This window comes from Hydrogenophaga sp. (genome assembly GCF_050250835.1).
Classification (GTDB): Bacteria; Pseudomonadota; Gammaproteobacteria; order Burkholderiales; family Burkholderiaceae_C; genus Hydrogenophaga.
Genome location: NZ_JBFWNX010000007.1, coordinates 108,793 through 208,574, shown reverse-complemented (window position 1 = coordinate 208,574; position 99,782 = coordinate 108,793). Strand labels below are relative to the sequence as shown.

The 99,782-nt window shown below is 67.2% G+C and carries 73 protein-coding genes, 1 tRNA gene and 2 pseudogenes (1 of these 76 running past the window's edge); 47 read left to right on the top strand and 29 right to left on the bottom strand.

What is annotated here, in order from left to right:
* The coding region (locus AB7F11_RS11605) for a cadherin domain-containing protein (RefSeq protein WP_428300410.1) at positions 1-4,643 on the top strand (4,643 nt) is incomplete at its 5' end.
* Between the two features lie 88 nt (positions 4,644-4,731).
* Here AB7F11_RS11605 and AB7F11_RS11600 read toward each other — a convergent pair.
* Positions 4,732-5,009 (bottom strand): annotated as a pseudogene (locus tag AB7F11_RS11600) (transposase); the annotation flags it as partial.
* A gap of 247 nt (positions 5,010-5,256) precedes the next feature.
* Here AB7F11_RS11600 and AB7F11_RS11595 point away from each other — a divergent pair.
* From AB7F11_RS11595 to AB7F11_RS11550, 10 genes and pseudogenes are all read left to right on the top strand, one after another.
* Positions 5,257-6,102: pseudogene (locus tag AB7F11_RS11595) on the top strand (IS5 family transposase).
* Positions 6,103-6,460: 358 nt separating this feature from the next.
* Positions 6,461-6,721, top strand: a complete 261-nt coding sequence (locus AB7F11_RS11590; protein ID WP_428291782.1) for a hypothetical protein — start codon at positions 6,461-6,463, stop codon at positions 6,719-6,721.
* Between the two features lie 43 nt (positions 6,722-6,764).
* On the top strand, positions 6,765-14,417 hold the full coding sequence (locus AB7F11_RS11585; protein ID WP_428300745.1) for a hypothetical protein: 7,653 nt from the start codon (positions 6,765-6,767) through the stop codon (positions 14,415-14,417).
* Positions 14,418-14,473: 56 nt separating this feature from the next.
* Entirely contained in the window at positions 14,474-16,678 is a 2,205-nt protein-coding gene (locus AB7F11_RS11580; RefSeq protein WP_428291659.1) for a tetratricopeptide repeat protein, read from the top strand.
* Positions 16,679-16,908: 230 nt separating this feature from the next.
* Entirely contained in the window at positions 16,909-17,418 is a 510-nt protein-coding gene (locus AB7F11_RS11575; RefSeq protein WP_428291660.1) for a hypothetical protein, read from the top strand.
* An 84-nt stretch (positions 17,419-17,502) separates the two neighbouring features.
* Positions 17,503-18,282, top strand: coding sequence for a fimbrial biogenesis chaperone (locus tag AB7F11_RS11570; RefSeq protein ID WP_428291661.1), 780 nt, complete (start codon positions 17,503-17,505; stop codon positions 18,280-18,282).
* A gap of 14 nt (positions 18,283-18,296) precedes the next feature.
* On the top strand, positions 18,297-20,738 hold the full coding sequence (locus AB7F11_RS11565) for a fimbria/pilus outer membrane usher protein (protein WP_428291662.1): 2,442 nt from the start codon (positions 18,297-18,299) through the stop codon (positions 20,736-20,738).
* Positions 20,735-21,661 carry a spore coat protein U domain-containing protein gene (locus tag AB7F11_RS11560; RefSeq protein ID WP_428299991.1) on the top strand — a complete coding sequence of 309 codons (927 nt, stop codon included), beginning with the start codon at positions 20,735-20,737 and terminating at the stop codon, positions 21,659-21,661. The genes AB7F11_RS11565 and AB7F11_RS11560 overlap by 4 nt, the downstream gene beginning before the upstream one ends.
* Positions 21,662-21,872: 211 nt before the next feature.
* The gene (locus AB7F11_RS11555; protein WP_428299992.1) at positions 21,873-27,440 is read left to right on the top strand and encodes a beta strand repeat-containing protein; all 5,568 of its coding nucleotides are present in this window, start codon (positions 21,873-21,875) and stop codon (positions 27,438-27,440) included.
* Positions 27,441-27,506: 66 nt separating this feature from the next.
* A complete protein-coding gene (locus tag AB7F11_RS11550) occupies positions 27,507-33,077 on the top strand; it encodes a beta strand repeat-containing protein (RefSeq protein ID WP_428300744.1) in 5,571 nt (1,856 codons plus the stop codon).
* A 21-nt stretch (positions 33,078-33,098) separates the two neighbouring features.
* On the opposite strand, the gene AB7F11_RS11545 is transcribed toward AB7F11_RS11550, so the two are convergent.
* Positions 33,099-33,380, bottom strand: coding sequence for a hypothetical protein (locus tag AB7F11_RS11545; RefSeq protein ID WP_428291577.1), 282 nt, complete (start codon positions 33,378-33,380; stop codon positions 33,099-33,101).
* On the opposite strand from AB7F11_RS11545, the gene earP reads away from it, so the two are divergent.
* Positions 33,379-34,587, top strand: coding sequence for an elongation factor P maturation arginine rhamnosyltransferase EarP (gene earP, locus AB7F11_RS11540; RefSeq protein ID WP_428291578.1), 1,209 nt, complete (start codon positions 33,379-33,381; stop codon positions 34,585-34,587). The two genes, AB7F11_RS11545 and earP, sit on opposite strands and share 2 nt — an antisense overlap.
* A 55-nt stretch (positions 34,588-34,642) precedes the next feature.
* Entirely contained in the window at positions 34,643-35,296 is a 654-nt protein-coding gene (locus tag AB7F11_RS11535; protein WP_428291579.1) for a hypothetical protein, read from the top strand.
* Positions 35,297-35,306: 10 nt separating this feature from the next.
* On the opposite strand, the gene AB7F11_RS11530 is transcribed toward AB7F11_RS11535, so the two are convergent.
* Positions 35,307-36,707, bottom strand: coding sequence for a hypothetical protein (locus tag AB7F11_RS11530; protein ID WP_428291580.1), 1,401 nt, complete (start codon positions 36,705-36,707; stop codon positions 35,307-35,309).
* 899 nt (positions 36,708-37,606) lie between these two features.
* Here AB7F11_RS11530 and AB7F11_RS11525 point away from each other — a divergent pair.
* Complete coding sequence (locus tag AB7F11_RS11525) at positions 37,607-38,743, top strand: porin (protein WP_428299994.1); 1,137 nt, start codon at positions 37,607-37,609, stop codon at positions 38,741-38,743.
* 275 nt (positions 38,744-39,018) lie between these two features.
* Here AB7F11_RS11525 and AB7F11_RS11520 read toward each other — a convergent pair whose 3' ends face one another.
* The 20 genes from AB7F11_RS11520 to AB7F11_RS11425 all read right to left on the bottom strand — a co-directional run bounded on the left by AB7F11_RS11520 (position 39,019) and on the right by AB7F11_RS11425 (position 60,902).
* Entirely contained in the window at positions 39,019-39,702 is a 684-nt protein-coding gene (locus tag AB7F11_RS11520; protein WP_428291582.1) for a type II secretion system protein, read from the bottom strand.
* Positions 39,699-41,267 carry a type II secretion system protein gene (locus tag AB7F11_RS11515; protein ID WP_428291583.1) on the bottom strand — a complete coding sequence of 523 codons (1,569 nt, stop codon included), beginning with the start codon at positions 41,265-41,267 and terminating at the stop codon, positions 39,699-39,701. The genes AB7F11_RS11520 and AB7F11_RS11515 overlap by 4 nt, the downstream gene beginning before the upstream one ends.
* Positions 41,264-42,385, bottom strand: a complete 1,122-nt coding sequence (locus AB7F11_RS11510; protein WP_428291584.1) for a hypothetical protein — start codon at positions 42,383-42,385, stop codon at positions 41,264-41,266. Before AB7F11_RS11510 ends, AB7F11_RS11515 begins: the two co-directional genes overlap by 4 nt.
* Entirely contained in the window at positions 42,382-43,779 is a 1,398-nt protein-coding gene (locus AB7F11_RS11505) for a hypothetical protein (protein WP_428299995.1), read from the bottom strand. The genes AB7F11_RS11510 and AB7F11_RS11505 overlap by 4 nt, the downstream gene beginning before the upstream one ends.
* A gap of 69 nt (positions 43,780-43,848) precedes the next feature.
* Positions 43,849-45,105 (bottom strand): type II secretion system F family protein, encoded by a 1,257-nt coding sequence (locus tag AB7F11_RS11500; RefSeq protein ID WP_428290927.1) that lies wholly within the window; start codon positions 45,103-45,105, stop codon positions 43,849-43,851.
* Positions 45,102-46,784 (bottom strand): GspE/PulE family protein, encoded by a 1,683-nt coding sequence (locus tag AB7F11_RS11495; protein WP_428290926.1) that lies wholly within the window; start codon positions 46,782-46,784, stop codon positions 45,102-45,104. Before AB7F11_RS11495 ends, AB7F11_RS11500 begins: the two co-directional genes overlap by 4 nt.
* Positions 46,785-46,804: 20 nt before the next feature.
* Positions 46,805-48,493: a pilus (MSHA type) biogenesis protein MshL gene (gene mshL, locus AB7F11_RS11490; protein WP_428290925.1), complete on the bottom strand. Its 1,689-nt coding sequence runs from the start codon at positions 48,491-48,493 to the stop codon at positions 46,805-46,807.
* 77 nt (positions 48,494-48,570) lie between these two features.
* Positions 48,571-49,257: a type II secretion system protein gene (locus AB7F11_RS11485; protein ID WP_428290924.1), complete on the bottom strand. Its 687-nt coding sequence runs from the start codon at positions 49,255-49,257 to the stop codon at positions 48,571-48,573.
* Complete coding sequence (locus AB7F11_RS11480) at positions 49,257-49,898, bottom strand: hypothetical protein (RefSeq protein ID WP_428290923.1); 642 nt, start codon at positions 49,896-49,898, stop codon at positions 49,257-49,259. The genes AB7F11_RS11485 and AB7F11_RS11480 overlap by 1 nt, the downstream gene beginning before the upstream one ends.
* Before the next feature lie 14 nt (positions 49,899-49,912).
* Positions 49,913-50,446 (bottom strand): hypothetical protein, encoded by a 534-nt coding sequence (locus AB7F11_RS11475; RefSeq protein ID WP_428290922.1) that lies wholly within the window; start codon positions 50,444-50,446, stop codon positions 49,913-49,915.
* 2 nt (positions 50,447-50,448) lie between these two features.
* Positions 50,449-51,849, bottom strand: a complete 1,401-nt coding sequence (locus AB7F11_RS11470; RefSeq protein WP_428290921.1) for a hypothetical protein — start codon at positions 51,847-51,849, stop codon at positions 50,449-50,451.
* Entirely contained in the window at positions 51,846-52,370 is a 525-nt protein-coding gene (locus AB7F11_RS11465; protein ID WP_428290920.1) for a hypothetical protein, read from the bottom strand. Before AB7F11_RS11465 ends, AB7F11_RS11470 begins: the two co-directional genes overlap by 4 nt.
* Before the next feature lie 10 nt (positions 52,371-52,380).
* Entirely contained in the window at positions 52,381-53,136 is a 756-nt protein-coding gene (locus tag AB7F11_RS11460; protein ID WP_428290919.1) for a type II secretion system protein, read from the bottom strand.
* A 255-nt stretch (positions 53,137-53,391) separates the two neighbouring features.
* Positions 53,392-53,467 (bottom strand) — tRNA-Arg (locus tag AB7F11_RS11455).
* A 63-nt stretch (positions 53,468-53,530) separates the two neighbouring features.
* A complete protein-coding gene (locus AB7F11_RS11450) occupies positions 53,531-54,700 on the bottom strand; it encodes an acetyl-CoA acetyltransferase (protein ID WP_428290918.1) in 1,170 nt (389 codons plus the stop codon).
* Positions 54,697-55,929 carry an MFS transporter gene (locus AB7F11_RS11445; protein ID WP_428290917.1) on the bottom strand — a complete coding sequence of 411 codons (1,233 nt, stop codon included), beginning with the start codon at positions 55,927-55,929 and terminating at the stop codon, positions 54,697-54,699. The genes AB7F11_RS11450 and AB7F11_RS11445 overlap by 4 nt, the downstream gene beginning before the upstream one ends.
* A 14-nt stretch (positions 55,930-55,943) precedes the next feature.
* The gene (locus tag AB7F11_RS11440) at positions 55,944-57,461 is read right to left on the bottom strand and encodes an AMP-binding protein (RefSeq protein WP_428290916.1); all 1,518 of its coding nucleotides are present in this window, start codon (positions 57,459-57,461) and stop codon (positions 55,944-55,946) included.
* A 7-nt stretch (positions 57,462-57,468) separates the two neighbouring features.
* Positions 57,469-58,650, bottom strand: coding sequence for an alpha/beta hydrolase (locus AB7F11_RS11435; protein WP_428290915.1), 1,182 nt, complete (start codon positions 58,648-58,650; stop codon positions 57,469-57,471).
* Positions 58,651-58,686: 36 nt separating this feature from the next.
* Entirely contained in the window at positions 58,687-59,700 is a 1,014-nt protein-coding gene (locus AB7F11_RS11430) for a quinone oxidoreductase family protein (RefSeq protein ID WP_428290914.1), read from the bottom strand.
* Positions 59,697-60,902: a cytochrome P450 gene (locus AB7F11_RS11425; protein ID WP_428290913.1), complete on the bottom strand. Its 1,206-nt coding sequence runs from the start codon at positions 60,900-60,902 to the stop codon at positions 59,697-59,699. Before AB7F11_RS11425 ends, AB7F11_RS11430 begins: the two co-directional genes overlap by 4 nt.
* A 132-nt stretch (positions 60,903-61,034) precedes the next feature.
* Here AB7F11_RS11425 and AB7F11_RS11420 point away from each other — a divergent pair, with 132 nt between their 5' ends.
* From AB7F11_RS11420 to AB7F11_RS11410, 3 genes are read left to right on the top strand one after another with little or no spacing between them, the layout of a single operon-like run.
* The gene (locus tag AB7F11_RS11420) at positions 61,035-61,358 is read left to right on the top strand and encodes a 2Fe-2S iron-sulfur cluster-binding protein (protein WP_428290912.1); all 324 of its coding nucleotides are present in this window, start codon (positions 61,035-61,037) and stop codon (positions 61,356-61,358) included.
* A 12-nt stretch (positions 61,359-61,370) separates the two neighbouring features.
* Positions 61,371-62,210: an SDR family NAD(P)-dependent oxidoreductase gene (locus AB7F11_RS11415; RefSeq protein WP_428290911.1), complete on the top strand. Its 840-nt coding sequence runs from the start codon at positions 61,371-61,373 to the stop codon at positions 62,208-62,210.
* Positions 62,207-63,421: an MFS transporter gene (locus AB7F11_RS11410; RefSeq protein ID WP_428290910.1), complete on the top strand. Its 1,215-nt coding sequence runs from the start codon at positions 62,207-62,209 to the stop codon at positions 63,419-63,421. Before AB7F11_RS11415 ends, AB7F11_RS11410 begins: the two co-directional genes overlap by 4 nt.
* Before the next feature lie 4 nt (positions 63,422-63,425).
* Here AB7F11_RS11410 and AB7F11_RS11405 read toward each other — a convergent pair whose 3' ends face one another.
* Both AB7F11_RS11405 and AB7F11_RS11400 read right to left on the bottom strand, forming a co-directional pair.
* Positions 63,426-64,022, bottom strand: coding sequence for an NAD(P)-dependent oxidoreductase (locus AB7F11_RS11405; RefSeq protein ID WP_428300743.1), 597 nt, complete (start codon positions 64,020-64,022; stop codon positions 63,426-63,428).
* 16 nt (positions 64,023-64,038) lie between these two features.
* Positions 64,039-64,746, bottom strand: a complete 708-nt coding sequence (locus AB7F11_RS11400) for an NIPSNAP family protein (RefSeq protein ID WP_428290908.1) — start codon at positions 64,744-64,746, stop codon at positions 64,039-64,041.
* Positions 64,747-64,832: 86 nt separating this feature from the next.
* Here AB7F11_RS11400 and AB7F11_RS11395 point away from each other — a divergent pair, with 86 nt between their 5' ends.
* From AB7F11_RS11395 to AB7F11_RS11260, 28 genes are all read left to right on the top strand, one after another.
* Positions 64,833-65,783 carry a quinone oxidoreductase family protein gene (locus AB7F11_RS11395; RefSeq protein WP_428290907.1) on the top strand — a complete coding sequence of 317 codons (951 nt, stop codon included), beginning with the start codon at positions 64,833-64,835 and terminating at the stop codon, positions 65,781-65,783.
* Between the two features lie 10 nt (positions 65,784-65,793).
* On the top strand, positions 65,794-66,396 hold the full coding sequence (gene wrbA / locus AB7F11_RS11390) for an NAD(P)H:quinone oxidoreductase (protein WP_428290906.1): 603 nt from the start codon (positions 65,794-65,796) through the stop codon (positions 66,394-66,396).
* A gap of 59 nt (positions 66,397-66,455) precedes the next feature.
* Positions 66,456-67,289 carry an IclR family transcriptional regulator gene (locus tag AB7F11_RS11385; protein WP_428290905.1) on the top strand — a complete coding sequence of 278 codons (834 nt, stop codon included), beginning with the start codon at positions 66,456-66,458 and terminating at the stop codon, positions 67,287-67,289.
* Positions 67,290-67,446: 157 nt separating this feature from the next.
* A complete protein-coding gene (locus AB7F11_RS11380) occupies positions 67,447-68,316 on the top strand; it encodes a response regulator transcription factor (RefSeq protein ID WP_428290904.1) in 870 nt (289 codons plus the stop codon).
* A gap of 89 nt (positions 68,317-68,405) precedes the next feature.
* Entirely contained in the window at positions 68,406-68,966 is a 561-nt protein-coding gene (locus tag AB7F11_RS11375; RefSeq protein WP_428290903.1) for a hemerythrin domain-containing protein, read from the top strand.
* A gap of 98 nt (positions 68,967-69,064) precedes the next feature.
* On the top strand, positions 69,065-69,982 hold the full coding sequence (locus AB7F11_RS11370) for an SDR family NAD(P)-dependent oxidoreductase (RefSeq protein ID WP_428290902.1): 918 nt from the start codon (positions 69,065-69,067) through the stop codon (positions 69,980-69,982).
* 13 nt (positions 69,983-69,995) lie between these two features.
* Complete coding sequence (locus AB7F11_RS11365) at positions 69,996-71,186, top strand: acyl-CoA dehydrogenase family protein (RefSeq protein ID WP_428290928.1); 1,191 nt, start codon at positions 69,996-69,998, stop codon at positions 71,184-71,186.
* Between the two features lie 20 nt (positions 71,187-71,206).
* Complete coding sequence (locus AB7F11_RS11360) at positions 71,207-72,355, top strand: acyl-CoA dehydrogenase family protein (protein WP_428290901.1); 1,149 nt, start codon at positions 71,207-71,209, stop codon at positions 72,353-72,355.
* Positions 72,356-72,373: 18 nt separating this feature from the next.
* Positions 72,374-72,829 (top strand): MaoC family dehydratase, encoded by a 456-nt coding sequence (locus AB7F11_RS11355; RefSeq protein ID WP_428290900.1) that lies wholly within the window; start codon positions 72,374-72,376, stop codon positions 72,827-72,829.
* Positions 72,830-72,834: 5 nt separating this feature from the next.
* On the top strand, positions 72,835-73,995 hold the full coding sequence (locus tag AB7F11_RS11350; RefSeq protein WP_428299997.1) for a thiolase domain-containing protein: 1,161 nt from the start codon (positions 72,835-72,837) through the stop codon (positions 73,993-73,995).
* 4 nt (positions 73,996-73,999) lie between these two features.
* A complete protein-coding gene (locus AB7F11_RS11345) occupies positions 74,000-74,374 on the top strand; it encodes a Zn-ribbon domain-containing OB-fold protein (RefSeq protein ID WP_428288457.1) in 375 nt (124 codons plus the stop codon).
* Positions 74,374-75,156, top strand: a complete 783-nt coding sequence (locus tag AB7F11_RS11340; protein WP_428288456.1) for an enoyl-CoA hydratase/isomerase family protein — start codon at positions 74,374-74,376, stop codon at positions 75,154-75,156. The genes AB7F11_RS11345 and AB7F11_RS11340 overlap by 1 nt, the downstream gene beginning before the upstream one ends.
* A 220-nt stretch (positions 75,157-75,376) precedes the next feature.
* Complete coding sequence (locus AB7F11_RS11335) at positions 75,377-76,252, top strand: branched-chain amino acid ABC transporter permease (protein ID WP_428288455.1); 876 nt, start codon at positions 75,377-75,379, stop codon at positions 76,250-76,252.
* A gap of 4 nt (positions 76,253-76,256) precedes the next feature.
* Positions 76,257-77,333, top strand: coding sequence for a branched-chain amino acid ABC transporter permease (locus AB7F11_RS11330; protein WP_428288454.1), 1,077 nt, complete (start codon positions 76,257-76,259; stop codon positions 77,331-77,333).
* Between the two features lie 116 nt (positions 77,334-77,449).
* Positions 77,450-78,274 (top strand): ABC transporter ATP-binding protein, encoded by an 825-nt coding sequence (locus tag AB7F11_RS11325; protein ID WP_428288453.1) that lies wholly within the window; start codon positions 77,450-77,452, stop codon positions 78,272-78,274.
* Positions 78,271-79,047, top strand: coding sequence for an ABC transporter ATP-binding protein (locus AB7F11_RS11320; protein ID WP_428288452.1), 777 nt, complete (start codon positions 78,271-78,273; stop codon positions 79,045-79,047). Before AB7F11_RS11325 ends, AB7F11_RS11320 begins: the two co-directional genes overlap by 4 nt.
* A 7-nt stretch (positions 79,048-79,054) precedes the next feature.
* A complete protein-coding gene (locus tag AB7F11_RS11315; RefSeq protein WP_428288451.1) occupies positions 79,055-80,920 on the top strand; it encodes an AMP-dependent synthetase/ligase in 1,866 nt (621 codons plus the stop codon).
* 117 nt (positions 80,921-81,037) lie between these two features.
* The gene (locus AB7F11_RS11310; RefSeq protein ID WP_428288450.1) at positions 81,038-82,210 is read left to right on the top strand and encodes an ABC transporter substrate-binding protein; all 1,173 of its coding nucleotides are present in this window, start codon (positions 81,038-81,040) and stop codon (positions 82,208-82,210) included.
* Between the two features lie 65 nt (positions 82,211-82,275).
* A complete protein-coding gene (locus AB7F11_RS11305; RefSeq protein ID WP_428288449.1) occupies positions 82,276-83,433 on the top strand; it encodes an ABC transporter substrate-binding protein in 1,158 nt (385 codons plus the stop codon).
* Positions 83,434-83,467: 34 nt separating this feature from the next.
* On the top strand, positions 83,468-84,652 hold the full coding sequence (locus tag AB7F11_RS11300; protein WP_428288448.1) for a lipid-transfer protein: 1,185 nt from the start codon (positions 83,468-83,470) through the stop codon (positions 84,650-84,652).
* A gap of 32 nt (positions 84,653-84,684) precedes the next feature.
* Positions 84,685-87,420, top strand: coding sequence for a LuxR C-terminal-related transcriptional regulator (locus AB7F11_RS11295; RefSeq protein ID WP_428288447.1), 2,736 nt, complete (start codon positions 84,685-84,687; stop codon positions 87,418-87,420).
* Positions 87,421-87,497: 77 nt separating this feature from the next.
* On the top strand, positions 87,498-88,631 hold the full coding sequence (locus AB7F11_RS11290) for an acyl-CoA dehydrogenase family protein (RefSeq protein WP_428288446.1): 1,134 nt from the start codon (positions 87,498-87,500) through the stop codon (positions 88,629-88,631).
* Between the two features lie 71 nt (positions 88,632-88,702).
* Positions 88,703-89,911 carry an acetyl-CoA C-acetyltransferase gene (locus tag AB7F11_RS11285; protein WP_428288445.1) on the top strand — a complete coding sequence of 403 codons (1,209 nt, stop codon included), beginning with the start codon at positions 88,703-88,705 and terminating at the stop codon, positions 89,909-89,911.
* Between the two features lie 14 nt (positions 89,912-89,925).
* Complete coding sequence (locus AB7F11_RS11280; protein WP_428288444.1) at positions 89,926-92,052, top strand: 3-hydroxyacyl-CoA dehydrogenase NAD-binding domain-containing protein; 2,127 nt, start codon at positions 89,926-89,928, stop codon at positions 92,050-92,052.
* Entirely contained in the window at positions 92,042-92,206 is a 165-nt protein-coding gene (locus tag AB7F11_RS11275; RefSeq protein ID WP_428288443.1) for a hypothetical protein, read from the top strand. The genes AB7F11_RS11280 and AB7F11_RS11275 overlap by 11 nt, the downstream gene beginning before the upstream one ends.
* Complete coding sequence (locus AB7F11_RS11270; RefSeq protein ID WP_428288442.1) at positions 92,203-92,331, top strand: hypothetical protein; 129 nt, start codon at positions 92,203-92,205, stop codon at positions 92,329-92,331. The genes AB7F11_RS11275 and AB7F11_RS11270 overlap by 4 nt, the downstream gene beginning before the upstream one ends.
* 238 nt (positions 92,332-92,569) lie before the next feature.
* Positions 92,570-94,156 (top strand): fatty acid--CoA ligase, encoded by a 1,587-nt coding sequence (locus tag AB7F11_RS11265; RefSeq protein ID WP_428288441.1) that lies wholly within the window; start codon positions 92,570-92,572, stop codon positions 94,154-94,156.
* Positions 94,157-94,337: 181 nt separating this feature from the next.
* Positions 94,338-94,793, top strand: a complete 456-nt coding sequence (locus AB7F11_RS11260; RefSeq protein WP_428288440.1) for a nuclear transport factor 2 family protein — start codon at positions 94,338-94,340, stop codon at positions 94,791-94,793.
* A 21-nt stretch (positions 94,794-94,814) separates the two neighbouring features.
* On the opposite strand, the gene AB7F11_RS11255 is transcribed toward AB7F11_RS11260, so the two are convergent.
* The 4 genes from AB7F11_RS11255 to AB7F11_RS11240 are packed head-to-tail and all read right to left on the bottom strand — an operon-like array spanning position 94,815 to position 98,078.
* The gene (locus tag AB7F11_RS11255) at positions 94,815-95,531 is read right to left on the bottom strand and encodes an ABC transporter ATP-binding protein (RefSeq protein ID WP_428288439.1); all 717 of its coding nucleotides are present in this window, start codon (positions 95,529-95,531) and stop codon (positions 94,815-94,817) included.
* A gap of 14 nt (positions 95,532-95,545) precedes the next feature.
* The gene (locus AB7F11_RS11250) at positions 95,546-96,304 is read right to left on the bottom strand and encodes an ABC transporter ATP-binding protein (protein WP_428288438.1); all 759 of its coding nucleotides are present in this window, start codon (positions 96,302-96,304) and stop codon (positions 95,546-95,548) included.
* Positions 96,301-97,188, bottom strand: coding sequence for a branched-chain amino acid ABC transporter permease (locus tag AB7F11_RS11245; RefSeq protein ID WP_428288437.1), 888 nt, complete (start codon positions 97,186-97,188; stop codon positions 96,301-96,303). The genes AB7F11_RS11250 and AB7F11_RS11245 overlap by 4 nt, the downstream gene beginning before the upstream one ends.
* Entirely contained in the window at positions 97,185-98,078 is an 894-nt protein-coding gene (locus tag AB7F11_RS11240; protein ID WP_428288436.1) for a branched-chain amino acid ABC transporter permease, read from the bottom strand. Before AB7F11_RS11240 ends, AB7F11_RS11245 begins: the two co-directional genes overlap by 4 nt.
* A gap of 144 nt (positions 98,079-98,222) precedes the next feature.
* On the opposite strand from AB7F11_RS11240, the gene AB7F11_RS11235 reads away from it, so the two are divergent.
* Together AB7F11_RS11235 and AB7F11_RS11230 are read left to right on the top strand one after the other, a co-directional pair.
* Positions 98,223-99,494 carry a cytochrome P450 gene (locus AB7F11_RS11235; RefSeq protein ID WP_428288435.1) on the top strand — a complete coding sequence of 424 codons (1,272 nt, stop codon included), beginning with the start codon at positions 98,223-98,225 and terminating at the stop codon, positions 99,492-99,494.
* Positions 99,495-99,528: 34 nt separating this feature from the next.
* A protein-coding gene (locus tag AB7F11_RS11230) for a nuclear transport factor 2 family protein (protein WP_428288434.1) crosses the window boundary here: on the top strand, positions 99,529-99,782 show its 5' portion. 199 nt of this gene lie beyond the right edge of the window; 254 of the gene's 453 nt are visible here — the first part of the coding sequence; it begins with the start codon at positions 99,529-99,531; its stop codon lies off the right edge, out of view.

Genomic DNA, 99,782 nt, shown 5'->3' with positions numbered 1-99,782 from the left:
TCACCATCTACAGCCAGGGATCCAACGACGAGCTGTGGTTTGCCAACGGCCACATCCTCTTCAACGCCGAGCTGGACGCCCGCCTGTACGACGAGAACAGCGCACAACCGTACCAGCAAATCCAGGCCGGCTGGCTCACCGGCGCCGGCACGCCCATCGTCACCGAACGGCTGGAGTACTCCAGCGACAACGGCCAGACCTGGCAGGACGTGAGCTCCGCCGTCAACGGCACCTCGGTCGAACTGCAAGACGACACCCTCACCGAAAGCACCACCATCCGGTTCCGCGTGGTCAACGTCGCGGGCAACGGTGCAGAAGTGGCGCAGGCAATCACCATCAACCCCAGCGGCGACGACAGCCTCGATCTGGGCACCATGGGCAAGCTCCTGGCGCCCGTGGTGGTGGAAGGCAAGACGTACTACTACTGGGATCGCTCGGGCGACGGAACCGCCGGCGGCGTTGCCGACGAAATTCCCCACACCGAGCTCAGCGACATCTTCAAATACGACGCCAGCGGCGTGGAGGAGATTGCGACCAACAGGGTGGGGGACGTAGGCAAGACAGACGACACCTACCGCTACGCCACCTTCACCATCAACGGCATGGACGTGCAAGTGGCGCTGCCCACCTACGGCGCAGCGCTGAGTGGTATTTATGCCGACTATACGAACCAATACCCACCCAGCACGGCGGTGAACAGCGGTGCGCAAGACAACCCCGACTACAACGACCTGCTGGCCATCTGGGACGCGCACAACGGAGGCGAAACAGGAACAACGAACATCGCTGGCGTTCCACCCGGCTGGTACGCGGGCCCATACTGGTCCGCCACACCCACGCCGTCTGCAGACTCCTACGCGCTTGTTGGTCTTGGCGGTGGCTCCATGCTAGACGGTTTTGTCTCCAGCCTTTGGGGGGGCAACTCCAGTTCCGTAGCGCTGGAAGTCAGATCCATGATCACCAGCGGCTCCGGCGGAAGTGTGCAGGAAAACGTGGGCACCAGCGCCGTGGTGTACGACGCCAACGGCTACACCGTGCTGGGCAACGGCACCCTCAGCTGGAGCCTGGTGGGGGCAGACGCTGACCGCTTCACCATCAACGCCACCACCGGCGAGGTGCGGTTCGCGGCCAATCCGAACTACGAAGCCCCTGCGGATGCTGGCACCGACAATGTTTACAACTTCGCCGTGCGCGCCACCGACACCAACGGCGGCTATGCGGACAAGGCCGTCGCCATCACGGTGACCAACATCCCCAACGACGCGCCCAGCATCACCAGCGGCTTCAGCGCCAGTGTGGCGGAAAACGTGGCCACCTGGGCCCCGGTTTACACCGCCCAAGGCAGCGCCGCGCCGGGCAACGGCACGCTCAGCTGGAGCCTGTTGGGTGCAGACGCCCACCTCTTCACCATCGATGCCGACGACGGCGAGGTGCGGTTCAACGCCGTGCCAGACTTCGAATTGCCCACAGACTCGAACGGCAACAACATCTACGTCATCACCGTGCGCGCCACCGACAGCACCGGCGACTTGAGAGACCACAACGTCGAGATCGAGGTGACCGACCTCGCCATCAACGGCCTCGATCTGGGCGTCATGGGCAACCTCATTGCACCCGTGGTGGTGGAAGGCAGGACGTACTACTACTGGGACCGTGCGGGCGGCGGAACCAGCAGCGCCCCGATCAATGTAGCGGGCGATGGACTGGGCGGTGGACTCGACTACATGCTCCACACCGAGCTCGACACCATCTTCAAATACGACGCCAACGGCGTGGAGGAGATCGAGGCCAACAAGGTGGGGGAAGTGGGCAAGACCGACAACACCTACCGCTACGCCACCTTCACCATCAACGGCTTGGACGTGCAAGTGGCGCTGCCCACCTACGGCGCAGGGTTGAGCGGCATCTATGCCGGTTCCCTCGGCCATCCGCCCGGCACGGCGGTGAGCAGCGGTTCACAAGACAACCCCACCTACAACGATCTGCTGGCCATCTGGGATGCACACAATGGAAGCGGAACAGAAACGAACGTCGCTGGCGTTCCGCCCGGCTGGTACGCGGGCTCATACTGGTCCTCCACGCCCACGTCGACCACCTCCTACGCGCTTGTTGGTCTTGGCGGTGGCTCCATGCTAGACGGTTTTGTCTCCAGCCTTTGGGGGGGCAACTCCAGTTCCGTAGCGCTGGAAGTCAGGTCCATGATCACCAGCGGCTCCGGCGGCAATGTGCAGGAAAACGTGGGAACCAGCGCCGTGGTGTACGACGCCAACGGCTACACCGTGCTCGGCAACGGCACCCTCAGCTGGAGCCTGGTGGGCGCAGACGCTGCGCGCTTCACCATCGACGCCGACGACGGCGAAGTGCGGTTCGCGGCCAATCCGAATTTCGAAGCCCCTGCGGATGCTGGCACCGACAATGTTTACAACTTCGCCGTGCGCGCCACCGACACCAACGGCGGCTATGCGGACAAGGCCGTGGCCATCACGGTGACCAACGTGAACGAAGCGCCGGTGTTCACCAGCGGCACGGCAGTGAGCGTTGCCGAGAACGTCGCAACCACGACGGCGGTCTACACCGCTGTGGCCACCGATGCTGACGCGGGTGCTTCACTCACGTACAGCCTGAGCGGCGGCCTCGATGCGACTCTGTTCAACATCCACCCCACTACCGGCGCCGTCACCTTCAAGACAGCGCCGAACTTTGAGGCACCCACCGACAGCGACGCCAACAACATCTACAACATCACCGTGCGGGCCAATGACGGCGCGAACAACACCGACAGGGCGGTGGCCATCACCGTCACGAACGTCAACGACAACGCACCGGTGTTCACCAGCCCCACCACGGCCAGCTTTGCCGAGAACGACACCGGCGTGGTCTACACCGCTGTGACCACCGACGCCGACAACCTGGCCGCACGCACCTACAGCCTGCTGGGCACGGACGCAGCCCTGTTCAACATCCACCCCACTACCGGCGCCGTCACCTTCAAGGTGGCGCCAAACTTTGAGGCACCCACCGACAGCGACGCCAACAACATCTACAACATCACCGTGCGGGCCAATGACGGCGCGAACAACACCGACAGGGCCGTGGCCATCACGGTGACCAACGTCAACGACAACGCACCGGTGTTCACCAGCCCCACCACGGCCAGCTTTGCCGAGAACGGCACCGGCGTGGTCTACACCGCTGTGACCACCGACGCCGACAACCTGGCCGCACGCACCTACAGCCTGCAGGGCACGGACGCGGCCCTGTTCAACATCCACCCCACTACCGGCACCGTCACCTTCAAGGTGGCGCCAAACTTTGAGGCACCCACCGACAACGGCGCCAACAACGTCTACAGCATCAACGTGCTTGCCTCCGATGGGCTCAACGCCGCCATCCACTACATCGCCATCACGGTGACCAACGTCAACGACAACGCACCGGTGTTCACCAGCCCCACCACGGCCAGCTTTGCCGAGAACGGCACCGGCGTGGTCTACACCGCTGTGACGACCGACGCCGACAACCTGGCCCCACGCACCTACAGCCTGCTGGGCACGGACGCAGCCCTGTTCAACATCCACCCCACTACCGGCGCCGTCACCTTCAAGGTGGCGCCAAACTTTGAGGCACCCACCGACAGCGGCGCCAACAACATCTACAACATCACCGTGCGGGCCAATGACGGCGCGAACAACACCGACAGGGCCGTGGCCATCACGGTGACCAACGTCAACGAGTTCGCACCCGTTGTGACGAGCGCATCCAGCGTCGACTTTGTCGAGAACGGAACCGGCGTGGCCTACACGGTCACGGCCAGTGATGGTGATGCGAATACAACCTTTACCTACGCCATTGCCAGCGGCGCCAACGGGACCCTCTTCAACATCAACCCCACCACCGGCGCCCTGACCTTCAAGAATGCGCCGAACTACGAGGACGGCATCAATTACGGCGGTGCTGTTAGCACCACGCGCTACGTCAACGTTACCGCCAACGATGGGGTGAACACGGCCGCAGTCAAAACCGTGGCCATCAATGTGACAAATGCTCTCGATAACCTCAGCCTGGGCACTTACGGCCAGCTCATCCATGGCGTGAATGTGGACGGCAAGGTTTACTACGTGTGGGACCGCAACAGCGACGGTGTTCACGACCTCAACGACCAGGCGCGCTTCACCGATCTTGACGCCCTTTTCAATAGATCGAACGGGGGGACTGGGCTCCCTGAAGGCGCGGGAACCGCGGTCGGTGTCGTTGGCGATCTGGACCACGTATTCCGCGGCCATACCTTTCAACTCGGCGGAACGACTCCCTGGAACTTCCAGTTGCCCACATATGGTGGCCCCTTGGCGGCGAACGGATATGACGCCGCATCGCCGGGCTCCTACCAGCTGTTCCCGGGCACCTCGGTGAGTGGCTCGGCGAACAACCCGACCTACAACGATATGCTGGCCATCTGGGATGCCTTTAATGGCACCGGAACCCTTGGCGACGTGGATGGAACACCGCCTGGCTGGGCCGTTAACGGCAACTATGCGACCGCAACGCCTTGGGGCACCGGTCGCGCCGAGTTTGGCTTTAATGGCTCCATCACCCAGGCTTCTGAAAGCGATTGGAATTACGTGGTGTTTGAACAGCTCCTCTGATCGCCTGAGGATGGGCATCGTCCCCAGGACACCTTTCAGGTTCGTTGTGAGGCGAGCCTGAAAGGGTGTGGTGGCCAAGAGAATGATGTCCCAGAAAAACCGCTCCCATCGGCGTGACTGAGAGCGCCTCTTCCATGGCCGGGTTCGACAGGTTGAACCACTGCTGAAAGAAGTGGACGCGCAACAAGGTTTCAACGGCAAAGAGAGGGCGCTCACCCTTTGCGCCGGGTGTTGGTGCGTGCGGCGCAAGCAGCGATACCAGCTCGGCCATGGCACCACCAGGTTCATTTCGTCGAGGAACTCGCGCCTTCACGTCCTCTTGATCTTGCGTTCGTATTCGCTCTCGCCCAGCCTTATTTGCTTCATGGCGGCAATTTCTCATACCAGGCGGGTGACACCGAGGCTTTGCATACCTTCCCAAAGACCGGCGCGCGCTCGAAAACGCCGAGGCCACACCTGCGGAGTTGAACGCTCGGGCGAAGGTTTTTGATGACCACCATGTGCCTGTGCTGAAGGCCCTAGCAGGCTGTTGAAATTCTCCTCGTAGACACGCTTCTTTGAGAGCGGTGGGCCTGCTACCTTACGTGCATCGAATCACGGCAAGGAGCGTGCGATGCGCGGAGAAGACGGACTGCAAGAGGCGTTGTTCACGGTATCCAAACTCGATGACTTCGTGCCGGTCAATCACCCATTGAGAGCCATTCGGCTGATGGTCAACGAAGCGCTGGGCCGACTGAACGGACTGTTCAACACGATCTACGCCGACAGCGGCCGCGCCTCCATCCCTCCGGAGAAGCTGCTGCGCGCCATGCTCGTGCAGGTGTTCTTTTCAGTGCGCAGCGAGCGCCAGTTGATGGAACAGGCGCGCTACAACCTGCTGTACCGCTGGTTCATCGGCCTGGCCATCGATGACGAGGTCTGGGACCACTCAGTCTTCTCCAAGAACCGCGACCGTCTGCTGGAGCATGCGGTTGTCGAACACTTCTTCACCGAGGTCATGAGGCTGGCCGACAAACATGGATTGCTGAGCAAAGAGCATTTCTCGATCAATGGGACGATGATCCAGGGCTGGGCCAGCCACAAGAGCTTTGTGCCAAAGGACGGCGGCAGCAATGACACCCACACCAGCACGACAGACCCCGATGCACGCTTGTTCAGGAAGAGTCAGAACACGGCCGCCATGCTGGCGTTTCAAGGGCATGTGCTGATGGAGAACCGCTGGGGCGGCAGTGCAATCGACGCGCGCACGACTCGCCATGCGGGCTACGCACTGAGCCAGACCAACCGCAAACGCATCGAAGAACACTTCGGCTGGGGCAAGACGGTGGGACGCATCCGATAGACCTTGTACCGTGGCCTCAAGCGTGTCGATCAGAACTTCAAGCTGACCATGACGGCCAGCAATCTCGTTCGAATGGCCCGAATGCCGCGCTTGGCGCTGCAGGAAGGGGCGCGATGAGGGTCGCAAAGGCCACTCAAGCGCAGCGCCACGCTCTACCAAGCCGCATGGCATCAAGTTCTCAGCGCGGCAGTCATCAAATCCAGACCCCCGGCCGCCTCATCTGCACATCGCAGGCGGCCTCCAGCGGTGGGTTTTCAACAGCCTGCTAAACGCCCGACCGCTTTCTGTGTCCGCCGCATCCGGTATTCCGCAGAGCACATTTGGGGATTCTTTTGTGTCGCCTCGTTTCTCGGAGCGGGCGTTTCGAGCACTCTTGCCCAAGCCTCCTTGAAGTGTGCAAAGGTGACGTTGGGCCCCTGTTTGGGGAACGCTGTGCGCGATCGCCCCAGCGCATTTTTTATCTTGAAGGACTTATATGACACCCCTTTTTGCTGACACGATCATTCAATTTTCCGTCACCGGCTCGCTGGTGCGCCTGGAGCTGGGCACGGCCACCCAGGTGAACAAAGACGGCAAGCAGGAAACCCAGTGGGTGCCAACGCAACAGCTGGTCATGCCACTGGAAGGCTTCGTGCGTGGGTTCGGTCTGCAACAGCAGGCCATGAACAAGCTCATCGCCGACGGCGTGCTCAAGCCACAAGCGGCCCAAGGCGAAGCCACGCAGCCCAAGGGCTGAAGGCCTTGTTCCCCCGCCCTTGATCCCATCCCTGGAGCCCCTCTTGGCCAACCCTGTCGACCCCCGCACCGTCACCTATGCGATCCGTCGCCCCGATGGCGACATCGTCCACCTCGCGCACGCCTTCCCCGGGTTTGACTTCGGCGGAGCGCAAGGCATCGTGCGCGGGGGCATCGGCGACGATGAGGTCTGGGTGGGCGCGGGCCTCAGCGTGGATGCGACCCAGCTCAACGCCGGCACCAACCGCATCTACTTCACCGGAGAGCTGGGCGAGTACACCCAGACCATCGCGGCCAACGGTCTCTACACCTTCACCCACAACGAACGCAGCACCGAAGTCGTCACCATCTACAGCCAGGGATCCAACGACGAGCTGTGGTTTGCCAACGGCCACATCCTCTTCAACGCCGAGCTGGACGCCCGCCTGTACGACGAGAACAGCGCACAACCGTACCAGCAAATCCAGGCCGGCTGGCTCAGCGAAGGCGGCACGCCCAACGCCACGCCCGATGCCACGCTCACCATCGACAGCATCAGCGAGGACACCGGCCCCAGCGGCCAGGACTTCGTCACCAGCGACGCAGACGGCCTGACCATCCACGCCACCCTCTCGCGAGGGCTCAATGCCGTGGCCTCCCAGGGCAGCATGGCGCCAGGCGACGTTCTGAGGGTCGCCATCCAGAGCAACGAAGGCGTCGACATTCCGCACCTGCGCCTGAGCGGGCAGGCCATGGTCGTGCGCGGCGGGGTGGGAGACGACTCCGTCTATGTCGGCCAGGGCGTGAGGGTGGATGCGACCCAGCTCAACGCCGGCACCAACCGCATCTACTTCACCGGAGAGCTGGGCGAGTACACCCAGACCATCGCGGCCAACGGTCTCTACACCTTCACCCACAACGAACGCAGCACCGAAGTCGTCACCATCTACAGCCAGGGATCCAACGACGAGCTGTGGTTTGCCAACGGCCACATCCTCTTCAACGCCGAGCTGGACGCCCGCCTGTACGACGAGAACAGCGCACAACCGTACCAGCAAATCCAGGCTGGCTGGCTCACCGGCGCCGGCACGCCCATCGTCACCGAACGGCTGGAGTACTCCAGCGACAACGGCCAGACCTGGCAGGACGTGAGCCACGCCGTCAACGGCACCTCGGTCGAACTCGACGACCCCACCCTCACTGAAAGCACCACCATCCGGTTCCGCGTGGTCAACGTCGCGGCCAACGGTGCAGAAGCTGAGCAGGAGATCACCATCGACACCGCCGCGCTGGGGTTTGTGATCAATGGGCAGTCGGCAGGGGACGAAAGCGGCCGGTCCGTCTCGTCCGCCGGCGACGTGAACGGCGATGGCCTGGCCGACCTGATCGTCGGGGCGCCGGGGGCAAACGGGGATACCGGGCGCAGCTACGTGATGTTTGGCAAGGCAGACGGCACGGCGGTGGAGCTCTCGGACGTTGCCGCTGGCATGAACGGCTTCGTGATCAACGGGCAATCAGCGGATGACTGGAGCGGCCAGTCCGTCTCCTCCGCAGGCGATGTGAACGGCGACGGCCTGGCCGACCTGATCGTGGCGGCTTCCCAGAGCGATCACGCGGGCATGACGGAGGCCGGTCGCAGCTACGTGGTGTTCGGCAAGACGGGCGGCACGCCGGTGGAGCTGTCCGACATTGCCGAGAACGAGACGGGTGGCTTCGTGATCAACGGTCAGTCAGACCATGACAACAGCGGCTGGTCCGTCTCCGCCGCCGGCGATGTGAACGGCGACAGCCTGGCCGACGTGATCGTGGGCGCACCGGGCAACGCGGCTGGCAGAAGCTACGTGGTGTTTGGCAAGGCCGACGACACGTCGGTGGAGCTGTCGAACATTTCCAATGGTGACCCGGGCGGCTTTGTCATCAACGGTCAGTCAGCAGCTGACAACAGCGGTCTTTCCGTCTCCTCCGCAGGCGACGTGAACGGAGACGGCCTGGCCGACCTGATCGTGGGGGCTCCCCAGAGCGATCCAGCGGGCAAGTCGGGTGCCGGGCGCAGCTACGTGGTGTTCAGCCAGACGGGCAACACGGCGGTGGAGCTGTCGGGCATTGCCGCCAGCGGCACGGGTGGCTTCGTGATCAACGGGCAGTCAGCGGGGGACCAAAGCGGCGTTTCCGTCTCCTCTGCAGGTGACGTCAACGGCGATGGGTTGGCTGACCTGATCGTGGGGGCGCATAACAGCAACCCAGCAACGGGCGGCAGCAATGCCGGCCGCAGCTACGTGGTGTTCGGCAAAACGGGCGGACCAGCGGTGGAACTCTCGATCATTGCCGCTGGCGGCACGGAGGAAGGCTTCGTGATCAACGGGCGGTCAGCGGGGGACTACAGCGGTTATTCCGTCTCCGCCGCCGGCGATGTGAACGGCGACGGCCTGGCCGACCTGATCGTGGGGACGTTCCCCGGTCTTGGAGCAGCCGGTTTCGTGGGCCGAAGCTTCGTGGTGTTCGGCAAGGCCGGCGACACGCCGGTGGAGCTCTCGGACATCGAAGCCGGCACGGGTGGCGGCTTCGTGATCAATGGACAGTCCGAGTGGGACCACAGCGGCTCTTCCGTCGCCGCCGCCGGCGACGTGAACGGGGACGGCCTGGCCGACCTGATCGTGGGGGCGCCTTTTAGCGACCCAGCGGGCCAGCCGTCCGCCGGCCGCAGCTACGTCATCTTCGGCAAGACCGGCTTCGACGCCGTGAACCTGGGCGACGTGGCCCTGGGTGGCGATGCCGCCCTGGGCATTGACTTTGCCGGCACCAGCGCCGCAGACGAATGGAGCGGCACCACCGCCAGCGAAACCGCCCTGGGCGGCGCAGGCAACGACACCCTCACCGGCAACGGCGGTGCCGACGTGCTCTACGGCGGAGCCGGCAACGACACCCTGGTGCTCAACGCCGACAACATCGCCCACCTCTCCCAAGGCCTCACCGATGGCCGCCTGGCCCGCGTGGACGGCGGCGGCGGCATCGACACCCTGGCCGTGGCCGGTACAGGCGTCACCCTCGACCTCACCCAGATCGCCAACCAGGCCGCCGGCGACCCCGAGACCGGCAGCCGCATCGCCAGCATCGAGAAGATCAACCTCAGCGGCACTGGCAACAACACCCTGACCCTCTCGGTGGGCGACGTGCTCGACATGGCGGGCATGAACCAGTTCAACGACGACAATGGCTGGACGGGGCTGGGCACGAGCGTGCAGCGCCACCAGCTGGTGATCGACGGCGATGCGGGCGATGTCGTTAGCAGCTTCGAAGCCCCAGGCACCTGGAGCCTGGTGGGCACCGCCAGCGATGGCACCAACACCTACAACGTCTTCAACGCCACCAACTCGGCCACCTCGGCGCAGTTGCTGGTGAATGTGAGCGTGACGATGCGCCTGTTGGCGCAGGGGTTTGTGATCAATGGTGAGGCTGCGTGGGACAACAGCGGCTGGTCCGTTGCCTCCGCAGGCGACGTGAACGGCGACGGGTTGGCTGACCTGATCGTGGGGGCCCCGGATGCAGACGGGTATACCGGTCGCAGCTACGTGGTGTTCGGCAAGGCCGACGGCACGGCGGTGGAGCTGTCGAACATTGCCGCCAGCGGCACAGACGGCTTTGCGATCAACGGGCAGGCAGAGGGGGGCTGGAGTGGCGGTTCCGTCTCCGCCGCCGGCGACGTGAACGGCGACGGCCTGGCCGACCTGATCGTGGGGGCGAGGTCGGCAGAAGGACAGGCCGGCCGCAGCTACGTGGTGTTCGGCAAGACGGGCGGCACGACGGTGGAGCTGTCGGACATGGCCGCTGGCGGCACGGACGGCTTCATGATCAACGGTCAGTCAGGATTGGACTACAGCGGCGAGTCCGTCTCCTCCGCCGGCGACGTGAACGGCGACGGCCTGGCCGACCTGATCGTGGGGGCTTCCCAAAGTGACCCTGCAATGGATAGAGGCCAAGCCGGGCGCAGCTACGTGGTGTTCGGCAAGGTCGACGGCTCAGTGGTTGAGCTCTCGGACATTGCCGCTGGCGGCACGGGCGGCTTTGTGATCAACGGGCAGTCAGCGTGGGACGAAAGCGGCGGTTCCGTCTCCGCCGCAGGTGACGTCAACGGCGACGGCCTGGCCGACCTGATCGTGGGGGCGAGGTCGGCAGAAGGACAGGCCGGCCGCAGCTACGTCATCTTCGGCAAGACGGGCGGCACGGCGGTGGAGCTCTCGGCCATCGAAGCCGGCACGGGCGACGGCTTTGTGATCAACGGGCAGTCGGACAATGACAAAAGCGGCCATTCCGTCTCCTCCGCCGGCGACGTGAACGGCGACGGCCTGGCCGACCTGATCGTGGGGGCGCCGTACAGCGCCCCCACAACGGGTGACCCCCATGCTGGGCGCAGCTACGTGGTGTTCGGCAAGGTCGACGGCTCGGTGGTTGAGCTCTCCGACATGGCCGCTGGCGGCACGGGCGGCTTCGTGATCAATGGTCAGTCATGGGGAGATCAGAGCGGCATCTCCGTCTCCTCCGCCGGCGACGTGAACGGCGACGGCCTGGCCGATTTGATTGTGGGGGCGCACTATGCCAACCCGGAGGCAGGCACCGATGCCGGTCGCAGCTACGTCGTCTTCGGCAAGACGGGCGGCACGCCAGTGGAGCTCTCGGCCATCGAAGCCGGCACGGGCGGCGGCTTCGTGATCAACGGGCAGTCAGACAATGACAACAGCGGTTATTCCGTCGCCTCCGCCGGCGACGTGAACGGCGACGGCCTGGCCGACCTGATCGTGGGGGCGACGTGGGCACTCCCGGCTACGGAGGAAGAAGAAAGTGCCGCCGGCCGCAGCTACGTCATCTTCGGCAAGACCGACACCAACGCCGTGAACCTGGGCGACGTGGCCCTGGGTGGCGATGCCGCCCTGCCCATCGACTTTGCCGGCACCAGCGGTGCAGACACCTGGAGCGGCACCACCGAGAGCGAAACCGCCCTGGGCGGCGCAGGCAACGACACCCTCACCGGCAACGGCGGTGCCGACGTGCTCTACGGTGGGGCCGGCAACGACACCCTGGTGCTCAACGCCGAAAACATCGACCACCTCTCCCAAGGCCTCACCGATGGCCGCCTGGCCCGCGTGGACGGCGGCGGCGGCATCGACACCCTGGCCGTGGCCGGTGCAGGCGTCACGCTCGACCTCACCCAGATCGCCAACCAGGCCGCCGGCGACCCCGAGACCGGCAGCCGCATCGCCAGCATCGAGAAAATCAACCTCAGCGGCACTGGCAACAACACCCTGACCCTCTCGGTGGGTGACGTGCTCGACATGGCCGGCATGAACCAGTTCAACAGCGGCAATGACTGGACGGGGCTGGGCGCGAGCGTGCTGCGCCACCAGCTGGTGATCGACGGTGATGCGGGCGATGTCGTTAGCAGCTTCGAAGCCCCAGGCACCTGGAGCTTTGTGGGCACCGCCAGCGATGGCACCAACACCTACAACGTCTTCAACGCCACCAACTCGGCCACCTCGGCGCAGTTGCTGGTGAATGTGAGCGTGACGATGCGCCTGTTGGCGCAGGGGTTTGTGATCAATGGGCAGTCAGCGGGGGACTTGAGCGGCTGGTCCGTTGCCTCCGCCGGCGACGTGAACGGCGATGGCCTGGCCGACCTGATCGTCGGGGCGCCGGGGGCAAACGGGTATGCCGGGCGCAGCTACGTGATGTTTGGCAAGGCCGACGGCACGGCGGCGGAATTGTCGGACATTGCCGACAACGAGACGGGCGGCTTCGTGATCATCGGTCAGGCAGCGGAGGACTGGAGCGGCTATTCCGTTGCCTCCGCCGGCGATGTGAACGGCGACGGCCTGGCCGACCTGATCGTGGCGGCTTCCCAGAGCGATCACGCGGGCATGACGGAGGCCGGTCGCAGCTACGTGGTGTTTGGCAAGACGGGCGGCACGGCGGTGGAGCTCTCGACCATCGAAGCCGGCACGGGCGGCGGCTTCGTGATCAACGGAAAGTCAGGCTATGACAACAGCGGCTGGTCCGTCTCCGCCGCCGGCGATGTGAACGGCGACAGCCTGGCCGACGTGATCGTGGGCGCACCGGGCAACGCGGCTGGCAGAAGCTACGTGGTGTTTGGCAAGGCCGACGACACGTCGGTGGAGCTGTCGAACATTTCCAATGGTGACCCGGGCGGCTTTGTCATCAACGGTCAGTCAGCAGCTGACAACAGCGGTCTTTCCGTCTCCTCCGCAGGCGACGTGAACGGAGACGGCCTGGCCGACCTGATCGTGGGGGCTCCCCAGAGCGATCCAGCGGGCAAGTCGGGTGCCGGGCGCAGCTACGTGGTGTTCAGCCAGACGGGCAACACGGCGGTGGAGCTGTCGGGCATTGCCGCCAGCGGCACGGGTGGCTTCGTGATCAACGGGCAGTCAGCGGGGGACCAAAGCGGCGTTTCCGTCTCCTCTGCAGGTGACGTCAACGGCGATGGGTTGGCTGACCTGATCGTGGGGGCGCACCGCGGCGACCCGGCAACGGGAGGCGCCGATGCCGGGCTCAGCTACGTGGTGTTCGGCAAGACGGGCGGCACAGCCGTGGAGCTCTCGGCCATTGCCGAGAACGAGACCGGCGGCTTCGTGATCAACGGGCATTCAGACTATGACAACTGCGGCTTTTCCGTCTCCGCCGCCGGCGACGTGAACGGCGACGGCCTGGCCGATTTGATTGTGGGGGCGCACTATGCCAACCCGGAGGCAGGCACCGATGCCGGACGCAGCTACGTGGTGTTCGGCAAGACGGGCGGCACGGCGGTGGAGCTCTCGGCCATCGAAGCCGGCACGGGCGGTGGCTTCGTGATCAACGGCCAGTCAGAGTGGGATGTCAGCGGCGAGTCGGTCTCCGCCGCCGGCGACGTGAACGGCGACGGCCTGGCCGACCTGATCGTGGGGGCGCCAGGGGGCGACCCCGCAACGGATCGCGAAGATGCCGGGCGCAGCTACGTCATCTTCGGCAAGACCGGCTTCGACGCCGTGAACCTGGGCGACGTGGCCCTGGGCGGCGATGCCGCCCTGGGCATTGACTTTGCCGGCACCAGCGCCGCAGACGAATGGAGCGGCACCACCGCCAGCGAAACCGCCCTGGGCGGCGCAGGCAACGACACCCTCACCGGCAACGGCGGTGCCGACGTGCTCTACGGCGGGGCCGGCAACGACACCCTGGTGCTCAACGCCGACAACATCGACCACCTCTCCCAAGGCCTCACCGATGGCCGCCTGGCCCGCGTGGACGGCGGCGGCGGCATCGACACTCTGGTCGTGGCCGGTACAGGCGTCACCCTGGACCTCACCCAGATCGCGAACCAGGCCGCCGGCGACCCCGAAACCGGCAGCCGCATCGCCAGCATCGAGAAGATCAACCTCAGCGGCAGCGGCAACAACACCCTGACCCTCTTGGTGGGCGACGTGCTCGACATGGCGGGCATGAACCAGTTCAACGACGGCAATGGCTGGACGGGGCTGGGCACGAGCGTGCAGCGCCACCAGCTGGTGATCGACGGCGATGCGGGCGATAGCGTCAGCTCCAGCGGCTGGACCGACACCGGTGGCACCGTGAGCTATGGCGGGCAAACCTATGCGGTCTACCACAGCACGGCGGCCAGCACGCTGGCGCAGCTGCTGGTGGATGAGGACATCACCCGCACGGGGGTGGTGATGTGAGCAGGCGGAAGGCGGCACCGAGGACGGCGCAGAAGGCCACTCAGAAAGCTGCAAGTGTGAGCGGGATCGAAGCGGCCATCAACGCGGCCTGGAAAAAAGGCGAATGGGCGCAAGCCCTGGCGGCCTGTGACCAGGCCATGGCCGTGTCACCCCAGCGGGCCGAGGTGCACCTGGCGCGTGCGCGCTGCCTGGTGAAGCTGGGGCAGTGGATGCCGGCGCGCGAGGCTTTTGCCGCCTGCCTGCGTCTGCAACCCGAAAACCATGGCGCCTGGCTGGAGGCCGGGAAACTGTGCAGCCAGATGGGCGAGCTGAAGCAGGCGGTGGGCGCCTACCAGCGCGCCATTCAAGCCGCGCCGAAGCACCACGACGCTCCGCTGGCCCTGGCGTGTGCGCTGCTGGCGCTGGGCCAGGGGGCGCAGGCTTCGCAGGCATTTGCGCTGGCCATGTCCAATGCCCAAAGTCAGGCACAGGCCGGTGGTGCGGCAGATATGCCGGCCCGGGTGGCGCACCGCATGGGGGCTTTCGCGCTGGAGCGCGGCGATGCCGCGACCGCTGTGAAGGCATTGCGGCTGGCGTTGCAGACCCTGCAGGACCTGGGCAGCAAGGCCGACGACGTGAACCGCTGGGCCGAGGTGCGCATGGACCTGGGCGAAGCCTTGCTGCGCCTGGGCCAGCAGGCGGCGGGCTGCCAGGAGCTCACTGCAGCCTCCGTGGCCACGGACGAGGCCACCCTCAACCGGCTGGGGGCGCTGGCGTTCCGGTACAACCTGTGGCAGGAAGCGCTGGCCGTGCTGCGCAAGAACGCAGAATTGCATCCACAAAGTGCCACGGCGCGCTGGAATCTGGCCCACCTGCTGGCCGAGTGCTGGCAGATGGACGAAGCCCTGCAAGTGCTGGAGCAAGCCGAAGCCTTGGGGCCCATGCCGGGTGCCAAAAGCATGCGCGCCTCGATCGCCGGGCGCCAGGGCGACGCCAGCACCGCCTTGCACCTGTACCGCGAACTGGCCGCCGAGTCCGATGCGCCCGGCAGCCTGGCCTGCAGCGCCGCCATGTCTTCGCTTTACTGCGACCACCTGAGCGCCGCCGAGGTAGCCGACCTGCACCGCACCCTGTTTGCGCCGCTGGGCGAGGGCGCGCGCCACCCGGCCAGCTTCGTGCGGGCACCGCTGGCGGGGCGGCGCATCCGGCTCGGCCTGGTGTCGCCCGATTTTCATCATCAGCACCCGGTCAACATCTTCATGCAGCCGGTGCTGCGAGAAATCGACCGCAGCCGCTTCGAGGTGTTTCTGTATTTCACCGGCAAGAGCCACGACGACCAGACCCGCCTGGCCCGGGAGCGGGTGGAACACTGGGTGCAGGCCACCGCCCTCAGCGATGCGCAGCTGGCCCGGCGCATCGACGCCGACCAGATCGACCTGCTGCTCGACCTCTCTGGCCACACCGGCCAGCAGCGCATGAGCCTGTTTGCCCGGCGCGCCGCGCCCGTGCAGGCCACCTACCTGGGCTACCCCGGCTCCACCGGCGTGCCCCACATCGACTGGGTGCTCGGCGATGCGGTGGTGACCCCCGAAACCGACGACGCGCTGTGCTCCGAACGCGTGGCGCGACTGCCGGGCGTGGTGTTCTGCTTCGCGCCCGAGGTGGACTACCCGTACCCCGCCTTCCCCGACGCACTGGCGCAGCGCCCGCTGACCTTTGGCTCCTTCAACAACGTGCCCAAACTCACGCCCCGCACCCTGGCGCTGTGGGCTCGGGTGCTGCAGGCCGTGCCGGGTTCGCGCTTGCTGCTGAAGGCGCCGAGTTTTTCCGACCCCGGGGCGGTGCGCCTGTTTGGCGAGCGCCTGCTCACGCTGGGCGTTGACCTGGCGCGGGTGGAGTTCCGCGGCCCCACGGGTCTCACCGACATGATGGCCGAGTACGCCGAGGTGGACATCGGCCTGGACCCGGTGCCCTACAACGGCGGCACCACCACCTTGCAGGCGCTGTGGATGGGCGTGCCCGTGGTGGTGCTGCGGGGTTCGCACTTCGTCTCGCGCATGGGCGCGAGCTTCATGAGCGCGGCCGGCCTGCCCGAATGGGTGGCCGGGAATGAAGACGACTACGTGCGCGTGGCCCAGGCCATGGCGGCTGATCGGCAGGCGCTGCTCACGCTCAAGCGCGGCCTGCGCGCCCGCTTGCAGGCACGCCCCGGCTGGGACCCGGTGGCGCACACACGCGCCATGGAACAGGCCTTCGAACACATGCTGCTCAGCGGCGCTTAAACGGCAGGGGCTGGCGTTCGCAGCTGGTGGCCAATGGCCTGCAACTGGGTTCATTTTTCTGGCGTTGCGTCACTTGTTGAACACACGCCGAACTTCCAGGCGGAATATGAATTCCGGGACGCACCTTTTTGGTCAGGGAAGACAGTTCAACAGCCAAACAGGAAGCCCGAGGTTCAGCAACAACAGGTCAACGCCCAAATCCGGGCGCCCTTCTTCAAAAGGAAATTGCCATGAAAGTCCCTTCCCGCGCTCTCCTTATTTGCACCCTCGGCCTCCTGGGGCACCACGCTCAGGCCGGCACCGCCAGCGCCGACTTCGATGTGGTGGTCAATCTGGAATCCATGTGTCAGCTCAAGAATGGGCCTGGCCTGACCCTCGATTTCGGGAACTACACCGCGTTTCAGACAAACGCAAATACCGCCACCCTGGACATCATCTTTGAATGCACGCGTGAGTTCGGCGCTGCGCCCGACGTGTCGTTTGATCACAATCCCGGGTTGAACTTGACCAACGACAATCCGCCGTCCGAAAACGCCAGCGGCGAAGGCGTGGTGGCGGGCCTCAGATACGGGATCACTGCAACCAACACCGATACGGTCCAGGGGGCTGCAGCCACCGCCACGAGTGACGGTGAGGCAGACGATTACACGTATACGGTTTCGGGGACTCTCCCGGCTGGCCAGCCTGGCTCTGTAGCGGAGGCAACCATCCAGGCTCGCCAGTTGATCGTGACGTTCTGATCTTCTGTGCAACATCAACGCGGTCTGCAAGGCCCGCCGCCACGCGGCGGGCCTTGTTTCTTTGAACCGGACGTGGACGCTCCTATGAACTCGCCTGCCCCCTTGCGCGCTCTCGCCTTCGCGGTGCGCACCCTTTGGATTCGATCCCGCTGGCTGGGCCTGGCGCTGCTGGCCTGCCAGCCGGCGTGGGTACCGGTGGCACAAGCCGGCTCCTTTGCCGTGGCGCCGGTTTACATCTACATGACGCCGCGCGAGCGGGTGGTGGCGGTCAAACTGGCCAACAGTGGCGAGACCGAAGTGGCCCTGCAGGCCGACCTCTACACCTGGAGCCAGTCGGCAGACGGTGTGGATTCTCTCGTGCCCACGGAAGACCTGATCCTCGCCCCCTCCATCATCCGGCTGGCCCCCAAGAGCCAGCAGGTCGTGCGCCTGGCGCTGCTCAGGCCGGCCGATCTGCAGCGCCAGCTCACGTACCGCCTCATCGTGCGGGAAGTGCCCGAGGTTTTTCAGCAAAAAGACAACACCATTCAACTGCCCGTGGCACTGGCTTTGTCCATGCCCGTGTATGTGACCCCGCCCGGCGCCAAGCGCTTGCTGGAATGCGAGGTGCAGCGGCCAACCGCGCAGACGCTGGGCGTGCAATGCGCCAACAAGGGCACCGCCCATGCGCAGGTGCGCGCCGTGATCCTGCGGCACAACGAAACCGAGCTGGCGCGTTTCGCCGGCGGCGCCTACATCTTGCCCGGCGCATCTCGCTTTGTGCCCATGGAAGCCGCAGCCGGCGCAACGCCGGGCACGGCGGCGCAGCTGGATGTTCGCTTTGGCGACGGAACCAGGCAATCCCGGGACGTCACCCTGCCTTGAGTGGGGCGTGCTCGATGGACCAGAGCACCCCGGCGCAGCGCATGCTGTGCGGTGTCTTGCTCATGCTGGGCACCTGGCCGGTGCTGGGCCAGGTGGTGCCCGCGGAACCCGCAGCGCATGGCCAGGCCGCCATGGGGCTGCAGCCCACGCCACCTGCCAGCCGCGCTGCCGGGATTCCCGATCCACCGAGCCCCCGGCTGGTACCGTTCGAAGCGGTGCTCAACGGCGCCAATGTGGGCAACTGGTTGCTGCTGCACGCGCCCGGTGGCTTCTACGCGGCCAGGGAGGCGCTGGACGCCTGGCGGATCAAGCCACCCGCCGAGGGCAGCAGGCGGCTGGTCTTCCAGCATGAGAACTGGTATGCCCTATCGTCGATCGAGGGTTTTTCGGTCACGTTGAACCCGGCCTCGCAAGCGATCGAACTGAACTTTGCCGCCTCGGCGTTCATGCCCACCGAGATCCGGGAAGACGGGCCGGAGATCCCGCCGGTGAGCCCCTCCGAGCCCGCCGCCTTCTTCAACTACGACCTGACCTGGAGCCAGACGCGCCTGGGCGGCTCCGCGACGAACCAGGAGCTCGGTGCGCTGACCGAACTGGGTTACACGGGCAGGCTGGGCGCGCTGACTTCCAGCTTTCTGGGGCGCCAGGTCGGTGGCGGCGGGGGGGGTGGCGGGGTGCAATGGAGGCGCCTGGAAACCACCTTCTCGCGCGACTTCCCGCAGCGCAAGCTCTCGATGCGGGTGGGGGACAGCACGACACGCCCGGGCATGAGCGGGCGGCCCATCTATTTTGGTGGCGTCCAGATTGGCAGCAACTTCGGGCTGGCCCCGGGGTTTGCCACCCAGCCCCTGCCGGTGTTTGCGGGCAGTGCCAGCGCGCCCAGCACCGTGGAGCTCTACATCAACGACGCCTTGCGCCAGACCCGCCAGGTGCCGGCCGGCGCCTTCACGATCGAGAATCCCCTGTCGATCTCTGGCGACGGGCGTGCGCGCATGGTGGTGCGCGATGCGCTGGGGCGCGAGACGGTGATCACCCAGTCCTTTTTCAGCCACGCCGATCTGCTGGAAGAACACCTGTCGGACTGGAGCCTGGAACTGGGTGCCGTGCGCGAGCGCATTGGCCAGGCCAACGCAGACTATGGCGAGCGGTTTGCGTCGGGCCTGTGGCGCCACGGCGTGAACAAGCGCCTGACGGTGGAGGCCCGCGGTGAATGGAGCCGGCGCACCCGTGGCATCGGGGTGGGCATCAGCCAGGCAATGCCCTGGCGCTCGCTCGGGCAGGCGGCGCTGGCCTGGAGCGAGCAGGGCCAGGTGGGGCGCGGCCTGCAGTGGTCCCTGGGCAGCGAATACCGCCGTGCGCGGCAGACGTACACGATGCAGGCGCAGGGCGCCACGGCGGGCTACCGCACAGTGGGCATGAAAGATGCCACGGAGCCCGTGAAGTGGCAGTTGGGCCTGGGCTTCAGCCATGCCCACGAGCGCCTGGGCACCTTTGGCGTGGGCGTGGCGCAGCTGGAGTCGCGGCAACAAGGACGCCTGGGCACCTACAGCCTGAGCTATGGGACCCGAATCGGGGGCCAGGCCTCCCTCAGCGTCGTCTTCACCCGGGTGCTCGGTGTCAGTTCGACCAACCTGTTTTCGGTCTCGCTGCTGTGGCCGCTGGAGCGGCACATCAACACCGCCTTTCAGTTGACGCAGCGCAACGGCCAGACCGATGTTTACGCCAGTGCCTACCAGGGCATCCGCGGCGAAACGGGCACTGGCTGGCGGGTGCTGGGTGGCACGCGCAATGGGCAGGCCATGGCCGAGGCGGGCGTTCACAGGCAGGGGCAGCACAGCCTGGTCAGCGCCGACGTGAGCGCCTCGGCGAACCAGCAGGGCATTCGCCTGGGTGCGCGCGGCGGGCTCGTCTTCATGGACCGCCGCCTGTTTGCCACGCGGTACCTGCAAGACAGCTTTGCCCTGGTCGACGTGCCCGGCTACGCGGACGTGGGCGTGAACTTCATGGGCCGCGAGAAGGCCCGAACCGATGGCAGAGGCCAGGCGCTGGTGGCCGGGCTCCAGGCCTACACCGTCAACAGCATTCGCCTGAACGCGGCCGACCTGCCCCTGAGCGCAGAAATCGACAGCCTGGAACGCATCACCGTGCCCTTCGCGCGCAGCGCGGTCAAGCTCAGCTTTCCCGTGCGCGGAGGGCAGTCTGCGCTGGTGACCGTGCAGCTGGCCAAGGGCGAACCCGCACCTGCGGGCGCCGAAATCGAGCGGCTGGGCGAAGATGCCCGCCGCTTCCCGGTGGGGCGCAAGGGCCAGGCCTTCATCACCGGCCTGCAAGCCCAGCAGCCCTTGCGCCTGCACTGGAAAGGCGCAAGCTGCCTCATGCAGTTGACGCTGCCGCCGGGTACCCCCGACGACATTGCACGCCCGCCACCCCTCATATGTGAAGGAGTCGAACCATGAAGCGACCCATGAAACGACCCATGGGGCGAACCCCGGCCCTGGCCATTTTTCGCGTGTTCGCGGCAGCGGTGCTGCTCGGCCTGGGCCCGTGCGCGCACGCCGCCTACAGCTGCACCGTCAGCGCCACCAGCACCGGCCTCATTTACGAAGCCCCCTCCCCTCGAGACGTGACCGGCTCGGCCACCCTCACCTGCACCCGCTCGCCCGGCGACGCCAGCACCCTCAGCTACCGGCTCAAAGCCACCGACGGGCTCCATGCCTCGGGCACCAACCCGATTCGCCGCGTGCGCCTGGGCAGCAGCGGCAATCTGCTTTTTTATTCCCTGCGGCGTGGTGCATCGTGCAACAACAACACCAACTGGCGGGCCCCCGCAACAGGCACCACCGATGTGCAGACCGGCACGCTGAATTTCGGCGCTGGCCTGGTCGCTTCCACCACGCTGGCCTACTGCATCCGCGTTCGGGTGGGCGCTGGCGGCAACCCGGCCGCGCCCGCCGCCGGCGTCTACACCGACACCTTCAGCATCTTTGCGCAATACCCCAACAACAATGCCGGCGCCCTCAGCCCCGATGCGCCGGTGTCGCTGACCGTGGGCGTGAGCAACCAGTGTGTGTTCAACAGCTACCCGGGCAGCCTCGTCTTCAACTACACCGCGTTCAGCAGCACCGCCCAGACAGCCTCGACCGCCTTTCTGCTTCGGTGCAGCACCGACCTGCCCTGGACCATCACCGTGGACCCGGCCGCCACCACGCTGCTCGGGCTGCGCTACGAAATTGCACCCTCACCCTCGTCGGGCATTGGCAACGGCAACACGGGCCAGTCGGTCACGCTCACCGGCACCATGCAGGCCGGCCAGGCTGGCGCCTGCGCCACGTCCTTCTGCACAGGCTCCCAGCAGCACACCGTGTTCATCCATTACTAGGGACCAGGACTAGGGACTAGGGCCAGGCGCAAGCGCTTCACGCCTCCTCCGGGTGATTCGCGCCATTTTTCTGGCGCTTGGTGCCTTTTCTCCCCTGGGTTGATCCGCTTTCCTAATCTCGGAACGAGCAAGGTCAGGGCCACTGCGCGTGTCGAAGAAATGCGCCTTCCCGAAACCGCTCCTCTCAGATCCCCAGGAAGAAGGAAACCCCATGAACCGCCCCGCCACCCAGGCCGGCCTCCCGCAGCAGCAGCAGCACACCACCGAAGCCGGCAGGCACGACACGCCGGCCGTGCTGTCCGCTCAAGAGGCCAGGAAACTGCTCAGCCTGCCCGGCGTCACCTCGTTCCGGCAGGGTGCGGTACTGATCGTGGTGGATGCCCAGGGCAAGCAATACATCGTGCAAGACCTCAACACCCAGGCCTCGCCGCCGCAGGCGAGCCCGGACGACGCAGACGGAACCGACGGCACCGACAGCACGGACGACACAGCGCAACGGGCCGGGCAGGAGACGCCAGAAGAGGCCCCGGCCGACTTGCAGGTGCCCGCCGCCAGCGCAGAGGTGGCTTCAGCCACACTGGCTGAAGTTCACATGGCACAGGCACCCGCAGACAGCACGCAGCCGGAGGCCAAGTCCGATGATGAGACCTGCAAGGACGACGACGACAAGAAAGATGCCAACGGCGACGACAAGGACGACGACAACGCCTGCCCCGTGGTGCGGGATTCAGGCTCCGGCTGGGGCCTGGGGCTGGCAGGCGTGGGCCTGGCGGCCGCCATGGGGGGTGGAGGCGGCTCAGGCGGTGGTTCCGGTGGCGGCACACCGGGCGACACCACCCCACCCACCCCACCGAGCGCGCCCGACCTGGCCGCCGAAGACGACAGCGGGACGAGCGACACCGACGACATCACGGTCTACACCACCGGCCTGACCTTCAGCGGCACGGCCGAAGCGGGCGCCACGGTGCAACTGTTTGTCGACCTGGACGAAGACGGCGTGATGGATGAAGGCGAGGAGCTGGGCACGGGCGTGGCCACGGGCGGGACCTACAGCATCGACACCAGCCTGGCACTGGGCAGCCACAAGGTGCGCGCCATTGCCACCGACCTGGCGGGGAATGTCAGCGAGGCCTCGGGCACCACGGTGGTGACGGTGATTCCACCGGCGCTGGGGTTTGTGATCAATGGGCAGTCGGCGGGGGAGAGGATCGGCTATGCCGTCTCCTCCGCCGGCGACGTGAACGGCGACGGCCTGGCCGACCTGATTGTCGGGGCGCATCTCAGCGCCCCCTCTGCAGGCACCAATGCCGGGCGCAGCTACGTGGTGTTTGGCAAGGCCGATGGCACGGCCATCGATTTGTCGCTGATCGCCAGCGGCACGGGCGGCTTTGTGATCAATGGGCAAGCGGCAGGGGACTACAGCGGCACTTCCGTCTCCTCCGCCGGCGACGTCAACGGCGACGGCTTGGCTGACCTGATTGTCGGGGCGGATTCCAGCGACCCCGCTGCAGGCAGCAGTGCCGGTCGCAGCTACGTGGTGTTTGGCAAGGCCGATGGCACGGCGGTGGAACTGTCGGCCATTGCCGAGAACGAGACCGGCGGCTTCGTGATCAACGGGCAATCGCAAGACGACTTCAGCGGCTGGTCCGTCTCTTCCGCCGGTGACGTCAACGGCGACGGCCTGGCCGACCTGATTGTCGGGGCGTATAAAAGCGACCCCGCTGCAGGCAACGAAGCCGGGCGCAGCTACGTGGTGTTTGGCAAGGCCGATGGCACGGCCATCGATTTGTCGCAGATCGCCAGCGGCACGGGCGGCTTCGTGATCAACGGGCAAGCGCAAGACGACTTCAGCGGCTGGTCCGTCTCCTCCGCCGGCGACGTCAACGGCGACGGCCTGGCCGACCTGATTGTGGGGGCGCCTTACAGCGCCCCCGCTGCAGGCTACGAAGACGGCCGCAGCTACGTGGTGTTCGGCAAGGCCGATGGCACGGCGATCAATTTGTCGCAGATCGCCAGCGGCACGGGCGGCTTCGTGATCAACGGGCAGTCGGCAGGGGACTACAGCGGCTGGTCCGTCTCCTCCGCCGGCGACGTCAACGGCGACGGGTTGGCCGACCTGATGGTCGGGGCGTTTTACAGCGACCCCGCTGCAGGCACCGATGCCGGGCGCAGCTACGTGGTGTTCGGCCAGACGGGCGGCACGGCGGTGGAACTGTCGGCCATTGCCGAGAACGAGACCGGCGGCTTCGTGATCAACGGGCAGTCCGCGGGGGACTGGAGCGGCTCTTCCGTCTCCTCCGCCGGCGACGTCAACGGCGACGGCTTGGCCGACCTGATCGTCGGGGCGTATACCAGCGACCCCGCTGCAGGCAGCAATGCCGGGCGCAGCTACGTGGTGTTTGGCAAGACCGATGGCACGGCGATCAATTTGTCGCAGATCGCCAGCGGCACGGGCGGCTTTGTGATTAACGGGCAGTCAGCGGGGGACATCAGCGGCATTTCCGCCTCCTCCGCCGGCGACGTCAACGGCGACGGTTTGGCTGACCTGATCGTGGGGGCGTCGTTGGGCGACCCCTCTGCAGGCACCAATGCCGGCCGCAGCTACGTCATCTTCGGCAAGACCGGCTTCGACGCCGTGAACCTGGGCGACGTGGCTCTGGGTGGTGATGCCGCCCTGCCCTTTGACTTTGCCGGCACCAGCGGTGCAGACACCTGGAGCGGCACCACCGCCAGCGAAACCGCCCTGGGCGGCGCAGGCAACGACACCCTCACCGGCAACGGCGGCGCCGACGTGCTCTACGGCGGAGCCGGCAACGACACCCTGGTGCTCAACGCCGACAACATCGCCCACCTCGTCTCCCCGGGCCCCACCAGTGGCCGCCTGGCCCGCGTGGACGGCGGCGGCGGCATCGACACCCTGGCCGTGGCCGGTACAGGCGTCACCCTGGACCTCACCCAGATCGCCAACCAGGCCGCCGGCGACCCCGAGACCGGCAGCCGCATCGCCAGCATCGAGAAGATCAACCTCAGCGGCAGCGGCAACAACACCCTGAACCTCTCGGTGGGTGACGTGCTCGACATGGCCGGCATGAACCAGTTCAACACCGAAAACGGCTGGAGCAATGTGACCGGCACCGCCCTGGGCACCCAGGTGCAGCGCCACCAGCTGGTGATCGACGGTGATGCGGACGATCAACTCACCAGCCCGGACGCCGCAGGCACCTGGAACTTTGTGGGCACCGTCAGCGATGGAGAAGGCAACACCTACAACGTCTTCAACGCCACCAACTCGGCCACCTCGGCGCAGTTGCTGGTGAACACGAACATCACCCAGACGCTGGACACACTGGTCCTCCCTCCCAACCCACCGAGCGCACCCGACCTGGCCGCAGAAGACGACAGCGGGGCGAGCAACACCGACAACATCACGGTCTATACCACCGGCCTGAGCTTCAGCGGCACGGCCGAAGCGGGCGCCACGGTGAGCCTGTTTGTCGACGTCAACAACAACGGCGTGATGAACATGGGCGAGCTGCTGGGCACGGGCGTGGCCACGGGCGGGACCTACAGCATCGACACCAGCCTGGCGCTGGGCAGCCACAAGGTGCGCGCCATCGCCACCGACCTGGCGGGCAACCTCAGTGAGGCCTCGGACACCACGGTGGTGACAGTGGTCTCGACTCCACCGAAGCTGGGCTTTGTGATCAATGGCGAAGCAGCAGGGGACAACAGCGGCCATTCCGTCTTCTCCGCCGGCGACGTGAATGGCGACGGCCTGGCCGATCTGATCGTGGGGGCGCCGTATGCAGAAGGATCTGCCGGTCGCAGCTACGTGGTGTTCGGCAAGGCCGATGGCACGGCGGTAGAGCTCTCGGACATTGCCGTTGGCGGCACGGCCGGCTTCGTGATCAACGGGCAGTCAGCGAATGATTACAGCGGCATTTCCGTTGCCTCCGCCGGCGACGTGAACGGCGACGGCCTGGCTGACCTGATCGTGGGGGCGCCGTATGCAGCAGGTTATGCCGGGCGCAGCTACGTCATCTTCGGTCAGACGGGCGGCACGCCGGTGGAGCTCTCGGCCATTGCCGCTGGCGGCACGGAAGGTTTCGTGATCAATGGTCAGTCAGCGATGGACCTCAGCGGCATTTCCGTCGCCTCCGCCGGCGACGTGAACGGCGACGGCCTGGCCGATCTGATCGTGGGAGCGTCGTGGGCAGGCGGGTTTGCAGGCCGCAGCTACGTGGTGTTCGGCAAGGCCGATGGCGCGGCGGTAGAACTCTCGACTATTGCTGCAGGCAGCACGGGCGGCTTCGTGATCAACGGTCAGTCGGCGGGGGACTTCAGCGGCAATTCCGTCTCCGCTGCAGGCGACGTGAACGGAGACGGCCTGGCCGATCTGATCGTGGGAGCGTTGGGGGTAGCAGCTGCGGCCGGGCGCAGCTACGTGGTGTTCGGCAAGACGGGCGGCACGGCGGTGGATCTCTCGGCCATCGAAGCCAGCACGAGCGGCTTCGTGATCAACGGTCAGTCGGTGGGGGACGAAAGCGGCACTTCCGTCTCCTCCGCCGGCGACGTGAATGGAGACGGCCTGGCCGACCTGATCGTGGGGGCCTACGCAAGCGACCCAGTAACGGGTGGCACCAGTGCCGGGCGCAGCTACGTGGTGTTCGGCAAGACAGGCGGCACGACGGTGGAGCTCTCGGCCATTGCCGCTGGCGGCACAGCCGGCTTTGTGATCAACGGTCAGTCAGCGGATGACAACAGCGGTTATTCCGTCTCCTCCGCCGGCGACGTGAACGGCGACGGCCTGGCCGATCTGATCGTGGGGGCGCCGTTGGCGGGTGGGTACGCCGGTCGCAGCTACGTGGTGTTCGGCAAGACGGGCGGCACGGCGGTGGAGCTCTCGGCCATCGAAGCCGGCACCGGCGGCGGCTTTGTGATCAACGGGCAGTCAGCGAATGACTACAGCGGCGAGTCCGTCTCCGCCGCCGGCGACGTGAACGGCGACGGCCTGGCCGACCTGATCGTGGGGGCCTACGCAAGCGACCCCGCAACGGATCGCCAAGATGCCGGCCGCAGCTACGTCATCTTCGGCAAGACCGGCTTCGACGCCGTGAACCTGGGCGACGTGGCCGCCGGCGGCGATGCCGCCCTGGTCGTCAACGACACCTGGAACGGCACCACCGCCAGCGAAACCGCCCTGGGCGGCGCAGGCGACGACACCCTCACCGGCAACGGCGGCGCCGACGTGCTCTACGGTGGGGCCGGCAACGACACCCTGGTGCTCAACGCCGACAACATCGCCCACCTCTCCCAAGGCCTCACCGATGGCCGCCTGGCCCGCGTGGACGGCGGCGGCGGCATCGACACCCTGACCGTGGCCGGTACAGGCGTCACCCTGGACCTCACCCAGATCGCCAACCAGGCCGCCGGCGACCCCCAGACCGGCAGCCGCATCGCCAGCATCGAGAAGATCAACCTCAGCGGCAGCGGCAACAACACCCTGACCCTCTTGGTGGGCGACGTGCTCGACATGGCGGGCATGAACCAGTTCAACGACGGCAATGGCTGGACGGGGCTGGGCGCGAGCGTGCAGCGCCACCAGCTGGTGATCGACGGTGATGCGGGCGATAGCGTCACCTCCAGCGGCTGGACCGACACCGGTGGCACCGTGACCAACGGCGGGCAAACCTATGCGGTCTACAACAGCACGGCGGCCAGCACGCTGGCGCAGCTGCTGGTGGATGTGGACATCACCCGCACGGCGGTGGTGATGTAAGGCGCAGGAGCGCCCCCAACCGCCCCAAAACCGCCCCAGCCAGATCCCCAGCAAGAAGGAAACACCATGAACAGCCCCTCCACCCAGGCCAGCCTCCCGCAGCAGCAGCACACCACCGAAGCCGGCAGGCACGACACGCCGGCCGTGCTGTCCGCTCAAGAGGCCAGGAAACTGCTCAGCCTGCCCGGCGTCACCTCGTTCCGGCAGGGTGCGGTACTGATCATGGTGGATGCCCAGGGCAAGCATTACATCGTCAAAGACCTTGAAGCGCAGGCCTCGCCGCCGCAGGCGAGCCCGGACGACGCAGACGGAACCAACGGCACCGACAGCACCGACGACACAGCGCAACGGGCCGGGCAGGAGACGCCCGAAGAGGCCCCGGCCGACTTGCAGGTGGCCGCCGCCAGCGCAGAGGTGCCTTCAGCCACACTGGCTGAAGTTCACATGGCGCAAGCGCCCGCAGGCAGCACGCAGCCGGAGGCCAAGTCCGGTGATCAGACCTGCAAGGACGACGACGACAAGAAAGATGCCAACGACAAGGACGACGACAACGCCTGCCCCGTGGTGCGGGATTCAGGCTCCGGCTGGGGCCTGGGGCTGGCAGGCGTGGGCCTGGCGGCCGCCATGGGGGGTGGAGGCGGCTCAGGCGGTGGTTCCGGTGGCGGCACACCGGGCGACACCACCCCACCCACCCCACCGAGCGCACCCGATCTGGCGGCAGAAGACGACAGCGGGGCGAGCAACACCGACGACATCACGGTCTACACCACCGGCCTGAGCTTCAGCGGCACGGCCGAAGCGGGCGCCACGGTGAGCCTGTTTGCCGACGTGGACGACGACGGCGAGATCGACCCCGGCGAGCTGCTGGGCACGGGCGTGGCCACGGGCGGGACCTACAGCATCGACACCAATCTGGCGGTGGGCAACTACAACGTGCGCGTCATTGCCACCGACCTGGCGGGGAATGTCAGCGAGGCCTCGGGCACCACGGTGGTGAAGGTGATTCCACCGGCGCTGGGGTTTGTGATCAATGGGCAGTCGGCAGGGGACTGGAGTGGCTATTCCGTCTCCTCCGCCGGCGACGTGAACGGCGACGGGTTGGCCGACCTGATCGTGGGGGCGCCGTTTGCAGCAGGTTATGCCGGGCGCAGCTACGTGGTGTTCGGCAAGGCCGACGGCACGGTGGTGGAGCTCTCGACCATCGCCGATGGCGGCACGGGCGGCTTCGTGATCAACGGGCAGTCAGCGTTGGACTTCAGCGGCTCTTCCGTCTCGTCCGCCGGCGACGTGAATGGCGACGGCCTGGCCGACCTGATCGTGGGGGCTCCGTATGCCGAAGGAGATGCCGGAAGCAGCTACGTGGTGTTCGGCAAAACCGACGGCACGGCGGTGGAGCTCTCGGCCATTGCCGCTGGCGGCACGGGCGGTTTCATGATCAACGGGCAGTCAGCGTGGGACCAAAGCGGCCATTCCGTCTCCGCCGCCGGCGACGTGAACGGCGACGGCCTGGCCGACCTGATCGTGGGGGCTCCCCAAAGCGACCCCGCAACCGGAGGCAGCTCTGCCGGGCGCAGCTACGTGGTGTTCGGCAAAACGGGCGGCATGCCGGTGGAGCTCTCGGACATTGCCGACAACCAGACCGGCGGCTTCGTGATCAACGGACAGTCGGACTATGACAACAGCGGCTGGTCCGTCTCCTCCGCAGGCGATGTGAACGGCGACGGCCTGGCCGACCTGATCGTGGGGGCTTACCGAAGCGATCCCGCGGGCATGACGGAGGCCGGTCGCAGCTACGTGGTGTTTGGCCAGACGGGCGGCACGGCGGTGGAGCTCTCGGCCATCGAAGCCGGCACGGGCGGCGGCTTCGTGATCAACGGGCAGTCCTCAGCGGACTACAGCGGCTATTCCGTCTCCGCCGCAGGCGACGTGAACGGCGATGGCCTGGCCGACCTGATCGTGGGGGCGTACCACGGCGACCCGGCAACGGGAGGCGCCGATGCCGGGCTGAGCTACGTGGTGTTCGGCCAGACCGACGGCACGCCGGTGGAGCTCTCGGACATTGCCGAGAACGAGACCGGTGGCTTCGTGATCAACGGGGCGCGCGACTTCGTGATCAACGCGCAGTCATTTGGAGATCAGAGCGGCTATTCCGTCTCCTCCGCCGGCGACGTGAACGGCGACGGCCTGGCCGATTTGATTGTGGGGGCGCACTATGCCAACCCGGAGGCAGGCACCGATGCCGGTCGCAGCTACGTCGTCTTCGGCAAGACGGGCGGCACGCCAGTGGAGCTCTCGGCCATCGAAGCCGGCACGGGCGGTGGCTTCGTGATCAACGGCCAGTCAGAGGGGGATGTCAGCGGCGAGTCGGTCTCCGCCGCCGGCGACGTGAACGGCGACGGCCTGGCCGACCTGATCGTGGGGGCGCCAGGGGGCGACCCCGCAACGGATCGCCAAGACGCCGGCCGCAGCTACGTCATCTTCGGCAAGACCGGCTTCGACGCCGTGAACCTGGGCGACGTGGCTCTGGGTGGTGATGCCGCCCTGCCCTTTGACTTTGCCGGCACCAGCGGTGCAGACACCTGGAGCGGCACCACCGAGAGCGAAACCGCCCTGGGCGGCGCAGGCGACGACACCCTCACCGGCAACGGCGGTGCCGACGTGCTCTACGGCGGGGCCGGCAACGACACCCTGGTGCTCAACGCCGACAACATCGCCCACCTCTCCCAAGGCCTCACCGATGGCCGCCTGGCCCGCGTGGACGGCGGCGGCGGCATCGACACCCTGGCCGTGGCCGGTGCAGGCGTCACCCTGGACCTCACCCAGATCGCGAACCAGGCCGCCGGCGACCCCGAGACCGGCAGCCGCATCGCCAGCATCGAGAAGATCAACCTCAGCGGCACTGGCAACAACACCCTGACCCTCTCGGTGGGCGACGTGCTCGACATGGCGGGCATGAACCAGTTCAACGACGACAATGGCTGGACGGGGCTGGGCACGAGCGTGCAGCGCCACCAGCTGGTGATCGACGGTGATGCGGGCGATGTCGTTAACAGCTTCGAAGCCCCAGGCACCTGGAGCCTGGTGGGCACCGCCAGCGATGGCACCAACACCTACAAGGTTTTCAACGCCACCGACTCGGCCACCTCGGCGCAGTTGCTGGTGAACACGAACATCACCCAGGCGCTGGACACCACAGCGCCCATCCCGCCAAGCGCGCCCGACCTGGCCGCCGAAGATGACAGCGGGACGAGCGACACCGACGACATCACGGTTTACACCACCGGCCTGAACTTCAGCGGCACGGCCGAAGCGGGCGCCACGGTGCAACTGTTTGTCGACGCCAACAGCAACGGTGTGATCGACAGCGGCGAGCTGACACTGGGCACAGACGTGGCCACGGGCGGGAACTACAGCATCGACACCAATCTGGCGGTGGGCAACTACAAGGTGCGCGCCATCGCCACCGACCTGGCGGGGAATGTCAGCGAGGCTTCCGGCACCACGCTGGTGGAGGTGATTCCACCGGCGCTGGGGTTTGTGATCAATGGGCAGTCGGCGGTGGACTGGAGTGGCTATTCCGTCTCCTCCGCCGGCGACGTGAATGGCGACGGGTTGGCCGACCTGATCGTGGGGGCGCAGTTTGCAGAAGGAGCAGCCGGCCGCAGCTACGTGGTGTTCGGCAAGGCCGACGGCGCGGCGGTGGAGCTCTCGGACATTGCCGCTGGCGGCACGGACGGCTTCGTGATCAACGGGCAATCAGCGTTGGACAACAGTGGCAAATCCGTATCGTCCGCCGGCGACGTGAACGGCGATGGACTGGCCGACCTGATCGTGGGTGCGCATGCAGCAGAAGGAGAGGCCGGGCGCAGCTACGTGGTGTTCGGCAAGACCGACGGCACGGCGGTAGAACTCTCGACCATTGCCGCTGGCGGCACGGGCGGCTTCGTGATCAACGGTCAGTCAGCGCTGGACCACAGCGGCACTTCCGTCTCCTCCGCCGGCGACGTGAATGGCGACGGCCTGGCCGACCTGATCGTGGGGGCGCCCGAAAGTGACCCTGAATCGGGCCTCGGCGGTGCCGGGCGCAGCTACGTGGTGTTCGGCAAGGCCGATGGCACGCCGGTGGAGCTCTCGGACATTGCCGAGAACGAGACCGGTGGCTTCGTGATCAACGGTCAGTCAGAGAGTGACCACAGCGGCTGGTCCGTCTCCTCTGCCGGCGACGTGAACGGCGACGGCCTGGCCGACCTGATTGTGGGGGCTTACTTCAGCGCCCCAGGGGGCAAGTTGAGTGCCGGTCGCAGCTACGTGGTGCTCGGCAAGGCCGATGGCACGGCGATCAATTTGTCGCAGATGGCCAGCGGCACGGGCGGCGGCTTCGTGATCAACGGGCAGTCCTCAGCGGACTACAGCGGCTGGTCCGCCTCTTCCGCCGGCGACGTGAACGGCGACGGCCTGGCCGACCTGATCGTGGGGGCGCCGTGGGCAGTAGGAGAAGCCGGGCGAAGCTACGTGGTGTTCGGCAAGACGGGCGGCACAGCCGTGGAGCTCTCGGCCATTGCCGAGAACGAGACCGGCGGCTTCGTGATCAACGGGCAGTCAGACTATGACAACAGCGGCTTTTCCGTCTCCTCCGCCGGCGACGTGAACGGCGACGGCCTGGCCGACCTGATCGTGGGGGCGTTGTCGGCGAACGGGTACGCCGGTCGCAGCTACGTGGTGTTCGGCAAGACGAGCGGCACGGCGGTGGAGCTCTCGACCATCGAAGCTGGCACTGGCGGTGGCTTCGTGATCAACGGGCAGTCAGCGGGGGACCAAAGCGGCCGGTCCGTCTCCGCCGCAGGCGACGTGAACGGAGACGGCCTGGCCGACCTGATCGTGGGGGCATATGTGGCTGGCGCCGAAGCCGGCCGCAGCTACGTCATCTTCGGCAAGACCGGCTTCGCCGCCGTGAACCTGGGCGACGTGGCCCTGGGTGGTGATGCCGCCCTGCCCTTTGACTTTGCCGGCACCAGCGGTGCAGACACCTGGAGCGGCACCACCGAGAGCGAAACCGCCCTGGGCGGCGCAGGCGACGACACCCTCACCGGCAACGGCGGTGCCGACGTGCTCTACGGCGGGGCCGGCAACGACACCCTGGTGCTCAACGCCAGCAACATCGCCCACCTCTCCCAAGGCCTCACCGATGGCCGCCTGGCCCGCGTGGACGGCGGCGGTGGCATCGACACCCTGGCCGTGGCCGGTGCAGGCGTCACCCTGGACCTCACCCAGATCGCGAACCAGGCCGCCGGCGACCCCGAAACCGGCAGCCGCATCGCCAGCATCGAGAAGATCAACCTCAGCGGCAGCGGCAACAACACCCTGACCCTCTCGGTGGGCGACGTGCTCGACATGGCGGGCATGAACCTGTTCAAAGACGGCAATGGCTGGACGGGGCTGGGCACGAGCGTGCAGCGCCACCAGCTGGTGATCGACGGCGATGCGGGCGATAGCGTCACCTCCAGCGGCTGGACCGACACCGGTGGCACCGTGACCAACGGCGGGCAAACCTATGCGGTCTACCACAGCACGGCGGCCAGCACGCTGGCGCAACTGCTTGTGGATGTGGACATCACCTACACGGCGGTGGTGATGTGAGCCGCAGCCCTATACCAGAGGTCAGCGAAGCGCTTGTCGCACCAGGCGTTCAGGTTCCTGGATTCCCACCAGGGTGGCCGGTGCTGACGAAAACCACGGAGGTCGGCGATGCTCGATCCTGAAAAATTGCAGTTCGACGCAGCCAATTTGCATCTCATCACCTTCCGAGTGCAAATGGAAATTCAACAACGATGATGTGTCGGTTCCGATGGTCCAGACGGGCAGCAGGAAGCCCCCACCAGGAGGCCTTTGTTGCGGCCAGGCGTGGCCCATCAAAAGGCTTTCAAACCCGGAGGTTTCCATGAGCCGACATACCGCATCGCCGAACATCACCTGGGATCTCTTTGCGCCAACCCAGCCGAACGATGGCCTGAGAAGCATCACCTTGCTGGCGGCCCAGCTTGCGGGCGTGAAAACGCAGCGGGTGCGGCTCTTTGTGGACGACCCCGGCCGCATGACCGCGTTGAGCGCGAAAATTGACCCGGCCCTCTGGGTGCAACCATGGCAGAACTGCGAATTGATGCGCCTGCGCCTGGCCGATGCCGTCGCCCCGGCCGACCATGTGGTGTGCCTCGGCGATACGGAGATTCCCCGGCGTTATCGTGAGCGCATGGCCTATGGCGCCGAGAGCCATTGCAAACTCTTGCGCATCTGGCCGCTCGGACACCCGATGGGGGCGCTGGATGACACCGCGGGTGCTGCGCCATGCAACACCCTGCGTTTCGATGTCGTTCAGGACGAAAAGGCCGAAAATATGGGCCTTATCAAAGATGCGCGAAGCACCGCCGACATGCGCGCACGTTGGAAATCTCATGTGAATGTGAACCTGCCCCAGACCACGCTGGAGAGCCTGGGGCTGCCGGGCGATCTGGCGAAGGACACGCTCATCGTGTGCTGCTGGAACGCGGCCATTGCCAACATGGGCGTCTTTCTCGACACGCTGGCACAGGCATGCAGCCAGCCTGTGCTCGTGTTGTTCGGCTCCACGGCGGGAACTGGAACGCCGGCGCCCACCGTGTCACATGGGACATTGCGCTGCCTGAACCTGCCCCCCATGAGCTGGAGCCGCCTCGACGAAATCATCTGGGGCAGTGACCTGATCTTCTGCGGTGAGCGCGATGTGGCGCTTCGCGCCATGGAAAGCGGCGCGCCTGTGATGTGGCTGCCAGCCACCAAGCCTGCCGCGCCGGACGACGACGCCTTGCTGAACTGGTATTTCGCAGGGCTGGACCCAGGATTCAAGCGGTGCCTGATGGCCTCGGCTCACAGCCTGCGCGAGGATGACTCGCCTTCGCAGGAACTGGCCTGGTACCTCGGGCAACGGGACGATCTGGAGATGATTGCCCGGCAGGTGGCCCAGCGCATCTCGCAAGCGCGCAACCTGGCAGACACACTTCCCCACCTGACCGGCTCCATGCTCGAGAAGGCTCGTCGCCGCAAACTGGAGCAAGACCATGTGCACCCACCGACCTGGCCCATGAGTCTGCCGGGGCAACCAGAATCGGCTTGAACCATCACCCATCGCGCGCCAGCGCACCACATACCAACACCGAGGGGGAGAGAACATGAGCAACTGGTTGATGAGCGCCACCGGCGCAACCACCACCTTCATCGCAGGCATCGTCATTGGTGCACTGTTGACGCACTGGCGATCCATGGTGAAAGGCCGCAGCCTCTCGACCAAGCGCAGCGCACCGCCGATGCTGTGGGACATTCATTGCGTCCTCAACGCCATGAACAAGATGGCCTTGACGGCTGAGCGGGGGCGCCCCGTGGAGCCCGCGATGATCTACCTGCTGTCGGACTACCTGCTCCACAGCGCGCTGCTGCAACGCGAGGATGGCTGGACCGATCGCGATGGCCTGGAAAACTGGCTGCTTGCGCACGTCCGAGTGGTGGCCGATCACCGGGGACAGGCCACGCTGCCCGGTGTCACCGTCGAGTTTCCGAAAAGCGTCCGGCGCGTCCACGCCAAGCAGCTGTTGCGGCAGTTGCTGTGGAACCTGCAGGTGACACAGACGATCAACCGCGTACACATCCAGTTGCTCGGTGGCGCCAGGGGCGAGGACCGGCTGGTCAAGGTTCGCCTCGAGGTGGAGGGAGATCTCCCGGACCCTGAAAAGATCACGAAGAATGGAAGCTCGTCGTCGTCCTGGCAGTTGGTGGGCAACGTGTCCACCTGTGAACTGCGCGCGGCCTTCGAGGCCGAGCCAGCCTGAGCCGGCGCGCTCAGGCCATTTCGACCGACCGCTCCAGGGCCGTCAGGTCCACATCGAGCAGCAGGTCAAGTTCCACATCGATTGCGCACGGTGCTCGCATGGGCCAGCGGGCGCCGGCGGTCCGGGCAACTTCGGGAACAGGTTCGTCGAGCTGCACCAGGTCACGGGCCAGGCGCCGCTCGCTCTCGCTGATCAACGTCTGCCAATCGCTTTCAGCGGGTGTCTGCAAGACTGGCTGGTTGGCTGCAGAAGCCAGCAACATGACGGGCTGCAGCGGGCGAATGGCGGCGCCCGACGTGAGCACCGGCCCCACCTCCACGTCGAGGTTGCCTGAGGCGGTGAGTGTCATGCCCTTGGTGTCGCAGCTGGCGCCCATGGCCACATCTTCTTCCGTGACGGTGTAGACGAATCGCAAGGTGTTGGTGCCGCTGCCACCCATGTATTGGGCGGCTCGCCGCCGTCCGGCCACGCAAAGCTGAAGGCGCGGGGACCCCTCCACCTTGACCGCTTCTTCAAGCGACACGCTGGCCTCGAAGGCCTGTCCTGCGCGGCAACCCGCAAACAGGCCGCTGGGCAAGGCACCTGGCCATTCGTCAGACCATGCGCCGTCGGCGGAATCGAAATCGAGCGCCACAGCGGTGATGCGCGGGAGTTCGGGAGTGCGGGCACCGTGGGGCACGGGCCAGGGTTCGTTGTGCTGCACCGCATGAAAGAGAGCGTCGGCCGCCACCTCGCCATCGGCGAACGCCAGACGCTGCGAGCCGACCACGTAGGCCATTTCCAGCAGGCCGCTGGCACGACGGCCCAGCGCGAGGGCCTGGCCCTTGACGGCCACGCGGTGCTCCGCCAGCCGGCCGGCCAGGTGAACCTGGATCTCTGAGCCACCGACGTACACCGTCTCGACGCCACCCACGCCTTCCACTTGAAGCACCGCACCGTCGGGCAATGCGCCTACAGGCGCCCGGGGCGCGGCCCTGACGTGGCTCGCCACGGTCGCCAGCGCACCAGCGGCTGCTTCACCCACCACGCCCAGCAGGGCGGACACCTGCCGACTGCTTCGCCAAAGCGACCCCAGGGTCACCGCTCCGTCTTCAAATACCAGCTCCCTCGGGCCGCGACTGGCGTGCAGGCTGACCTCGGTTCCCTGCGCCTCATGCAGCAAGGTCAGCACGTCGCCCGACACGACCACCCGGTGCTGGGCACTGGAACCTTGAAGGTAGAGACGATCGGCGCCGCCCACCCCACAAGTGAGGTCGAACGACCGCCCCACGCCAAGAAACAGGTGCTGGACCCCGCGGCCACCCCAGAACCTCAAGGCGTGGCCATGGACCACGATGGCGCCCTGGATGAGGTCAAACTTCGCGTCGATCGGTTCGTCCGTCGGCAACTGGCTGAATTCCGTGGCTTCCATGATGCTTCCCTTGGATTGATGAGCAACACAAAACTGGGCGCCGCAGCGATTCCGCGACGCGGTCCGTGAGGGCGGTGGCGCGGGACCGGTAAGCCTCGCGTTGCGTCTTTCACAGTGGAGTTCATTGCATCAGCCCCGACACAGGGCCGTCGCGGGAAGTCACCAAAGGGGTCTGGCGCCGAACCAGCGTGCGTAGATTTCGCACCAAATCTCCAGGCGCCCTCTTTGAGCACGCCAGCCTGTGCACAAGCTCACGCCGCTGGCCTGCGCACGCCGCTTTCCGGCGGCGTTGGCGATGGCGAAAACCGCAACTTGTTCACACTTGTGTGCCGGCATCGCCAGGGGGATGTGACCGGGCACAACGCCACAAACGTCCCATTTTTGCAACACTTTGGGGTTCATGAACACAAAAGCATGTGTTCTGTGCAGATGGTTGAACGTTCTCAACAGGCACCCTGACAACCGATCGGACGATGTTGCCGCCGATCTTTGCGAGCGAACCACAAAGCACCAATCGACGACTTTTCGCCATCACCCGGTATTTGCAGGCATCAGGCTGCAATTTGTCTGCTTGAAGGCGTCCAGAGGCGCCGCTCGAAAAGGGGATGCACGGCCTCATCGCAGCCGCTCGTCTGGCCCATCGGCCAAGGCCCAAAAACGCCCGTTTTGCAGGAAATTGGGCATTTAGTTCCCATTTTTCCGGCATCCATTCTCCCGGGGCCGCGCCTCGATCCTTCGCCGCGAGCCCTGCGGCCAGCCCCCTAGATTCCTGTTTTCCAAGTGCTCGAAGTGCAAAAAAGTTCGCATCTCGACCACGACGGAGCCGTTCGGAGCCCAAAAGGCTGAACCCCGGCGGCTTTATCAATCCTGTGCTCTCAATCTCTTATCTAGGAGTCTTCATGAAGAAAACGATGATCGCCCTGGCCGCCCTCGGCGCCATGGCCGGTGCCGCACACGCTCAGTCCAACGTGACGATGTATGGCGTGGTGGACATGTTTGTGGGCGAAAGCACCACGAAGACCAATTTTGGTGGTGTGCCTTTCAACGCCGTTCTTCCGAACAACACGACCGTCGGCGCTACCGTCAACACCATGGTCAAAAATGGCATGAGCCTGAACAGCGGCGGCCTGAGCGGCAGCCGTTGGGGCCTGCGTGGCTCCGAAGACCTGGGCGGCGGCCTGAAGGCCAACTTCCAGCTGGAATCCTCCATCAGCGCCGACACGGGCGCCAGCACCGGCTTCACCCGCACCAGCAAGATGGGTCTGAGCGGTGGTTTCGGCTCCATTGAAATGGGCCGCCAGTACACCCAGCTGTTCCTGCTGATGGACAGCTTCGACGCGCAGGGCACGTCCAGCTTCTCCGCCACCAACGCCATTTTTGGTACGTCGCTGCAGGCCGCATTTGGCAATATTGGCGTCGCCATTCCCGGTGCCAACGCCGCATCCATGCCGCAAGCCCCCGCCGTGCGCTGGGACAACTCGCTGCTGTACACCTCGCCGAACATGGGTGGCTTCACGGGGGCCGTGCAATACGCCTTCGGCGAAAACGGCACGCCGGGCGCATCCGCTGGCCGCTCGATTGGCCTGTCGGCTGCCTACACGATCGGCTCGTTCGCCGTGCAAGGTGTGTACGAAACCGTGAAGCGCCCGGGTGCTGGCGCCGGCTCCGCCAAGTCCACCGGTCTGGGCGCCAGCTACGACTTTGGCATGGCCAAGGTCCTGGGCCAGTTCATCACCCAGAAAGACGGCTACGTGAATGGCCTCAAGGAAAACGGCTATGTGTTGAGCGTGGCGGTGCCGCTGGGTTCGGCTGGCAGCCTCAATGCAGGCATGGGCGGCGAGAACATCAAGAACGCCACCTCTGGCGTCAAACTGGCCAAGACCTCGTCCTATGGCCTCGAGTACCGCTACGACCTGAGCAAGCGCACCACGCTGTACGCAGGCATGACCCAAGTCAAGACCAAGCTGGCTGCACCGCTGCCTGCTGGCGACACCACGGACAAGCTCTACGGTTTCGGCATGCGCCACAAGTTCTGAAGCCCTGGCTGGCTGTGGCCAGCCTGAGCTGAGGACACTCCAAGTTAACCCTCCGCAGCAATGCGGGGGGTTTTTTTATTGAGCGGATGGCGGCAGCGGGCCAGGAGGCCGTGCCCAAAACCTTGCAAGCGCCCGGGGAAGAGCTGCAAGACGTCAATCCAGACGTGCCCCCCCTCCCATTGGCCTGTCATTGCAGGCTTCAGCACAGCAGGGCAACGCTCTTCCGTCCCCGGAGATCTCCGGTGAACCTGATAGGGGTGCCAGCCTACCCGACTTCAGAGCATTTCGAAGTAGGCGGTGACCAGGTTCCTTGCGCTTTCCTGCTGCCCGGGCACGGATTCGAGGTCTCCCCAGCCCGCATCGGCGGCGATCAGTGAATTCTCGAAGGTAACGAGCCGGAACTGGCCGAACCGCGCGCTCACGCTGCCGTCAATGAGAACGTCCAGTTGCAGCGCCAGCTCGGTCGTGAGGCCGGTGAGGCGCATGACATGGCGCGGCGAACTTGCAAACAGACCCACAGCCGCTCCCTGAACAGACCAGTTGATGGTGGCGAAGCACACCTGGAGTTCATGCGGCGTGCCAAGGGAGTCCTGGTAGACATACCGGCTTTCCCGTCCCAACCCTCGACCCTGGGGAATGCGAATTCGGGCCGCCAACAGCACGTTGCTCAGGTCGTTGTTGGGCGGTGTATCGCACAACCAGGTGTTCAAAGCCACGCCAATCATGTTGTTGGGCGTGGTTGGGTTGTCGCCCGGCACCACGCCAATTACCTGGGTGTACCGAGAGAACGCGTCACGCCAACCTGATATGAAGACCGAAAACAGCTGCTGGTTCTTGGCCTGGCGCAAGACGTCGGTCCCGACCATGACCGCGCCGAGCAGCACGCCGATGATGACCAGCACCATCGACATTTCCAGCAGAGAAAAGCCGCGCTCGACGAAACGAAATTTGCTTTTCATTGGCCTCCTTGTTCGGCCCTGGTGTTCACCGCATCCCGCACCCGTCGCTCGATCTCACCGGCCCGTTCAAGCTCCTGGTTCGTGGTGTCTTCATCGAAAGCCTGACGCGCGATCTCTTCATCTGTCAGCACTCTCGAATTCGCTTCTGGCCGCAGGTCGGGGTCGAGACCCAGGTCGCTGTCCTGCATTCCGCCAGCGGCATCACCGGTGGCCTCTTTTTGAGGCTGCTCCGCATTGAGGACATCCGGAGGCAGATCTTTGGTGTCGACGGCAAAATCGTTGGAAAGGCCAGGCGCGACTTCGGAAGGACCGGGAAGCGGCTCCAGCTCTGAGCTGATGAAGCCGGCACCGAAGTCGTCGGCGCGATTTCGAGCCAGGTCGATCAAGGATTGGGCGAGGGGATTCTGCATCCCGGCTGCCAACGTGCCGAGTGGAGGAGGTACCTGGGGCACCACGGTCTGCTCCCGCAGGAAGTAGGCGCTGGAACTGGACAGCACGGCGTGCTGCCATGCGGTGAGGTAGGCGGCATCCGCCCTTCTGGTCAGGTCGAGGATGACGCGGTACCGCGCACGCGCTGCGGCCAGGTTGGTCTTGAAACGCTGGACGTTGGACGTTTGAGCCACCACGGCGGCGGTGGAGGCGGCCTGGTTGATGACCGAGGTGGTCATCATGCGCACGGCATTGAAATCGCCGAACCGCGACTCGAAAAATTTGGACAGTCCCTGCATGGTCTTGGGCCAACGCATCAGCTCACCATAGACCTTGGTCGACAGGTTGAATGCGGATTCTGCAAGGTCGAGGTTGTAGGTGCCATAGTCGGCCTCGAAGATCCACTTGTACTCTTTCAGCGTCTTGCTCATGATCGCCGAGGCAAGGTGGGCGTTGTACTGGCTTCGCCCGCCCACTGAGGCCAGGGGATTGCAGGACAGGTAGTCCGACACCTGCGCGGCTCGGACACGGCGGGTGGTCCGCGCCATACTGCTCATGAACGAACTGTCGGCGGGTACCTGCTCCAGCGTGAAGGCGTTCATGCGCGCGTCGCCGATGCGAGAGAGCGCCTGGCAGGTGTCGAGGATGCCGTCGTAGGTGGTGGAGGCGACGTCTCGCAGCTGGGTGATGTGCGCTCGCGGGGCGCTGTTCACAGAAATCGCCTGGTCGTTCAGCCGCACATGGAACTGGCCGGTGGGGTACTGGCGTGGCGGCAACCTGGACAGGTCGTAAGGCACGTACTGCAGGCGTCCCAATTTGGGCTCTGGCACGCCCAGGGTGAGGTAGGGAAAGAATTGCCTGCCGGCCACGTGAGGCACCGAACAGTTCTCCAAGCCATCGGGGCTGGAGGCCGGGCATGGGAGGCGGTTGTTGAGGGCGATGTACGCCAGCAGGGCGGCCTCGGCGCGATCCAGGTGGCTGTGGGTCTCGGCCTGGTTGACCGACTCGATGGAGCTGCGGATGGTCTGCCACGACATGGCGCTCGCGACCCCCATGATGACCATGGCCAGAGCGGCCTCGATCAGAGACAGACCGCGCTGGCGACGGCGTGAGTTCATGTGGGGGGTGTGGGTCATGGGCGCACTCCACGGGCCTGGAAGTCATTGGCTCGCGCCATGTGATGGTCTCGTTGCACCGCGAGATCGTTGGCGTAGGTCCGTGCATTCTGGTGAGCGGCCTCCAGGCCCGGGAGGGCGGCCGCATTGGCCGCGACCCCGATGTCCGACAGCTCGATGAGTTGTGCCCACAGCGCGATGAGCAATGCGTGGGGTGCGACGTTGCCCGCGCCCAATACCAGCCCTGCGGGCGTGGTGCTCATGGCGATGAGGTTGGTGATGACTTTCAGGTTGGCGACGGTCAGGTTGGTCATGGCCACCCGGCGGCGCCATTCGTGGCTGCGCAGAAAGTCGCGCGCGGCCTGATGTTCCAGTCCCTTGAGATCCATGTTGATTCGCGCGACGGTGTGCAGGTCGTTGAAGACCGCAGCGGATTTGACCTCCGTCGTGAGGCGCGCAAATCCCTGGATGCACCCCATGCGATGCACCATTTCCAGATGCCCCTGCGTGCGGGTCTTGAGCTCGTTGCGCGTTTCGGCCTGTGCGGCGGGCGCCTGGCCGAAGTCAAAGCGGGGTCCGGCAGCGTTCAGGGGTTCGACCTGGTCGATCTGCTGCACGCCAAAGGCCAGGCCCATACCATTCACTTCACCGGCGGCCGAAGATTCCCGCTGAATGAGCTTGAAGCAAAGGTCGAGTCCGTTGGCCGCGCCGCGGGGCGCGAGAAGTGGCGCGGCCGGAGGCAGTGGGTTGGAGATCAGCTGCATGGGATCGGCCTGAAAACGCAGCGCCCCGATGGGCGTCACCAGGTCCGCATCCACGATGTAGCGGATGCTGCGCCGAGGCTCGGTGCCCAGCACGTCTTGGGGCAGCCAGCCCACCCAGTGGTTCGGACGGTCGGGCGACACGGTGGCGTCCTCGGGCATGGGCAACTGGAGGTCGCGCAGGGCCATGCCATACAGAGCGTCCTCGGCCCGCTGCAAGACATCATGAGAATGCTCGCCCGCCTGGTTCTTGCCGACCAGTTCCAGGGTCTTCCATACCCCGGTGGACATGGCGCCCACCAGCAACAGCACCATGGCCGATTCGAGCAGGCTCCAGCCGCGTTGCGGTGCGCGTGGCCGTTGTCGGTGTGTGTTCATCTCGGTGTTCCCAGGTCGGGCGGCACCACCGGCGGCTGGACGCCCGGAACGATGGGGTTCGGCACCAGCGTGGGGGGAATGCCGAGCTCATGGACCTGCTCCAGCATGCCGCGCCCACCTGTCCAGACGGTGAACGACTCCAGGGTGTCTTTGGCGGCTCCGTATCCCTGCATGTAGATCACGTCCACTGCCATGGCGGCCGCACTGATGGCCATATCGATCACGGTCATGGCGGCGCCTGCGCTGGCTTGCGCGATGCCCGCGATGTGAACCGGGATGAACGGCCACTCAAACAGGAAGTTCGCTTGCGCCTGGGCCAGCTTGACCACGTTGCCAGAGTTGTTGAACAGGGCGTTGGCCTGTTCGGCCATCTGAGTGGTCAGGCCAATGGTGTCGGCCGCCAGCCCCAGCCTGCTGATTTCGATCACCCGCCCGGCGAACTTGATCCCCCCCTGTCGATTGCCCTCGTTCACCCCGGACCAGGCGTGCGCCACCAGCATGGTGTCGAGTGAAGCGATGGCGCCTGCGCAGCCGAACGCGTCGTACAGTTCGGCGGGCCCGGTGATTTTGACCATGTCCTGGTACTGCGCGTCACGGGGACGCGAGGGGGATTCCATTTGCTGCAAACCGAAATCCGCGTTGCTGGAAGAAGCCGCCGCGGGTGCGCCCTGCGCAGCGACCGCCACGCCATAGGCCAGGTTTGCCGACAACACCGGTGCGCCAGGGGCGACGGTGTTGTCGGCCGCAATGCGCCAGCGCTCGGGCACCACGGTCGCGACCGGAGCGCCGTTGAGCTGTGTTTGCTCCAGGTGAACCTGCCAGCCTCCGCGAAGCATGACCAGTTTGGCGCAGATGTCCATGGTGCCCCGGATGGCGGACTGGCCGGAGGGGAACTCGGCGGGAGGACCCGCGTAGCCGGGGTAGTTGGTCTGGGGCAATCCGTTTTCCAGCCGCGGCAGAAACGCCGCCGTGGACGCACTGAGGTCCGTCAGGCTGCCCGCCCCCTCCTGGCCCAGTGACACCAGGTACGTGATGCGCGCGCTGCCCCGGCCGTCGTGTTGCGCATCGGAAAGGGAGGCCACCGGCAACCAGCCTTTGGCCGACGTTCCGGCCAGGTTGCTGCAATCTTCCTCTCCGTTCGGCGCCGCCGCCGGGCAGGGCAATCGACCATTGGCCAGCGCGAAGTCCCGCACCGCCTTGTCCGCCCACGCCAGCACCTGCGACTGGTTCAACACCTGGCTGTGCCCGTCCTGCGCACGCGTCAGCATGAAGCTGACCAGCCCCGCGCCGGAAACGCCCAGGCTCAGCAGCGCCATGGCAATGGCAGCCACGCCGCGCTGCTGGCGTCGGCGGTGGTCGTGAAGTGCTCGCGTCCAACTGGCTGCGTTTTTCATGATGACTACCCGCGCAATGTCAATCTGCCACCCTGAGTCTTATGTTTTGTTGTTTGGTTTGTTGATTCATCACATCGGCCTGGCCATGGCCTGGCGCACGAGGTCGTAGACCGGCAGCAGCAGGGCCATGATCAACACCAGGAACACCCCGCCCGCAATGACCACCACCAGCGGTTTGATGATCTCGGCGATGATCGCCACGGTCTGCTTCAGGCGCTTGCCGTATTCGGCCGCGAGGTAAGACAACTGGTTGTCGAGCGTGCCGGAGTCTTCGCCCACCGCGATCATGCGAACCATGAGGTTGGGAAAGCCGCCAATGAGGCGCATGGCCGAAGACACGCGGTCGCCGCGTTCGACGTACTGGCGCACGGCGGTGAGTCTTTCCTCGTAATAGATGTCGGCTGTGCTGCGCTCCAGGATGCGCAGGCTGCTCACCACGTCAAGCCCGGAGCGGGTGAGGATGGCGAGGTACTCGGCCAGAAACGCCAGGCCCGATGACGTGACCAGCACGCGGGAGATGGGCAACCGATGCATGGCCGTGTAACCCAGGCGTCGAAAGCTGCGGCTGCTTTTCCAGGTCCAGACCACCGTCACCAGGAAGGACACGGTCAAGCCCACCACGACAATCCAGTGCTCGTTGAGCCATTCGGCGCCGGCAAGCACCGCCACCGTGAGGGCGGGCAACTTGGCGTTCATCTGTTTGAACAGGTCCACCATGCTGGGCATGACGTAGACGATCCAGAACGCCGCTGCACCAAAGATGGCCAGGAAGGAGAACGCCGGGTAGATCATGGCCTGCTTGGCGTCGGACTTCATGTTGATGACGCGATCCAGGTGGTCCGCCGCCTCCTGCAGCATCTGCCCCATGGTGCCGGACGCGTCGCCAATGGCCACGAGGCTGCGGACCGACTCGGGGAAGATTTCGGCCTGGCGCGCAAAGGCTTCGGTGACGGTGGCACCTGCGCTGAGGTCTTCGAGCATGAGTCGGCACAGGCCGGTGATGGCCTTGTTCGCTTCGGGCGAGTCGTCTTCTGCCAGAGTGCGAAAGGCTTCGAGCAAGGGGATGCCGCTGGACACCATCACCGCCACGTCCCGCATCATGCCCGCCACATCCTTGGAGCCGGGTGTGGCCCGGGTGATCGAGCGGCCCAGGCGGTAAAGCTGGGCCAGCCCGGCGGGCAGGCTGTGCAAGGCCACCACCATGCCGTCGGTGCGCTTTTCAATCCAGGCCGAGGCCGCTTCCCTGCGCTCGTAAGGCGTCACGACGATGCCCTTGGTGGTCTGCCCCCCCGAGAACATGACCTCGTAGTAGAAGACGCCACTCATCGTTCAGGCCCTTCGCCGGTGACCCGGAAAATTTCGGCGGTGGTGGTCTGCCCCAGAAGCACCCGCCGCTTTGAGACCTGGGTCATGGGCGTGAAACCGAGGTTGAAGGCCAGCGTGCGAATGGCTTCGCGCCCGGCGTCGTCGGCGATGGCGTTGGCCATGTCCTCGTCGACCCGAAGCAGTTCGTACAGCGGCAGGCGGCCGTGAAAGCCCGTGCCTCTGCAACGAGGGCAACCCCTGGCGGCGTAACCCTGGGTGCCTGACGCCACGCCCAGCCACTGGCATTCCTCATCCGAGAAGGGGGCCTGCTCGGCGCAGGCCGTGCAGAGCTTGCGCACCAGGCGCTGGTTGATCACCAGCTTCAGGTTTTCGGCGATCACCTGGGGCGACAGGCCCATGGGCCGAAGGCGCGGCACCACACCGAACACGGTCGTCACGTGCAGCGTGGTGAGCACCAGGTGACCGGTGGCGGCGGCGTCGAACGCGGCCTGCGCGGTTTCGGCATCGCGCATTTCGCCCACCAGGATCACGTCGGGATCGTGCCGCAGGAAGTGGCGCAAGGCGGTGCCGAAGTCGTAGCCTGCACGGCGGTTGACTTCGGTCTGCCCGGCCGCCGGCACACGGTATTCCAGCGGGTCTTCCACGGTCAGCACGTTGCGTTCGATCAGATGCTGCATGCGCAGGCCGGCGTGCAGCGTGCTGCTCTTGCCCGACCCTGTCGGCCCGGTGATGAGCACCATGCCCACCGGGTTTTCCATCACGCGCGCGATCGACGCGACGTCTTCGTCGAAGAAGCCCAGGGCGGCCAGATCCTGGATGTCGTGCGCTTCGGGCAGCAGGCGCAACACCATGCGCTCGCCGTACTCGGTGACGATGGTGGACACCCGGATCGTGATGGGCACTTCAAACACCACCACACGAAAGCTGCCGTCCTGCGGCCGGCGCTGCTCGGAGATGTCCATTTCCGAACGCAGCTTGATGTAACCGGTCAGCCGCCCCAGCGAGGGTGGCAGGGCGATCATGGGCTGCAACACGCCGTCGATGCGGCAGAGGATGTGAAATCCCCTGGGACTGGGTGTGATGTGGATGTCGGTGGCGCGCTCGCGCACGGCCCAGTGCATGAGGCTGTCGAGGAAGTACTCGGGCGAGTGGGCGTGCTCGGTGTCCTTGACCAGGCGATCGGTTTCGCGCTTCACATCTTCCTCGGGCGGATGCCGGGAGAAGTGGTAGCAATGGCGGATGAACCGCATCACCTCGGAGAACTGCCCGCGCACGAAGCTTGAACGCATGCCGGTGCGGCGCAGCACCAGTTGGGCCACATCGTCGGCCTCGGCATCGCCCAGCAGCACGTGCAGGGTCTGGTCTTTCTTGCCGATGGGTAGAAAGTGCGAGGTCAGGCACAGCTCGCGTGGAAACATGGCCAGCAGGGCGTTGTCGGGTGCGTCCAGAGTGGCGACGTCCACATACGCCAGCCCTTGAAGCTCGCTGAGTTCGCGCACCACGTCCTGCTCGCCGATCAGCCCTTCCTGGACCAGGACGGTGCGCAACAGACCACCACCCGCCGCCTGCTTTTGCCGCACGTACTCCAGCTCGACCGCATCGAGCATGTTCTTGCGGATGAGCATCTGCCCCAGCAGCTCGGACTGCTGCTCGGCGGAGAGGCGCGGTTGAGTCGACATCGGGGGGCGCTTGAAAAGATTTACTGGACGATCCGCGCGCGGATGATCATCACGAGTTCACGCGTTTCACCGGCTTCGGACGTGGAGCGGAACAGCGCACCGAGCCCGGGCGCATCGGACAGGCCGGGCAGTCCCTGCCCTCCGTTGGACGATTCCTGGGCGATCAGTCCACCGAGAAGAACCACATCGCCATCGCGCATGTTGAGCATGGTGGTCATGCTCTTGGTGGCCACAACAGGCAGCGTCAGCCGATTGCCGTCGCCCACTTCCAGCAGCGCCAGGCTTTCGCGCTGGACCACGGTCTGCGAAGGTCGCACGAAGAGTTCGATATCACCGCTGTCCTTCACCACTGCGCCCAGGCCCAGCACCACGCCCGAGAAGACGTTGTCGGTCTTGACTTCGGAGGTCATGGGGACCACACCACCCGCAGACATGCCGCCCAGGCTCATGCCGGCCACCTTGGTGATTTCCTTGACGTAGCGGAAGTTGGTGCCCACGCTGAGAAAAGCCGGTACGCCGTTGCTGACCCGCAGCGACGGGTTGGACAGCACCTTGACCCTGCCATAGGACTTGAGTGCGTTGATGGTGGCGGAGAACACGCGGTTGGACACGGTGATGCCACCGCCCGAGCCACCGGTGGTGCCCATCAGCTGGGAGGGAATGGTGACCGAGCGGCTGAGCAGATTGGCCGGCGCGGCGATCGTGCCCAGCGCCTGCCCGATGGTGGCGGGCGACGCGCCCACCGTGGCCATGACCCGGTTGCCGAGCGAGGTCCAGTTGATGCCGAGCTGGGAGTCGTTGTTGAGGGTCACATCCAGCAACTGAGCGTCGATCTGCACCTGTCGTCCGCGGTAGGTGCGCCCCCGCTCCAGCATCTTCGAGACCGTCTGAATCTTGGAAGGCCTGGCCCTGACATAGAGGCTGCCGCTGCTTCGATCCATGGAGTACCGCGCTGCTTCGGCCGACTTCGTTGTCGATTCGGCCCCGGACTTGCCACCTTCCTCTTCCGACAGCAGGATGTCCAGGGTCTTGCCCAGCGAAGCCCATGCGTCGGATTTGTCGTCGCCCAGACCACCCGAGAGGATGACGCTGTCGCGCAGTCCACTGGAGCCTTCGGCGGTGCCCGCGCCCAAGGCATCGCCACCCACGTTGACCCCCAGGGCTCCCCGGATGGCCAGGGCGTCCACGGGGAAGATGCGCTCTTCCATGGTGCTCACGCGCAACACGTTGTCCGGGCCCACGCTGCCGTAGACGTCGAAGGTCTTGAGAATGTGCACCAGCGCCTGGCGTCCGGTCACGTCCTTCAGGAACAGGTTCACGGTCTTGGTCGACTCAAGGACAGCCGGGTCGATCGAGAGGCCCATGTTGAATTCCTGCGCGACCACCCAGAGCAGTTGTCCGATGCGGGCGTCCTGCATGCTCATGCCGAACTTCTTGCCCGACAGAGGCCCCGTGGACGGAATCTGCGGGAGTTCAACGTCGGACACCTCTGCGGGCGGCACGGGCGGCGCGCGCAACTCCATCTCGCGCGCGATGGCTTCCTGAGCCTCCCGCAAACGCGCCGAGTCGGCGGCCAGCTGAGCCCGGACCTGGGTCAATTCGGCTGCGGCAGCGGCCCGCTGCGCGGCCCGGCTTTTTGCATTGCTTTGCAGGTGCGAACACCCGCTGAGCAACAGCACCATCCCGATCAGGGCAATTTCGCGTTTCATCATGTATCTCCGACTGCTGACAAAGTGCGTCCCCCGCGGGGACTGCGTTTAAGAGGTGGCCCCTGCTGGGCGCGGGTCTACGGCCTCGGGCTCCCCATCAACCACCCGAGAAACTCCGGCCCTCCGACCGCCAGGAATCCCATCGACTGGTCTGCGTTTTCCCGAAAGCAAAGGGGTGGCACGTCGACGGCATTGGCCGAGCCGGGCCCGGGCATCCACATCAGCGCGTAGGCAGGGTTCATGGCCGCCACGCCACAGGTGCCAAAGGTCTGCTGTGTGTCCGGTCCCGCCACGTACGGAACCGACGTGTCGCCGCTGACATGGCTGGCGGCTTCGGCGCTGACCACCAGCGCCTGGCCGGCACTGAACAACGCCGGCGCCACGCCATAGCGCAGCACGAAGCCTTGCCTGGAAGGCGGCATCTCCATGCCCAGGGTGAGAAACGGGACTTCGCCCGTGAAAGCCAGACAACCGGCCACTCGACCGCCGACCAGCTGGGTCTGTTCCAGCCCGGCTCCTCCGGCCGACGGGCAAGGCAGGCGCTGCTCGCGGATGACGAAAGTGCGCAAGGCGGCGTCGAGCGACAGCAGGTCGTTGTTCGCGTCGGTGGTTTGCTGCCGCTGGCGCATGGTCGAGTGAACTTCGAAGGTGGACACCGTCAACACCCCGACCACCAGCATCACCAGGGCCAGTTCGAGCAGAAACCCACCCGCCTGGCGGCGCCGGTAAGGCGTGCTCGGAGGTGGGTTGCTGTTCACATCCATCACGGCCTCACCGGTGCGGGGTTGCCGACGAAGAAATCCATGCGCAGTTCGCGCTGCATGGCCTCCATTTCGGCCAGCTTCTTGTTGAGCTCCGCTTGCTGCGCCGGCTTCATGTCGCCCGAAGCGCTGCGCCGCTGGAGATCCTGCAGCTCGGCTGCGACCTTCTGCATCCGGGCCGCCACCTTGAGGTTCTCGCGCAGCACGTCCAGACGGACGCCTTGCAGCACGCTGGAACCGTGGGCGCGCTCCACTTCGGCCAGAGCTTCGTCCACCGCCTGCGGGTCCACGTTTTTCTGAGCCTGGAGCCGTTCGAGCCGGTTCATGGCCGCGCGCATGCGAACCGCACGCTCGTCGTCCGCCCGCGCATCCGCCGAAGACGACAACGGGGCGTGAGGCTGCCCGGCGGTGGCCGGTGGATTCATCCAGGCGGGACGTGTCTGGTCTTCGTTTTCGACCGCCGCCAGGTCGCCCTGAGCGGAGGCCGATGGCACCTTCGCGGGGACGGCCTCCCTGGCGGCCTGAGCGGCGCGCCCGGCAGCAGCGGTCTCGCCCCGTCGCGGGAACAGCGAGTCGTGAAAGACCACCCCGCCCAGAACCACCAGAGACAGAGCGCCGGTGATCACCATGTATTTCGCGCGCATGAATGCTCCTTGAATTACCAGGTCTTCTGGGCGGGCGCCGGGCCAATGCCGCGACCAATTTCCACCGTCCGGGTACGGCCGTCGGGCGACAGAAGATCGACTGTCTGAAGGGTCAGCCGGTGCACCGTTTCGCCGGTGGTGATGCGCTCGCCCAGGCGGTACCGTTGCGCACCGAGCACGAGGTAGAGGCGCGAGCCCGAGCGCACCACGACCGCGCCCCGAAGGGAGGGGTCTGGAGGCGCGAGCTGGGTGTTTTCATCGGTCGCATCCATCCGCTTTTCGGGTGCCGGCGCGATGATTTCCCGGGTCTGGTCGACCGTCAGTTGCTCGATGGTGCGCTGCAGCCAGCCCGACGACTTGAGGGTCGAGAGGTTCCTGAGCGCCTGTTCAATGGAATCCTTCTCGGCCAGCGGGGCGACCGGTGCCGGCGCGCCGCCGATGAAGGTGGGCGGCCGCGCATACAGGACATAGCCGCAGAACAGGCCGGCCGAGACCAGCACCGCCCACCCGACGAGAGGGATCCAGCGAGGTTTGATGAGCGGTTTCATGGTCAGCGCTGCTCCGTGGGAGCGATTCGGGTGACCCGGTAGGAAAACAACCGGGTCGACGAGTCCTGGCCGGCAGCCGCGGAGCGGATGTCGATGGGCTTGGCCAGGTAGCCCTGCATGCGCAGGGTTTGAACGAGCGTCGAAAGCAGGCGCGTGTCGCGATCCGAGTTGATCGCGTTCTCAGGCAAGGTGCCGTCCACCACCACCGTGGGGGCGTCTTCGGTCGTGCCGGCGTTGTCCGTCGTGGGCCGCACCGAATTCACGGAGAGAATGCGGATGCCGCCCTGCGCCCCTTCCTTGAGCGCATTGAGCAGGTGCACGGGGTCGTGGTCGCCCTGCACCTTGCGCAGCATGTGCAGGAGTTCGACCTGCCGGTTCACCGACGGTCGTTCGATCGCCGTGTCTCGTGCAATGACGGCGATGGACTGGCGCACCGAGGCCTCCTCGACCTCCATTTGCTGGGTGCGCTGGCGCAAGGCCGAGGCATCGGCCATCCACCCGTAGCCCACATAGGCCAGACCCAGCGAAGCCACCACGGCAACCACCGCACCGTAGGGCAGGTATTCGCGTGCCAGCACCTGCAGCTTGTCTTCGCCCTGGTTGAGCAGGTCTTTCGGGCGGGCATTTCGCGCCAGACCCAGCAAGCCGGAGTGAACTTCCGCGCCCGTCGTCTCCAGCGTGCCCAGAGGCGCGCTGACCAGTTCGACCTCGGCTTCGGTCGCCGCCGCGAAGGCGGAAGCCAACCCGTCCAGATCGCGCTGCGTGCCGCGGAAGGCCGCAGGCACCCAGGCCACGCTGAACCGGCTGAAACCGCGGCCCGCCATCTCTTCCCGGACCTGGGCGCCCAGCATGGTGGCCACAGCCTCCAGGTCGGCCACCGTGTCTTCCACCGCCAACGCCTGCAGGTGCACCAGCTGTCCGTCGTGCCGGGCAAGAAAGTGGAAGTGTTTGCCCACCTGCAACACCACCGCCCGCTCGGCCTGCACGCGCTGGAAGGCCAGTGCCACCGCCAGCGTCAGCCGGCAGATGTGCTGTTGCGATGCCGCCCAGGCCAGCATCTGCTGCCACTCGTCTAGCGCCACCGTGACGTAGAGCACCTGGTACCCGCGCCCCACCTGCTGCGACTCGAGGATGAGGATCTTGACGTCGGACGAAATTTCCCCCTGGGCGCGCAGCTTGCGTTCGAGCAAGGTGGCGGCGTGGCGGGGATCACCCTCGAAGGAAGCCACGCCCAGCGTGACCTGCTCCGGATGCCAGGCCACGGTGCTCGGCCAATGCACCGAGGAATAGCGGCTCAACACACTGAGGCGGTCGCCACCCCCCGGCCCCGGCGTGCGCCGCGATCCCGGTGCGGCAGGCGCCCCGTGCACCATCCATTCGGAACCCAGCGCCAGGATGGTCATGACCCGCTCCCGGTGGTTCGGAACAGCAGGCTTCCGCGCACGGACACCTGCACCGTGGACGCCGGATCATTGACACTGGAAAACAGGCCTTCGCCCGCCTGGCGCACCGACATCTCGAACTCTTCGGCACCGAACAGGCGATCGGGCGATCGCAGCATTTCAGACAGCAACGCATTGGCCGCACCCCGGCTCATGCCGGCCTGCTTGATGTTGAAGCGGCGCTCGGCCCAGGCCGCAAAACCCAGCCCACTGGTATGGGCGTCGCGCATCAGGCCCAGCGCGAGCTGCGCCCGCTTGGCCTGTTCGATGGTGCGGGCCTCGTCCTGGCGGGCCTCAACCAGGCGTTGCTCGGCAGCGCCGAGTTCCTGGCGGGCGTCGCGGAGCTGGCCACTGGTCCAATGGAAGAACGCCGCCGTCAGGACCAGCAGCGCGAGCGCGCCGATCACCCAGAACCAGCGCGCATCGCCCGGGAGCGACGGGGCTGGCGGGAAGGGGCGACGGCCGGGAGAGAGCGTGTTCATGATGCCCCTCTCAGTGGCTCATCTTGTAGTGGGCCGTGACGGTGGCGACGGTCTGATCACGGCTCCCGGCTGCACCGGCTGCGGTCTGGGTGTTGTTGACAGACCAGGTCAGCCCGGGCGCCGCGATGGCCTCGCGAAAACTGCCCCGGTTGGCGGCAACCTGGCCGTCGATGGCGGCGTCCAGCGACTGCGCCAGGTCGGGCGTCAGACCGCTGATCACCATCAGGTTGCCGGCTCCAGACAGGGTGCCAGAGGGATCCCAGCGGAAGCACACCTGAAGGTTCTGAGGCAGGCCGTTGGTGTCGAGGTAGACGTACCGGTCTTCAAAGCCCAGCCCTCGGCCGTTGGGCAGTTCGATGCCCATCCCCAGGAAGAGGGCGCGCATGGTCAAAGTGGTGGCAGCCGCTCCCCCTGGCGGCGCAGCAGTCTCACACAGTGAGCCCGGGGAATTGCCAGGAACGGCAGCGGCGACAGCGCCGTTCACCATCAGGGTGGGCGCCGCCAGGTTGTCCCCCGGGGGCACGCCCGTGCGCTGCACGTACGAGTTGTAGGCCACCGCCCACTGGTTCACGAAGGTCTGGCGGATGCGGAGGTATTCGGCGTTGCGCTGGGCGTCGCGGCCGATCATGACGGCGCCGAGGATGACGCCGATGATGACCAGCACAACCGCCATTTCCACCAGGGTGAAGCCGCCCTGGCGTTGCGGGAGCTGGTGAGTCCGCCTGCGTGCGTGGTGGGCCGATCGGGAATGCGCTGCCTCGTTCATCGCGTCTCCTGTGGGGAAGAGTGGGGTAAGAATTGCCGACTACGTCGAAGCATTCTTCCCACTCGACAGGAGCGAGAGTCGAGACTTTACGAACTGCAGTGCAAGGAGAACAGTCCGCGTGTTTGACCGCCCGAAATCACGGTACGGGGACCAGGCAGACTGGGCGCTCGCCCCAGGAGCGGCGAGAACGGGCCACACGCCCTCGCGCCGCAGGTCAAGTGCAGCGTGACTTTTGACACGGTGAGGGGAGGGATTTGGTGCGGCTGGCGGGGATCGAACCCACGACCCTTGGCTTCGGAGGCCAATACTCTATCCACTGAGCTACAGCCGCACAAGCCGACGATTCTACCGCCCCGGTGCGGGCCGACGGCCGGGGACCGTCGACCCCCGGGACTCAGGCTGCCTGCAGGAGGCTGAGGTAGGAGGCCACGCCCGAGCCACCCATGTTGAACACGGCGCCCACGCCAGCGCCGGGCAGCTGCATGCCGCCTGCGGTGCCGGAGAGCTGCATGGCCGCCATCACATGCTGCGACACGCCCGTGGCGCCGATGGGATGGCCTTTGGACTTGAGGCCGCCCGAGGGGTTGACCGGCAGCCGGCCGTCCTTGCGCGTCACGCCGTCCAGGATGACGCGGGCGCCCTGCCCGTGCGGCGCCAGGCCCATGGCCTCGTACTCGAGCAGTTCGGCGATGGTGAAGCAGTCGTGCGTTTCCACGAAGGACAAATCACCGAGCGACGCACCGGCGTCGGCGAGACCGCGTTGCCAGGCCATGGCGGCACCCTCGAATTTCGTCGGGTCGCGGCGCGACATGGGCAGGTAATCGTTGACCTGGGTGCGTGAGCGCCACCGCACGGGCGCCACGCTGGCGCCGGGCAGCGGCTCGGTGGAGAGCACGAGGGCGGCCGCTCCGTCGGACACCAGGGAGCAGTCGGAGCGCTTGAGCGGGCCGGAGACGAAGGGGTTCTTTTCGCTGGGCGTGCGGCAGAAGTCGAAGCCGAAGTCGCGCCGCATGTGCGCATAGGGGTTGTGCATGCCGTTGCTGTGGTTCTTGGCGGCGATGGCGGCGAGCGCATCGGACTGGTCGCCGTAGCGCTCGAAATACCGGGTGGCGATGCCGCCGAAGATGCCGGCGAAGCCGGCCGGGTCCGTGCCTTCCTCGCGCACGTAGGAACATTTGATGAGGGTGGCCGCCACCTCGGGCGTTTTCAGGCCATTCATCTTCTCCATGCCGATCACCAGCGTGCGCTTCATGCGGCCGGCGGCCATGGCGTCGAGCGCGGCCCAGATCGCGGCCGAGCCGGTGGCGCAGGCATTTTCGGTGCGCATGGATGGCGTGTGGCGAAACTCGGGCATCGCCACAGCGGGCAGCGCGGCGGTGAAGTCCTGGCCCACGAAGCCGGCGTTGAAATGGCCGACAAAGATGCCGTCGATGTCGCGCGGCTCCAGCCCGGCGCTCTGCAGCGCGGGCTGCACCGCATCGCGGATCAGCTGTTCCAGGTCGCAGTTGTCGAGCTTGCCAAAGGGCGTGTGCCCCCAGCCGGTGATGTAGGCATGGTTGGTCATGGGATTCCTTTCTGGAGAGGGGCCATGGCGGGCAGGCCATGGCGTTGCAGCAGGGTGATGCAGGTCAGGCCGCTGCAGGCCGACAGCAGGCCGGTGGTGAGCGACAGCGCGGTGGTGCTGCCACTCTGGAACATGAAGCCCAGGGCGGTGCCGCTGGCGAATGCCGCTACGGCGAAGATGAACCCCCCCAGGGCCGAGGCCGCGCCCGCCTGTTGCGGAAAGGGTGTGGCCATGCCCACGTGGCCGCAGGGCTGGTAGATGCCGTAGGCCAGCAGCATCAGCCAGAGCGCGCCCGCGAGCGTGAAGGCGTTGTGGGCCTGGGCCAGTTCTGGCCCCAGGAAGGCGGCTGCAGCCGCCAGGGCCAGCCAGCCGGCACGCCGCACCGTGCCCAGGATGCCGCTGACGGCGATCCAGCGGCGGCACAGAAAGGTGCCCAGCAGATAGGCCACCGACGCCCCGCCGATGACCAGGCCGAACGCCACACGCGAAACGGCGAAGGTCTCGATGAACAGGTAGGCCGAGCCGGAGAAGAAGCCGAAGTTGGCCGCGTAGCCAAAGGCGTTGAGCAAGGTCCACGAACCGAAGGTGGGGTGGCGTGCGATGCGTCCGTACACCACGAACAGCGGCGCCAGGCGCAGCGCGTCGGGCCGCAGCGCGTGGGCGGTCTCGGGCACGCGCAGGGCCACCAGGGCCAGGCTGCCCAGACCGAACAGCACCATGGCGAGCAAGGTGGATCGCCAGCCCAATGCTTCGGTGAGGCCGGCACCGGCCACCGGCACCAGCATGGTCATGCAGGCCAGCGCGGACATGGCCACTGTCATCACGTGGGTGCCTCTTTGCTGCTCGAACAGGTCGCGCACCAGCGCCCGTGCGCACACCATGGTGGCGGCAATGCCCAGGCCCTGCAGCACGCGCGCGGCGATCAGCACCTCGATGCCGGGCGCGAGGGCGCCGATCAGCGCACCGGCCGCGTTCAGCGCGAACCCGGTCATGAACACGGGGCGGCGGCCGAAGCGGTCGGACGCTGGCCCCCAGAAGAGCTGGCTCAGGCCGAAGCTGAACACCAGCACCGACAGGGTGAGCTGCACCACGCCAACCGGCGCACCGTATTCGTGGCGGATGGCGGGCAACGCGGCCAGGTACAGGTCGGTGGCCAGGGGCTGGGCGGCGGTGCCCAGCACCACGATGAGCACGGTCAGCGCCGGCCCCATGGCCGGGCGCTTGGCCAAGGCGGCGCCGGCGGTCAGCGCGTGCCCCCGGCGGCCAGCTGCTCGCGCAACTGTCGCTTGAGCACCTTGCCGTAGCTGTTCTTGGGCAGTGCGTCGAGAAACAGGTAGCGCTTGGGCCGCTTGAAGCGCGCGATGCGGTCCAGGCAGTGGGCGTCCAGCGCCTGCGGCGTGACGTCTTCGCCCGGCGCGACCACGATGAAGGCCACCACCACTTCGCCCCATTCTTCATCGGCCTGCCCGACCACGCTCACCTCGGCCACGCCGGTATGGGTGAGCAGCGCTTCCTCGACCTCGCGCGGGTAGATGTTGGAGCCCCCGCTGATCACCACGTCCTTGCTGCGGTCGCGCAGCGTGAGGTAGCCGCGCGGGTCCAGCGACCCCATGTCGCCGGTGTGCAGCCAGCCATCGCGCAGGGCTTCGGCGGTACCGCTGGCGTTGTTCCAGTAGCCCGCCATCACCACGTCGCCGCGCACGATGATCTCGCCGATCTCGCCCGGAGGCACGTCGGCGCCGTCCTCACCGATCACGCGCACCTCCACACCGGTGCGGGCCACGCCCACCGAGCCCAGGATGGCCTCGTCGCCCGAGGCGTGGTCCTCGCGCCGCACCCAGGTGATGGTCATGGGCGATTCGCCCTGACCGTAGATCTGCACGAACACCTGGCCGAAGACCGCCAGCGATTTGCGCAGTTCCTCCACGTACATCGGCCCGCCGCCGTACACGATGGTGCGCAGTTGCGCCGGCAGGTGCCCCGATGCTTGTGCCGCCAGCCGCAGGCGCTGCACCATGGTCGGCGCCAGAAACGCGCCGCAACCCGGATGCGAGTCGCACAGGGCCAGGAATTCGGCTGGGTCGAAGCCCTGCGATGCCGGCACCACCTGGCGCGCACCGCGCGCCACGTAGGCGGGGATGTACAGGCCGGAGCCGTGCGACATGGGTGCCGCGTGGATCTGGCTGCAAGTCTCGTCGATGGTCTCCACATCGGCCAGGTGGCCCAGCGTCATGCTCATGAGGCTGCGGTGCGACAGCATCGCGCCCTTGCTGCGGCCAGTGGTGCCGCTGGTGTAGAACAGCCAGGCCAGCGACTGCGGATCGGTCGCGGCCACCGCCGCTGGTTCGCCCTGGAACAACGATTCGTAGCCGGGCGTCCCGGTGACGACGATGCGCCCGCGCCAGGGGCTGGGCAGCGCAGCCTGCAAGGCGGGTGCCAGCGCGGGTGAAGCGAACACCACGGCGGCGTCCGCGTCCTCGACGATCTGCGCCATCTCTTTCGCATGCAGCTTGTAGTTGAGTGGCACCACGGCACCGCCGGCGGCCCAGGTGCCGAACATCAGTTCCAGGTAGGCCGGTGCGTTCTCGCTGGCCACGGCCACGCGGCTGCCCGCGGGGCCGAATGCCGACAGTGCCCCGGCCAGCACCAGCGAGCGATGGCGCAGCGAGGCCCAGGTCTGCACGCGCTCGTCGCCCAGGTACACCGCGCCGCCGTCGGGCCATTGGCGCGCCGTTCGCTCCAGCAGGCTGAAAAGGTTCATGGCCGCCTCACGCCTGCAACAACTGGCGCTGCACCAGCCAGTCGCGGATGAGTTGCGTGGCCTCGGCCAGCAGCTCGGGCTGCCCTGCGTAGTAGTGGGTGGCGCCGTGGATCTGGCGGAAGGTCTTGTCGGGGCTGGCGGCGGCCTCGAAGAGCATCCGGGGGTGTGCCGCCGGGGCGGCATCGTCGGCGGTGTTCTCGATCACCAGCAAGGGCACGCGCATCGTCTTCGCGCATTCAAGGCCGTTGCCGCAGGTGTCGTCGAGCGACCATTGCGACAGCCAGGAGCGCAGCGTGGTGAAGCGGGCCAGACCCACGGGGCCGCTGTTCACGGTCTCGGGGTTGCCCATGTAGCACCAGCGGGGCCGACGGTCGTTCGGGTCCAGCGCGGGATCGAGAAAGCGCGGGTCGGCCAGCGTGCGGTGCACGAGGAACGGGCGCTCGACCTCGCCGGTGTTGCGTGCCTTGAGCTGCGCCAGCATGTCCCTGGCCCAGGCGGTGATGCGGCGCATGCGCGCGAGCTGGGCGGCGCGGTAGCGCTCGATGTATTCGGCGGTGTAGGGCGGCTGGTTGGGGTTGCGCGGGTCGTAGATGTCGAGCTCCACATCGCGGTCGTCCGGGTTGAGCTCGTCCCTGACCGACGGGTCCAGGGTCTCGGCCAGCAGGTGCGCACGCGAGAGGTGGGCCGCCTGGTAGATCACCGCGTCGGCCGGCATCAGCTCCGCGCCCTTGAGGTTCACGGGATCGCCAGCCGGCGTGTGGGTGATGCGGGGATCTTCGGCGTGCGACTGGTAGCTCACCGCCAGCGCACCGCCGCCGCTCCAGCCCACCAGCACCACCTGCCGGTAGCCCCAGACGGTCTTGGCGTGGCGGATGTAGGCGCCCAGGTCGAGCAGCACCTTTTCCATGATGAGCGCCGTGTCGTTGCGCTGGTAACGGCTGCCCGCGCACAACACGTGGGCGCCGGTGGCGGCCATGGCGCGCGGCACCGGAAGCAGTTGCAGTGTGGAGGCCGGGTGCATGAACACCATCAGCGTATCGCTGGGCCGGCCATCGGCGGGCCGGAAACGGATGGCTTCCAGGTTCACGGCACCCTGGTTGCCGGAAAAGCCGTAGGTTTCGGTGAAGGCGGCTTTCTCCTCGTACTGGAGATGCACCCATTCGGTCTGGACGTCGGGAGTTGAGCTCATCCCCGCACTCTAAGGCCAGGCGCGGTGACGCGACAGTCACCCGCGAGGGGACAGCGGGACGAGCACCACCGAACCCGTGCTTCGGCCCTGCTCGGCATCGGCGTGCGCCTGTGCAACGTCGTGCAGCGGCACCTGGCGGCTCACCTGCACCGCCAGCACGCCGCTGCGCACCAGCTGGAACAGTTCGTCGCAGGCTGCCTGGCGTGTCTCGGTGGTGTTGGCGTAAAAGCCGAAGCCCGGCCGGTGCAGCGCCAGGCAACCCTTCTGGGCCAGCAGCATCAGGTTGAAGGGCGGCACGTGGCCCGAAGCATTGCCGTAGTTCACCGCCGCGCCGAAAGGCCGCAGCACGTCGAACGAGGGCACGAAGGTGTCGAGCCCCACGCCGTCGAACACCGCCGCCACGCCCTGCGGCGCCAGCCGCCGCACGGCGGGCACGAAGTCTTCCTGCCGGTAGAGGATGGTGTGGTGGCAACCGTGCTCGCGCGCGAAAGCCGCCTTGGCCTCGGAGCCCACGGTACCGATGACGGTGGCGCCCAGGTGGGCGCTCCACTGCGCGAGCAGGCTGCCCACGCCGCTGGCGGCGGCATGGACCAGCACCACGTCGCCCGGCTGCGGCGTGTGGCACCGGTGGATCACCACGGCCGCCGTCAGCCCCTTGAGCAGCAGGGCGGCGGCCTGGTGGTCGCTGATGTCGTCGGGCAGGCGCACCAGGTGCGCGGCCTTCAGGTTGCGCTGTTCGGCGTAGGCGCCGGTGTCCACAAAGAACAGGCCTCCGGTTCCCGCATAGGCCACACGATCACCGGGTCGAAAACCCTGCACCTGTGAGCCCACACCCTCCACCACGCCGGCCGCCTCGTTGCCCAGGATCAGGGGAAACGGGGGGCCACTGCCCAGGTAGAAGCCGCCATTGCGCACGTTGATGTCGGAAAAATTCAGGCCGATGGCGGTGTGCCGCACGTGCACCTCGTCCGGCGCGGGCGCCGGCAGGTCGATGTCGAGGGGTTCGAGCACCTCGGGACCGCCATGGCGGTGGATCACCATCGCCTTCATGCGGCCTCCACCACCAGCGGCAGGCGGTCGAGCGTGCGCAAGGTGTTCACCGGCCGGTGCACCGGCTCGCCCGCCAGCGACAGCCGCTTCACCCGGCGCACCAGCGCGCCCAGCAAGCACTCGGCCTCCAGGCGGGCAATCATCTGGCCGATGCACACGTGTGCGCCATGGCCGAACGCCAGGTGCTGGCCGGTGCCCTGGCGCCGCAGGTCGAAGCGCTCGGCATCGGGCCACCTGCCCGGGTCGCGGTTGGCCGCGCCGATGAAGGCGGCAATCTTGGTGTCGGGCGCGAGCGCGACGCCACCGAGTTGCGCACCTTCGCGTGTGGTTCTGAACATCACCTGCACCGGCGCTTCGAAGCGGATGGCTTCGTCGAACACGCCACGCAACAGCGCGGGGTCGGAGCGCAGCAGCGCCCACTGATCGGGATCGCGCGCCAGGGCGTGAAGCGCCGCGCCGATGCCGCTGATGGTGGTGTCCATGCCGCCACGCAGGAAAGATCGCGTGAGGTTGGCGGCAAAGCCTTGCTGCAGCACGCCCTGGTCTTCGGCCTGGTGAATCAGCTCGCCGAAGCCGCCGGGCAGCATGGCTTCGCGCTTGAGACTGTCCTCGTACCATTTCATGTAGGGCTGCGCACGCGCCACCGCGGCCTGGGTGAGTTCGTTGTTCGGGCCGATGGCATTGAAGTTCATGTCGCCGATGGCCTGCGCGTTCTCGCGCGGGATGTGAATGCCCACGGCCGGCGGGAACACCGAGAGCACGAAAGCCTCGGCGGCGTCGCGCACGCCGTCGAATTCGCGGCCGGCCACCAGCGCATCGGCCAGTTCTTCGGCCGCCGCCTGAAACTTCTCGCGCCACTGGCGCACCACCAGCGGCGAGAGGATCTTCTGCAGCGCTGCGCGCACCTCGGTGTGCGCAGGCGGGTCCACCTCCAGGATCACGCTGGCCGGCCGCCAGTTGCCCGGCTTGCGGATGTCGGCCATGCCGGCGCCACCTTCGTTGGTGAACTGCTGCCATTGCGAGAGCACGGTGGCCACCTCGGTGTGGCGCCCGGTGGCGTAGATGCCGTGGCGCTGCAGCCAGACCACCGGCCCCGCGTCGCGCAACCCGTTGAAGAAGGGATAGGGGTCGCGCAGGATGTCGATGGAAAACGGGTCGTCGTACACGACCGGTGGTTCGGATTTCGTGAGGGTGGCGGTCATGGGGCTATCCTGCGGGGTGTTTCGCCCGAGTGTGCGCCCGGCGTGCGTTTTCGAACGTCCCCTGAGGAGGGGACTGACTCACCCGCTGCGCCGCGAGACATTGGCGCCTGTGCCATCCACGAGGAGACTTTCATGCCCCAGGCCACTTTCATCTGCAGCGACGGTGCGCACCGCGCCGTGGACGTCGCCCTCGGCGCCAACCTCATGCGCGCCGCCACCGACCACGGCATCGAAGGCATCGTCGGTGACTGCGGTGGCTCCATGAGCTGCGCCACCTGCCACGTGTTCGTTGACGACGCGTTCACCGCCCACCTGCCCGAGATGGCGCCCAACGAGGACCAGATCCTTGAATACACCGCCGCCGGCCGCCAGCCCAACAGCCGCCTGGCCTGCCAGATCGTGATGAACGATGCCCTCGCCGGCATCGTCGTGCGCGTCGCCGACCCACAAATCTGAGACCCCCGTCCCATGACCGTTTCCGCACAAGCCACCCCAGGCTGGCTCGAACTCGAAGGCAAGGTCGCCGTCGTCACTGGTGCGGCCAGCGGCATTGGCGCGGAGATCGCACGCCAGCTCGCTTCGGTGGGCGCCCGCGTGGCGCTGCTCGACCGCGACGAGCCCGGCGCCATCGCCACCGCCAGCGCCATGGCCGCCACGGGCGCGCGTGCTGTTGCCGTGGCCTGCGACATCGCCGACAAGGCTTCGGTGGATCAAGCGGCCGCGCAAGTCGAGCGCGAGCTCGGCCGCTGCGACGTGCTGGTGAACAACGCCGCCACCATATACGCCGCCGCCCTGATGGACATCGACCTGCAGCGCTGGAACCAGCTCATGGCGGTGAACGTGGGCGGCTTCCTGCTGTGCTCGCAGGCCTTCGGGCGGCAGATGATCGCCGCCGGTGGCGGTGGCAGCATCGTCCATATCGCGTCCATCTCGGGCCGCGTGCCGCAACCCTACAGCGGCCCCTACAGCGTGAGCAAGGCGGGCGTGAAGATGCTGTCGCAATTGCTGGCGGTGGAGCTGGGTGAGCACGGCATTCGCAGCAACGTGGTCAGCCCGGCCATGGTGCGCACACCCCTGACCGAGGGCATCTACCAGAACCCGGATGTGCTGCACCGGCGCGAAGAGATCGTGCCCGCGCGACGCATCAGCGGTCCGCGCGACCTGGCCGAGGTGGTGCTGTTCCTCGCCAGCGCACGATCGGGCTATGTCAATGGACAGGACATCCTGGTCGATGGCGGCCTGTCCACCGCGTGGCTCACGCTCATTCCGCGACCGGGTTTCGAGAAGGCCGACGCGGCGAAGTCGTGACGCTTCCATCGCCCCCGGCCACGCCGGCCGCAGCCGGCCCCCGCCCCTGGGCCCTGGCCGCGCTGTTCAGCGTCCACTTCGGCAGCGCGGCCATGATGCGCGTGTGCGACCCCATGCTGCCCGCGCTGGCGCGCGACTTCGGCGTCACCACGGGACAGGCGGCGCACACGGTGTCGAGCTACGCCATCGCCTACGGCATCCTGCAGTTTTTCTTCGGACCTGCGGGCGACCGCTGGGGCAAGCGGCGCGTGATCGGCTTTGCCGCCCTGGCCACGCTGGCGGGCAACGGGCTGGCGCTGGTGGCGCCGTCGCTGGAGGTGCTGGTGCTCGCGCGCGTGCTCTCGGGCGCGGCGGCGGCGGGCATCATCGCGCTGGTGCTGGCCTGGGTCGGCGACACCGTGCCCTATGCCCGGCGCCAGGCGGTGCTGGCGAAGTTCCTCAGCGCCTCGCTCGCCGGCATGATGGCCGGGCAGTGGATCTCGGGCGTGTTGACCGAGCACGTCGGCTGGCGAGCGGTGTTCGCGCTGCTGGCGCTGTTGCTCGGTGTGGGCGGCGCGGCCATCGTGTTCGATCGCAGCCTGCGCCACGAGCCGCAGGGCGCTGCTTCTTCGCGTGGCCATCTTCAGTCGTTCGGCGAAGTGCTTCGCGTGCCCTGGGCACGCGCGATGCTGGCGTTCGTGGCCATTGAAGGCGCGCTGGCCTTTGGCGCCATCGCCTTTCTGCCGGCCTACCTGGCTGGCACCCACGGGCTCGGACTGGCGAGCGCGGCGGCCATTGTGGCGCTGTACGGCGTGGGCGGCTTCGCGTATGCCTTCGGCGCACGCTGGCTGGTGCCCCGCCTGGGCGAAGCGGGGCTGGCGCTGGCCGGTGGCGTGGCCCTTGGCCTGGCCTGGCTGGCCCTGGCATGGGGCACGCACTGGTGGGTGGCGCTGCCGGCTTCCACACTGGCTGGCCTGGGTTTCTACACGCTGCACGGCGTGATGCAGACCCATGCAACGCAGATGGCGCCAGCCGTGCGCGGCACCGCGGTGTGCCTGTTCGCGTCGGCGATGTTCATCGGCATTGCCTGCGGCGTGGGCGTGGCAGGCCTGCTGGTGGACCGCGTGGGTTACCCGCCGGTCTTTGCCGCCAGCGGCGTGGCGCTGGCCATGCTGGGTGCGGCGTTCGCGGCGAGCCTGCGCCGCCGCCAGCGCATGGCCCTGGCGGCCTGAACGCTCAGTCGCCCACGCCCAGCACCTGCCGGGGATGGCGCCCGGTCTCCAGTTCGTCAAGCACGGCGCAGGCAAAGTCGGCATCGGTGATGGTGCTGCTGCCATCTTCGCGCCGCACCAGCACACCGACGGCGGTGCGGTAGCGTGCGCTGCGTGGGCCGGGCGCGATCTGCGCAGCGGGCACCACGCAGGTCCAGTCCACCCCTTCGGCGGCGCGCAGTTCGGCAATGGCCGCCGCGTGCGCCACCACCTGGGGTCGCAGGGCGGCCGGAAAATCGGACTGGTCGCCCAGGCGCTGGCCCGGGGCCACCTCCAGCACGCCGGCGCCGCCCACCGTGAGCAGGCGCGCCACACCCGCCAGCGGCGCGGCGCGGGTGAGGCAACGGGCCAGCGCCGCGAGCAGGTGCAGCGTGTCTCCGGATGGTGGACGGTACGCGCTCACCAGCGCGTCGTGGCCGCGCACGGCTTGTGCGAGTGCGGCCACATCAAAGATGTCGACCTCGCCCCGACGCAGCGCGGTGACGGCGTGGCCCCGCGCAAGCGCCTCGTGCGCGATCGGGCCACCGAGGCGGCCGGTCGATCCGATGAAGGCAATGCGCATCTCGCTGCGCACGCAATCAGGCCGGCAGCCGGCCCAGACCGGCGCGGATCACGGCACCGGGCGCGGGGTCCAGCAGGTTGACCTCGGCGCGCTCGAAGTACGTGGTGCCGGCCTCGCGGCGTTGCCGCGCCAGCTCGCTGCGAAGGCCGGCATCCGATTCGATGCGGCGCCGGCCGGCGTGCCAGGTGGCGGCGTCGGGCCAGGCGTGCAGCATCACGATCTTCTGCATGCCGCTGCCGGCGGCCATGTCGAACACGCCCAGCACCTGCGCCCCCGCCGACTGCAGCAAGGGCAACCAGGTCTGCACGAGGAAAGCGTTGGCGTCGGCATTGCGGCCCGGTGCCACCTGCTGCTGCACCAGCTCGTGCAGGCCGCCCTGGACCTGCGCATCGGGTTGCGACGCCAGCGGCCAGGACGCATTGGGCTTGAGGAAGTACAGGTCGTGGCGTTCCACCATCTCGTGGCCGGCGTTGGTCTCGGCGCGGATGCGCCACCACTCGGCGTCCTGGTAGAAGCCGGCCCACACGGCCTCGCGGTGGGCGTAGTCGCGGTAGGCCAGCAGGTAGACGAAGCGCGGTGCATCGGGGCCGGCCAGCGCGCTCCAGCGGCCCACGCACTCGACGCCATGGCGCTGGAACAGCGCGGGCAGGTGTGTGCCGAAGCGTTCGTGCACGTCGTGCATGCGGCCCGGGGCCACGGAATAAAGGCGCAGTTCGTAGATCATGGGGCTATCTTTGGTCCAGGGCCGGAGGCTGTCTGTCCCTTCAAAGGGGGGCAGACACTGCCCGCCGCGCTGCCTAAGCTGCGCGCATGAAAGCAATTGTCGCCGCGCCGCTGGGCGCGCAAGTGGCCGAGTTGCCCGTGCCCGTGCCTGGCCCGCACGAGATCCTTGTGCGCGTGAAGGCGGCCAGCCTGAACCGCGCCGACCTGGCCGGCCTGGCCGCGAAAGACGGCAAGGTCATCGGCATGGAATGGGCAGGCGAGGTGGTGCAGGCCGGCCCGCAGGCGGGCGCCTGGCAGGTGGGCGACCGCGTCATGTGCACCGGCGCTGGCGCCTTCGCCGAGTACGCCGTCACCGACGGCGGGCGCGCCTGCCGCATCCCCGATGCCGCGCTGCCCTGGGAAGAAGCCACGATCTTGCCGCTGGCCTTGCAGGCCATGCACGACGCCCTCGTCACGCACGGACGGCTGGCACCGGGCGCCGACGTGCTCATCCACGGCGCGAGTTCGGGCGTGGGCCTGATGGGCCTGCAGATCGCCAGGCAGCTCGGCGCACGGCGGGTCTTTGGCACCAGCACGCGCGCCGATCGGCTGGCGCAGTTGAGCGCCTTCGGCGCCGACGTGGCCATCGACGCCTCGCAACCCGGCTGGCACGAGCGCGTCCTCGCCGCCACCGATGGCAAGGGCGTGGAGGTGATCGTCGACCAGGTCACGGGCAAGGACTTTGCCAGCACCTTCAAGACCGCCGCCATCGGCGCGCGCGTGGTGAACCTGGGTCGGCTCGGCGGTGCCGACGGCCAGTTCGATTTCCAGTGGCATGCCCTGCGCCGCATCAGCTACATCGGCGTGACCTTCCGCACCCGCTCGGCGCAGGAGATCCGTGAACTCAATGCCCGCATGCTCGCCGACCTGGGCGAAGCCATCGCGGCGCGCCGCCTGCGCCTGCCCATCGACAGCCGCTTTTCGCTGGCTCAGGCCGGCGAGGCGCTGGCCCACATGGCCGCCAACCGCCATTTCGGCAAGATCGTCCTCACACCATGAACCCCAGCCCATGACCCACATCGCCATCGTCTACTACAGCAGCACCGGCACCACCTACGAGATCGCCAAAGCCATCGAGGCCGGCGCTCAGGCGGCCGGCGCAGAAGTGCGCCTGCGCAAGGTGCGAGAACTCGCAGGCCCCGAGGCCATTGCCAGCAAACCCGCCTGGGGCGCGCACCTGGACGCCACCCAGGCGGTGCCCGAAGCCACGCTGGCCGATCTTGAATGGGCCGATGGCTATGTCTTCGGCTCGCCCACGCGCTTCGGCCTTCCCGCCGCGCAGCTCAAGCAGTTCATCGACACCGTGGGTCCCCTGTGGGCCACGGGCAAGCTGCAGGACAAGGCAGCCGCCGCCTTCACCGGCGCGGGCAACCTGCACGGCGGCCAGGAGTCGACGCTGCTGGCGATGCACCACATGTTCTACCACTGGGGTTCGGTGATCGTGCCGCCCGGCTACACCGATGCGAGCGTGAAGGCCGCAGGCGGCAACCCCTACGGCACCAGCTTCACGGCCGGCGCACCGCCAGACGCGGCGGTGCTCGCCGCCGCACGCTTCCAGGGTCAGCGCGTCGCGCGCTTCGCCACCCTGCTGGCCGCCGCGCGTGCCGCCTGAATCTCCATGGTGAGCGCGCGCGTGCTAGGCTCGCCGCCGTCATCACGGAGGACCCTGGCATGCACCCAACGGATGCGACCATGAGCGAAGACGGCGGCGGCAGCGAAGACGAAGCCGGCGGCGTGCAGTCGGTAGACACGGCCGTGCGCGTGCTCTCTGCGCTGGTCGACGTGGGCACGCCGTTGTCGCTCAAGGCACTCGCCGAACGCGCCGAGATGCAACCCCCCAAGGCGCATCGCTACCTGGTGAGCCTGTGCCGAAGCGGCCTGGCCGAGCGCGACACCGCCAGCGGTGGTTACAGCCTGGGGCCGCTGGCCGTGCGCATGGGCCTGGCCGCCATCCGCCACCTCAACGTGGTTCGGGAGGCTGGCCCGACGCTGGCATCCTTGCGCGACGAGCTGGGTTTCACCGCCGGGCTGGCGGTGTGGGGCGCGGCCGGCCCGACCTTCGTGCGTTTCGAGGAAACCAACGACGCGCTGATCATCAGCGGGCGGCCCGGTTCGGTCATGCCCATCCTCACCTCGTCCACCGGCCGGGTGTTCGGCGCCTACCTCTCGCGCAGCCTGACCGGCCGGTTCCTGGACCGCGAACTCGCTGGCGTGCCGCACCCGGGCGCCACCCCCACGGGGGCGGCCCAGCGCATGACGGTGGACGAAGTCGAGTCGCTGTTCGCGGACGTCCGGCAACACCGCATGGCCCGCGTGCAGGGCGACCTCAACCCCGGCCTGCACGGCCTGTCGGTGCCGATCTTCGACCACGCGGGCGCACTGGCCGGCGTGATCACGGTGATGGGTTCGGCCGGCCTCATCGACACCAGCCGCGACGGGCGCAACGCCCGCGTGCTCGCGGCACGGGGCGAGGAAGTCTCGCGGCGCATGGGCTGGGGACCTTGATAGACCGTCCCGTTGGTCGGATACAGGGTTAACACGGAGCACGATTCGATTACGCAGGGCGTAATCTGATTACGTCCATTGAAATTCACACCGGGCCCCAAGAGCCCGGCCGAAGCGCCGACGGCGGCCTTCCCTCTCGCCCCACAGGAGACAACACATGATGACGGTGATGGTTCAGGACCGGGGTGCCCCCGGCAGCGTGCAGGGCTCGCTCGCGCACCTCGTGGATGCCATTGGTTGTGAAGGCTTTGGCCTGGCGCTGGCGCATTACCTGCATGGCCTGTGCGGGGCCGATCACGTGGCGGCGTTTCGCCTGGGCCGCGACGAACTGCGAGAGGTTGCCGCCTGCTGCGTGCAGCCCGAACTCACCGCGCGCGACCGCGTGGAGAGCTATGTGAAGCTCGGCCTGTGGAAGAACGATCCCGCCATGACCGAGGCGCAGCGCTGTGTCGATGGCGTTTCGCCCACCATCATCCATGTGGACTTCAGCGATCAGGGCTACACCGACCTGCGCCCGCGCGTCTATCCGCATGTGCGCGACCGCATCCTGCTGTGCGGGCGCAGCGCGGGCGGCGCGTTCGGGCTGAGCGTGTTGCGCGCCGACCCGCACTCGCCGTTTGGCGACGAAGGCATCCGGCGCCTGGGCGAAGCGGCCGACCTGCTGGTGGCGCTGCTGGGCAAGCACGCGCAACTGTGTCAGGGCCAGCCCGACGTGGCGCACGCGCTCACCGACCTGCCCGACATCGAGGCCTGCATCGTCGCGCGCAGTGCCTTGCCGCGCCGCGAGGCCGAGGTCTGCGCGCGCATTCTCTATGGCCTGTCTTCCGTGGGCATTGCACTCGATCTCTCGGTGAGCGAAGAAACGGTGAAGACCTACCGCAAGCGCGCTTACCAGCGCCTGAACATCGGCAGCGAGCGCGAACTGCTCACCTGGTACCTGGCGTGCTGGAGCCGCTGGAGCGCGCAGCAGTTCGATGCCTGCCTGCGCCCTGCGGTCGCCAGCGTCGCCGCAGCGTCCGTTCACTGAATTCGCCCGCTGTGGATGGGTCCCCCCTCGCGGGGACTGACCTGCCGTGGACTGGGTGAGCAAATGAGGGGCATGCCAGCGTCATGCCCATGCAACCCACCGCCGTCCAGCTGATCATCGAGGAGCACCGGGCCATTGCGACCGTGCTGCACGCGCTGCAAGAGGCGGTGGAGCATGCGCGCCATGGCGTGGCCGCGCCCGACTTCGCGCGGCTGCGGGCCATGCTGGTCTACCTCGACGAAATGCCCGCGCGCGTGCACCACGCCAGTGAAGGCCGGTTGCTGTTTCCCCTGATCCGCGAGCGCTGCCCTGCCCTGCGCCCGGTGCTCGACCGCCTGGAAGGCGAGCACGAACGCGTCGAGCTGATCGTGCGCGAACTCGGCCATGCGCTGAGCGCCTGGCAGGTGATGGGTGAGGTTCGCCACGAGGCGTTCGAACTGCTGGCCCGCACCTACATCGAGTCCTATCTCGGCCACATGAAAGTGGAAGAGGACTATGTGCTGCCGGTGGCGATGGACTACCTCGACGCCGCCGACTGGCACCAGCTCGCCGCCGCGTTCGAACACCAGCGCGGTGTGCTGGCCGATTCGGCCTTGCGCAACCAGCGCGAGCTGTACGCACGCATCGTGACCAAGCCTTCGGCCGACTGAGTCTCTCTGCAGATTCGTCGGATGCGACGATTCGCCGTCGAGCGCTTTGCGCGATCTTCGTCTCAACAGAACAGGGCGCGCTGCCCGAAGGAGACAAGATGAAGCGCATGCAGGATCGGGTGGCCGTGGTCACCGGTGCAGGCAATGGCCTCGGCCGCGAACATGCCCTGTTGCTGGCGCGCGAAGGCGCCAGCGTGGTGGTCAATGACCTGGGCGGCACGGTCAATGGCGTCGGTGGCGACGGCGCGGCTGCCGACCAGGTGGTCAGCGAGATCCGTGCGGCCGGTGGCAAGGCGGTGGCCAACCACGATTCGGTGGCCACGCCCGAAGGTGCGCAGAACCTCATTGACACGGCCATCAAGCACTTCGGCCGCGTTGACGCGCTGATCAACAACGCCGGCATCCTGCGCGACAAGAGCTTTGCCAAGATGGCGCTGGAAGACTTCGAAGCGGTGCTGCGCGTTCACCTGCTGGGCTCGACCTACTGCACCAAAGCCGCCTGGCCCCTGATGCTCGAACAGAAGTACGGCCGCGTCGTGATGACCACGTCGGTGGCCGGCACCAGCGGCAACTTCGGCCAGGCCAACTACGGCGCGGCCAAGATGGGCCTGCTGGGCCTGATGAATGTGCTGGCCGTGGAAGGCGCCAAGGCCAACATCAAGGTCAATGCCGTGAGCCCGGGCGCCACCACGCGCATGACGCAGGGCCTGGGCGCGGTCTCTGGCGAGATCGACGAGCTCATGCAACCGGCCCATGTGGCCCCGGCGGTGGCCTACATGGCCAGCGAGGAATGCGACTTCACGGCCCACATCATCACCGCCGCAGCCGGTGGCTTTGGCCGCGTGCAGTTCTTCGAGACCGAAGGCGTGCAGTTCGATCCGCGCCAGCCCGTCACCGTGGACATGTTTGCGCAGGCGGTGGCGGTCCTGACCGACCTGTCCACCGCTGCACCGGTGGCGCCTGGCGTGCTTGGCCAGATGCCGGCGCGCCTGGCCACGGTGGGCATCCAGTTCTGATGCCGGCGCCATGATCGACGCCTACCTGTCGCCGGCCGACCGCGCGTTCCGCCAGGAGGTGAAGGCGTTCCTTCGCGATCACCTGCCGCCGCACCTGGCTCGTCAGCAGCGCAGCCACTCGCACCTGCCCAAGGAAGACGTGGTGGCGTGGCACCAGATCCTGCACCGCCACGGCTGGGGCGCACCTTCCTGGCCGAAGGAACACGGCGGCACGGGCTGGACGCCGGTGCAGCGCTTCATCTTCGAGGACGAGTGCGCGCTGGCCGATGCGCCGCTGCTCTCGATGTTCGGTATCAACATGGTCGGGCCGGTCATCTACACCTTCGGCACCGAGGCGCAGAAGCAGCGCTTCCTGCCGCCCATCGTGGCCATGACGCAGCACTGGTGCCAGGGCTATTCGGAGCCGGGCGCGGGCTCGGACCTCGCCGCCCTGCGCACGCGCGCCGAGGTCGAGGGCGATCACTACGTGGTCAACGGCAGCAAGATCTGGACGAGCGATGCGCACAAGGCCGACTGGATGTTCTGCCTGGTGCGCACCGACCCGCAGGCCAGACAGCAGCGGGGCATTTCCTTTCTGCTGATCGACATGCAGACCCCGGGCATCACCGTGCGCCCGATCGTCTCCATCGACGGCGGCCACACGCTCAACGAGGTGTTCTTCGATGGCGTTCGCGTGCCTTGCGAGAACCTGGTCGGCGAGGAGAACAAGGGATGGACCTACGCCAAGTTCCTGCTCGGCCACGAGCGCTCGGCCACGCCCGAGGTGAGCCGCACCAAACGGCGCATGGTGCTGCTGCGCGAACTGGCTGCGACCATGCAGGCGAACGGCCGCCCGCTGGCCGAAGACCCGCACTTCGCCCTGCGCCTGGCCGGCGCCCAGGTGGAACTCGACGCGCTGGAGCTCACCAACCTGCGGCTGCTGCTGGACGACGCCCATGAGGGCGACGGCATGGCGGCGGCCAGCATGATGAAGCTGCGTGGCTCCGAGGTCATGCAGCTCGTCACCGAGCTCACGCTGGACGCGCTGGGCCCTGCGGTGATGCCCTACGAGAAGGCCGGCGACGGCTCCAGCCAGACGCCGGGCGCGCCCGACGCCGCGCTGGGCCGGGTGGAAGACTACTTCCTGCGTCGCGCCGCGACCATCTACGCCGGCTCCAGCGAGACGCAGAGAAACATCCTCGCCAAGCTGGTCTTCGGCACCTGAAACCCTGCGGGAGCACGCCTTTGAGACTTGCCTTCAACGACGACCAGCGGGCCCTGCGCGAAAGCGTGCAGGCCTGGCTCGGCAAGGAATACCCGCACCCGGTGTGGCGCGACGTGGCGCTGGGTGATCAAGCCGGGTCGCCCCGGTTCTGGACACAGATGGCGCAGATGGGCTGGCTGGCCGCGCCCTTGCCGGAACGGCACGGTGGCCTGGGTGGCGGCGTGGCCGACGCGGCGGCACTGGCCGAGTGCCTGGGCGGTGCGCTGGTGCTCGAACCCTTCGTGTCGTCCGTGGTGCTGGGCGCTGGCATGATCCAGGCCGCCGCCAGTGCGGCGCAGCAGGATGAATGGCTGCCCCGGATCGCCGAGGGCCGGTTGCGCATCGCCGTCGCGCAGGCCGAGGCGAGCTCGCGCTTCGAACTGCACGACGTGCAGACCCGCGCGCAACGCCGCGCCAGCGGCTGGCGGATCAGCGGTGCCAAGGTCAGCGTCTGGGACGCGCCCGATGCCGACTGGCTGCTGGTGCTGGCGCGCACTGCGGGCGGGCGGTTCGACCGCGACGGGCTGGGCCTGTTCGTGGTGCCACGCGATGCCTCCGGCGTGTCGCTGCAACGTTTTCCAATGATCGACCGGCGCCCGGGCGCGCACGTGAGCTTCAACGACGCGCCCGCGCTCGCCGGCCTGGGCCATGCCGAAGCCGCGCTGCCGGTCGTGCAGCGCGTGACCCAGCAGGCGCTGGCGGTGCTGGCCAACGAAGCCTGTGGCGCCATGCAGGCCGCCATCGAGCAGACCGTGGCCTACCTGCAGCAGCGCAGGCAGTTCGGCCAGCCGCTGGCGGACTTCCAGGTGCTGCGCCACCGTGTGGTGGACATGCAGGTGCAGCTGGAATGCAGCCGTTCGATGGCGCTGCACGCGGCCTTCACCGCCGAGGCGGGCGACACCGCGCAGGCCGAGCGGGCGGCCATCGCAGCCAAGGTGCAGGCAGGACGCGCCGGCCGCTGGATCGGCCACCAGGCCATCCAGTTGCACGGCGGCATGGGCATGACGGACGAGCTGGCCATCGGCCACGTGATGAAGCGCCTGTTGATGCTCGACACCTTCCTGGGCAACGCCGACCACCACCAGCAGACCCTGGCCCGCCTGGCCTCGCCCCACACCGAAACCACCTGACGCGCGCACGCACCGACCATGCTCATCATCGAACCTCCTTCCCGCCTCGCCGATCAGGTGGGGCAGACCATCGGACCCGGCGACTGGCTCACCGTGGACCAGGCCATGATCGACGCGTTCGCCGACCTCACCGGCGACCGGCAGTGGATCCACGTCGACACTGGGCGCGCGGCACGCGAGATGCCGGGCGGCAAGACCATCGCGCATGGCTTCCTCGTGCTGGCGCTGCTCGGCCGCCTGATGCCGCCGCTGTACGACGTCCGGGGCGCCTCGCGCATCCTCAACTACGGCTCGGACCGGCTGCGCTTCCTCAACGTCGTCCCGGCCGGTGCGCGCGTGCGCGCCAGCATCCAGTTCAAGTCGGTGGAGCCAGTGCCCGGCGGGCGCAAATGCGTCACCGAGACCAGCATCGAGGTGGAGGGCCAGCCCAGGCCCGCCCTGGTGGCCGAGTCGATCTTTCTCTACTACGACTGAGGTCCATGCGCATCCACGGCAAGGCCTGCATTGCAGGCGTCTACGAACATCCCACCCGCCTGGCCAGTGACCGCAGCCTGGTGCAGCTTCATGCCGAGGTGGCACGCGGCGCACTGGACGACGCGGGGCTTCGCCTGGAAGACGTCGATGGCTTTTTCTGCGATGGCGGCGTGCCCGGCTTCGGCGCGCTCACGCTGGCCAACTACCTGGGCCTGAAGCTGCGCCACACCGACACCACCGAATCGGGTGGCTCCGCACCCATCCTGCACGTGGGCCACGCCGCCCAGGCCATCGCCGACGGCAAGTGCCGCGTGGCGCTGATCACTTCGTGTGGCCGGCCGCGCGCCGCAGGCGTGGGCCCGGGCATGCCGGTGGACCCGGAGACCCCGGACGACGAGTTCGACGCGACCTATGGCTGCCACCTGGCGCAGGGCTATGGCATGGTGGCGCGCCGGCACATGCACGACCACGGCACCACGTCGGCACAACTGGCATGGATCAAGGTGGCGGCCTCGCACCATGCCCAGCACAACCCGCACGCCATGCTGCGCAAGGTGGTGACGGTGGAGGACGTGCTGAACTCGCCGCTGGTGGCCGACCCGCTGCACCGGCTCGATTGCTGCGTCATCAGCGACGGCGGCGGCGCCATCGTGGTGGTGCATCCCGACATCGCGCGCGAACTCAGGCGGCCGGTGGTCGTGGTGCGCGGTGCGGGGGAAGCGGTCAAGACATTGAGCGGCGGTCTCTTCGACCTGTCCAGCTCGGCCGGCGTGATCTCGGGCGCCACGGCGTTCGCCGAAGCCGGTCTCAAGCCCTCGGACATGCAGTACGCCTCGCTCTACGACAGTTTCACCATCACCGTTCTCATGCAGCTGGAGGACCTGGGCTTCTGCGAACGCGGTGCTGGCGGCCGTTTCGTGGCCGACGGCGGCCTGATCTCGGGCATCGGGCGGCTGCCGTTCAACACCGATGGCGGCGGCCTGTGCAACAACCACCCGGGCAACCGGGGCGGTGTGACCAAGGTGATCGAGGCGGTGCGCCAGGCGCGCGGAGAAGCGCACCCCGCGGTGCAGGTGCCCAACTGCAGCCTCGTGCTGGCGCACGGCACCGGCGGCTCGCTGGGCCAGTTGCACGAATCGGCCACGCTCATCCTGGAAAGGGTCTGAATCCATGCCCACCTTCGAGACCCAGACCTACTGGGACGCCATTGAACAGCAACGCCTGCTGGTCAAGGCCTGCAAGACCTGCGGCAAGGCTCACTACACGCCGCGCAGCCACTGCCCGCATTGCTTCAGCGCCGACACGCACTGGCTGCCGGCCAGCGGCCACGCCGTGGTCTACAGCTGGTCGGTGGCCAACCGCGCCGATCCGCCTTACGTGGTGGCCTACGTGCGACTCGCCGAGGGTCCGATGATGCTGACCAACATCGTCGGCTGCGAACCCGCCGACGTGCACATCGGCCAGCGCGTGCAGGTCACCTTCCAGCCCGACGCGCAGGGCCGCACGCGCCCCTACTTCCAACCCACCGGGAAAGACACTGCCTGATGGCCGACCTGATCGAACACATCGAGGGCGGCATCGCCACCCTGACCCTCAACCGCCCGGACAGCCTGAACGCGCTGTCGGATCCGATGATCACCGCGCTGCTCGAAGCGCTGGACCGGCTGGGCCGCGACCCGGCCGTGGGCGCCATCGTGCTGGCGGCGGCGGGCCGCGCCTTTTGCGCCGGTGGCGACGTCAAGGCCATGGCCAGCCCCGACCCGCGCAGCCCGCAGCAGAAGCTGGAGTGGGTGCGCTGGGGCCACCTCGTGCCCCAGGCGCTGGCGCGCTGCCCCAAGGTGACCATCGCCAGCATCCAGGGCGCGGCCATGGGCGCAGGCCTGGGCATGGCGCTGTGCTGCGACTTCCGCATCGTGGCGCGGTCGGCGAAGTTCGGCCTGGCCTTCGTGAAGATCGGCCTGTCAACCGACTTTGGTGTGTCGTGGCAACTGCCGCGCATCGTGGGCGAAGCGCGCGCGCGCGAGCTCATGCTCACCGGCGACATCTTCGATGCCGCCGCCGCCAGCGCCATGGGCCTGGCCACGCGGCTGGTGGACGACGATGCCCTGACCGCCGAGACCCTGGCCTGGGCGCGCCGTTTCGCCGCCGGCCCCGTGCTCGCCCAGGCCAGCATCAAGCGCAACCTGCTGGCATCGCAGTCGCTGGGCTTCGAGCAATTGCTCGAATACGAAGCGGTGCAGCAGATCCACGCCACCGAAACCCTCGACCACCAGGAGGCGGTGCAGGCCTTCCTGCAGCGGCGGCCTGCCGTGTTCCAGGGCCGTTGACACACAGCGTACGGGTTTGTCCGTCCCACCTGCGGGGGGCATACCAAGGCGTGCGGCGCACGTACCTTGGCCGGCGCACCGACAAGGCCTCCGAATTCGTCGGATACGACGATAGGTACCGCCAGCGAGCCACTTAAGCTGCCGCTCGGGATGGCCCTGACGCCATCGGTTCCACAACAAATTGCCGCGTGCACTGCACCGCGGTCACAGGAGACAGGCGTTGCTGCTATTGCAGATCATCGTGGCGGGCATTGCGCAGGGCTGTGTGTACGGCCTCGTCGCGCTGGGCTTCGTCCTCATCTACAAGGCCACCGAGACGGTGAACTTCGCGCAGGGCGAGCTGATGATGCTCGGCGCGTTCTTCACGCTGGCGGGCATGGGTCTGTTCGGACTGCCGTTCTGGGCCGCGGCGCTGCTGGCCATCGCGGCCATGGCGCTGGTCGGTCTGGGCATCGAACGCGCGGTGATCCGCCCGGTGCTCGGCCAGCCCGCCTTCTCCATCGTCATGCTCACGTTCGGCGTGGGCTACATCGCTCGCGGTGCCGTCACCATGGTGCCGGGCATCGGCACCGACACGCATGCACTGGACGTGCCCTACAAGGGTGAGACGCTGCAGGCCGGTGGCGTGATCGTGGCCGCCGAACAGATGGTGATCATCGGCTGCACCGCCGCCCTGTGCCTGTTGCTGTGGGCGGTGTTCCGCTTCACGCGCATCGGCATCGCCATGCAGGCCTCGTCGCAGAACCAGCTCGCGGCCTACTACATGGGCATTCCGGTGCAGCGCCTCAACGGCCTGGTGTGGGCACTGGCTGCCGCCGTGGCCACCATCGCCGGCATCCTGCTCGCGCCCTACACCTTCGTGCATGCCAACATGGGCTTCATCGGCCTGAAGGCGTTTCCCGCCGCCATCGTCGGAGGGTTCAGCAGCCTGCCCGGCGCCATCGTGGGCGGCGTGATCATCGGGCTGGTGGAATCGCTCTCGGGCTTCTACCTGCCCGAAGGTTTCAAGGACGTGATGCCCTACGTCGTGGTGCTGGTGATGCTCACGATCAAGCCGACCGGCCTGTTCGGCGAACGCGTGCGAAAGAAGGTCTGACGCCATGCGCTTCGTGTTCAAGACCGCCTACGACCAGGACATCGACCTGGCCCGCCACAACGGCCAGCGCTTCTGGTACGGCCTGTTGCTGCTGGCCGCACTGGCCGCGCCCTGGGTGCTGCCCGAATACTGGCTGGCGCAACTCACCTTCATCTACATCTACGCCACCGTCGGCGTGGGCCTGATGCTGCTGGCCGGCTTCACCGGTCAGTTCTCGATCGGCCACGCGGCCTTCATGGGCGTGGGCGCCTACGCCGAGGCCTATCTCACGGCGCTCGGCTGGCCCTTTCCGCTGGCCATGGCCACGGCGGTGGCCCTCTCGGGTGCGGTGGGTGTGGTGGTGGGCCTGCCGGCGCTGCGCGTGAAGGGCCTGTACCTCGGTATCGCCACGCTGTCGTTCGGCTTCATCGTCGAAGAGGTGTTGGCGCGCTGGGAGAGCGTGACCGGTGGCAACGCCGGCCGTTCGGTGGTGGCGCCCGCCATCGGCGAGTGGAAGATCAGCGGCTCGGAGAACTTCTACCTGCTGTGCCTGGTGTGCGTGACGCTGAGCACCCTGCTGGTGCTGAACCTGCTGCGCTCGCCCACCGGCCGCGCCTTCGTCGCCATGCGCGACTCCGAGATCTCCGCGCAGAGCATGGGGATCACGCTGTCGATCTACAAGTCGATGTCTTTCGCCATCTCGGCCGCACTGGCGGGCCTGGGCGGCGCGCTGTACGCGCACAAGATGCAGTTCATCTCGCCGGAGCAGTTCAGCATCATCCAGTCCATCGACCTGCTGCTGATGGTGGTGGTCGGTGGCCTGGGTTCGGTGCACGGCGCGTTCCTGGGTGCGGCCTTCCTGATCGGCATGCCGCAGCTCATCTCGGCGGCCAAAGACATTCTGCCGCCAGCCATCGGCCAGGCCGCCGGACTGCAGGGCGTGGTGTACGGCGCGATCCTGATCGCGTTCGTGATGCTCGAGCCCATGGGCATGTACGGCCGCTGGCTGAAGATCCGCACCTGGCTGCAGCTCTATCCGTTCTACCGGCGCGGCATGTTCAAGCGTCAGAAGACCTTCCAGAAATCCGACCGCTTGAAATGAACGACCACCCCCGCGTCGCTTCGCGCCACCCCCTCGAGGGGGCAACACCTGCAGCCCGGCAAAGCCGGTTCCGCGGTGTTTCTCGACTGGACCTCTCTCGCCGGGACTGAACCTACATGAGTGACATCCTTCTTTCAGCCAGGAACCTCACGGTGCGCTTCGGTGGCGTGCTGGCGGTGAACGACGTGAGCTTCGACGTGCGGCGCGGCGAAGTGTTCACCCTGATCGGCCCCAACGGTGCGGGCAAGACCACGGTGTTCAACCTCATCAGCCGCATCTACAACCCCACGGCGGGCACGCTGAGCTACCTGGGCCGCAACCTCGCCGACGTGGCGCCTTCGCAGATCGCGCCGCTGGGCATTGCGCGCACTTTCCAGAACATCGAGCTGTTCGAGCACGCCACCGTTCTGCAGAACCTCCTGATTGGCCGCCACGTGCACCGCCGCAGCAACATGTGGACAGACATGCTGTTCCTCCCTTCGGTGCGCGAGGCCGAGCGCCAGACGCGCCGCAAGGTGGAAGAAGTGATCGACCTGCTGGAGCTGCAGCACTACCGCGACCAGCTGGTGGCCGGTCTGCCCTACGGCGTGCGCAAGGTGGTGGAGCTGGCGCGTGCGCTGGCCACCGAGCCGCAGCTGCTGCTGCTTGACGAGCCTTCGTCGGGACTGAACGTGGAGGAAACCGGCGACATGGCCTTCTGGATCCAGGACATCCAGCGCGACCTGGGCATGACCATCCTGATGGTGGAACACGACATGGGCCTGGTCTCCAAGGTGAGCGACCGGGTGCTGGCGATGAACCAGGGCGAGGTGCTGGCCGTGGGCACGCCGTCCGAGGTGCAGGCCGATCCGGCGGTGATCGAGGCGTACCTGGGCACGGTGGACGACGTCGCCTCGCTGCGGCGCCAGGCCGCGCCGGGCCGTTCGGGAGCGCTGGCATGACCGCCTCACCTCTGCTGAGCCTGAACAACGTCGAGAGCGTCTACGGCCCCATCAAGGCGATCCGCGGCGTGAGCCTGAGCGTGCCCACCGGCCAGATCGTCACCGTGCTGGGCTCCAACGGCGCGGGCAAGACAACGATCCTCAAGACCATCTCGGGCATTCTCGATCCGCGCAAGGGCAGCATTCACTTTCGCGACGAGGACATCACTGCCATGGACCCCGCGCTCATCGTGCGCCGTGGCCTGTCTCACGTGCCCGAAGGACGCGAGGTGTTCCCGCTGCTGTCGGTCAGGGACAACCTGCTCATGGGTGCCTACACGCGGCGCGACCGCGACGCGGTGGCCACCGACATCGAGGCGGTGTACCGCTATTTCCCGATCCTGCGCGAGCGGGCGTCCCAGGACGCCGGCCTGCTCTCGGGCGGGCAGCAGCAGATGCTGGCGATCAGCCGCGCCATCCTGGCCGGCCCGGCCGTGATCCTGCTCGACGAGCCCAGCCTGGGCCTGTCGCCGAAGCTCACCAAGGAGATCTTCGAGATCGTGGTGCGCATCAACCGCGAGCGCGGCACCACGATCCTTCTGGTGGAACAGAACGCCAACATGGCGCTCAACGTGGCGGACCACGGCTATGTGCTGGAGAACGGTCGCATCGTGATGGACGACACCTGCGAGCGGCTGCGCGAGAAGGACGACATCAAGGAGTTCTATCTCGGCATGAAGGAAGACGGCGTGCGCGGCGAGCGGCGCTGGAAGAAAAAGAAGACGTGGCGGTGAACCCAGCATGACAAGCCCCAACCTCTGGAACCTCGATTCCTTCCACCGGCGCATCGAGTCGGTGGCCTCCGGCGACACCATCCACGCCATGTTCTGGAACGGCGTGGCGGCGCGCGGCGAACGCGTGCTGATGCGGCAGAAGGACTTCGGCATCTGGCGCGGCTGGACCTGGCGCGAATGCGGCGCCATCGTGCGCGAACTGACCATGGGCCTGGCGGCCCTGGGTGTGCGCCCGGGCGACTGCGTCTCGGTGCTGTCCAACACGCGGGTGGAGTGGGTCTGGTGCGACCTGGCGGTGCTCAGCGCGGGCGCCGTCTCCAACGGCATCTACCCCACCGACGCCCCCGACCAGGTGCGCTTCCTGTGCGAGGACTCGACCACCACGGTGCTGGTGGTCGAGGACGAAGAGCAGCTCGACAAAGCCCTGTCGGTGCGTGCCAGCCTGCCGGCGCTGCAACACATCGTGCTGATCGACGCCACAGGACTGGCGGATTTCAACGACCCGATGGTGCTCACACTCGACGAACTGCGCCAGCGCGGCGCGGCCCTGGACGCCGCGCAGCCGGGCGAATTCGACCGCCGACTCAACGCGCGCCAGCCCGATGACCTGGCGATCCTGATCTACACCTCAGGCACCACCGGCCGCCCCAAGGGCGCGATGCATTCCCACCGGGGCCTGCTCACGGTGCTCAAGGGCCAGAACGAATTCCTGCCGCAGGACGAGAGCGACGAGCGCATGTGCTTCCTGCCGCTGTGCCACGTGGCCGAACGAGTGACAGGCCTGTACGCCTCGCTCTACACCGGCACGAAGATGAACTTCGTGGAGAACCCGGACACCGTGCCGGAGAACGTGCGCGAGATCGCACCCACCGTGTTCGGCGGTGTGCCGCGCCTGTGGGAGAAGTTCTATTCGGCCGTGACCATCGCGGTGAAGGAAGCCGGCCCGGTGCAGCAACGGCTGTACGCCTGGGCAGTCGGCGTTGGCCACCAGGTGGTGGACCGAGTGCAGGCAGGAAAACCCATCGGCCCCTGGCTGAAGCTGAAGTACCGGCTGGCCGGCATCGCCTCGCTGGACAATGTGCGGCGCTTCATCGGCATCCACCGCTGCCGCTTCCTCGTGACCGGCGCGGCCCCCATTGCGCCCGACCTGATCCGCTGGTACCTGGCGCTGGGCATCCCCATGCTGGAGTGCTGGGGCCAGACCGAGACAGCGGGCATCTCCACCGCGATGACGCCCCAGGCGATCCGCCTGGGCTCCATCGGAAGGGCCTGCGCCTACAACGACGTGCGGATCGACCCGGCCTCGGGTGAGATCCTGGTGCGCGGGCCCAACGTGTTCATGGGCTACCTGAACCAGCCAGAGAAAACCGCCGAGACGCTGCCGGCCGACGGCTGGCTGCGCACCGGCGACGTGGGCCTGGTGGAGGCGGACGGCTTCTTCCGCATCACCGACCGCATGAAGGACATCATCATCACCGCCGGTGGCAAGAACGTGACCCCCAGCGAGTGGGAGAACGAGCTCAAGTTCAGCCCCTACGTGACCGACGCGGTGGTCATCGGCGACCGCCGGCCCTACCTCACGGCGATCGTGATGATCGAGCAGGAGAACGTCGAGAAGTACGCGCAGGACCACGACGTGCCGTTCTCCAACTACACCAGCCTGACCCGCGCCCCCGAGGTGCACCAGCTCATCGACGCCGAGATTGCCCGGGTGAACGCCAAGTTCGCCCGCGTCGAGCAGATCAAGAAGTTCTACCTGCTGGAGACGCAGCTCTCGGCGGAGGACGAAGAGCTCACCCCCACCATGAAGCTCAAACGCAAGCTCGTGCAGGAAAAATACGCCCCGCAGATCGAGGCGATGTACCGGCCCTGATATCCAACCGACACCGCAGAACGATGGCGCACCGATTCCCAATCGTCGGAACAGACGATTTTCCGGGCGAGCGGCCCACCTAGCATTCGACTGCCACCCCCATCAGGAGACATCTGCATGCACACACTCACCAACGCCCTGATCGCCCTGGGCGCCGCCCTGCTGGCAGCCACGGCCGCCACGGCCCAGACGCAAGGCGTCAGCAAGAGCGAGGTCGTCATCGGCACCATCCAGGACCTGTCCGGACCGCTGGCCGGCTACGGCAAGGACCTGCGCAACGGCATGAACCTGCGCATGGCGGAAATCAACGAGCAGGGTGGCGTGCATGGCCGAAAGCTCCGGCTGGTGCTGGAAGACAACGGTTACGACCCCAGGCGCGCCGTGCTGGCGGCCCAGAAACTGGTCAACCAGGACAAGGTCTTTCTCATCGCCGGCATCCTGGGCACCGCCTCGGCCAATGCGGCCATGCCGGTCATGGCTCAAAAAGGCGTGATGAGCTTTTTCCCCATGGCGCTGGCGCGCGAGATGTACGAGCCGGTGGACAAGCTCAAGTTCGCCTTTGTGTCCTCCTACGTCGAGCAGATGGTTGGCGTGGTGCCGCGCCTGTACCGGGAGAAGAAGGCGACGAAGGCCTGCACCCTGTACCAGGACGACGAGTTCGGACTGGAGGTGATGCGCGGCGCCGAGCAGGGTCTCAAGGGCATCAACGTCGAGTTCGTCGAGCGCACCACCTACAAACGGGGCGCGACGGATTTCTCCAGCCAGATGGCGCGCATGAAAGCCGCTGGCTGCGATTTCATCGTGCTGGGCACGGTGATTCGCGAGACGGTGGGCGCCATCGCGGAAGCGCGCAAGCTGGGCTACAACCCGACGATGCTTTCTTCGGTGGCGGCCTACACCGACCTGATTCCGAAGCTGGGCGGCAAGGCCATGGACGGCCTGTACGCCACCATGATGGGCAAGGTGCCCTACGACGACGACGCCTCGGCCCCGGTGCGTTTCTGGGCCAACAAGTACCGGACCGCCTACAACGAATCGCCAACGGTCTTCTCCGTCTACGGCTACGTCATCATCGACCGCCTGGCGAGCGCGCTGCAGAAGAACGGCCCGCAACTCAGCACCGACTCGCTGGCCAGGACGATGGAATCGCTCAGCGTGCCGGCAGACATCTTCGGCATGCCAGCGATGAGCTGGTCGGCCAAGAGCCACCTCGGCTCCAGCGATTCGCGCCTCTCTCAGATCCAGGACGGACGCTGGCGCGTCGTGCTCGACTACGGCCAGCTCAGGTAGCCCGTTCTTCCCGCGAACCCGCAGATCCCCCAACTCAAGACAGCAACCATTTAGGAGACCACCTCATGAAGCGCACTCTATCGGCAGCCGCTGCCCTGGTCCTGGTGACCAGCTCCGCACTCGCGCAGCAGGGCATCAGCAAGAACGAAGTCGTGGTGGGCACGGTGCAGGACCTCTCCGGCCCCATCGCAGCCTGGGGCAAGGACGTGCTCAACGGCATGAAACTTCGGACCGCCGAGGTCAACGAGCAGGGCGGCATCCACGGCCGCAAGATCCGCCTGCTGGCCGAGGACAACAGCTACGACCCCAAGAAGACGGTGCTGGCCGCGCAGAAGCTCGTCAACCAGGAAAAGGTCTTCGCCATCATGGGACTGATGGGCAGCTCCGCGGCGGTGGCGGCCATGCCGGTGCTGATGGACAAGAACGTGCTGAGCTTCATGCCGATGTCCAGCTCGCGGGAAATGTACGAGCCGGTGCACAAGCTCAAGTGGGGTTTCGCGCCGTCGAACTTCGACAGCATGAAAAGCACCACGACCCGCGTGTACCAGCACACCAGATCCACCAAGGCCTGCGCGCTCTACCAGGACGATGACTTCGGCCTGGAGGTGTTCCGCGGTGGTGAAGCGGGGCTCAAGGAGATCAAGACCGACTTCGTCGAAAAGACCACGTACAAGCGCGGCTCGACCGACTTCTCGTCGCAGATTGCCCGGCTCAAGAACGCGGGCTGCGACTTCGTGATGCTGGGCACGCTGATCCGCGAGACCGTGGGTGCCATCGGCGAGGCGCGCAAGCTGGGCTGGAGCCCGGTGTTCGTGGGTCCGCAGACGGTCTACACCGACCAGATCCCGCGCCTGGGGGGCAAGGCCATGGACGGCCTGTACGGCGACATGTTCGTGCAGTTCCCCTACATGGACGATGCGTCGCAACCCGTGCGCTTCTGGGCCAACAAGTGGAAGACGCAGTTCGGCAACGACCCGACCGTCTACTCCGTCTACGGCTACCTGATCGCCGACCGCCTGTACGCCGGCATGCAGAAGGCCGGCCCCAACCTGAGCGTGGACAGCTTCGTCAAGGCCATGGACAGCATGACCATCCCGCCCGACATCTTCGGCAGCCCGACCCTCACGTTCTCGGCCACCAAACGGCTGGGCTCGACCGCCTCGCGCGTCTCGCAGCTTCAGGACGGCCGCTGGAAAGTGGTCCTGGACTATCCCAAGCAGTAGGAATGGGAAAGCAGTCCGAGGAGACAGGATCACCATGACACGCAAGGTCCATGTGGTCGGGGTCGGCATGGTGCCGTTCTCCAAACCGGGCGCGAGCGAGCCCTATCACCTGCTGGGGGCACGCGCAGCGCGCGCGGCGCTGGACGACGCCCGGGTCGACTACCAGTCGATCGAGCAGGTCTACGCCGGTTATGTGTACGGTGACTCGTGCAGCGGACAGGCCGCGGCCTACCACCTGGGCCTGACCGGCGTGCCGGTGATCAATGTCAACAACAACTGTTCCACCGGCTCCACGGCGCTGTACCTGGCGCGCCAGGCGGTGGCCAGCGGTTCGGCCGAATGCGTGCTGGCCATGGGTTTCGAGCAGATGCAGCGGGGCGCCATCGTGGCGCAGTGGACCGACCGGCCCGACCCGTCGCAGCGGCTCATCGACACCATGCACGCCATCCAGGGTGAGGCGCCGGGGGCGCCAGTGGCGGCGCAGCTCTTTGGTGGCGCCGGGCGCATGCACATGCAGCTGTACGGCACGCGGGCCGAAACCTTCGCCCGCATTTCGGTCAAAGCGCGCCAGCACGCGGCCCACAACCCCCATGCCCTGTTCCGCGATCCCGTGACGCTGGACGAGGTGATGGCCTCGCCCCAGGTGTTCGACCCGCTCACCCGGCTGCAATGCTGCCCACCCACCTGTGGCGGCGCGGCGGCGGTGGTCTGCTCGGAGGATTTCGCGCGGCGCCATGGCCTGGACGCCAGGGTATGGATCGCCGCGCAGGCCATGACCACCGACGGCAACAGCAGCTTTGACGAAAAGGACATGCGCAAGCTGGTGGGCTACGACATGGCCCGGCAGGCTGCGAACCAGGTCTACGAATCGGCGGGCGTGGGACCGGAGGACATTCCGGTGGTGGAACTGCACGACTGCTTCACCGCCAACGAACTCATCACCTATGAAGCCCTGGGGCTGGCGCCCGAAGGAGGCGCGGAAAAGTTCATCCTCGATGGCGACAACACCCACGGCGGGCGGGTCGTCACCAACCCCTCGGGGGGCCTGCTGTCCAAGGGCCACCCGCTGGGCGCCACGGGCCTGGCACAGTGCGCCGAACTGGTGTGGCAACTGCGTGGGCAGGCCGGCGCACGGCAGGTGCCGGGTGCGCGCCTTGCCTTGCAGCACAATCTGGGGCTCGGCGGCGCTTGCGTTGTCACGCTGTACCAGAGGGCCTGATGGCCCCTGGGTAGAACCCTGGAAGGATTGCCATGCCCGCCGGGCGGGAGACCACTCTGCAGAGCCCGCTGCCGCGCGCGGCCACGCTCGGCCCCAAGCTCACGCCGCCGCAAACCAGCGCCTTCGAGATCGCGCGCACCGAGGTGTGCGAGCGCATTTTTGCCGCTGGTGCGGCCAAGCTGGTGCTGTTGCGCGCGCCCGCCGGTTTTGGCAAGACCACCACCATGCTGCAGGTGCACGAACGCTTCGTGCAGACCGGCCTGCCCGCGGCCTGGCTGACGCTGGACCGTGCCGACAACGACGTGATGCGCTTTCTGGCGGCGCTCACCGCCACACTCTCGCGCCTGATCCCCGGCCTGGCCTCGCCACAGGAGGCCCACAGCGGTCCCGACGAGCTGGCCTTCGCGGTGATCGACCGCGTGGCCGCGCACCCGGCGCCCTTTGCGCTGTTCCTCGACGATTTCGAGTCCCTGCAGAACCCGGCGGCCATCGGCATCGTGAGCGAGCTGATCGAGCAGTTGCCACGCGGTGCGCAGCTCATCGTGGGTTCGCGTGGCGTGCCCGAGCTTGGCGTGGGTCGCCTGCGCGCGCGTGGCCGCCTGCTGGAGGTGGAACCGGCCCAGTTGCGTTTCAGCGAAGCCGAGGCCGATGACTTCCTGCGTCAGCGCCGTGGCCTGAGGCTCGCGCCCGATGATGTGCGGCGCCTGCACCGCAGCACCGAAGGCTGGGCCGCCGCGCTGTGGCTGGCCTCCGTCTCGCTGGAAAACCGGGACGATCCGGGGCGTTTCATTGCCGGTTTCTCGGGCTCCAACGCGGCGGTGGTGGAATACCTCGTGGAAGACGTGCTGGCCCGTCAGAGCGCCGAGGTGCGCGGATTCCTGCTGCGCACCAGCCTGCTCAACGAACTCAACGCCTCGCTGTGTGATGCCGTTTGCGGCCGTGACGACAGCGCACACCTGCTGCGAGCGCTGGAACAGGCGCACCTGTTCATGATCCCGCTGCAGGGCGACCACAGCCAGTACCGCTACCACGGCATGTTCGCCGAGTTCCTGCGCACCCAGCTCGCCCGGCACCACGCGGACGAAATTCCCGGCCTGCACCGCGCGGCCTCGCGCTGGTACGAACAACACCGCCGGCCGGTGCCCGCCATCGAACACGCGCTGGCCGCCGGCGATCTCGAACACGCGCTGCCGGCCCTGGCCGCGCATGGGCAGGCGTTGCTGGAGGAAGGCCGCGTGCGCCTGCTCTCGCGCTGGCTCGACCCGCTGCTCGAATCCGGCGCGCTCGACGCCCACCCCATCCTGCAGGTGGTGCATGCCTGGTCCGTGTGTTTTGCGCGCGGGCCGCGCGAGGCTGCCCAGCTGCTCGACCGGCTGGAAGCGCGCGCCGATCCCGACCCTGAGGTGCGCGCCCACCGCCTGGCCATGCGGCCCCTGTTCCTGTCGCTCACCGACCGCATCGACGAGGCCATGCCACTGGCCACCGCGGCGCTGGAAGAGATGCCGCGCGACCTGGCTTTCGTCAGCGGCTTCCTGGAGGTGAGCATGGCCAACCTGGCGCTGATCGCAGGCCGCTACCACGACGCGCTGCGCTTCGCCGACGCCGCCCGCTCGCGCCAGCAGGTGCGCAGCAGCCCCTTCAATTTTTCGCTGTCCGAGGCGGCAGAGGCGGCCGTGGACATGACCCAGGGTCGCCTGCGCAAGGCCATCGCTGGGCTGCGAATCGCCGTGAGTGCAGGCGCCATGGACGCCATCCGCTCCACCAACGGCAACGCGCTGGCGGGCATTCCCCTGGCGCAGGCGCTGTACGAAGCGGGCCAACTGGAGCAGGCCGAACGCCTGCTGGTGGTCTACATCCCGCTGATCCGCGGTGTGTGCATTCCGGAAGAGCTCATGATCAGCCACGTGGTGATGGCGCGCATCGCCGCCGACCGGGGCGACGCCGAGCGGGCCGAGCAGATGCTGGTGGAGCTGGAGCACATCGGCCACCGCGAGGGCCTGACGCGTGTGGTGGCCACGGCGCGGCTGGAGCGTGTGCGGCAACTGCTCATGGCCGACCGCCTGGCGCAGGCGCGCAGCGAGCTCGACCGCTGCGGTGACAAGGCCATGTGGCAGCGCGTGACCAAGCTGTCGCTGCGCGCCAACGAGGTGGAGACCTACGACCTGGCGCTGGCGCGCTGGTCGGTGCGCACTGGCCACGCGGCGGAGGTGATCCGGCCGCTGCGAACCGAACTCGAAGCGGCCGAGCGGGCACAGCGCGAGCGGCGCGCGCTCACGCTTCGCCTGCTGCTCGCGCAGGCCCTGTACCGCGATGACCAGCGCAACAAGGCCGTTCGCATGCTTGCCCGTGCGGTGCGCCTGGCCTGCGTGGAAGGCTATGTGCGGGCATTCCAGGACGAGGGGGAGCTGCTGATGGTGATCCTGCGCGAGCTGCGCGCCCAGCCTGACCTGGTACACGAAGACGGCCACGGCGAGGAAGCACTGGCTTTCATCGACCGGTTGCTGCGCGAGCCCGCGCCCCACGCACCGGTCACCGATGCCGCACCCGCTGGCGAGGCCTCGGGCGGCGACAACGAGTTGCTCACTCGCAAGGAGTTGCAGGTGCTGAGGCTGGCCGCCGAGGGCCTGAGCAACGACGCGCTCGCCGAACGCCTGTTCGTGGCGGAGACCACCGTGCGCACGCACCTGAGAAACATCAACGTCAAGCTGGACACACGCAGCCGCGTCGAGGCACTGGCGGCGGCCCGAAGGCGCGGCCTGATCGGCTGACACCGCATCCGCTCGATGCGTGCGGATTCGTCGCTTGCGACGATGCGCCCGGCACCGGCCAGCGCCACACTGGGCGCATGCCACGCACTCTCTTCAGCCCCGAACACGAACAGTTCCGCGACACGGCGCGCCGCTTCATGGAGAACGAGGTCGCGCCCCGGCTCGCGGAGTGGGAAGCGAACGGCACCTTCGACCGCGCCATCTTCGAGCGCGCTGGCACGGCTGGCCTGCTGTGCCCGACCGTGCCCGAGGCGTATGGCGGCGCGCAGGCCGACATCCTGTGCTCGATGATCGTGCTGGAGGAAGGCGCCGGACATGGCAACTTCGGCCTGGCTTTTTCCATGCACTCCGACATCGTCACCAGCTACCTGCTGCGCTTCGCCAGCGAAGCCCAGAAGCGCGAATGGCTGCCGCGCATGGTCCGGGGCGAGGCCATCGGCGCCCTGGCCATGACCGAGCCCAGCGGCGGATCGGACGTGAAGGCGATCCGCACGGTGGCGGTGCGCGACGGTGACGACTACCTCCTGAGCGGCAGCAAGACCTTCATCACCAACGCCACGGTGTGCGACCTGGTGATCGTGGTGGCCAAGACCGACCCCGCCGCCGGGGCGCGCGGCATCAGCCTTTTCCTGGTCGACATGACCCTGCCCGGCATCACCCGGGGTCGGCCGCTGCGCAAGGTGGGGCTGAAGGCGCAGGACACCGGCGAGCTGTTCTTCGACCGGGTGCGCGTGCCGGCCAGCGCCCTCCTGGGCGAGGTCGACCGTGGCTTCGGCCTTCTGATGGAAGAACTGCCCTGGGAGCGGCTGCAACTGGCGGTTTCGGCGGTGGCGGCCTGCGAAGCCGCCTACGCGCAGACCGTGGCCTATGTGCGCGATCGTCGCGCCTTCGGCCAGGCGGTGGGCGATTTCCAGAACACCCGCTTCGTGCTGGCCGACCTGAAGACCGAGATCGCCATTGGCCGGGTCTTCGTGGACCACTGCATGGCCGCCTGCCTGCGGCGGGAACTCGACACCCAGACCGCCTCCATGGCCAAGCTGTGGTGCAGCGAGCTGCAGGCCCGGGTGATGGACGCCTGCGTTCAACTGCACGGTGGCAACGGCTTCATGGCCGAGTACGCGGTGGCTCGCGCCTGGGTCGACGCCCGCGCCCAGCGCATCTATGGCGGCACCAACGAGATCATGCGCGAACTGATTTCGCGCCAGCTCTGAGGCCGGCGCGCTGCATCAAATCGTCGTTCCCGACGAGGACACCGGCGCGCCTGGCCGGCAGAGTCGGGGGCATGAACGAAGCCTACATTCTTGACGCCGTGCGCACGCCGCGCGGCAAGGGCCGCGCCAGCGGCGCACTCCACGAAATCGGTCCGGCCCGCCTGGCGGGCGGCCTGCTCACCGCCTTGCGGGAACGCAACGGCTTCGAGCCGGAGCGGGTCAACGACGTCATCATGGGCTGCGGCGAACCTTCGCTGGAGCAGGCCTCCGACGTCGCCAAGGCCGTGACCTTCGCCGCCCCCGGTTTCTCGCACGTCCCCGGTATCCAGATCAACCGCTTCTGCGGCTCCGGCCTGGAGGCCTGCAACTTCGCCTCGGCCATGATCATGGCCGGCCAGGCCGATCTGATGATCGGCGGCGGCCTCGAGAGCATGTCGCGCGTGCCCATGTTCGTGGGGGGCGGCGCCTGGGTCACCGACCCGCAGATCACCATCCCCAACCGCATCGTGCCGCAAGGCATCTCGGCCGACCTGATCGCCACGCTCTACGGCTACAGCCGACAGGACGTGGACACCTACGCCGTGGAGAGCCAGCGGCGCGCCGCCTCCGCCTGGGCCGAAGGCCGGTTCGCGCGCAGCATCGTGCCGGTGCGCGAGACCAATGGCATCACCGTGCTGGACCGCGACGAGCACGTGCGTGGAGACACCACGCTGGCGTCCCTGGGCAAGCTCGAACCCTCGTTCACCCTGATGGGCGAGAAGATGGGCTTTGACGCCATGGCGCTGCAGCGCTACCCGGAGATCGCCGCCATCGACCACGTGCACCATGCGGGCAACTCCTCGGGCATCGTCGACGGCGCCGCCGCAGTGCTGCTGGCCAGCGCGGCCATGACCGAGCGCCTGGGCGTGAAGCCACGGGCGCGTGTGCGCAGCTTCGGCACCGTGGGCACCGAGCCCACCATCATGCTGACCGGTCCGGCACCGGCTGCGCGTGCCGCGTTGCAGCGCGCCGGCATGGATGCGAAAGACATCGACCTGTTCGAATGCAATGAAGCCTTCGCCGCCGTGGTGCTGCGCTTCATGGACGACCTGGGCGTGCCGCACGACAAGGTCAACGTCAATGGCGGCGCCATCGCCATGGGCCACCCGCTGGGCGCCACTGGCGCCATGCTGGTGGGCACGGTGCTCGACGAGCTGGAGCGCCGCAACCTGGCCACCGGCCTCATCACGCTGTGCGTGGGCGGCGGCATGGGCTCCGTGATGGTCATCGAACGCGTCTGAAGCAAGGAACTGGAATGATCGACTACCGCATCGACGCCGACGGCATCGCCACCCTGACCATCCATGTGGCCGACCGGCCCATGAACGTGCTCAACCACGCCTCCATCGCGGCTTTCGACGCTGCGGTGAAGCAGGCCATTGCCGACCCGGCCGCCAGGGGCGTCATCGTCACATCCTCGCGACCGGAGTTCGTGGCCGGTGGCGACCTCGACCTGATTCGCCACATTCGAACGGCCGAGGAATCGTTCGCCGCAGGGGGACCGTTCAGCCGGACGCTGCGCACGCTGGAGACCTCGGGCAAGCCCTTCGTGGCCGCGATCAATGGCTCGGCGCTGGGCGGCGGGCTGGAGATCTGCCTGGCCTGCCACCGCCGCATCGTGGCAGACGATCCGAAGATCCAGCTCGGCGTGCCCGAGGTGACGCTGGGCCTGCTTCCCGGCGCGGGCGGCACGCAGCGCCTGCCGCGCATGATCGGCATCAAGGCAGCGCTGCCTTACCTGCTCGAAGGCCGCAAGGCCGATCCGGCCAAGGCGCTGGAAGCGGGCATCGTGGACGAGGTGGTGCCCGCCGCGCAATTGCTGGAGCGCGCCCGTGCGTGGCTGCTGAGCGACGGCGCGAAATCGGTGGTGAAACCCTGGGATGGCAAGCACTTCAAGTTCCCGGGTGGTGCGCCGCAGACCGCCGGGCCGACGCAGATCTTCTTTGCCGCCGGTGGCGCGCTGCTGGCGAAGACCCAGGGCCTGCAGCCGGCACCCGAGGCCATCCTGGCCTGCGTCTACGACGGCTGCCAGGTCGACATCGACACCGGCCTGCGCATCGAGCAGCGCCAGTTCGCGCGCCTGGCCACGTCTCAGGCGACCAAGAACATGATTCGCACGCTGTTCTACGACCTGGGCGAAGCCAACCGCCTGGCGGGGCGAGCGAAAGATGTGCCAGTGCGCAAGTTCAGCCGGGTGGGCATTCTGGGCGCCGGCATGATGGGTGCGGGCCTGGCGCACGTGAGCGCGCTGGCCGGGCTGGATGTGGTGCTGCTGGACACCACGCAGGCATCCGCCGAGCAAGGCAAGGCCTATGGCGCGAAGATCCTGGACGCTCAGGTGGCCAGGGGCCGGCTGGCGCAGGCGCAGCGCGACTCGACGCTCGCCCGCGTGAAGGCCACCACCGAATACGCCGATCTGGCCGGCTGCGAGATCGTGATCGAGGCGGTGTTCGAAGACCGCGCCGTGAAGGCCGAGGTCACGCGCCGCGCCGAAGCCGCCATGTCCGCCGACGCGATTTTTGCGAGCAACACATCCACCCTGCCCATCACCGGACTGGCCGAGGTGTCTGCACGACCGGGTCAGTTCGTGGGCCTGCATTTCTTCTCGCCGGTGGAAAAGATGCCGCTGGTGGAGGTGATCCGCGGCGCGCAGACCAGCGAAGCCACCATCGCGCATGCGCTGGATTTCGCCAAGCGCATCCGCAAGACGCCCATCGTGGTCAACGACTGCCCGGCCTTCTATGCCAACCGCGCCTTCGGCATGTACGCCTATGAAGCGATGACGCTGCTCGGCGAGGGGGTGAACCCGGCGCTGATCGAGAACGCCGGGCGCATGGCGGGCATGCCCATGCCGCCGCTGGCGCTGATCGACGAGTTCTCGGTGGAGCTGCTGCACAAGGCGCTCAAACAGGCCCGCATCGACCAGGGCTCGGCCTACCGCGAACAGCCGCAGGACGCGGTGATGGAGGTCATGGTGGAGCAGCTTGGCCGCCTGGGCCGAAAGGTCGGCCAGGGCTTTTACGAGCACCCGGCCGAAGGCGGCAAGCGCCTGTGGCCCGGCCTGGCCACGCACTTCCCGCTGGCCGCCGAGCAACCGACGCTGGAGGAAGTTCGCGACCGCCTGATGTACGCGCAATCGCTGGAGGCCGCGCGCTGCGTGGCAGAAGGCATCGTGACCGAACGCGACGCCGACGTGGGCTCGCTGCTGGGCTGGGGCTTTCCCTCGGTGCTGGGCGGCGTGCTCGGGCAGATCGACACGGTGGGCCCGGGGCGTTTCGTGGAGAGGTGCGACGCGATGGCCCGGCGCCATGGCGAGCGTTTCGAGGTGCCGCCCGCGCTGCGCGAGCTGGCCGCGCGCGGCGGCTTCTACCGTGCCACCTGAATCCGCCGGGCGCATGACCAGCGAGACGCTGGCCATGATCCACGAGCTGGCCGCGTTGATCGACCGCGCCGGCAGCGAAGCGGCGATGCCCGCGAAACCCGTGCCCGATGCGGGCGGGGTGCTCCCGTTGCGCATTCACCCGACCACCCCATGACCCGTCCACCCCTGCCCGAGGCGCTTCGCCGAACCCGCCTGCCGGTGATCGCGGCACCGCTGTTCATCGAGAGTTCGCCGGCCCTGGTGGTGGCGCAGTGCGCCGCCGGCATCGGGTGCCGGTGATGATCACAGCCATGGGCGCACGCACTGACCGTCTACACCAACCTTTTCTCAGGCGTTCACGCCAACGACCTCAAGCCCTCGGTGCGGGCGCAGGGCCTGGACCCCGACCAGCTGGACGGGCTGCCGCGCAGCGCCGTCGATGCCACGGGCGGCAAGGCCTGGCGCGGCTGGCGCAAGAATACGAACAGGCGGCCAGGGACCTGGCCCAGGACCGCACCACCCGAAAGGAGACCATCGCATGAACCCCCACATTCCGGCCATCGACCCGCGCTTCCTCACGCTGGGCGATCTCTGCCGCGTGCACGCGGCGCGCCGTCCCGACCACCCCGCCCTGGTGTTCGAGGAGCGCACCACGAGCTGGGCCGCGTTCGACCGCCAGAGCAACCAGGTGGCCCGGCAACTGTTGTCGGCGGGCCTGGCGCCGCAAAGCCGCATCGCCTACCTGGGCAAGAACTGCGACCGCTTTTTCGACGTGTACCTCGGTGCCGCCAAGGCCCGCATGGTGCTGGTGCCGGTGAACTGGCGCCTGGCGTCCGAGGAGATTGCCTTCATCCTGAATGACGCGGAGGCGCGCATCCTGTTCGTGGGCGCGGACTACCTGCCCCTTGTGGAAGGTCTGCGACAGGCCGTGCCCGGCTTGCAGACGGTGATCGCCATGGACGGCCCGCACCCGGGCTGCGAGGCTTTCACCGAGTGGCGCGACGCGGGTGATGCGAGCGACCCGGCACTTCCGGCCGACAGCGAGGAAGTGGCGCTGCAGCTGTACACCTCGGGCACCACAGGCCTGCCCAAGGGCGCCGAGCTGAGCCACCGCAACACGCTGGCGGCCCTGTCGTATGCGGCGGGTGGCCACCTGGGGCGCTGGACCGAGGACGACGTGTGCGTGGTGCCGCTGCCGCTGTTCCACGCCGGCGGCGTGAGCTACGGCATGAACGCGCCCTACGTGGGTGCCACGCTGGTGTTGCTGCGCGAGGCGCAGCCCGCCCTGATCCTGCAGGCGCTGACCCGCCACCGCGTCACCAAACTGGGCCTGGTGCCGGCGGTCATGCAGTTCATGCTGGATCACCCGGACTGCGCGCAGGCCAACTTCTCGCACCTGGACTGCATCACCTACGGTGGTGCGCCGATTCCCCCGGCGCTGTTGCGGCGCGCGGTGCAGGTGATGGGCCCGGTGTTCCTGCAGATGTTCGGCATGACCGAGTCCGCCACGCTGGGCACCGCGCTGCAGCCGCGCGACCACAACCCGGCCCTGCCCGAGCGGCTGTCGTCGTGCGGCCAGGTGTTGCCGGGCGTGGATCTGCGCATCGTCACGCTGGACGGGCGCACGGCGCTGCCGGGCGAATCGGGCGAGATCCTGATCCGTGCGCCCAGCATCATGAAGGGCTACTGGAAGCGCCCGACCGAGACGGCGCAGGTGCTGCGCGATGGCTGGTACCACACCGGCGACGTGGGCTACCTGGATGCGGACGGCTACCTGTTCATCCAGGACCGGCTCAAGGACATGATCATCTCCGGCGGCGAGAACATCTACCCCGCCGAGGTCGAACGCGCGCTGGGCGACCACCCGGCGATCTTCGAGTCCGCGGTGATCGGTGTGCCCGATGCGAAATGGGGCGAGACGGTCAAGGCGGTGGTGGTGGTGCGCTCCGGCCAGCAACTCACCGAAGCGGAAGTGATTGCCTTTGCCCGGGGCAAGATCGCGGCCTACAAGTGCCCCAGGAGCGTGGACTTCGCCCCCGCGCTGCCACGCAATCCCTCGGGCAAGCTGCTCAAGCGGGTGTTGCGCGAGCCCTACTGGGCCGGCCAGGCGCGCCGCGTTCACTGATGGTGGGTCCACTGGCGGGTGAGGCCGCCATCGTCACCGGCCCGGTGCTTGCGGTGGACGGCGGCGCAAGCACCGCGATCGACCACCGCCATCCCTGACGCCGCGTGTCCCCCTGGTCGGGGGCAGCGACCCTGGACATGGGGTGCCAGACTGGGGCCCGGAACCCCTCTGGAGTCTGTCCATGCTGCGAGCCGACGAATGCATCCCCCGCGACGCGGACGAGGCCCTGGTCCTGTCCTACTTCACCACGCTGATGCAGCGCGACCTCGACGCCTTCGAAGCGCTGTGGGAGGAGGACGCGGAACAGCTCATTCCCTTCTTGCCCGAAGGCTTCGGCAACTTTGTGCCCGACACCATGGCCGGGCGCGCCGCCATCATGGCGCACTACCGGGTGGCCTTTGCGAACCGCCGCGAACACGTGTTCTGGATCGACGGCATCCACCCCTTGCGCCAGCCCGGCGGCGTCATCGTGGAAGCGCATGCGCGCAGCCTGGTGGGCGAAACGGGCCGCATCTACGAGAACCGCTACGTGTGCTTCTTCGAACTCCGCGACGGTCGCATCGCGCGGCTGAAGGAGTACGTGAATCCACTGGCCTTCATGAAGGCGTTTGGCGGCGGGTTCGACGCCCACCGCTGAAGCGACGGGCCTCTGGTCGCGTCAGGCGATGGCGCCGGCGCGCCCGAAGTAGTGGTCGGCGATCACCGGGTCGCTGGCGAGCGCGTCGGCGGCACCCTGGTGCACCACGCGGCCCTGCTCCAGCACCGCGGCGCGGTTTGCGGTGGCCAGCGCCAGCTTGGCGTTCTGCTCCACCAGCAGGATGGTCAGGCCCTGGGCGTTGAGCCGTTGCAGGGCGCGGAACACTTCCTTGACGATCACCGGCGCCAGGCCCAGGCTGGGCTCGTCGAGCAGCAGCACCTTGGGCCGGCCCATCAGCGCACGGCCAATGGCCAGCATCTGCTGCTGTCCACCCGACAGCGAGCCCGAGAGCTGGCTGCGCCGCTCCAGCAGCACGGGAAACAGGGCATGCACCTGATCCAGGTCGTTCGTGTCGCTGCCACGCACGCCCGCAGCCTGGCGGCCGAGTTCGAGGTTCTCAGCCACGGTCAGCGGCGCAATCACGCGCCGGCCTTCGGGCACCTGGATGATGCCGGCGCGAGCACGTTTGTGCGCCGGCATTCGAGCGATGGGCTGGCCTTCGAAGAGGACCTCGCCGGTGGCCGGCACGATGCCCGAGATGGCGTTGACCAGGCTGGACTTGCCAGCGCCGTTGGGGCCGATCAGCGCGAAGATCTCGCCCTGGTTGACGGTCAGGTCCACGTTGCGCAGGGCCTGGATGCCGCGGTAGTGGACGTCGAGATGGCGGATCTGGAGCATGCGGTGAATCTCCTTCAGGCGCCGAGGTAGGCTTCGACCACCACCGGGTCACGCCCCACGGCTTCGGGTTCGCCCTGGGCGATGAGGCGGCCGGAGGCCAGCACATACAGACGGGAACACAGCGACATCACGAAGCGCATGTTGTGCTCGATCAGCAGCACGGCCACGCCGTCGTCGGCGACCTTGCGAAAGATGTGCGCCAGGCTCTCGGCCTCGGCGTCGTTCATGCCCGCCACCGGTTCGTCCAGCAACAGCACCTTGGGCCGCGTCGCCAGCGCGCGCATCATCTCGATGCGCCGCTGGTGCCCATAAGACAGACCGCCTGCGCGGTGGTCGGCGAACTCGGTCATCTCGAAGCGCGCCAGCAGGCGCATGGCCTCGTCGCGCATCTGCCGGGCCTCGGCACGGGCCGATGGCAGCCCGAGCAGGTTGGCCCAGAGGCTGGTCATTTCATGGCGGTGAAAACCCACCAGCACGTTGTCGAGCACGCTGGCGTCGGGCACCAGGCGGATGTTCTGGAAAGTTCGCGCCACACCGGCGCGTGCCAGCTCGGGGGCTTCGACCTTGGAGACATCCTGCCCGTCGAGCAGCACGCGGCCCTGCGTGAGGTGCAGGATGCCAGTGATGAGGTTGACCACCGTGGTCTTGCCCGCTCCGTTGGGTCCGATCAACCCGGTGATCTGGCCGGCCGGCACTTCCAGGCTCACGCCGTCCACGGCCGGCACACCGCCGAAGTGGCGCGCCACGTTCTCAAGCACGAGGGTGGCGCTCATGGCTGGCTCCTGGCGGGCACGACATGGGGTGTGACCCGGCGCCGCAACCGCCGGTCCTTGACGTGGGCGATGACCGTGTCGGCCAGCCCGCGTGGCAGGTAGATGATGACGAGCATGAGCAGGATGCCCTGAACCACGGCGCGGTAGTCGGCGAACACGCGGAAGATTTCGGGCAGCGAGGTCAGCACCAGGGCGCCCACCAGCGCGCCCCAGACCGTGGTGCGCCCCCCCAGCACCACCATGGCCAGCGCCGCCACCAGCAAGGCGAAACCGTAGTCGTGCGGTGTGATGCTGTAGCTGCTGATGGCGTGCAGGCCGCCGGACAGGCCAGCCAGCGCGCCGGAGAGCACGAAGGCGATGCGGTGGTAATAGGGCACCGAGATGCCCAGCGACACCGCCACGGTTTCGTCTTCGCGGATGACGTCGAGCGCACGGCCGAAGCTGTAGCGACCCATCATCACCAGGAACACGACGACGGCGACCACGATGGTCAGCAGGCTCCAGGTGCTGGCCGCGTGCGGAATGCTGTTCACGCCCATGGGCCCATTGGTGAGCGAGACCCAGTTCTGAGTGACCGTCAGCACGATCTGTACGAACGCCAGCGTGGCCACCGCCTGGAACACGCCGCGCAGCCGGGACAGCGGCAACGCCAGCAGCGCGCTGACCAGCGTGCCCAGCAACATGCCGACGATCACCGAGAGCCACGGGTTCCAGCCGAGCTTGGTGGTCAGCAACGCGGTGCAGTACGCGCCCAGGGCGGCGAAGCCGGCGCTGCCGAGCGAGAAGACCCCGGCGCGCAGCACCACGTACTGGCTGGACGCCAGCAGCATGTTGACCAGGATGTGGTCGAACAGGGACTGGTAGGTATTGAAAAAGTTGATCATGCGCGTTGCACCCGCATCGCCGCCGTGGGCTGGCCGAACAGGCCGGTGGGCTTGAGGATGATGACGACGAAGAGAGCACCGAAGACGATGGCTTCGGCTGCGCCGGAGGAGATGTAGGCCACGCTGAGCGTCTGCACGATGCCGATGGCCATGCCGGCGATCAGCGCACCGGGAATGCTGCCCAGGCCACCCAGGATGATGATGACGAAGGCGCGCAGCAGCAGGGGCTCGCCCATGGCGAAGTGAACCGAGTTGAAGACCAGGCCGATCAGCACGCCGGCCATGCCTGCCAGCGCACCGGAGATGAAGAACACCTGCATGTTCACCGGCCCGGGGTTGATGCCCAGCAGGCGCGAGGTCTGTTCGGCGTAGGCCACCGAACGGATGCGCAGGCCGAAGCTGGTTCGGTACAGGTACCACACCAGGCCGACCACCATCACCACCACCAGGCCCATGATGACGAGTTGCAGCAACTGCACGCGCATGCCCAGGAAGCTGAAGAAGACGATCGGGAAGGCGTCGAACGGGAACCGCATGATCGCCGTGTTTGACACCTTCTGGGCGATGGAGAGCAGCACCAGGTCCGCGCCGATGGAGGAGACGATGGCCGAGAACTCCGGCCCGCCTCGCCGGCGCAGCGGCCGAAAGGCCAGCAGGTCCAGCATGACCGAGACGACACCGCCCGCCAGCATGCCCAGCAGCAGCGCGACGTAGATCGGCGCGTCGAGCACGAGCATGGCGTAGAGCCCGGCGAAGGCGCCCCACATGAACACCGAGCCGTGGGCCATGTTCATGATGTGGTTCACACCGAACAGCAGCGTGAACCCGAGCGCGAACAGCCCGTACACGCTACCGACCACGATTCCATTGAGAAGCTGCTGCATCAACATGCCGCCGAGCATAGAAGGAGGCTGGGCGCCGGTATGTCCCCTTGAGGTGGGACGGGTTTGCCCGACGTCCCGCCCCAGGGGGACTGACCCCGCCCGGCCCCGGGGCTACCGTGAACCCCCGCATCCGATCGCCAGGAGACTTCATTGCGCCCTCTCTCCACCGACGCGTCTTCCCAGGCCGAGGGTCCGGTCACGCCCGCCAGCGAACGGTTCGATCCGTTCGAGGTCGGCTACGTGCAGGACCCCTACGCCACCCTGGCAGAGCTGCGTGCCAGCGAGCCGGTCTTTTTCTCTCCCGTGATCGGCTCCTGGGTGGTCACCCGGTTCGAGACCGTCAAGGCCGTCCTGCGCGACACGCAGCGGTTTTCGGCCTTGCTGGTCTCCGACCCGCTCAAGCCGCTGTGCCCGCATGCGCGGGGCATCATTGCCGATTCGGGTTTCAACGTGCCGCCGCTGCTCGTCAACAACGACCCGCCGAGCCACACCCGCTACCGGGCTTTCTTTGGCGCCCCGCTCACGCGTGAACGCATCGGCGCGCTGCGCCCCTTCATCGAACGCACGGTGGACGCCTACCTGGACCGCCTGGTGGCCGGCCCCCGGCCCGCCGACCTCGTCGCCGGGCTCACCTGGGACGTGCCGGCGCTGGTGCTGTTCCAGTTGCTGGGCGTGCCGGCCGAGGACGTGGTCCGGGTCAAGGACTGGGCGTCGAGCCGCGTGGTCCTCACCTGGGGTCGACCCAGCGACGAGGAGCAGGTGCAGCTCTCCACGGGTGCGGTCGAGTACTACCGGTATGCGCATGCGCTGGTGCAGCGCAAGGTGGAAGAACCGGGTGAGGACTACATCAGCGATCTGATCCGCCTGCGGGCCGGCGACGACAGTCGGGCCACGCTGCACGAGATCGGGGCCATTGCATTCAACCTGCTGTTCGCGGGCCACGAGACCACGTCCAGCGCAGCCATCAACCTGTTCAAGGCGGTGCTGCCGCAGCGCGCGCTGTGGGCCGCCCTGGGGCAAGGTGAGCAAGCCATTGCACCCGTGGTGGAGGAATCGCTGCGCGTGGACCCGCCGGTGCAGGCCTGGCGGCGCCAGGCCCGGGAGGACGTGACGCTCGACGGCGTGACCATCCCCGCCGGTGGACGCCTGTTGCTGATGTTCGCCGCAGCCAACCACGATCCCCAGCAATTTGCGCAACCCGAGCTGTTCATGCCCGCGCGCCGCAACGCGCTGCAACACGTGACCTTCGGCACCGGAGCGCACTTCTGCCTGGGCGCGCCGCTGGCGCGCCTGGAGCTGGAGGTGATGGCGCAGCGCCTGGCTGCGCGTCTGCCCGACCTGGCGCTGGTGAGCGACCAGGAACTGCCCTACACCCCCAACACCTCGTTTCGCGCATTGCGCCGGCTGATGGTGACCTGGTGACCAGATGACAGAATTCCCGTAACGAGATCACCCCATGCGCTTCCCACGACTGCCGCTCGACGACGAGCTCGAAATCCGCAACCTCTTTGCCCGCTACGGCCACCTGGCGGACGCCGGGGACCCGGGCTTCATCGACCTGTTCACCGAAGACGCCACCTGGACGCGCGAGAACTCGCCGCCGGCCTCCATGGGCGGCTCCGGCCTGCCCCCCGAGACGATCGGCCGCGCTCAGCTCGGTGAGCTGATGACGGAAGTCATGCGGAAGAAATTCCGCCAGCGCATGCACCA

Bases quoted from the DNA above. Each gene is read 5' to 3' on its own strand.
- AB7F11_RS11590 (WP_428291782.1), top strand. From the start codon at position 6,461: ATGACACCCCTTTTTGCTGACACGATCATTCAATTTTCCGTCACCGGC.
- AB7F11_RS11575 (WP_428291660.1), top strand. From the start codon at position 16,909: ATGAAAGTCCCTTCCCGCGCTCTCCTTATTTGCACCCTCGGCCTCCTG.
- AB7F11_RS11570 (WP_428291661.1), top strand. From the start codon at position 17,503: ATGAACTCGCCTGCCCCCTTGCGCGCTCTCGCCTTCGCGGTGCGCACC.
- AB7F11_RS11565 (WP_428291662.1), top strand. From the start codon at position 18,297: ATGGACCAGAGCACCCCGGCGCAGCGCATGCTGTGCGGTGTCTTGCTC.
- AB7F11_RS11560 (WP_428299991.1), top strand. From the start codon at position 20,735: ATGAAGCGACCCATGAAACGACCCATGGGGCGAACCCCGGCCCTGGCC.
- AB7F11_RS11555 (WP_428299992.1), top strand. From the start codon at position 21,873: ATGAACCGCCCCGCCACCCAGGCCGGCCTCCCGCAGCAGCAGCAGCAC.
- AB7F11_RS11550 (WP_428300744.1), top strand. From the start codon at position 27,507: ATGAACAGCCCCTCCACCCAGGCCAGCCTCCCGCAGCAGCAGCACACC.
- earP (WP_428291578.1), top strand. From the start codon at position 33,379: ATGAGCCGACATACCGCATCGCCGAACATCACCTGGGATCTCTTTGCG.
- AB7F11_RS11545 (WP_428291577.1), bottom strand. From the start codon at position 33,380: ATGGAAACCTCCGGGTTTGAAAGCCTTTTGATGGGCCACGCCTGGCCG.
- AB7F11_RS11535 (WP_428291579.1), top strand. From the start codon at position 34,643: ATGAGCAACTGGTTGATGAGCGCCACCGGCGCAACCACCACCTTCATC.
- AB7F11_RS11530 (WP_428291580.1), bottom strand. From the start codon at position 36,707: ATGGAAGCCACGGAATTCAGCCAGTTGCCGACGGACGAACCGATCGAC.
- AB7F11_RS11525 (WP_428299994.1), top strand. From the start codon at position 37,607: ATGAAGAAAACGATGATCGCCCTGGCCGCCCTCGGCGCCATGGCCGGT.
- AB7F11_RS11520 (WP_428291582.1), bottom strand. From the start codon at position 39,702: ATGAAAAGCAAATTTCGTTTCGTCGAGCGCGGCTTTTCTCTGCTGGAA.
- AB7F11_RS11515 (WP_428291583.1), bottom strand. From the start codon at position 41,267: ATGACCCACACCCCCCACATGAACTCACGCCGTCGCCAGCGCGGTCTG.
- AB7F11_RS11510 (WP_428291584.1), bottom strand. From the start codon at position 42,385: ATGAACACACACCGACAACGGCCACGCGCACCGCAACGCGGCTGGAGC.
- AB7F11_RS11505 (WP_428299995.1), bottom strand. From the start codon at position 43,779: ATGAAAAACGCAGCCAGTTGGACGCGAGCACTTCACGACCACCGCCGA.
- AB7F11_RS11500 (WP_428290927.1), bottom strand. From the start codon at position 45,105: ATGAGTGGCGTCTTCTACTACGAGGTCATGTTCTCGGGGGGGCAGACC.
- AB7F11_RS11495 (WP_428290926.1), bottom strand. From the start codon at position 46,784: ATGTCGACTCAACCGCGCCTCTCCGCCGAGCAGCAGTCCGAGCTGCTG.
- mshL (WP_428290925.1), bottom strand. From the start codon at position 48,493: ATGAAACGCGAAATTGCCCTGATCGGGATGGTGCTGTTGCTCAGCGGG.
- AB7F11_RS11485 (WP_428290924.1), bottom strand. From the start codon at position 49,257: ATGGATGTGAACAGCAACCCACCTCCGAGCACGCCTTACCGGCGCCGC.
- AB7F11_RS11480 (WP_428290923.1), bottom strand. From the start codon at position 49,898: ATGCGCGCGAAATACATGGTGATCACCGGCGCTCTGTCTCTGGTGGTT.
- AB7F11_RS11475 (WP_428290922.1), bottom strand. From the start codon at position 50,446: ATGAAACCGCTCATCAAACCTCGCTGGATCCCTCTCGTCGGGTGGGCG.
- AB7F11_RS11470 (WP_428290921.1), bottom strand. From the start codon at position 51,849: ATGACCATCCTGGCGCTGGGTTCCGAATGGATGGTGCACGGGGCGCCT.
- AB7F11_RS11465 (WP_428290920.1), bottom strand. From the start codon at position 52,370: ATGAACACGCTCTCTCCCGGCCGTCGCCCCTTCCCGCCAGCCCCGTCG.
- AB7F11_RS11460 (WP_428290919.1), bottom strand. From the start codon at position 53,136: ATGAACGAGGCAGCGCATTCCCGATCGGCCCACCACGCACGCAGGCGG.
- AB7F11_RS11450 (WP_428290918.1), bottom strand. From the start codon at position 54,700: ATGACCAACCATGCCTACATCACCGGCTGGGGGCACACGCCCTTTGGC.
- AB7F11_RS11440 (WP_428290916.1), bottom strand. From the start codon at position 57,461: ATGAACCTTTTCAGCCTGCTGGAGCGAACGGCGCGCCAATGGCCCGAC.
- AB7F11_RS11435 (WP_428290915.1), bottom strand. From the start codon at position 58,650: ATGAGCTCAACTCCCGACGTCCAGACCGAATGGGTGCATCTCCAGTAC.
- AB7F11_RS11430 (WP_428290914.1), bottom strand. From the start codon at position 59,700: ATGAAGGCGATGGTGATCCACCGCCATGGCGGTCCCGAGGTGCTCGAA.
- AB7F11_RS11425 (WP_428290913.1), bottom strand. From the start codon at position 60,902: ATGACCGCCACCCTCACGAAATCCGAACCACCGGTCGTGTACGACGAC.
- AB7F11_RS11420 (WP_428290912.1), top strand. From the start codon at position 61,035: ATGCCCCAGGCCACTTTCATCTGCAGCGACGGTGCGCACCGCGCCGTG.
- AB7F11_RS11415 (WP_428290911.1), top strand. From the start codon at position 61,371: ATGACCGTTTCCGCACAAGCCACCCCAGGCTGGCTCGAACTCGAAGGC.
- AB7F11_RS11405 (WP_428300743.1), bottom strand. From the start codon at position 64,022: ATGCGCATTGCCTTCATCGGATCGACCGGCCGCCTCGGTGGCCCGATC.
- AB7F11_RS11400 (WP_428290908.1), bottom strand. From the start codon at position 64,746: ATGATCTACGAACTGCGCCTTTATTCCGTGGCCCCGGGCCGCATGCAC.
- AB7F11_RS11395 (WP_428290907.1), top strand. From the start codon at position 64,833: ATGAAAGCAATTGTCGCCGCGCCGCTGGGCGCGCAAGTGGCCGAGTTG.
- wrbA (WP_428290906.1), top strand. From the start codon at position 65,794: ATGACCCACATCGCCATCGTCTACTACAGCAGCACCGGCACCACCTAC.
- AB7F11_RS11385 (WP_428290905.1), top strand. From the start codon at position 66,456: ATGCACCCAACGGATGCGACCATGAGCGAAGACGGCGGCGGCAGCGAA.
- AB7F11_RS11380 (WP_428290904.1), top strand. From the start codon at position 67,447: ATGATGACGGTGATGGTTCAGGACCGGGGTGCCCCCGGCAGCGTGCAG.
- AB7F11_RS11375 (WP_428290903.1), top strand. From the start codon at position 68,406: ATGCAACCCACCGCCGTCCAGCTGATCATCGAGGAGCACCGGGCCATT.
- AB7F11_RS11370 (WP_428290902.1), top strand. From the start codon at position 69,065: ATGAAGCGCATGCAGGATCGGGTGGCCGTGGTCACCGGTGCAGGCAAT.
- AB7F11_RS11355 (WP_428290900.1), top strand. From the start codon at position 72,374: ATGCTCATCATCGAACCTCCTTCCCGCCTCGCCGATCAGGTGGGGCAG.
- AB7F11_RS11350 (WP_428299997.1), top strand. From the start codon at position 72,835: ATGCGCATCCACGGCAAGGCCTGCATTGCAGGCGTCTACGAACATCCC.
- AB7F11_RS11345 (WP_428288457.1), top strand. From the start codon at position 74,000: ATGCCCACCTTCGAGACCCAGACCTACTGGGACGCCATTGAACAGCAA.
- AB7F11_RS11340 (WP_428288456.1), top strand. From the start codon at position 74,374: ATGGCCGACCTGATCGAACACATCGAGGGCGGCATCGCCACCCTGACC.
- AB7F11_RS11330 (WP_428288454.1), top strand. From the start codon at position 76,257: ATGCGCTTCGTGTTCAAGACCGCCTACGACCAGGACATCGACCTGGCC.
- AB7F11_RS11325 (WP_428288453.1), top strand. From the start codon at position 77,450: ATGAGTGACATCCTTCTTTCAGCCAGGAACCTCACGGTGCGCTTCGGT.
- AB7F11_RS11320 (WP_428288452.1), top strand. From the start codon at position 78,271: ATGACCGCCTCACCTCTGCTGAGCCTGAACAACGTCGAGAGCGTCTAC.
- AB7F11_RS11315 (WP_428288451.1), top strand. From the start codon at position 79,055: ATGACAAGCCCCAACCTCTGGAACCTCGATTCCTTCCACCGGCGCATC.
- AB7F11_RS11310 (WP_428288450.1), top strand. From the start codon at position 81,038: ATGCACACACTCACCAACGCCCTGATCGCCCTGGGCGCCGCCCTGCTG.
- AB7F11_RS11305 (WP_428288449.1), top strand. From the start codon at position 82,276: ATGAAGCGCACTCTATCGGCAGCCGCTGCCCTGGTCCTGGTGACCAGC.
- AB7F11_RS11300 (WP_428288448.1), top strand. From the start codon at position 83,468: ATGACACGCAAGGTCCATGTGGTCGGGGTCGGCATGGTGCCGTTCTCC.
- AB7F11_RS11295 (WP_428288447.1), top strand. From the start codon at position 84,685: ATGCCCGCCGGGCGGGAGACCACTCTGCAGAGCCCGCTGCCGCGCGCG.
- AB7F11_RS11290 (WP_428288446.1), top strand. From the start codon at position 87,498: ATGCCACGCACTCTCTTCAGCCCCGAACACGAACAGTTCCGCGACACG.
- AB7F11_RS11285 (WP_428288445.1), top strand. From the start codon at position 88,703: ATGAACGAAGCCTACATTCTTGACGCCGTGCGCACGCCGCGCGGCAAG.
- AB7F11_RS11280 (WP_428288444.1), top strand. From the start codon at position 89,926: ATGATCGACTACCGCATCGACGCCGACGGCATCGCCACCCTGACCATC.
- AB7F11_RS11270 (WP_428288442.1), top strand. From the start codon at position 92,203: ATGACCCGTCCACCCCTGCCCGAGGCGCTTCGCCGAACCCGCCTGCCG.
- AB7F11_RS11265 (WP_428288441.1), top strand. From the start codon at position 92,570: ATGAACCCCCACATTCCGGCCATCGACCCGCGCTTCCTCACGCTGGGC.
- AB7F11_RS11260 (WP_428288440.1), top strand. From the start codon at position 94,338: ATGCTGCGAGCCGACGAATGCATCCCCCGCGACGCGGACGAGGCCCTG.
- AB7F11_RS11255 (WP_428288439.1), bottom strand. From the start codon at position 95,531: ATGCTCCAGATCCGCCATCTCGACGTCCACTACCGCGGCATCCAGGCC.
- AB7F11_RS11250 (WP_428288438.1), bottom strand. From the start codon at position 96,304: ATGAGCGCCACCCTCGTGCTTGAGAACGTGGCGCGCCACTTCGGCGGT.
- AB7F11_RS11245 (WP_428288437.1), bottom strand. From the start codon at position 97,188: ATGATCAACTTTTTCAATACCTACCAGTCCCTGTTCGACCACATCCTG.
- AB7F11_RS11240 (WP_428288436.1), bottom strand. From the start codon at position 98,078: ATGTTGATGCAGCAGCTTCTCAATGGAATCGTGGTCGGTAGCGTGTAC.